This is a genomic window from Blastocatellia bacterium, assembly GCA_035275065.1.
Classification (GTDB): domain Bacteria; phylum Acidobacteriota; class Blastocatellia; order UBA7656; family UBA7656; genus DATENM01.
In genome coordinates, this window is record DATENM010000018.1 from 1 (window position 1) to 115,343 (window position 115,343).

96 protein-coding genes, 3 tRNA genes, 1 other RNA gene and 1 riboswitch (1 of these 101 running past the window's edge) are annotated in these 115,343 nt (G+C 59.3%); of the genes, 40 read left to right on the top strand and 60 right to left on the bottom strand.

Annotated features, from left to right (window positions below):
• Both VJ464_03280 and VJ464_03285 read right to left on the bottom strand, forming a co-directional pair.
• Window positions 1-949 (bottom strand): SUMF1/EgtB/PvdO family nonheme iron enzyme (locus VJ464_03280; protein ID HKQ04130.1); only part of this gene is annotated, 949 nt, incomplete at its 3' end.
• Between the two features lie 114 nt (window positions 950-1,063).
• Window positions 1,064-1,534, bottom strand: a complete 471-nt coding sequence (locus VJ464_03285) for a nuclear transport factor 2 family protein (protein HKQ04131.1) — start codon at window positions 1,532-1,534, stop codon at window positions 1,064-1,066.
• Between the two features lie 204 nt (window positions 1,535-1,738).
• Here VJ464_03285 and VJ464_03290 point away from each other — a divergent pair, with 204 nt between their 5' ends.
• Window positions 1,739-5,341 carry a two-component regulator propeller domain-containing protein gene (locus VJ464_03290; GenBank protein ID HKQ04132.1) on the top strand — a complete coding sequence of 1,201 codons (3,603 nt, stop codon included), beginning with the start codon at window positions 1,739-1,741 and terminating at the stop codon, window positions 5,339-5,341.
• Window positions 5,342-5,537: 196 nt separating this feature from the next.
• Window positions 5,538-6,665: an AAA family ATPase gene (locus tag VJ464_03295; GenBank protein ID HKQ04133.1), complete on the top strand. Its 1,128-nt coding sequence runs from the start codon at window positions 5,538-5,540 to the stop codon at window positions 6,663-6,665.
• Window positions 6,666-6,729: 64 nt separating this feature from the next.
• Here the strand turns inward: VJ464_03295 and VJ464_03300 are convergent, their stop codons facing one another.
• Entirely contained in the window at window positions 6,730-8,856 is a 2,127-nt protein-coding gene (locus VJ464_03300; protein ID HKQ04134.1) for an NF038122 family metalloprotease, read from the bottom strand.
• A gap of 218 nt (window positions 8,857-9,074) precedes the next feature.
• Between VJ464_03300 and VJ464_03305 the strand changes: the two genes are divergently transcribed.
• The 3 genes from VJ464_03305 (at window position 9,075) to VJ464_03315 (ending at window position 12,892) form a co-directional block, all read left to right on the top strand.
• Window positions 9,075-9,554 carry a hypothetical protein gene (locus VJ464_03305; protein HKQ04135.1) on the top strand — a complete coding sequence of 160 codons (480 nt, stop codon included), beginning with the start codon at window positions 9,075-9,077 and terminating at the stop codon, window positions 9,552-9,554.
• 506 nt (window positions 9,555-10,060) lie between these two features.
• The gene (locus tag VJ464_03310; GenBank protein HKQ04136.1) at window positions 10,061-12,619 is read left to right on the top strand and encodes a M36 family metallopeptidase; all 2,559 of its coding nucleotides are present in this window, start codon (window positions 10,061-10,063) and stop codon (window positions 12,617-12,619) included.
• 200 nt (window positions 12,620-12,819) lie between these two features.
• Window positions 12,820-12,892: transfer RNA gene (locus VJ464_03315), tRNA-Glu, on the top strand.
• Window positions 12,893-12,902: 10 nt separating this feature from the next.
• On the opposite strand, the gene VJ464_03320 is transcribed toward VJ464_03315, so the two are convergent.
• On the bottom strand, window positions 12,903-14,003 hold the full coding sequence (locus VJ464_03320) for a tyrosine-type recombinase/integrase (GenBank protein HKQ04137.1): 1,101 nt from the start codon (window positions 14,001-14,003) through the stop codon (window positions 12,903-12,905).
• A gap of 2 nt (window positions 14,004-14,005) precedes the next feature.
• Window positions 14,006-14,665, bottom strand: a complete 660-nt coding sequence (locus VJ464_03325; protein ID HKQ04138.1) for a hypothetical protein — start codon at window positions 14,663-14,665, stop codon at window positions 14,006-14,008.
• Window positions 14,666-15,028: 363 nt separating this feature from the next.
• Here VJ464_03325 and VJ464_03330 point away from each other — a divergent pair.
• From VJ464_03330 to VJ464_03360, 7 genes are all read left to right on the top strand, one after another.
• Window positions 15,029-15,101 (top strand) — tRNA-Ser (locus VJ464_03330).
• Between the two features lie 92 nt (window positions 15,102-15,193).
• On the top strand, window positions 15,194-16,771 hold the full coding sequence (locus VJ464_03335) for a hypothetical protein (protein ID HKQ04139.1): 1,578 nt from the start codon (window positions 15,194-15,196) through the stop codon (window positions 16,769-16,771).
• A gap of 877 nt (window positions 16,772-17,648) precedes the next feature.
• A complete protein-coding gene (locus tag VJ464_03340) occupies window positions 17,649-17,996 on the top strand; it encodes a hypothetical protein (protein HKQ04140.1) in 348 nt (115 codons plus the stop codon).
• Entirely contained in the window at window positions 17,996-19,456 is a 1,461-nt protein-coding gene (locus VJ464_03345) for a tetratricopeptide repeat protein (GenBank protein ID HKQ04141.1), read from the top strand. Before VJ464_03340 ends, VJ464_03345 begins: the two co-directional genes overlap by 1 nt.
• 295 nt (window positions 19,457-19,751) lie before the next feature.
• A complete protein-coding gene (locus VJ464_03350; protein ID HKQ04142.1) occupies window positions 19,752-20,486 on the top strand; it encodes a hypothetical protein in 735 nt (244 codons plus the stop codon).
• Between the two features lie 682 nt (window positions 20,487-21,168).
• Window positions 21,169-21,507, top strand: a complete 339-nt coding sequence (locus tag VJ464_03355) for a hypothetical protein (protein HKQ04143.1) — start codon at window positions 21,169-21,171, stop codon at window positions 21,505-21,507.
• Window positions 21,508-21,942: 435 nt separating this feature from the next.
• Complete coding sequence (locus tag VJ464_03360; GenBank protein HKQ04144.1) at window positions 21,943-22,530, top strand: hypothetical protein; 588 nt, start codon at window positions 21,943-21,945, stop codon at window positions 22,528-22,530.
• A gap of 81 nt (window positions 22,531-22,611) precedes the next feature.
• Here VJ464_03360 and VJ464_03365 read toward each other — a convergent pair whose 3' ends face one another.
• Window positions 22,612-22,902, bottom strand: coding sequence for a helix-turn-helix transcriptional regulator (locus tag VJ464_03365; protein ID HKQ04145.1), 291 nt, complete (start codon window positions 22,900-22,902; stop codon window positions 22,612-22,614).
• A gap of 172 nt (window positions 22,903-23,074) precedes the next feature.
• Here VJ464_03365 and VJ464_03370 point away from each other — a divergent pair, with 172 nt between their 5' ends.
• Window positions 23,075-23,524 (top strand): hypothetical protein, encoded by a 450-nt coding sequence (locus VJ464_03370; GenBank protein HKQ04146.1) that lies wholly within the window; start codon window positions 23,075-23,077, stop codon window positions 23,522-23,524.
• An 89-nt stretch (window positions 23,525-23,613) separates the two neighbouring features.
• Here VJ464_03370 and VJ464_03375 read toward each other — a convergent pair whose 3' ends face one another.
• On the bottom strand, window positions 23,614-23,910 hold the full coding sequence (locus tag VJ464_03375; protein ID HKQ04147.1) for a hypothetical protein: 297 nt from the start codon (window positions 23,908-23,910) through the stop codon (window positions 23,614-23,616).
• 46 nt (window positions 23,911-23,956) lie between these two features.
• Window positions 23,957-24,187, bottom strand: coding sequence for a helix-turn-helix transcriptional regulator (locus VJ464_03380; protein ID HKQ04148.1), 231 nt, complete (start codon window positions 24,185-24,187; stop codon window positions 23,957-23,959).
• Between the two features lie 254 nt (window positions 24,188-24,441).
• On the opposite strand from VJ464_03380, the gene VJ464_03385 reads away from it, so the two are divergent.
• Entirely contained in the window at window positions 24,442-24,837 is a 396-nt protein-coding gene (locus tag VJ464_03385; GenBank protein HKQ04149.1) for a hypothetical protein, read from the top strand.
• A gap of 54 nt (window positions 24,838-24,891) precedes the next feature.
• Complete coding sequence (locus VJ464_03390; protein ID HKQ04150.1) at window positions 24,892-25,650, top strand: ArdC-like ssDNA-binding domain-containing protein; 759 nt, start codon at window positions 24,892-24,894, stop codon at window positions 25,648-25,650.
• A 558-nt stretch (window positions 25,651-26,208) separates the two neighbouring features.
• Here the strand turns inward: VJ464_03390 and VJ464_03395 are convergent.
• The 3 genes from VJ464_03395 to mutM form a co-directional block, all read right to left on the bottom strand.
• Entirely contained in the window at window positions 26,209-26,367 is a 159-nt protein-coding gene (locus tag VJ464_03395; protein HKQ04151.1) for a hypothetical protein, read from the bottom strand.
• A 92-nt stretch (window positions 26,368-26,459) separates the two neighbouring features.
• On the bottom strand, window positions 26,460-27,464 hold the full coding sequence (locus VJ464_03400) for a YkgJ family cysteine cluster protein (protein ID HKQ04152.1): 1,005 nt from the start codon (window positions 27,462-27,464) through the stop codon (window positions 26,460-26,462).
• The gene (mutM, locus tag VJ464_03405) at window positions 27,461-28,285 is read right to left on the bottom strand and encodes a bifunctional DNA-formamidopyrimidine glycosylase/DNA-(apurinic or apyrimidinic site) lyase (protein HKQ04153.1); all 825 of its coding nucleotides are present in this window, start codon (window positions 28,283-28,285) and stop codon (window positions 27,461-27,463) included. Before mutM ends, VJ464_03400 begins: the two co-directional genes overlap by 4 nt.
• A gap of 112 nt (window positions 28,286-28,397) precedes the next feature.
• Here mutM and mutY point away from each other — a divergent pair, with 112 nt between their 5' ends.
• The 13 genes from mutY to VJ464_03470 all read left to right on the top strand — a co-directional run bounded on the left by mutY (window position 28,398) and on the right by VJ464_03470 (window position 48,302).
• The gene (gene mutY / locus VJ464_03410) at window positions 28,398-29,543 is read left to right on the top strand and encodes an A/G-specific adenine glycosylase (GenBank protein ID HKQ04154.1); all 1,146 of its coding nucleotides are present in this window, start codon (window positions 28,398-28,400) and stop codon (window positions 29,541-29,543) included.
• A 456-nt stretch (window positions 29,544-29,999) separates the two neighbouring features.
• On the top strand, window positions 30,000-31,037 hold the full coding sequence (locus tag VJ464_03415) for a radical SAM protein (protein ID HKQ04155.1): 1,038 nt from the start codon (window positions 30,000-30,002) through the stop codon (window positions 31,035-31,037).
• Between the two features lie 143 nt (window positions 31,038-31,180).
• The gene (locus VJ464_03420) at window positions 31,181-33,271 is read left to right on the top strand and encodes a radical SAM protein (GenBank protein HKQ04156.1); all 2,091 of its coding nucleotides are present in this window, start codon (window positions 31,181-31,183) and stop codon (window positions 33,269-33,271) included.
• Between the two features lie 158 nt (window positions 33,272-33,429).
• A complete protein-coding gene (locus VJ464_03425; GenBank protein ID HKQ04157.1) occupies window positions 33,430-35,103 on the top strand; it encodes an aminopeptidase P family protein in 1,674 nt (557 codons plus the stop codon).
• Window positions 35,104-35,217: 114 nt separating this feature from the next.
• Complete coding sequence (locus tag VJ464_03430) at window positions 35,218-36,180, top strand: glycoside hydrolase family 130 protein (protein HKQ04158.1); 963 nt, start codon at window positions 35,218-35,220, stop codon at window positions 36,178-36,180.
• A gap of 21 nt (window positions 36,181-36,201) precedes the next feature.
• Entirely contained in the window at window positions 36,202-36,750 is a 549-nt protein-coding gene (locus tag VJ464_03435) for a carbonic anhydrase (GenBank protein HKQ04159.1), read from the top strand.
• Window positions 36,750-37,652 (top strand): lipoyl synthase, encoded by a 903-nt coding sequence (gene lipA / locus VJ464_03440; GenBank protein HKQ04160.1) that lies wholly within the window; start codon window positions 36,750-36,752, stop codon window positions 37,650-37,652. Before VJ464_03435 ends, lipA begins: the two co-directional genes overlap by 1 nt.
• Window positions 37,653-37,669: 17 nt before the next feature.
• The gene (gene lnt / locus VJ464_03445) at window positions 37,670-39,394 is read left to right on the top strand and encodes an apolipoprotein N-acyltransferase (GenBank protein ID HKQ04161.1); all 1,725 of its coding nucleotides are present in this window, start codon (window positions 37,670-37,672) and stop codon (window positions 39,392-39,394) included.
• A 45-nt stretch (window positions 39,395-39,439) separates the two neighbouring features.
• Window positions 39,440-40,571 (top strand): peptide chain release factor 2 gene (gene prfB / locus VJ464_03450; GenBank protein ID HKQ04162.1). Its coding sequence is split into 2 segments (ribosomal slippage): window positions 39,440-39,508 and window positions 39,510-40,571, totalling 1,131 coding nucleotides; the frame shifts between segments, so codons are not numbered across the junction.
• Window positions 40,572-40,667: 96 nt separating this feature from the next.
• Window positions 40,668-43,457 (top strand): pitrilysin family protein, encoded by a 2,790-nt coding sequence (locus VJ464_03455; protein HKQ04163.1) that lies wholly within the window; start codon window positions 40,668-40,670, stop codon window positions 43,455-43,457.
• A 254-nt stretch (window positions 43,458-43,711) separates the two neighbouring features.
• Window positions 43,712-46,372, top strand: a complete 2,661-nt coding sequence (locus VJ464_03460; GenBank protein ID HKQ04164.1) for a DNA translocase FtsK — start codon at window positions 43,712-43,714, stop codon at window positions 46,370-46,372.
• 386 nt (window positions 46,373-46,758) lie between these two features.
• On the top strand, window positions 46,759-47,418 hold the full coding sequence (locus VJ464_03465; protein HKQ04165.1) for a zinc ribbon domain-containing protein: 660 nt from the start codon (window positions 46,759-46,761) through the stop codon (window positions 47,416-47,418).
• A gap of 71 nt (window positions 47,419-47,489) precedes the next feature.
• Window positions 47,490-48,302 carry a menaquinone biosynthesis protein gene (locus VJ464_03470; GenBank protein HKQ04166.1) on the top strand — a complete coding sequence of 271 codons (813 nt, stop codon included), beginning with the start codon at window positions 47,490-47,492 and terminating at the stop codon, window positions 48,300-48,302.
• Window positions 48,303-48,513: 211 nt separating this feature from the next.
• Here VJ464_03470 and modA read toward each other — a convergent pair whose 3' ends face one another.
• The 12 genes from modA to VJ464_03530 form a co-directional block, all read right to left on the bottom strand.
• Window positions 48,514-49,329: a molybdate ABC transporter substrate-binding protein gene (gene modA, locus VJ464_03475; GenBank protein ID HKQ04167.1), complete on the bottom strand. Its 816-nt coding sequence runs from the start codon at window positions 49,327-49,329 to the stop codon at window positions 48,514-48,516.
• A gap of 86 nt (window positions 49,330-49,415) precedes the next feature.
• A complete protein-coding gene (locus VJ464_03480; protein ID HKQ04168.1) occupies window positions 49,416-50,315 on the bottom strand; it encodes a sulfate ABC transporter permease subunit in 900 nt (299 codons plus the stop codon).
• Window positions 50,293-51,159 (bottom strand): sulfate ABC transporter permease subunit CysT, encoded by an 867-nt coding sequence (cysT, locus tag VJ464_03485; GenBank protein ID HKQ04169.1) that lies wholly within the window; start codon window positions 51,157-51,159, stop codon window positions 50,293-50,295. The genes VJ464_03480 and cysT overlap by 23 nt, the downstream gene beginning before the upstream one ends.
• Before the next feature lie 22 nt (window positions 51,160-51,181).
• Window positions 51,182-52,249 (bottom strand): sulfate ABC transporter substrate-binding protein, encoded by a 1,068-nt coding sequence (locus VJ464_03490; GenBank protein HKQ04170.1) that lies wholly within the window; start codon window positions 52,247-52,249, stop codon window positions 51,182-51,184.
• 147 nt (window positions 52,250-52,396) lie between these two features.
• Window positions 52,397-52,566, bottom strand: a riboswitch (cyclic di-AMP (ydaO/yuaA leader).
• Window positions 52,567-52,631: 65 nt separating this feature from the next.
• Window positions 52,632-53,810, bottom strand: a complete 1,179-nt coding sequence (gene wecB / locus VJ464_03495; GenBank protein ID HKQ04171.1) for a UDP-N-acetylglucosamine 2-epimerase (non-hydrolyzing) — start codon at window positions 53,808-53,810, stop codon at window positions 52,632-52,634.
• 66 nt (window positions 53,811-53,876) lie between these two features.
• Window positions 53,877-55,727 carry a glycosyl transferase family protein gene (locus VJ464_03500; GenBank protein HKQ04172.1) on the bottom strand — a complete coding sequence of 617 codons (1,851 nt, stop codon included), beginning with the start codon at window positions 55,725-55,727 and terminating at the stop codon, window positions 53,877-53,879.
• 60 nt (window positions 55,728-55,787) lie between these two features.
• Entirely contained in the window at window positions 55,788-57,110 is a 1,323-nt protein-coding gene (locus tag VJ464_03505; GenBank protein ID HKQ04173.1) for a tetratricopeptide repeat protein, read from the bottom strand.
• A gap of 336 nt (window positions 57,111-57,446) precedes the next feature.
• Window positions 57,447-58,583, bottom strand: coding sequence for a cellulase family glycosylhydrolase (locus VJ464_03510; GenBank protein HKQ04174.1), 1,137 nt, complete (start codon window positions 58,581-58,583; stop codon window positions 57,447-57,449).
• An 11-nt stretch (window positions 58,584-58,594) separates the two neighbouring features.
• Window positions 58,595-60,493 carry a DUF2334 domain-containing protein gene (locus VJ464_03515; protein ID HKQ04175.1) on the bottom strand — a complete coding sequence of 633 codons (1,899 nt, stop codon included), beginning with the start codon at window positions 60,491-60,493 and terminating at the stop codon, window positions 58,595-58,597.
• Window positions 60,494-60,558: 65 nt separating this feature from the next.
• Complete coding sequence (locus VJ464_03520) at window positions 60,559-60,780, bottom strand: hypothetical protein (GenBank protein HKQ04176.1); 222 nt, start codon at window positions 60,778-60,780, stop codon at window positions 60,559-60,561.
• 331 nt (window positions 60,781-61,111) lie between these two features.
• The gene (locus tag VJ464_03525; protein HKQ04177.1) at window positions 61,112-61,498 is read right to left on the bottom strand and encodes a hypothetical protein; all 387 of its coding nucleotides are present in this window, start codon (window positions 61,496-61,498) and stop codon (window positions 61,112-61,114) included.
• A 17-nt stretch (window positions 61,499-61,515) separates the two neighbouring features.
• Window positions 61,516-62,868 carry an aminopeptidase P N-terminal domain-containing protein gene (locus VJ464_03530; GenBank protein ID HKQ04178.1) on the bottom strand — a complete coding sequence of 451 codons (1,353 nt, stop codon included), beginning with the start codon at window positions 62,866-62,868 and terminating at the stop codon, window positions 61,516-61,518.
• Between the two features lie 131 nt (window positions 62,869-62,999).
• On the opposite strand from VJ464_03530, the gene VJ464_03535 reads away from it, so the two are divergent.
• Window positions 63,000-64,754 carry a DNA polymerase gene (locus VJ464_03535; protein HKQ04179.1) on the top strand — a complete coding sequence of 585 codons (1,755 nt, stop codon included), beginning with the start codon at window positions 63,000-63,002 and terminating at the stop codon, window positions 64,752-64,754.
• Window positions 64,755-64,820: 66 nt separating this feature from the next.
• Here the strand turns inward: VJ464_03535 and VJ464_03540 are convergent, their stop codons facing one another.
• The 5 genes from VJ464_03540 to VJ464_03560 form a co-directional block, all read right to left on the bottom strand.
• Window positions 64,821-65,876 (bottom strand): tetratricopeptide repeat protein, encoded by a 1,056-nt coding sequence (locus tag VJ464_03540; GenBank protein ID HKQ04180.1) that lies wholly within the window; start codon window positions 65,874-65,876, stop codon window positions 64,821-64,823.
• A gap of 260 nt (window positions 65,877-66,136) precedes the next feature.
• The gene (locus VJ464_03545; protein ID HKQ04181.1) at window positions 66,137-66,373 is read right to left on the bottom strand and encodes a PP0621 family protein; all 237 of its coding nucleotides are present in this window, start codon (window positions 66,371-66,373) and stop codon (window positions 66,137-66,139) included.
• Between the two features lie 6 nt (window positions 66,374-66,379).
• Window positions 66,380-67,117 (bottom strand): hypothetical protein, encoded by a 738-nt coding sequence (locus VJ464_03550; protein ID HKQ04182.1) that lies wholly within the window; start codon window positions 67,115-67,117, stop codon window positions 66,380-66,382.
• A 64-nt stretch (window positions 67,118-67,181) separates the two neighbouring features.
• Window positions 67,182-67,679: RNase P RNA component class A (gene rnpB / locus VJ464_03555), an RNA gene on the bottom strand.
• Window positions 67,680-67,795: 116 nt separating this feature from the next.
• Window positions 67,796-70,477, bottom strand: coding sequence for a PQQ-binding-like beta-propeller repeat protein (locus tag VJ464_03560; GenBank protein HKQ04183.1), 2,682 nt, complete (start codon window positions 70,475-70,477; stop codon window positions 67,796-67,798).
• A gap of 596 nt (window positions 70,478-71,073) precedes the next feature.
• Here VJ464_03560 and VJ464_03565 point away from each other — a divergent pair.
• The gene (locus VJ464_03565) at window positions 71,074-71,469 is read left to right on the top strand and encodes a rhodanese-related (seleno)protein (protein HKQ04184.1); all 396 of its coding nucleotides are present in this window, start codon (window positions 71,074-71,076) and stop codon (window positions 71,467-71,469) included.
• A gap of 123 nt (window positions 71,470-71,592) precedes the next feature.
• Window positions 71,593-71,985: a cupin domain-containing protein gene (locus tag VJ464_03570; protein ID HKQ04185.1), complete on the top strand. Its 393-nt coding sequence runs from the start codon at window positions 71,593-71,595 to the stop codon at window positions 71,983-71,985.
• Between the two features lie 21 nt (window positions 71,986-72,006).
• Here VJ464_03570 and thiL read toward each other — a convergent pair whose 3' ends face one another.
• Complete coding sequence (gene thiL / locus VJ464_03575) at window positions 72,007-73,038, bottom strand: thiamine-phosphate kinase (protein ID HKQ04186.1); 1,032 nt, start codon at window positions 73,036-73,038, stop codon at window positions 72,007-72,009.
• 101 nt (window positions 73,039-73,139) lie between these two features.
• On the opposite strand from thiL, the gene VJ464_03580 reads away from it, so the two are divergent.
• A complete protein-coding gene (locus VJ464_03580) occupies window positions 73,140-73,664 on the top strand; it encodes a zinc ribbon domain-containing protein (GenBank protein HKQ04187.1) in 525 nt (174 codons plus the stop codon).
• A gap of 50 nt (window positions 73,665-73,714) precedes the next feature.
• Here VJ464_03580 and VJ464_03585 read toward each other — a convergent pair whose 3' ends face one another.
• From VJ464_03585 to VJ464_03650, 14 genes are all read right to left on the bottom strand, one after another.
• Entirely contained in the window at window positions 73,715-74,074 is a 360-nt protein-coding gene (locus VJ464_03585) for an iron-sulfur cluster assembly scaffold protein (protein HKQ04188.1), read from the bottom strand.
• A 2-nt stretch (window positions 74,075-74,076) separates the two neighbouring features.
• Window positions 74,077-75,288, bottom strand: coding sequence for a cysteine desulfurase family protein (locus VJ464_03590; GenBank protein HKQ04189.1), 1,212 nt, complete (start codon window positions 75,286-75,288; stop codon window positions 74,077-74,079).
• A gap of 88 nt (window positions 75,289-75,376) precedes the next feature.
• Window positions 75,377-75,592, bottom strand: a complete 216-nt coding sequence (iscX, locus tag VJ464_03595) for a Fe-S cluster assembly protein IscX (GenBank protein HKQ04190.1) — start codon at window positions 75,590-75,592, stop codon at window positions 75,377-75,379.
• A 34-nt stretch (window positions 75,593-75,626) separates the two neighbouring features.
• A complete protein-coding gene (locus VJ464_03600) occupies window positions 75,627-76,016 on the bottom strand; it encodes a 2Fe-2S iron-sulfur cluster-binding protein (GenBank protein HKQ04191.1) in 390 nt (129 codons plus the stop codon).
• 3 nt (window positions 76,017-76,019) lie between these two features.
• Window positions 76,020-77,897, bottom strand: coding sequence for a Fe-S protein assembly chaperone HscA (hscA, locus tag VJ464_03605; protein HKQ04192.1), 1,878 nt, complete (start codon window positions 77,895-77,897; stop codon window positions 76,020-76,022).
• 3 nt (window positions 77,898-77,900) lie between these two features.
• A complete protein-coding gene (gene hscB / locus VJ464_03610) occupies window positions 77,901-78,581 on the bottom strand; it encodes a Fe-S protein assembly co-chaperone HscB (protein ID HKQ04193.1) in 681 nt (226 codons plus the stop codon).
• Window positions 78,582-78,715: 134 nt separating this feature from the next.
• Window positions 78,716-79,048, bottom strand: coding sequence for an iron-sulfur cluster assembly accessory protein (locus tag VJ464_03615; protein ID HKQ04194.1), 333 nt, complete (start codon window positions 79,046-79,048; stop codon window positions 78,716-78,718).
• A gap of 44 nt (window positions 79,049-79,092) precedes the next feature.
• Window positions 79,093-79,515, bottom strand: coding sequence for a Fe-S cluster assembly scaffold IscU (gene iscU / locus VJ464_03620; protein ID HKQ04195.1), 423 nt, complete (start codon window positions 79,513-79,515; stop codon window positions 79,093-79,095).
• Window positions 79,516-79,583: 68 nt separating this feature from the next.
• Window positions 79,584-80,804: an IscS subfamily cysteine desulfurase gene (locus VJ464_03625; GenBank protein ID HKQ04196.1), complete on the bottom strand. Its 1,221-nt coding sequence runs from the start codon at window positions 80,802-80,804 to the stop codon at window positions 79,584-79,586.
• 42 nt (window positions 80,805-80,846) lie between these two features.
• Entirely contained in the window at window positions 80,847-81,380 is a 534-nt protein-coding gene (locus VJ464_03630) for an Rrf2 family transcriptional regulator (protein ID HKQ04197.1), read from the bottom strand.
• Window positions 81,381-81,543: 163 nt separating this feature from the next.
• Window positions 81,544-82,716, bottom strand: coding sequence for an aminotransferase class I/II-fold pyridoxal phosphate-dependent enzyme (locus VJ464_03635; protein HKQ04198.1), 1,173 nt, complete (start codon window positions 82,714-82,716; stop codon window positions 81,544-81,546).
• Window positions 82,713-83,681, bottom strand: a complete 969-nt coding sequence (locus VJ464_03640) for a tetratricopeptide repeat protein (GenBank protein HKQ04199.1) — start codon at window positions 83,679-83,681, stop codon at window positions 82,713-82,715. Before VJ464_03640 ends, VJ464_03635 begins: the two co-directional genes overlap by 4 nt.
• A 120-nt stretch (window positions 83,682-83,801) precedes the next feature.
• Complete coding sequence (locus VJ464_03645) at window positions 83,802-86,051, bottom strand: transglycosylase SLT domain-containing protein (GenBank protein HKQ04200.1); 2,250 nt, start codon at window positions 86,049-86,051, stop codon at window positions 83,802-83,804.
• A gap of 208 nt (window positions 86,052-86,259) precedes the next feature.
• On the bottom strand, window positions 86,260-87,717 hold the full coding sequence (locus tag VJ464_03650; GenBank protein ID HKQ04201.1) for a hypothetical protein: 1,458 nt from the start codon (window positions 87,715-87,717) through the stop codon (window positions 86,260-86,262).
• Window positions 87,718-88,070: 353 nt separating this feature from the next.
• Between VJ464_03650 and VJ464_03655 the strand changes: the two genes are divergently transcribed.
• On the top strand, window positions 88,071-88,478 hold the full coding sequence (locus VJ464_03655; protein ID HKQ04202.1) for a response regulator: 408 nt from the start codon (window positions 88,071-88,073) through the stop codon (window positions 88,476-88,478).
• A gap of 17 nt (window positions 88,479-88,495) precedes the next feature.
• Here the strand turns inward: VJ464_03655 and VJ464_03660 are convergent, their stop codons facing one another.
• On the bottom strand, window positions 88,496-88,792 hold the full coding sequence (locus tag VJ464_03660) for a hypothetical protein (GenBank protein ID HKQ04203.1): 297 nt from the start codon (window positions 88,790-88,792) through the stop codon (window positions 88,496-88,498).
• 209 nt (window positions 88,793-89,001) lie between these two features.
• Window positions 89,002-91,041 (bottom strand): winged helix-turn-helix domain-containing protein, encoded by a 2,040-nt coding sequence (locus tag VJ464_03665; protein ID HKQ04204.1) that lies wholly within the window; start codon window positions 91,039-91,041, stop codon window positions 89,002-89,004.
• A 232-nt stretch (window positions 91,042-91,273) separates the two neighbouring features.
• Here VJ464_03665 and VJ464_03670 point away from each other — a divergent pair, with 232 nt between their 5' ends.
• On the top strand, window positions 91,274-92,014 hold the full coding sequence (locus VJ464_03670) for a hypothetical protein (GenBank protein HKQ04205.1): 741 nt from the start codon (window positions 91,274-91,276) through the stop codon (window positions 92,012-92,014).
• Window positions 92,015-92,326: 312 nt separating this feature from the next.
• Here the strand turns inward: VJ464_03670 and VJ464_03675 are convergent, their stop codons facing one another.
• The 7 genes from VJ464_03675 to VJ464_03705 all read right to left on the bottom strand — a co-directional run bounded on the left by VJ464_03675 (window position 92,327) and on the right by VJ464_03705 (window position 99,402).
• Window positions 92,327-92,845, bottom strand: coding sequence for a GNAT family N-acetyltransferase (locus VJ464_03675; GenBank protein ID HKQ04206.1), 519 nt, complete (start codon window positions 92,843-92,845; stop codon window positions 92,327-92,329).
• 4 nt (window positions 92,846-92,849) lie between these two features.
• Entirely contained in the window at window positions 92,850-93,563 is a 714-nt protein-coding gene (locus VJ464_03680) for a lysoplasmalogenase (protein HKQ04207.1), read from the bottom strand.
• 7 nt (window positions 93,564-93,570) lie between these two features.
• Complete coding sequence (locus tag VJ464_03685) at window positions 93,571-95,220, bottom strand: carboxylesterase/lipase family protein (GenBank protein HKQ04208.1); 1,650 nt, start codon at window positions 95,218-95,220, stop codon at window positions 93,571-93,573.
• Window positions 95,221-95,289: 69 nt separating this feature from the next.
• Window positions 95,290-96,705 carry an MATE family efflux transporter gene (locus VJ464_03690; GenBank protein ID HKQ04209.1) on the bottom strand — a complete coding sequence of 472 codons (1,416 nt, stop codon included), beginning with the start codon at window positions 96,703-96,705 and terminating at the stop codon, window positions 95,290-95,292.
• A 445-nt stretch (window positions 96,706-97,150) separates the two neighbouring features.
• Window positions 97,151-97,642: a hypothetical protein gene (locus VJ464_03695; protein ID HKQ04210.1), complete on the bottom strand. Its 492-nt coding sequence runs from the start codon at window positions 97,640-97,642 to the stop codon at window positions 97,151-97,153.
• 192 nt (window positions 97,643-97,834) lie between these two features.
• Complete coding sequence (locus VJ464_03700) at window positions 97,835-98,857, bottom strand: NADP-dependent oxidoreductase (protein ID HKQ04211.1); 1,023 nt, start codon at window positions 98,855-98,857, stop codon at window positions 97,835-97,837.
• Window positions 98,858-98,961: 104 nt separating this feature from the next.
• Window positions 98,962-99,402 carry a DinB family protein gene (locus VJ464_03705; protein HKQ04212.1) on the bottom strand — a complete coding sequence of 147 codons (441 nt, stop codon included), beginning with the start codon at window positions 99,400-99,402 and terminating at the stop codon, window positions 98,962-98,964.
• 91 nt (window positions 99,403-99,493) lie between these two features.
• Here VJ464_03705 and VJ464_03710 point away from each other — a divergent pair.
• Window positions 99,494-99,569: transfer RNA gene (locus tag VJ464_03710), tRNA-Arg, on the top strand.
• A 484-nt stretch (window positions 99,570-100,053) separates the two neighbouring features.
• On the opposite strand, the gene VJ464_03715 is transcribed toward VJ464_03710, so the two are convergent.
• On the bottom strand, window positions 100,054-101,514 hold the full coding sequence (locus tag VJ464_03715) for a Xaa-Pro peptidase family protein (protein ID HKQ04213.1): 1,461 nt from the start codon (window positions 101,512-101,514) through the stop codon (window positions 100,054-100,056).
• Window positions 101,515-101,698: 184 nt separating this feature from the next.
• On the opposite strand from VJ464_03715, the gene VJ464_03720 reads away from it, so the two are divergent.
• Together VJ464_03720 and VJ464_03725 are read left to right on the top strand one after the other, a co-directional pair.
• Window positions 101,699-102,424, top strand: a complete 726-nt coding sequence (locus VJ464_03720) for an HAD family hydrolase (GenBank protein HKQ04214.1) — start codon at window positions 101,699-101,701, stop codon at window positions 102,422-102,424.
• Window positions 102,425-102,448: 24 nt separating this feature from the next.
• Window positions 102,449-102,682 carry a hypothetical protein gene (locus tag VJ464_03725; GenBank protein ID HKQ04215.1) on the top strand — a complete coding sequence of 78 codons (234 nt, stop codon included), beginning with the start codon at window positions 102,449-102,451 and terminating at the stop codon, window positions 102,680-102,682.
• On the opposite strand, the gene VJ464_03730 is transcribed toward VJ464_03725, so the two are convergent.
• The 5 genes from VJ464_03730 to VJ464_03750 all read right to left on the bottom strand — a co-directional run bounded on the left by VJ464_03730 (window position 102,679) and on the right by VJ464_03750 (window position 108,692).
• Entirely contained in the window at window positions 102,679-103,317 is a 639-nt protein-coding gene (locus VJ464_03730) for a hypothetical protein (GenBank protein ID HKQ04216.1), read from the bottom strand. The two genes, VJ464_03725 and VJ464_03730, sit on opposite strands and share 4 nt — an antisense overlap.
• Before the next feature lie 114 nt (window positions 103,318-103,431).
• Window positions 103,432-103,785 carry a tRNA-binding protein gene (locus VJ464_03735; GenBank protein ID HKQ04217.1) on the bottom strand — a complete coding sequence of 118 codons (354 nt, stop codon included), beginning with the start codon at window positions 103,783-103,785 and terminating at the stop codon, window positions 103,432-103,434.
• 35 nt (window positions 103,786-103,820) lie between these two features.
• The gene (locus tag VJ464_03740; protein ID HKQ04218.1) at window positions 103,821-106,460 is read right to left on the bottom strand and encodes a protein kinase; all 2,640 of its coding nucleotides are present in this window, start codon (window positions 106,458-106,460) and stop codon (window positions 103,821-103,823) included.
• Window positions 106,461-106,614: 154 nt separating this feature from the next.
• Entirely contained in the window at window positions 106,615-108,153 is a 1,539-nt protein-coding gene (gene guaA, locus VJ464_03745) for a glutamine-hydrolyzing GMP synthase (protein ID HKQ04219.1), read from the bottom strand.
• 74 nt (window positions 108,154-108,227) lie between these two features.
• The gene (locus VJ464_03750) at window positions 108,228-108,692 is read right to left on the bottom strand and encodes a YdeI/OmpD-associated family protein (GenBank protein HKQ04220.1); all 465 of its coding nucleotides are present in this window, start codon (window positions 108,690-108,692) and stop codon (window positions 108,228-108,230) included.
• A gap of 214 nt (window positions 108,693-108,906) precedes the next feature.
• Between VJ464_03750 and VJ464_03755 the strand changes: the two genes are divergently transcribed.
• The 3 genes from VJ464_03755 to rsmG all read left to right on the top strand — a co-directional run bounded on the left by VJ464_03755 (window position 108,907) and on the right by rsmG (window position 112,671).
• Window positions 108,907-111,483 (top strand): S8 family serine peptidase, encoded by a 2,577-nt coding sequence (locus VJ464_03755; GenBank protein HKQ04221.1) that lies wholly within the window; start codon window positions 108,907-108,909, stop codon window positions 111,481-111,483.
• Window positions 111,484-111,669: 186 nt separating this feature from the next.
• The gene (locus VJ464_03760; GenBank protein HKQ04222.1) at window positions 111,670-111,966 is read left to right on the top strand and encodes a hypothetical protein; all 297 of its coding nucleotides are present in this window, start codon (window positions 111,670-111,672) and stop codon (window positions 111,964-111,966) included.
• 51 nt (window positions 111,967-112,017) lie between these two features.
• Window positions 112,018-112,671, top strand: a complete 654-nt coding sequence (gene rsmG / locus VJ464_03765; protein ID HKQ04223.1) for a 16S rRNA (guanine(527)-N(7))-methyltransferase RsmG — start codon at window positions 112,018-112,020, stop codon at window positions 112,669-112,671.
• A gap of 372 nt (window positions 112,672-113,043) precedes the next feature.
• On the opposite strand, the gene serS is transcribed toward rsmG, so the two are convergent.
• Both serS and gyrA read right to left on the bottom strand, forming a co-directional pair.
• The gene (gene serS / locus VJ464_03770) at window positions 113,044-114,333 is read right to left on the bottom strand and encodes a serine--tRNA ligase (protein ID HKQ04224.1); all 1,290 of its coding nucleotides are present in this window, start codon (window positions 114,331-114,333) and stop codon (window positions 113,044-113,046) included.
• 10 nt (window positions 114,334-114,343) lie between these two features.
• Window positions 114,344-115,343 carry the final stretch of a DNA gyrase subunit A gene (gene gyrA, locus VJ464_03775; GenBank protein ID HKQ04225.1) on the bottom strand. It continues 1,436 nt past the right edge of the window, so the window shows 1,000 of its 2,436 coding nt (coding positions 1,437-2,436); its start codon lies off the right edge, out of view; the stop codon is at window positions 114,344-114,346.

The following is a 115,343-nucleotide window of genomic DNA, read 5'->3' on the forward strand; positions in this document are numbered from 1 at the left end:
GCTGGTAAGAAGCATCTACCCATTCGGCGACGCTGCCCGCGAGGTCTTGAACCCCGTACGCGCTCGCCCCGCCGGGCTGCTGGCCCACATTGTTCGGGTGGTCCGAGCCTAAATTGATCCGGCCAGGGTCAGGGCTATTACCCCACGGCCACTGACGTTTCTGTTGCGAACCGGGGTCCCAGCTCGCGGCCTTCTCCCACTCCTGTTCCGTGGGCAAGCGCTTGCCCGCCCACCGGGCGTAGCTGGCCGCGTCGTTCCAGTTGACTCCGACCACCGGCGCGTCGGGGTTATTGTTGAAGTACTGCGGGTCCCAGTGAGGGTTCGTCGGGTAAGCCCGTTTGGTTTCGTCGCAAAACTTCTTGTACTGCGCGTTACTAACCTCGAACTTATCTATGTAGTAATCCGGCAGAGTGACTTTGTGCGCGGGCCTTTCGTTCTGTTCGTGATTATCATCACCCATTATGAACTCGCCTGCTTTAACCAGAATCATCGGGCCGTTGTAATCAATCTCGGCCATCTCTTTGGGCGCGTCGCCGGCTACGGATTGCGCGGAGTAGATGACGGATTTCGTTTCGCCGTCTTTGCCGATGACGGAAGTGTTGAAATCGTCATAGCCCTGATGCGAAACGCGAACGACTCGCTTCCCCGATTCGAGGAGCGCAACTCTTATGGTCCCATCGGCGCGCAGCGTGCCGACGGCCTTGTTGTCTACGAAGACATCGCTGCCGGGCGGCGCGCCCCTGACGATCAGCGCGAAGCCGGGGTCTTTTGTCAGCAGGAAGAACAGGAGCCAGCACAGCGCCAGTGTCAAAGCGCAGCCGCCGACCCACCAGCCCCACAGCGGGATGCGATTCCACTTACTGCGCATCGCGGCCTTAGCGCCCGCAGGCCGTTCAGCCGAGGCGGTTCCGTATTCGTCGTTGGCTTCCTTTGCGCTCATCTGATTCATAAACTTTCCGAAGCGCCTGCGTGTTCTTGATCGGCAAGCGCTTCGCAATAGATACCCGAAATCAGCTTCGACGGTCACCACCCATGCGGGCGGCGATTTGAAACCCGTTTCGCGTCATTGCGCCGGTTGCGCGGCGATGCGCGATGAATGCGTAGCCACCTGCTGCCAGCGGCCCTGCCGTTTGATATAGACTGTGAGATAACGGTCCTGCCCGTTGATGATGTGCGTCCCGACTTTCCCCTTCACAGTGATTCGGCCCGCCGCCACGGCAGTGCCGCCGTAGACGCGCACCTTCAGGTCTTCCAGCTTCACGTACTCATACTTGAGGCTGCCGGTCTTCAACAGCGAGAGATAGTTTTCCTTTGTCACGACCATGCCGTTAGGGGCGGTGAAGCTGTACTCGTCGGCCCAGACGCGGTCTAGCGTCGTCGTGTCGGCTTTAAGAAAAGCGTCCAGGACTTCGCCCTCGATCTGTCGCAACGCCTGTTCAACCTGCGCGTCAGAAACGGATGATTTATCCTGGTCTTGCGCCAGGGCGGGCGACATGGCGGCAGCAAGAATTATCGTTATGAGTATTTGATTCATAGAGACTCCTTTCGCAAATTTGTTCTACGCAAGCATATTGATTCGAGGCCGGAAGATCGCCACCCGCTTGGGTGGGAATTACAGTACCGCGAGCGGTAGCGGGTGGGTGGTCTATGGCATCACGCGCCTGACCCGCTCGCTACCCTCGCGGTACTGTTTTACAATAGATCGCTCACGCGTTCACCGCATCGCAAAGGAGTCTTGATGATCCCCGCTGACTCGCAGCAAATCAGCCGCGCCGTTTGCATAGCATTGTTGCTTGCCGCGTTGTTTGCTGCGGCGGGCGAGGCGAGGGCCGAGCGGTTGCCGATCAAGTCTTACACCACGGCTGACGGGCTGGCGCATAATCGCGTGAAGCGCATCGTGCATGACTCGCATGGCTTCCTGTGGTTTTGCACGGCGGGAGGGCTGAGCCGCTTTGACGGTTATCAATTCACCAGCTACACGGTCGAAGACGGGCTGCCCGCCCCGTCCTCTAACGATTTGCTTGAGACGAGCGATGGCCTCTACTGGATAGCCACCAATAGCGATGGCGTAGTCCGCTTCAACCCGCTCGCAGTCGCGCGCCGTTCGGCGGGCCAAGCGCCGCCGCCGCGCTTTACAGTTTATGCGGTCGGCCCTGAGCCTGCGACTAATCGCGTCAACGTTCTATATAAAGACCGCGCAGGGTTGCTATGGGCGGGGACCGACGGCGGGTTGTTTTATTTGGACGAATCGAAAGGCGACGAGTTTCAGCGCGTCCAACTCGGCATACCTTCGCACGCGGACATTCAGGTGCAGGTGTTGGCGCTGGCCGAAGACCACGCGGGCAGCCTGTGGGTCGGCACGACTTTCGGCCTCGTTCACCGCCTGCCCGATGGCCGGATAGTTCATTACGCGATTCAACCCTTCGACAATAGAGACGCCGTCGCGGCATTGTTAGCCGACGGGCAGGGCAGGCTGTGGCTGGGGCATCAATCGGGTTTGATAGTGTTCAACCCCGAGCAGGTTTCTTCGTTGAATGAAGGGCGCGCGCTCTCGCCCATTGCCACTGTTGATGCGCGTCGTTACACGACTTCAGGCAAGGACTTGATGGGGCTATGCCAGACCTCTGACGGGCGAATATGGGCGGCAGAGTTCGGCGGCGGCTTGATCGAATTCAATGGCGACGCCTCGCGCACTTACATGGTCGCGCAGCGCAAGGGAGACAGGATCAGCACGTTTGCCGAGGACCGGGATGGCAACCTCTGGATCACTACGGATACCAATGGCGCGTTGAAGATTACAAGGCGCGGGCTTGTGAATTATGGCGAAGATGACGGGCTGGGGCAGATCGTCGGCACGATTTTCGAGAACCGGGCGGGCGAGCTTTATGTCTATAGCAGCATATGGCGCATCAGTCGCTTTGACGGTAGAAGGTTCTCGACCATCAGGCCCGCCTTGCCCGCAGGAGTCACCGATAAGAGCTGGCGCAATAACAACGGCTTCATCGAAGATCATACCGGCGAGTGGTGGATCGCGACGCGCCAGGGGCTTTGCCGCTTCCCGAAAGTGAATCGCTTCGAGCAACTGGCCGAGACGCCGCCGAAAGCCGTTTACACGACCCGCGATGGGTTGAGCGATAACGACGTGACGCGCCTGTTCGAAGACTCGCGCGGCGACATATGGGTCGCCTCTTTCGTCCCGGTGCGCGAATCGGTCACGCGATGGGAGCGGCGCACCGCGAGCTTTCATCGTTATTCGGAAGCCGACGGGCTGCGGCCCTTCGTCACCGTCCTCGCTTATTGCGAAGACGCGGCGGGCGACGTGTGGTTAGGTTTTCGCGAAGGCGGGCTGGCCAGATATAGGGATGGCCGCTTCACGCTACTGGGGCCGGACGAAGGTTTGTCGGCGGGCGCGATCAATGACATGTATGTTGATCCAACAGGTCGGCTCTGGGTGGCGGTCGGCCAGGGGGGGCTGTGCCGTATTGATGACCCGGCGGCGGACCACCCGCACCTTTTGACCTACACAAAAGCCGATGGGCTTGCGAGCAACATCGTTCAAAACGTCACGGGAGATTCGACGGGGCGCATTTACGTTCTCGGCATTCGGGGCATAGACCTGCTCGACCCGAAAACGGGCGGCATCAAACATTACTCCGCGACCGATGGACTGACGGGCGGGGAGTTCCGCGCGGCTTTTCGTGATCGAACGGGCGCGCTGTGGTTCGGGACTACCAAGGGGCTTTCGCGGCTCGTCCCTGAGCCTGAGCGAGCCACCTCTCCGCCGCCCGTCTTCATCAGCGGCCTGCGCGTTTCGGGCGAAGCCGTCTCGCTGTCTGAACTGGGCGAGACCGCCGTGACGGGCCTTGAGCTGGGGGCAGGTCAGAACAACATTCAGATAGATTTCTTCGCCCTCGCGTTCGGCGCGGGCGAGGCATTGAGTTATCAATACAAGCTCGAAGGCTCGAACGCGGATTGGACCCCGCACACCGCTCAACGTACTATAAATTACGCCAACCTTGCGCCGGGCGCGTACCGCTTCCTCGTGCGGGCCGTGAGCGCCGACGGCACCTTCAGCGAGTCGCCCGCCACGGTCGCCTTCAAAATATTGCCGCCCTTCTGGCGTCGGTGGTGGTTCATCGCGCTCGCGGTGTCGCTCGTCGCGTCGGTGGTCTTCGCCTTTGATCGTTACCGCGTCGCGCGATTGAGAGAGCTTGATGGCGCGCTCACCGAATCTCGGAAGCTGACCGAACAACTGACGACGCAGAGCGCGGAGCTTCGCAAGGCTAACCGCTCGCTCGCGCTCGAAGCCGCCGTGACCGGCATCATCTCGGAATCGGCCACCTTAAACGACGCCGCGCCGAGAATCCTTCAAGCGGTGTGCAGCCTTGCCGGATGGGACGCGGGCGAATTATGGGAGCTTGACCCGCAGACGCGGGCCTTGCGCTGCGTCGCCGGGTGGAACCGCGCGACGGATGGCGGCGCGGGCAGTGCGGATTCGCCCAACGCGTTCGGCTTCCCGGTACTCCTGGGCCATGAAGTCCTCGGCGTGCTCAAGCTGTTCACAACTGTCAAGCAGGAGCAGGACGCGGAGCTGCTCGAAATAATGTCAACCATCGGGAGTCACATCGGCCAACTGATAGACCGTAAGCGCGCGGAAGAAGCGTTGAGGAAAAGCCGCGAGGACCGGCTGGCCGAGCTTGAGCGGGTGCGTAAGCGAATAGCGACTGACCTGCACGACGACATCGGGTCGAGCCTGACGCAGATCACTATACTCAGCGAAGTCGCGCACCAGCAGGCGGGCCGGGGCGATAAGCGGAGCGTCGAGCCGCTCGCGCGCATCATCAAGGTGTCTAACGAATTGGTTGATGCCATGAGCGACATCGTCTGGGCGATCAACCCGAAGAAGGATCATCTGAGCGACCTCTTGCAGCGGATGAGGCGATTCGCCAGCGACATCTTCACCTCGCGCAACATAGCTTTCAGCTTTCAAGCCGCGCCGTCTGAAAATGATATAGAGCTGGGCGCGAATTTGCGGCGCGAGATATTCCTGGTGTTCAAAGAGAGCGTCAACAATGTAGTGAAGCATTCGGGCTGTTCGCGGGCCGAGGTCGAATTTCGCGTGGACGGCGAGTGGATCACGCTCAAGGTGAGCGACGACGGCAAAGGATTCGACGTGGCCATGGCCGCCGATGCCGGGGGAGACCGCGCGAGCCAGTGGAGAGGCGGCAACGGGATAATGAGCATGCGAAAGCGGGCCTCGGAGATGGGAGGCGAATTCAAGATCGTCTCCGGCAAAGGCGAAGGCACGACCTCCACCTTCAGTGTGCCTGTCAATCGCTGAACCCTTCAATAACCAAAAAATATTCGCCGCCCATGCGATGGCCGCGCGCCATGCTTGTTTCTTCTCTACTGAATCGCGAACTGAAAAAAGTCGAACATTGCTACCCGTGCGGGCGGTGACTCGAAAACCTGCTTGAAGTATCTTCAGCGCGTGGTGATCGAATGAGGGCGCGCAAGCGCGGAAAGAAGGTGCTTCGATGATTGTCACGAATAATACAGAGATGGTGGCGCTCGACGCCGAGTTGAGAAGCCCGCTCGTCGAAGAGTTCGAATCAAAGCTCGCGGGGCGCATCGTCGGCCAGGGGCGTGCCGTGCGGTCTCTCGCTTCGCTTTACCAGGTATTTCAGGCGGGGCTTGCCTCCCCCAACCGCCCGATAGGGACGATGTTGTTTTTGGGGCCGACCGGGTCGGGAAAGACCCGCGTCGCGGAAGCCGCCGCCGAAATACTTTTCGGCTCGCCGAGCGCGTTCGTAAAAATAGACTGCGCGGAGTTCCAGCACTCGCACGAGATCGCGAAACTGATCGGCTCGCCACCGGGCTATCTCGGCCACCGCGAGACCTCGCCCATGCTGACCGAACACAACCTGAGCCTTTACCACACGGAGCGCAACCCGTTCACGCTCGTGCTGTTTGACGAGATTGAAAAAGCTTCCGACGCGCTATGGAAGCTCCTGCTCGGCATACTCGACAGGGCCACGCTCACCTTAGGCGACAACCGCCGCGTGGACTTTTCGCAGACCATAATCATCATGACTTCCAACCTCGGCGCGAAGCAGATGGGCCAGCTCATCAACGGCTCCATCGGATTCGCCCCGGCGCAGGCCAACAGCGTCGTAGACGATAAATTAGATAACAAGCTCTACGCCACGGCGCTGGAAGCGGCCCGCCGTCATTTCAGCCCGGAGTTCATGAATCGTATAGACAAGGTGGTGACGTTCCGCAGCCTCAAGCAACAAGACCTCGGCCAGATACTTGACCTCGAACTCGCCTTAGTCGAGCGCCGGATGACGGAAGGCTTGAGCGCGCAATTCAGTTTCAAGCTCACCGACGAAGCGAGAGAGTTCTTGCTGGTCGAAGGCACGGATTATCAGTACGGCGCGCGCCACCTCAAACGCAGCATAGAGCGATTCCTCGTTCACCCGTTCGCCAACCTTCTCGCGAGCGGGCAGGTGCGAACCGGGGATGCGATTGTCGTTGACAGCAACCAGGCGAGGCGCGGGCTGGCTTTCATGCGCGACGAGTCGGTGGCGAGCATGGCACAAGCGGCTGTGGAGAGAAGTCAAGTTATGCAAACCGGCGGCGACCGCAGCCTTATGGTGGCCTGATTGATCGCCGGTTGCTGCTTGAACCGGGCGGCGGCTCGCGACGAGGCGGGTGACTCCGAGAGTGTCAAATAGTCAGCGCGAAAATATTCGACCACCCGAACGCGTTTTTCACGCGAACTCGATTGAGTCCCGGCTTGAGAGACAATTGACCGGCATCGCCTTTAATCACCAGCCTGGTTCCTGATTTCTTCACTTTGATTTTTCGCGGCGGCGCGACCGTATGGCCGTTGATCTCTAGCTCCAAACCGTCCGCCAATCCGCGAACGCTTAATGTGAGACTCGAACGGTCGAATGAAGCCTTTGTCACCGTCAGCCCGCCTTCCTGAGCTTTGCTGAAATCAACGATTGCTTCGGCGCTTCTATTGCCGGAGCGATCAACTAAAACAACGCTCGCCAGTGACGCTTGTGGGATCGCGCCCAGGCCGCTAACGGTCAATTGAGATTCAACCTGAGTCGAGTTGCCGAACGCTATCGCGAATCTCGACAAGGGGCTAATCGTGCGCCCCGCTTCGTCAAGGATGCTCACTTCAGCCATTTCCAAATCGCCATTGCAATCCGTCGCGGCATAGTCGAGTCCTAAACTGTCGCCTTCGAGATTGGCTCTGAGGTTGAAGATCGCGGGCGCGCGACTGATGGCGCTGCTAGTGGTGCCGCCGGTGACGGTCGCGGTGACGGTGAAATTCGCGTCGCCCTTCCCGAAGTTCGCTATGGCTATGAAGTAAACTCCCTGTCGCAGAGGCGGAGAACTCGACGGCGTGACGGTCACGCTTTCAAAGTTCGCGTCGGTCGCGGACCTGTAATCGCTTACCGGCCTGTAGCCTCCGATCAATATTCTCTGGCCGAACCGGACGAAGAGGTCTACGTCCTGATCCCCGCTTAAATCTATCTTCAACCGAGTAGCGCCTCGCGGGACCGCAATCGAATACTGCGTCCGCGAAAGCACGCCCAGATTCACAGGCGGCGCGGTCAGCCCTCCGGCTTCAGGCCGGCCCGAAATCAAAGGGACGAGCAGCGGGTCAGGGCTGCTGGTCCTATACCCGATGGCGTCGAGAACGCTTATGTCGTTTCCGGTGATCGCCTGATGCTCGCCCGGCCCAATCGTCGGGTCCATGACGCCTATGTATCGCCCCGTGAGAATGTCGTCCTTCCAATGCGACGGCTGTCGGCCATCGCCGCCCGTGCCGTCGGGCCGCCCCGTTGATAACGCCAGCGAATCGTCGCCCGCGTAAAAGCTCTGCTCTCCCCCCGAAGATATTATGCGCGGGGCGGCGGCGATGGCTTCGCCGGTCGAGTCGGGGCGAACCCGGAACAAATCCCATATTGATGGCTCGGCTCCGACGGAAGGGTTAACTTCCTGCTGACCGACGGATGATATGAATCCGAGCACGTGGCCTATCTCGTGCGAAGCCATGCTCTCGAAATCCAGCTTGCCCTGATCAATGCCATCGTCAGGGTCAAAATCAAAATCGAACTTTGAATTGAAACCGATTGCCGGGGGCGGGCCGAAACTGCTCGACTCGGCTTCAGCGTCAGCCACTTGATTGATCAAACCCAGCGCGCGAAGCGTTGCCGACGAAGCCGTCATGGCTGCGGCGTCCCCCTTGTCCGTGCGCACGGCCTTCGCGGGGAGCGAATCGTACGTTGAGATTTCTTCGGAGGTGTAGGCTTCGGAAATCAGGCCGGCCCGGATCGCTGGATAAAGGCAGTTGCCTCGGAGAACCTGCGCGTCAGTGATGCTGACTACCTTATCGTCGAATGGCTCGCCGAATAATGTTGGGCCGAAATCAACGTCTATGACGATAACGGCCTCGGTTTGAATGAACGCCTCCCATCGAACGGCTGCGCGCTTGAAGGCCGCTCGCGCGAGCGGGAAACTCTGCAACTGGGCCGGGCCGCGCAACATTATCTTTAAGCCTGAAGCTTGAGCGCCGGGCTGATCCGAGACCGGCAGCGGCCTGCTTAAGTTCGGGTCGCGCCCTTTGATTCTGCGAGCTTGTTCGGCGCTGGCTTCGAGACAAACGGCTCGCCCGTCAACCATCCTGCGCGCGAAAGTGCCTGACGCGGTCGCGCGTGTCCAGGTGGAAGCATTTGAAGCATTCGAAACGTCGGCCTTGAGGTTGAGAGGAAAGTAGGTCAAGTTGAGGACGAACAGGCAGGCCAGAACCGCAGCGCGCATGGGGTGACGGCGCATAATACCACCTCGCTTATTTGCAGAGCAGTTATCACCGTGGAGTCTGAACGAGGGACAGGTTTGCACCCTGCCGACCCTCATTAGGGGGTATATTGCTAATTCAGCCTTGCTTTCATTTCTCAGGGAGTCCGCAAGAAGCTCTTTAAATCGGTACAAGAATTGCACGCAGTCTCTTTGCAAAAAGCAACGAAGAATCGTACGGAGACGGAGCGCAAAGTATGAGTAGTGAAGTGAAGCAAATGACTGATGAAGAGATTCGCGAGCGCATCATTCGGCTTGGGTTTGACGGGGACCGGCGGCGGTTTGAGGCTTTCCTGGAGAAGCTGCGAGAAGGCTTGCCCCGAGGGACGGGCGTCGCCCTTCGCGGCAGCGTCATCACGAACGAGCGGTATGCTGACGGGCAGCCTTTCGATGCGGACGGAAAAGGTACAAGCGATTTAGACGTAACGCTCATCGGCGGCAAAGCGATGGATTGCTGGGATAAGGACGAATTTTATATCCCGGCGCTGCACACTAAGCCTCTGGGCGACAAGGCCCCGCACATCGCGCCCGATTTGAACCCTCTGCGCGAAGAATTGCAGCGACTGGCGAAGCGGCCAGTGAATTTTCAAGCCACCGCCAACATAATCCTGTTCGGGCGCGACGTGTTGTTCGACGAGCCGTATTTCATATTGATCGAAGCGAGCGAAGATGAGTGATTCTCAAGCCGCTCGGCTACAACATCCCTTGAGCGCTCACGTCGAGGGAAGAAAAGTTTGGAGTGCCGCTTTCAGGCGGAACGCTTCGCAGACATAATCTTCCGCCTGAAGGCCGTGCTCCAAACATATCCCTTCATTGACTCACCACCCGGTTGTAAAAGTGCTTGAGATTACCGTTTTCATTATGTTATAAAGCACGCTGTCAGTAATTGCTTGGCGGAAGAGTGGAGTCAAGACGATCCTCGATTTTCTTCCCACTAAGAAAACAAAAGGTAAAGCACAGACAAGACCAACGAGGTGGTGCGCCTGCGTGCGCGCAATACTCCCTTAGTAAGGCGTTACTCTATCGTCGCCCCGATGGTCTGCGCCGCCCGCTCATCGTTCCCGTGGTGAGAGGGACTGCGTAAAACGAAAACGACACAACTAAGGCCGCCCGCCTTGAAAGAGGAGGTGCGAGCGGCCTCTTACCCATTCTGCGACTCGGAATCGAAAGGAGAAAAGACTTTATGCGTAAGATATGGTTTGTGTTATTCCTGGTTGCTTTGATCGCCCCTTCGATGACAAAGCTCGGCGCGTCGAGCGCTGCCTCGGCGACAAAGATTAGCCCCTGGCAATCCGCCGTCATAGGGTTGCCCAACTACGACATACGCAACGAGGTTGCGGAGGTCGAGAGACTCTCGGCTGCGAAAGCGCCGGGCGAGAGCGCCGGTTTGCAAGCGCGGAAGAACGCGATTGAAAATTTCCGCGCCGCCCTTTCACCTGAAGCCCGCGAAAACCTGCGCTACGAAATCAACGAGGCGGGCGTCCCGAAGGTTTTCTTCAATCTCGCCTCGGCGTTGTCCCGACCCTCGACCGGGTCCGCCGATCAGGTGGCGCGCGCGTTTCTCAGGCAGCACAACGACGTTTTCGGGCTGACGAGGAGTGAAGTGCGCGGCCTGAAACTTGAAAACACGGATAATGATCAGGGCATTACATTCCTGAATTACACTCAGACGATTGATGGCATTTCCGTATTTCAAGGCCAGGTGCAGATGGCCATAGGCGCTGCCGGGGAAGTGCTCAGTGTTATGGAAGGCGCGGTCATCCCGAACGGTGATATCAATACGACCCCGGTTTTGTCTGAAGGGCAGGCGCTCAACCAGGCGTTCAAGTATTCGGGCCGATTGGCCCCCGCCGCGATTGAGATGGTTGAGGCTCGTTCGGAGCGAGGCGGGCGCGCCCGTTTCCGAAACCCGCTAGGCCCCGGCTATGAAGACATACTCTCGGAGCTGGCCGTCATGCGCGTGGGCGACCGGGGCGTGCTCGCCTGGCACTCTTACGTCGAGGCCGGCGCAAGCGAGTGGTACGAGATATGTTTGGACGCGAACACGGGCGCGCTGTTGTTGCGCAATAACCTCTACGCGGACGCGGCGCAGGGAACGGTCGCGACGCGAGACCCGATTTCCACGCCGCGCACGCTACAATCTTTCGTGGGCGACACCGTGATAAATACGGCGGCGGGGTGGATGGGCACTTCGACCGTCACGACAGGCAACAACGTAGAATCGTACCTCGACACGGACGCGAACAACACTCCCGACCCCAACAACACGGCGGGGCTTTCGAACGGGCACGCTTCTTCTGCAACGCAGGATTTCACGTTCCCGTTCACGCTCGGCGTAGACCCGCGCACGCAAAGGCCCGCGTCGGTGACGAACCTCTTCTACTTCTGCAACGTCATGCATGACTTCGTCTACAGGCTCGGCTTCACGGAGTCGGCTGGGAACTTCCAGACCAACAACTTCGGTCGCGGCGGCACGGGTAACGATTCCGTCAGGGCCGAAGCGCAAGACGGGTCGGGCACAAACAACGCCAACTTTGCGACCCCGCCCGAAGGGAGCCGCCCGCGCATGCAGCAGTTCCTCTTCACGCAAGGGACGACCTCTCTCAGCGACGACCGCGACAGTTCGGAAGACGGTGACGTTGTGCTGCATGAGTACGGTCACGGCGTATCGAATCGCCTTGTCGGCGGGCCTGCCAACACTAGCTGCCTCGGCGGCACCCAAGCGGGCGCTATGGGCGAAGGCTGGTCGGATTACTGGGCGATTACTTTCTACAACGATGGCCGCGTAGGCGAGTACGTGACCAACAACACCACTAACGGCATCAGGCGCGCGGCCTACACGGTCCCGGCCAACCCGGTCCACGATTCTTACGCAGACCTCGGCGTCGGGGGATTTGAAGTTCACCGCGACGGGGAAGTCTGGGCCGCTGCCCTGTGGGACCTCCGCGTCACGCTGGGCGCTGCCATAGCCGACCGCATTGTGTTGGAAGGCATGAAATTCACGCCTTGCAGCCCCTCGTTTCTCAACGCCCGCGACGGAATATTGCAAGCCGACCAGAGCATCAACGGCGGCGCGAACAGGTGCAACATCTGGACAGTCTTCGCGCGTCACGGCATGGGCGTGTCGGCGACGGGTAACAACGGGACCACGCACAACGCCGCGACTGATGTCCCGTCAGACTGCGGAGGCGGCGGAGGCGGAACGACCGTCTTCTTCGATAACTTCGAGACCAGCCTGGGCTGGGTGACTAATGCTAATGGCACCGATACGGCAACGACGGGCCAGTGGGAGCGCGGCAACCCGGAGGACACCAACTCTAGCGGGCCGAAGCAACTCGGCACGACCATCAGCGGAGTCAACGACCTGGTGACGGGCAGGCTCGCGGGCGCATCGGCTGGGGTTAACGACATAGACGGCGGCGTGACATCAATTCGCTCGCCCTCAATCACTCTGCCCGCGACGGGCACTCTGACCTTGTCGTTCAGTTTCTATCTGGCGCACGGGAGCAACGCTTCGAGCGCAGACTTTTTGCGAGTAAGTATCGTAAGCGGGGCGACTACCACAACGGTCTTCCAGAGGCTGGGCGCGGCGGCGGATGTAGACGCCGCGTGGGCCTCGACCAGTGTTAGCCTGAACGCCTTCGCCGGTCAGACAGTAACGATTCGAATCGAGGCCGCCGATGCTTCCGGGGCGAGCCTCGTGGAGGCTGGCATTGACGATGTCAGGGTGACAAGACAGTAACAGCAGCATGGACTTTGCGAGAGGCGAGGGTGATTAGCTCTCGCCTCTTTTTTCATGCCGAAGCGCTGCGCGCAGAGACGGGCGGCGACGACCTTCAACACGAATCTTGCGAACTAATTCAAACTCGGCTAATATCAAAAATTCTGAGTCGCGAATGATCTTTAACAATAGAGTCTAAGGCCGGCTCATTCCACGCTTATGACTCGTTCGTCTAGGGGCCTAGGACACCGCCCTTTCACGGCGGTAACACGGGTTCAAATCCCGTACGAGTCATCCTTTCCTATTAAACACTTACAGCTAATTCCGCAATCGCCACATTTGGAGCGGTGACGCTATGGTGACAAGCTTCGCCGAATACCGCATCTAATTTCTCTACTGCGTCAGCTAGAAAAGCAGGACTCAGGTGTTGATACCTCGCGGCCATTCTCAAGTCCTTATGTCCTAGTAACTGAGCTACGGTGTGAATGTCTGCGCCCGACATTCTGAGCCATGAGGCGGCAGTGTGTCTAAGATCGTGAAATCTGAAATCTTCTATCTCAACTGCCTTACAAGTTCGCTGGAAAGCAACGCTAACTTGTTCTGGCGTAAGTAGTGGAAACAGCCTATCCATTGGTCTAGTGTTATGACTAAAGGGCAAAGAAATGAACGCTTGTTCGGCGGATTTATTCAAGTAGATGATTCTACCTTCTCCATTTTTTGTTTGTGGTAGCAGAATCCTATGATGGGCTATATCAACATCGAGCCATCTAAGATTTAGGATTTCGGATCGCCGCATCCCTGTACACACAGCGATAGCAACAATCGGGCGCAGCCAATCAGGACAGGCGCGCATCAATTCTTTAAGTTCAGTAGGTTGAAGATAACGTACACGACCGGCAGGAACTCGCGGAGACTTTATCCCTTGTGCAGGATTAAGAGGTATGATTTCCCACTCTACAGCCAGCCGTAAGAGGTGTTTTAAGACGTTCAACTCTTTTTGAATGGTATGGGCCGATACTTCTCCACTCCTCTTAGTGATATATCGTTGAACATCTAGCCGTCTAATAGCTGATAGCTGACCAGCAAAAAATGTTGAAAGGTGTTTTTCAACTATTCCCTGCTCCCGCTCATAGGCTTTAAGTGACAACCTAGCTTTTTGATGGGATAGAAAACGCGCAGCCACTTCTATAAATGTCTCTTCTCCAGGTGGAGCAAAACCCAAAGTTCTTGCCTGCTCGACTCTGAGCATTTCTGCCGCCCTTGCGTTAGTCGCTTGTGAGAGAGTCTGAGCGTCTGTGCTACGGCGGCGGCGGCGGCCTTGAATATCAGTCCAAGTAATCCAATAGCCAGAGCGATCTTTGCGTTTATAGACTCCATCTCTATCCACCTTCTTACTCTTAGCCACGTCTATTTCCTCCTATTCTTTGCTTTTGGACTTCCAAGTGCCTCTCTCTTATTGTCTTTTTGGACTCGTTGTTGTTTGTATTTCTCTGGGTATTGCTCGCGCCATTTACGAACTCTCCGAATCCCGTTGCACTTCCTTGAACAACAAGGCTGATCTATCCGCCCAGCCCAATAGATATTTTCGCAGATAGTACATTCACGAATACGGCTTGACTCAACACCCACTAGGGCATCCGCTAAGGGAGTTGGCTTTACTACAATCTTCCCCTCTTTATCAGTTCCTAGTGTTGCTAATGCTTGTGTCACAGGCAGCGATAGCTTCTTACCAATTTCCCCTCTAGCAATTTGCCGAAGTATTATTTTTGCCTCTATAAGAAGAGAATATCGAAGATCAAATTCCTGTAGAGTGTCTATGCGTATTGAACCAATAAAATCCTGAACCTCAATAGGTAGTGGTGCAATGATCTTCTTATATCCATTTATCCAATCCTGCGGATCATAGGTTCCTTGTTCAAGGAATGTGGCGAATATTTCTTGGGGAGTTTTGATGTTCGGAGGAAGTAGGTTTACAAGATTAATTAGCTCGCCAAGCTTTTGAGATACTGGCTTGGTGCGTAACACTTGTCGGCGAAAATCATTTTTCATCTGTTGGACTTGTTCCATAGATATATGAAGCGATTTATGATAGCATACAGTCTGTCTTAGCGCAACTGACTAACATAAAGGAGTATTGAATAAGATGGCGACAAGTGTTACAGGTATGGAACCACTGGCGGTTGATTTAGAGCAGGCGTCGAAAATAATTCCGCTCAGTATTCACACGTTACGAGCTTACGAGCGGAAAGGGCTGATCAAAGCGACCCGCGTGGGAAGGCGTGTCCTGATCCCGATTAGTGAGTTGCAGAGGATAGTTAGGGAAGGCATCCAGACCGAAAAATAAGCTCGCTTGACTGAGCGGCAAGCCCTAATAATCAATAAAAAGGCCAGCCCCGCTAGGCTGACCCTTTTCTAAAGATTGAACTTTGTGCCCCTGTAGCTCAACCGGATAGAGCACGCGCCTACTAAGCCGACGATCCCAGTTCGAGCCTGGGCAGGGGCGACCCATTCCATTTTGGTTGGGCCGAGAACATTATACCTCTTCCCGGCCTCAATCTCAATGGCAACCACTAAAATTAATACCGGAGATTACAGATGTCTGCACTTGCTAATCAGGATAAGGAAGGCGAAGAGGATGATACAACAAACAAGGCTAGTCCTCTACCGGAGATAGATGCGGATATTCAAAGCCTGCCAATAATAACTGCACAGGCTTGGTCGGCGCTTCAAAAAGCTAATGATCCGCCATACTTATTTCGACATGGAGGCTCTATAGTCAGACTAGAACCTGATGAAGAGGGTGGTCGTATAATGCGGGAGTTGAATCTTGATGCTACACGATACGAATTAGCGCGAGTGGCGCGATGGGTTAGAGAGCGGAAAGGCAATAAAGGGGCTGTGGAGTGGGAAGATGCTAAGCCTCCAATAGATGTTGTAAAGGATTTGCTTGCCACTCCTACTTACCCTCTACCTGCTATAACCCGCATTACTCAGGTTCCAGTGTTTGCTTCTAATGGGGAATTACAAACAGAAGCAGGCTATCATGCGACAGCTAAGGTCTATTACTCCCCCGCTAATGAATTCGTTATAGCTGATGTTCCTAAGAATCCTTCTTCCGAAGATATAGCGAAAGCTAGGAGCTTAATCATTGACGACTTACTCTGCGATTTTCCATTTGTATCTGACGCTGATCGCGCTCATGCAGTCGGACTATTTCTACTTCCATTCGCTAGAGACTTGATTGTAGATGCAACTCCTTGTCACTTAATAGAGGCCCCAACTCCAGGAAGTGGGAAAAGTCTACTAGCAGATGTGGCACTACGGCCAGCGGTAGGTAGAAATATAGGTGTTGTAACACAGGCTCGTGATGGTGATGAATGGAGAAAAAGATTAACTGCCCGCTTTAAGGAACTGCGTGAGGTCATTCTTATTGATAATGTCACGACAACGCTGGATTCCGGTGAGTTAGCTTCTGCACTAACTGCGCTCAATTGGGAGGATCGAATACTTGGTAGAACTGAAACCGCCAGCTTGCCTGTAAGATGTGTTTGGGTTTGCACTGCTAATAATCCAATGATGAGTACAGAGATTGCTCGTCGTTGCATTAGGATTAGGCTTGATACTGGCATAGATCGTCCCTGGATTGCGGAAAAGGGATACAAACACCCTGATCTAAGAAAATGGGTAGACGAACATCGAATCGAATTGGTCTGGGCTGCCTTAGTTTTAATCCAAGCTTGGCTTGTAGCAGACAGACCTAAACCACAATGCAAGCTGCTAGGCTCTTATGAAGAGTGGACACGCACTATTGGGGGAATTTTAGAGAACGCAGGTATCAAAGGATTCCTAACTAACCTGGATGAATTTTATGAAGCAGCGGATATTGAAGGAGCTATTTGGAAAGACTTTGTAGAAGAATGGGCGGAGAAGCATGGTTCAAAGATAGTTACTGTTGCTACCCTGTTTAATATCGCTAATAACAACGATGGGTTTGAGTTCTCAGGCTCTAGTGAACGAGGACAACGCATTTCATTTGGAAAGCAATTGGCGCGGCAACGGGATCGTGTTATTGGTGAGCATAGAATTGTTGATTTCGGAACTGTAAAACGTGCGAAGCAATGGCGGCTGCTGCCACTGGCCCCGGCGAGCAGTGATGAGCCTCCACAGGAGTGAATATTGTGAATATTGATGAATGTTCTGGCCCCCGTATATATAGAAAGACACAACTCTATATAGTGAGGGAATAGAAAACATTCACTGATATTCACCATATTCACCCTGAGCAAGATGAAAGAGATTAGATAGGTAACAATTGGCTCCTTATGCAATGATCTTGCAATCCTGATGCGGGGCTAATCTGGCTATATTCTTAGTCTAACTTATGGGCGGTAAGTAGATAATATCTTTCAGCGCAGGTTTAGTTGATTGCAAAACTCGCTTGAAAATAATTAAGCCAGTCGCCCATTACAGTTTATATATCGGATAGCCATAGCAGTTCATAGGGGTCTATGATTCGCTACCGCTGAGTGCGAGGAGCAAACTTGGCCTGATAAAATGGCAGGTAGGGCTGAGTACAATACTCTGATTCTTGGCCAACGAAAAGGATATGAATTATTGATGTGCTAGAAAAGTTCTATAGAGAATTCCCCAGGCAGAGGATCACTATATAGAGGATGGTAGTAACGAGTAGCCAGCCTTGTAATGCGACGTAGCCCCAGAACAGAATGCCTACAACCATCAATAGGGCAGAGGGTAAATGCCAAGATAGTTTGCCCATAAGGGTGCTATCCCGTTCGTCTTGTTGAAAGATGCTCTGCATTCGCTGGGATTCTAAGGGCAATGACCAAGACACGCAACACCCAACACTGCGGGGGAAGCCACTAAGGATAGCACAGGGAAGATGATCGAGTTGCTAATCCCTTGTCTGATTACTAAAGCAGTAGTGTGATTTCACTCTGATCTTTGATTGAATACCAACTTGCTGCGCCGATGGTATCTCAGTCTTTTTTTCGGTAGAATCTGCACAAATTCAATCGTGAGGAGTTCTCTGATGGACGTTCTAACCATTGCGAGCTTTATTGCAGTACAAGTAGCAAGCGGTTTTCTGAAAGAACACGGCAAAGAAATCTACCAAAAGGTAAAAGGTATCTTAACCCCTGAGGAGCTTATCACTCTTGGCCTGCTTGAAAAGCATCCCCAAAGTAAAGAATTACAAGGTGAGGTTGCGACAGCGGTTCAAACGCATCTTAAAACTGATCCTGGTTTAGCTCAAGAGCTAGAAACTTTGATAGCAAGACTTCCAGCAATTGAGACAAAGCAAAATACAATCTCACAAACGGGCGATGGAAATATAGCCGTTCAAGATATTCAGGATAGTGAGATAAATATCAATAAATAATGCCCAAGAAAAAGATCAAACAAACCGGCACGGGCAACATTGCGCTCTCAGGTATCAAGAATTCTGAGATCACTGTAATTATAGGTGTAAGTCACGAATATAACGAATTGCTTGAAAAACTAGAGACTCAAGAAAAGCTACTCTCTCTTACCCCTGAAAATGACACTATTGAACGTCAAAAAATATCGAAGAAGATTGAAGCAATCAAAATAACCATAGAAGAGTTCAAACGCGATGTTATAAAGCTTGCTGAACAATTCCAACGGGCAGAGATAGAGAGTCCACAGGTTATTAATGTTCGTTTAAATAATGCGAAGAGACTTTTTCTGGAAGGCAAATTTCGAGATGCACGAGCTGTTTTTGATACAGAACGGGACCAAATGAGAGATGAAAAATCGCGGCTTTTGGTTAAACGTGATGAGTATAAAACGGACATCTTGCCTAGACTTAAGAATCTTGCAAACGAATATTTCATCCACGCTTTATTAGCTCAGTTAGACTACTCAAACAAGAATTGGTTTAAAGAAGCTCGTCAACATTTTGAAGACTCAATTGAAACCTATCCAACCAAGTATAACGTCTTTGAATATGCTTACTTTTTATGGAGGCACAATCATGTCAAAGACTCTGAAAAGTATTGGCAGCAGTTTTTGACCGACTTTGCCGCCGAAATTTCTTTGCCTGAAAAAGCAAGAGCATTAAACAATTTAGGTTTGCTCCAATGGGACTCAAACGAATATCAAAGGGGATTAGATTACTGTGAAGAGGCTTACGGAATATACACCATCCTACTAAAAGATGGTCCATCAATCTACCTATCTGAACGGGCAGGAACCTTGAATAATATTGCTATGTTTCATGGCGAATTAGGAGAGCACTCAAAAGCCGAAAAAGAGTATGAGGAGGTATTACGAACATATAGTAAGTTGAACGAAGATACCCCGTCAGATCACCGCTTGTTTGAAATCGGAAAGATATCAGGCAATCTAGGTAGTATATACACCGACACCAAAAAATATAGAAAAGCCTTGGCAGCACTCAAGAAATCTTTAGCGATTTACAAGCAGGTAACGGGTAAATTCGATGTTCTGTTTTATGTTGCGACCTCACTTCATAATCTTGGCAGACTTCATCATATACAGAAGAAATATAAAGAATCTATAGAAGCCTATGAAACGGCTTTAGAGATTAGGATGAAATTGGCAGAGTACAATCCTATGGTATATATCCCTGAAGGGGCGTGTACACTCTCCAACCTCGCTTATATTTATACACAGGTGCCTGATAAAGAAAAATCTATCGAGTATGCGTTGAAAACACTTCTCGTTCTATTGCCAATCTATGAACAAGTTCCTTTTACGCAGGGTTATATGCGAAATGCGCTGAATGTCCTAAATGGTTGGGGGCTAAGCCATGATGAAATTGACCAAATGCTTGCAGAGGCAGCAACGGCTGAATAAAGAAAGCCCTCCCATTTCTGAGAGCTTCTGTTCATATAGCACACCCGCACAGTACACAGCTTGGTCTATTCTGCCTAATCCTTGTCCGTGTCTTCTCCTTTCCTTGTAGTAAGGGCGTGGAGTAGCAAGCTGCTCGTTACAACTGATTTGTTCATAGATATGATGATTAATGATTGGCGACCTTTTGATTAAGCGTAGCATTTCTACAGATGCCGTCAACATGCGGAAAACTCGGCTTTTCTGGTATTATTGCAGAGTTATCCACAAGGGGTAAAACTATGCATGGAGAAACGGTATGGAATGCTTGAGTGAAGAAGTGCTTGATGAATTCCCAGAAGATGCTCTGGTTTGGGTTATTTTGGATAAAGCTGATCCAAATACCTATTTACTGTTCCCAAAAAATAAAGATGTCTTGGCGCTTTGGGCGTTTATGAAGCGTGAAGATGCGAACCATCTTGCTTTTATACTTAAAGAGGCCGCTCCAGCCTATAAGGATATGGAGTTAATAGTTGAAAGTGATCCCTTAAAAGAAGTGAGAGCAGGAGCTAAAGAATACAACTCCATTCTGTGTGTTATGTCGCCTGTTGATTCTTTGGAATTCTTTAAAAGGTATGAAGAGTTTTTGTCTCATTATTACGGGACCGAAATAAGCGAAGAAATTACTAGCCTTGGGGATTTAATCACCGCAGATACAGCACTGAATGAACTACCTGATGATACAACGATATGGATAGTCTATTCAGAGGAACGGAATCAATTAGTAATTGTTCCAGATCAGAAATACAAAACTGGTACGCTTTGGCTCTTTCTGAAAAGACAAGATGCCGAACATATGGCATATTTGCTCATGAACCATATTCCAATCATGAATGGCATTACGCTTACAGTGCAGGAAAGAAACCTAAAAGAGACAATTGATCTCTTCAGTGCAGATCAGCAATGGATGGCAATAATCTCTCCGAATAAGGCACTGGAATTTTTCAGCCGATTTAAAGAGTACATGGCTCATTACTATGGGTTTACCGACTGATAATTCCTGCGCAGGCCAGTCAAACCGGACGCGCTTCCTCATTAGTCAAGAACTCGACAGCCTGAATCGCCCCACTAACACTACAAGGCACAGCTAGACAGTACCACTCGCCCTCTAACTCCCTGATCCAAACGCCTGCTTTTGGGTCTACGCCTATTTGTTTGCCCTTATATTCAAAGACAACCCACTGATTAGCGGTCTTGCAAGAAGGGATGCTATAGCCACGCTCTACGAGTAGCTTTTCAAGATAGCTACAAGCTTCACTTTGCTTGATTGCTTTCATAGAAAAATAGGAGAGCCTGATTTCCCCTAGGCTTTAAGCCCACAGACCCTCCCTATAGAACGCTAAAGGAGAAAACTACTTTCCCTTCGCTACTGACTGTCTGACCAACTCGGAAACCAAACGCTGCTTATCTTCTCCTATAGGACACACACACCACGTTGATGCATTAAGGTTAAGCTCCTCATCCTGCCATCTAATGCCGGTATTCTTGCAATCTTGGCACACCTTTACTTGAGCTTATCCTTGTGATACAAAGATTGATTTTGTTGGGGCCTAGAAGAATGAGAGAACCCTAAGCCCCAACTGTAGTTGGTGATTACCAAATCTACTTGTAACAGCGCACATAGTAGCGTATTGACTAAAACAATGTCAACACCTATGCGCTGTCTTAGGCGGCGTATGGAAACACTGAGTCAGTACGTCAATCGAGTAATGAAGGAGAAGAATATTAAAGCCCTTGATGTAGAGGCTAGAGCTACTGAATTAGGCCATAAGATCACCGACACCTACGTTACTAACATAATGAGGGGAACTAACAAGAATCTTTCTATCGAAAAGCTCATTGCCTTAGCAGACGGTTTAGACGTGGATAAAGTTGAATTGTTCAAGGTTGCGGCTGGCATAGAAGAAACCGGAGAGACTTGGACAGTCCAGAGCCTTACAAGAGTAATTCAGAGAATATTCCGGCTGAAGCCAGCAGAGATAAGGCGGATCAAGAAGCTCTTAGAGATCGAATAGCCTCCGCCTATCCTGAGAGCCTTAGCTTCTTAAGCCCACGCCTCGTAGGAAATCGAAGCTCCAGGTAGGATGCGTCCCCTAAAAAAATCTATTGCTTCCTCTTTAGTTGCCCCGTTGAATGTATCAGGGTAAATGGAATCCGAAAACAATTCATCGCCAAAAGTATTTGGACTCCGGCAAAGCATCGTTGCAGTTATGCCGTTACCGTCCGGCCTCGATAGTATCGTAATTAGAAAATATGTAATCCCTGCTACTACATGATATTTCATATTCAATACCTCCAAAAGCATTTATCCCAAAATGAGCATTATACAGCAGTAATTGACATTCCTCGAAGGCGTATAGTAGAGAAATATTAGCTTTTCTTGTCAGGAGGTAGGGTGTCTCTTCGTCATAGCACACGGTCTAGGTTCCAGACGTGGAGGAATTGAACGCATGATGGGTTTATACGATCCCAATTTCTGGATTAATTTCTGGCCGGGCTTTTGGGCAAATCTTGTTTCCAGTTTTATAGTCGGCATACTCATAACCGCCTTCATTTCTTGGATAATAAAGAAGCGCAACAAAGCGGAAGCCCGCATTCTTTTTAACCTCATATCGCATGAAAGCAATCCTCGTGAAGCGGAGTTTTCCTTTTTCATAAAGAATACTGGCCGGGTTGCCTTCAAAGAAAACGAAATCTACTGGCATATTTTTGTTCAAGGAACCCCTCCACCAGAAGGGATACCGCTACATCGCCCTGAAAGTCAGTGGATACGCGGGAGTATAACCGTGGATGGTCTCAACTTCACTCACTATAGTAGTCTTCTTCCTGCACCTGTATTTCCAGGAGTAATGCTCCACTTATTCTCCATTGATGGAATCATATTGAGCACAGAGAAACTCTTTTTTTACTATTTATCAACTGCTCATGGTTACTTCCCACGGCATTTAGACCTTAGCGAAGATGGTGAAGTCATATTGGAAAGCGTCTTTGAAAAAGGCGAGATTAGTTCTATAAGGCAATACCGATCTCTAACCTAATGCAGTTATCCACACCCCCACCCCTTCCCAGACTCTACCAGTTTGCTATACCTAAATAGGAAAAAGAGAAACCGTCTTCTACTAGGGTCTATGCTTTGCCTTGCTAGGCAGCTTTCTAGGCAAATCAATCTCATCATCCACAAGCACATCCATAGACACCCCTATAATCTTTGCATAGGCTAATAGAACCACCAGGAAAGGCTCTCTGCTACCACCCTCGTATTGCGAAATATGACCAGGGTAGATCGAGGCTTCAGGGACAGCCTGTTGTAGACGATCAGCCATCTGCTCCTGAGAATAGCCTAAACGGTCTCGAATCTGCTTTAGCTTAAGCCCCATATTCTTAGGCTGAAGCCTCTTGCCGCGTCCCATCAGAAGGAACCTCCTGACGAGATCGCTGCTAGGGGCTTGCAGGCGCTTCTATTTTGAAGTATAGATGGCTTGCTATGTAGACTTGCCAGAAAGCCTATAGCTCTCAGGCAAGCTGAATTCATGTAGCTCTTGGCCTCAGTCTAGCCATTCAAGTTGGAAGGGAGTTTAGCATATGAAAAGAGTTTTATTGAGTGTTATGGCCGGCTTGTTATTATTTGGTAATTCCCAAGGACAGGTTAACGACTCAAAAGAAGTAATTCTAGAATCGCCAACTTTGCTTCTCTACTACAATATAAATGGAGTAACTAAAACCAAGGGGAATACAGTAAAGATTTGGTTAAAAGTAGTTCCAAAATCCAAGAAATTCAAAGATGAATATGAGAAATCTAGAAAGAAAAATTGGCCTAAACATCACGCGCCTTATATCTTCACTCTTGTCTTACAAGAATATGATTGTGAGGGGATGGTTAGATATCTAGATGGTGTGGATTATGGGGAGAACCATGAGAAGATCGGTAGAATTAGACCAACTAGTTTAGCCGAAATAGCGTGGAGAAATATTATTCCAGAGAATAATGAAGATAAAATCTCTAAGGATGTTTGTAAAGTATTAGAGAAATAGACTACATTTAGGATGTAGAATCATGGATACTAAGCAGGCAGATTGCATGATTGAATTACTAAAGAAAATTCTTAGGGAGCTAGTCGAAATCAATCGTGCTGTGTCCAAAGATTAGAAATGTTTTCTAATAGTAATGTAGACGCCATCCCTAGTGCTGCTTTGGCTTGGTCATAGCCCCGGCTGTTTTTCCTAATAAATCCTGCTATATTGCCTGCCAATTTTAGTATTTGGTCGCCAGCTATTTTTGTGGAGGTTGGTTGGATAGTTTGATTCATATGAGTGAATATACCATATACGTCAATGGCATATGTCACAGCGCCAAGCCCAAAAGAAAATAGTATCAAAGGAAAGGCAAAAACTGATCCAATTAAAAAAAAGTGGCTCAAGACAAATTCGACTAGATGAATCTCTCTTCGACCCCTATGACAACTCCTAGCTATTACCCTTGGATTTCTTTTTGCCCTCTACTACTTTGACTAGAATATCGCTAGGCTCACATTCAAGAGCATCAGTAATCCGGTCTAGCACATCAAATGTGATCCCCGTAGATAAACCCTTATTCATTCTCCATAGCGTGTTGTGACTGATGCCAGTTTCCTTAGCCAGCCAATAGAGAGTATGGCCCTTCTCTTCTAGTACCTCATCTAGTTTCACCTGTATCATAAATCCTCCCGCCCTTACTATACTCTATCTAATATATACTTTCAATAGTATTTACTATCAATAGGGAGATTTTGCTTGACAGCATTATACTATATATGATATATACTATATATAGTATTGGTAAACTATGAAGTAATTAGGCCAGCGGCAAAGTCCAAAGGCATTCTGTAAAAGGTAAAGGCTCAAGATGCTAGGAACACCCTGAGCCTTGAATTCCCACCTGTGTTAGCAGGTAGAAAGGATCGCTAAATCCAATGTCAGAATACACCCAAGCAGCAACCGACATCAAGAGCCTTATAGGTGAGCAAACCTATGCAGGCTATAACCACCAACAGCAAGAACAAGAACTGCTAGAAGCAGCAGCTAGTAGTGAGGATGAGCCTCTAGTCTGCTACTTCTGCAATCAGCAAATCACCCAAGATCAACCCATAAACCTCCATCACCCCATCTATAGAAGCAACGGCGGGACTCAGGTAGAGCCAGCACACGAAACTTGCCATGTCGAATATCACAGCAGGAAAGGCGACTATCGCACTTGGGGCAAGCGTAGTGCAGAGACTAGAGCATGGGCATTCAACCTAAAGAATGTCCGTACACACCCCGCCTATGACTTCGATAGAGCCTATTACCTGATGCTCTATGCCAACTAATCAGGATAGGGGATAGGTAGAGTGACTATCCCCTTCATCTTTGATGGAGGATTTATGGAAAATCAGACCAAATGGACAGAGCTATTACAGCAAGCAGTCAGCCAGCCAGGATTGATCCTGAAAGCTTATAACGCATTCTGGGGCTACAGCTTAGGCAATCAGATAGCCGCTATGGTGCAATGCCAGATTAGAGGCATAGAGCCAGGGCCAATCAACACCTATCCCGGCTGGCAAAAGCTAAACAGGCAGGTAAAGAAAGGCGAGAAAGCTATATGGCTATGTATGCCACTAACCCGAAAGATGAAGGATGAAAAGAGTAATGATGAGCAGCTAGTCATTACTACCTTTGTCTGGAAGCCTCTATGGTTTGTGCTATCGCAGACTAATGGCGAGCCTATAGCAATGCCTATGATGGCTGAATGGAGCAAAGATAGAACACTAGCCGCGCTAGGCATAGAGGAAATCCCCTTTACGACCACAGACGGCAACGTGCAAGGCTATGCGCAGAAGCGGCAGGTAGCTATCTCGCCGGTCGCCGCGATGCCTCATAAAACGCTCTTTCACGAACTGGCCCACGTCGAGCTAGGCCACACGGCAGAAACCTCCTTCAGCGAACCAGCGACGACGCCCAAGAGCCTCAGGGAGGCCGAGGCGGAGGCCGTGGCGATGCTGCTGTGTGAATCCCTGAGCCTGCCAGGGGCAGAGTATGCCAGGGGCTATATCCAGTCTTGGCTCAAAGGTGAGATTATCCCTGAGAAGTCAGCCATGAAGATTTTCGGGGCTGCTGACAGGATTTTGAAGGCAGGACAATAGCATACAGATGGAGGGCCGCGCATTCCTTGAATAACGCGGAGCATCAGACGGATTATAGCGATTACGTTCAAAATCTGGTGACGCTATGGTGACGAGGATGCATATAAATCGGTACTAATCCATATCAAGCGGTACAAATTACTAATCCGCTTAAGCTATTCAAAATCAACAAATATATCACTCCATACGATCCTCTACTAACCCGTACCAAATGCCCCTTTTGCCCTTTCACGGCGGTAACACGGGTTCAAATCCCGTACGAGTCATCCTTATCATCCCAGGAAGTTACAAGCAGGGTAGTAGAACTGGGTTCTAGTGTGCCTGAATAGTTAATTCGTGATGATGAAGAAGTGGTGAAAATGTTTACACGGACGTGAAGCGGTCTATGACTCCCTTAGCGATTTGAAGCGCCGTTTCTTTCTTTGAGTACAGCATAGTCGGCCTATTCCCACTTATTGCGGGAATCCGATATGCCCATCCTTTGCCACTACCCGTAAGCTGGATTTCGTGGCCCTTATATTCTTCTGTGTGGTCTTTCGTAGATGCTCTCGACAACGCTTATCCCCCGGTCACTAAAACGCGCACCTTATGCTCAGGATAGCGTTTCAGATGATTCGTCACTTCTTGTTTGGACTCCGCGTGTTCCGGACAACGTTTCCCATTCCATTTACAGGTTTGGCAAAGCGCGAGCCATTCTTTCTTCACTTGTTTAATCATTATTCTCCTTTGAATGAGCAATTATACCACACTGCTTGTGAATAATTGAAGTATTGACCTGCCATTTACAGAGGCGGTTCATCTGACCTGGCTCACCAGATTGCCAGCGGCATTGCGAATGTAGCAAACACCTCTTCGCCAATCGCCTGTAGCCAGCGTGCGGCGCGCTCTAAGGCCGCCTGTGATTGGGCGGCGACTTTAAGGAAATCGTCGCTCGCCCTTTCAATCTGCGCGGCGTCGAACGGCTCAAGCGATTCAATCAGCGGCAGCCTCGCAATGGCCGTGGTCACGGCCCGCAATTCTCCGTTGATGGCGTTTACCCGTCGCGCCGCGTCGGTCGTGATTGCCGCGCTTTCCTTCCCGATCAGCAAGGATTGCAGCCGCTCCGCCTCGCGGAAAATCTCTGCGAGCCCAGCGCAGTTGTAATCGATCATCTCGCCGAGCAGGGTTAGCCTGTCTCGTCCGCTGAAGCTCGCCGCCTTGCGGTCGTTGAGGGTTTCCACATGATTCAACTCGGCGCTGAGATCATCGGCCCGAAGACGCTTCGCATACTCGGCCCACTCAAGCCCGCTCATCGGCGGCTCCAATCCGTAAGCGCGGCGCACAGCCCGGCAGCGGTCGCTGCCTGCTTCAAACGCCCTGCAAGAGGTCGGGCGCAATTCGTAGATCGCGCAGCGGGCATGCTCGCCCACGCTTCCCGTAAAGGCGATGCAGTGGCCCCGGTCTGGCTCGCGCCGCAGCCAGCGCGTCTTCGGCCCGCTGACCTCGCCCGCCTCCCACACCATCCATGTCAGACGGCGCGGCGTCGGATCACGATCAAGCACGGCGATTTGATGGAAGAAAGCGCAGCAAGCGCCGCAGGTCAGGCAGTCGGGCAGAGCCTCTACGCTCAGCTCAAAGAGGCTTTCAGCAACCGTCTCCGCAAGCCGGTCAGTCGCTTCGTCGGCGACAACGACGCCGGCCCGCCGCTGGCCGAGTTGTGCGAGCATCTCGGCAAAGTGCGCCTCGCTCATGCCGCGCTTGCGGGTCAGTTGCACCAACCGCGCCGCCGCGACTGGCGTCGGTCTGATCGGCTGATCGGCGTCGGTAACATTCATCGCTGGCATCTGGGACAGAAGAAGGTCGAGCGCCCGGCAATTACCTGGGCGCGAATCGATGTTCGGCAGGTGCGGCACGGCTCGCCTTTGCGCCCGTAGACCCGCAGGGCGGTCTGAAAGTAGCCGGCATTACCCTGGCTATCGCGAAAGTCGCTGAGCGTCGTGCCGCCCTGACGTATCGCGTTGCGCAAGACACGCCTGACAGCCATGGTCAGCCGCCGCCAGCGTTCGCGGCTGATCTGCCCCGCGGGCCGCAACGGGTGAATCCCGGCCAGAAACAGCGATTCGCTGGCATAGATGTTGCCGACCCCAACAATCACCTGCTGATCCATTAGGAAATTCTTCACAGGCTTTTTCGATCCACGCGAGCGCGCGAAAAGATAATCGGGGGTAAAGTCTGCCGCGAGCGGCTCAGGCCCCAGACGGCGGAGCGGCGCATAATCGCTCAACTCTGACTCGGCGAGCGCCACGACCATGCCGAAGCGGCGCGGATCACGAAAGCGCAGCTCCAGCCCACCATCGAGCGAGAAGATCACATGGTCGTGCTTATCGAATGGCACGTCCGCGGACACCAGCAATAACTGTCCGCTCATGCCGAGATGGACGATCAAGCGGCTGCGGTTATCAAAGTGAATGATCAAGTATTTGGCGCGGCGCGAAAGCTCTGTGACCCGCTGGCCGGCGATCAGCTCATGGAGCTGCGCTTCGGCGACCGGCACGCGCAGCCTGGCGTCGCGCACGCGAATCTCAGTAACTGTTCGGCCCGGCAGCCGCGTCAACAGGCTGCGGCGGACGGTTTCGACTTCCGGCAATTCGGGCATAGGCTTTACCGACAGGCGACCGCCGACAGACGACAGACGCGGCTCGTCGGTCATCTGTCGTCTGTCGGCGGTCGTTTATGCTACCCTGAATTTTCCCACAGGAATCAATCGGATGGAAAGTGACGGCTCCGCACATGCGCGCAACCATCAAGTCTTCCCGAGCCATCGCTCGCGGAGCAGACTGGTCGCCCGGTTGCTCGATTGGTTTGCCAAACACAAGCGCCCGCTGCCGTGGCGGGCGGCGCGCGACCCGTACCGCATCTGGATATCCGAAGTCATGCTGCAACAGACGCAGGCGGCGACGGTGATTCCTTTTTACCGACGGTTCCTCGAACAATTTCCAAACCTTGCCGCGCTCGCCGCCGCCGATGACCGAAGGTTGATGAAAGCATGGGAGGGACTTGGCTACTACGCCCGCGCGCGCCATCTGCGCGCCGCCGCGCGAACCATTCTTCGCGAGCATGGCGGCAAGCTCCCCGCATCGCCAGAGGCATTGCGACAACTGCCGGGCTTCGGGCCATACACGGCGGCGGCGGTTGCCAGCCTGGCCTTTGGCGCCGATTGCGCCGCCGTAGACGGCAACGTCCTGCGCGTGCTGGCGCGCGTCTATGCCGTTGATGCAGACATTCGCCGGGCGACGACGCGCCGTCGAGTGCAACAGCTTGCCGACGCGCTGATGCCTGCGGGCCGGGCCGGCGCGTTCAACGAAGCCTTGATGGAACTGGGCGCATTGGTCTGCAAGCCTAAACGCCCATTGTGTCACGAATGCCCCATTCGCCGCTTCTGTCGCGCCTTTCAAGAAGGCCGCGCAACGGCCTTTCCGGTGAAATCAGCGCGGCCCGCCGTGCCGCATCACGAAATCGCTATCGGCGTCGTGCATCGCCACGGCAAAGTGCTGATCGCGCTGCGCCCGGCTGAAGGGCTGCTCGGCAATCTCTGGGAGTTCCCCGGCGGCAAACGCCAGCCCGGCGAAACGCTCGCCGAATGCTGTCGCCGCGAGATTAAAGAAGAGACCGGTCTCGATGTCGAGGTCGGCGAATCGTTTGCCATTGTGCCCCATTCGTACACCCATTTTCGCATCACGCTTCACGCGTTCCACTGCCACTACCAGGGAGGCCGCGCGGCGGCGCGCCTGAGTCAGGCGGTGCGCTGGGTTAAGCCAGATGAGCTGGACAATTACGCTTTTCCGAAAGCCAACAAAGAGATCATCGCGCAACTCAAATCCGTCAAGACAGGGGAACAATTGCCGACTCGATAGCCTCAACGGACTTGCCAGACCCGCGCGTGGGTCATTTCGGCCAGCCTGAAGATTTTTCGCCTCCCTGCGCCCAAAATAGTTGAAAGCGCCGCCGGCCTTATGGTAAGGTGCGTGGTCATGCAAAACCGTTGAGCTTGATAAAAGCCATAATAGATTTTTCCAGATTCGAGTCAAATTGGCCGCCACAGCGCTTCCCCCGCCGGGTTTGTGTCATTAAGTCGCCTGGGAATCGGAACTCGGTTTCGAGTTTGAGTCAAAAGCTGATTTGAGAGCTTATTGAGGCATCCACGGTGGGGCCGCGCGCTTGAGATATTTGCAGATATAGCGGGGCTTAGACGAAAGATTGAAAGGAACCCGAAAGGGGAATATCAGTTGCTCTTGAGTTTCATACGCCTGTACAGCGGCTCACAAAAGCAGGCCCGAGCCATGCAGGTTGCTTGATTCCCGTTTAATCATATGAGAACGACAAGCAAGCTGAAGATTTATCTACGCGAATTCAAGTTTCTCGCCAAGGGCGTCTTGTCGACCGGGCACCCGATACTCGCTCATATCATCCCCATGCGGCGTTGCAACCTGAGCTGCACCTATTGCAACGAGTACGACGACGTTTCAAAGCCGGTGCCGTTCGCGGTCATGCAGCGGCGACTGGATAAGCTGGCGGCCCTCGGCACGACGGCCATCATTATTAGCGGCGGCGAGCCGCTCTTGCACCCGGAGATTGATAAGATCATCGCCCGCATCCGCCATCATAAAATGCTCGCCTGCATGATCACCAACGGCTACCTGCTGACCCGCGAGCGCATCGAGACGCTGAACCGCGCCGGCCTCGAATACATGCAGATCAGCATCGATAACATCAACCCCGACGAGGTCTCGAAAAAGAGCCTGCGCTTGCTCGACAAAAAGCTGCAATGGCTCTCGGAGCTCGCGGAGTTCAAGGTCAACATTAACTCGGTGATCGGCGGCGGCATCAAGACGCCCGAAGACGCGCTGGTGATCGGCAAGCGCGCCGTCGAGCTCGGATTTTCCAGCTCGCTCGGCATCATTCACGATGGCCTCGGCACGCTCAAGCCGCTCAAGGGCGTCGAGCGCGAGGTCTATCAGGAGATGAAGGAGATCGGCAAGAAGGGCCACACGCGCGTCAACCAGTTCCAGGACAATCTGGCCGACGGCAAACCGAATAAGTGGCGCTGTCGCGCAGGGGCGCGCTACCTCTACATCTGCGAAGACGGCCTGGTGCATTACTGCTCGCAGCAGCGCGGCTATCCCGGCATCCCGATTGAGGAGTACACCCCCGAAGACATTCGCCGCGAGTACAACACCAAGAAGGCGTGCGCGCCTTACTGCACCATCGCCTGCGTGCATCAGGTGGCGACTTTCGACAACAAGCGCAAGCCGCAGACGCTGCCGGCGAAAGGCCTCGTCGCCCGCGAATCACTGCAAACGATTCGCCGGGTTTACCAAATCGAGCAGGCGGAAAAGGCCGAAGCGTGATTCATTCTCAATGGAGCGCGCCATTAGGTGGAGAGATTTCGAGAAGGCAATGATGCGCACCACTTAATTGAAAGGGTGTGACTTAAACCGAGGCGAAGCGCGTGGGAGTCCGACAGGGCTTCGCTACTGACAGGAGAAAAGAAATGGCAAAAGCAATCAAGTACGTGGAGAAAGGATTGGCAGTGACGGCCAATGCCCTGTGGCATGTGTACGAGCCGCTCAATCGCATCAAACCGAATCCTTCTTTCACGCCGAAATGGTCAGATAAGCCGCTGCTGAAGTCTTACGAGAAGACCAAGCCGCCCCTCGGTTGGCCGCGCACCACCGACAGCCTCTGCCCGAAGTGCGTGCCCGAAATTCGCCAGCAGATCATTGACGGCAAGCTGCCGCACGAGATTCTGCTCAACGAAAAAGTTGGCGAGATTAAAGCTCAGATCATCGAGCGCGATGGCAAAATCTTGATGGTTAAGGACTGTGAAAAGCACGGCCACTTTGAAGACGTGATGTCAATCGACCCGGCTTTCTCAGAACACCTTGAAAAATCCTTCCCAGGCCGCGACATCCTCGCCCATAACGACGAGAAGCTGCACAACCACGGATCGAGTACCGTCAAGCACGGGCGCGGCTCGGTGTTGACGATTGACCTGACGAACCGCTGCAACATGATGTGCGACCCGTGCTTCATGGATGCCAACCAGGTCGGCTTCGTGCACGAGCTGTCGTGGGAAGACATCAAGACGATGCTCGACAACGCCATCTCGATCAAGCCGCGCCGCCAGATGTCCGTGCAGTTTTCGGGCGGCGAGCCGACGCTGTCGCCATACTTCTTCGACGCCATTCGTTACGCGCGTAAGGTCGGCTACAATTCGGTGCAGGCGGCAACCAACGGCATCGAATTCGCCAAGAGCGCCGAGTTCTGCAAGCAGGCCGCCGAAGCCGGTTTGCGTTACGCCTATCTGCAATTTGATGGCATCGGCAACGCGGCGAACGAACACCGCATGGTCGGCAACCTCTTTGACGTTAAGCTGCGCGCCATCGAGAACCTGCACGCTGCCGGCGTCGAGATCGTCCCGGTGACCACCATCGTCAACGGCATCAACAACGAGCAGGTCGGGCGCATCATCAAGTTCGCGCTCGATAACCCCAAGAAGATATCCTTCCTGTCATTCCAGCCGGTGTCGTTCACGGGCCGCGACGAAGAGGTCACAGACGAGCGCCGCCACGCCCAGCGTTACACGCTGTCGCACATGGCGCACGACATCAAGAACCAGACGGGCATCGGCGAGCCGACGCGCGACTGGTTCCCGATCTCGTTCATGAGCACCTTCTCTGATTGGGCCGACCTCGTGCACGGGCCGGACAAGGAGTGGGGCCAGCTGAGCTGCGGCTGCCACCCGAACTGCGGCATCGGCATGGCGGTGATGATCGATAAAGAGACCAAGGAAGCGGCGCCGGTGACCGCCTTCCTTGACGCCGACCAGTTCGCCAAAGACTTGATGAGGGTGAACGACGCGGCGCGCGGCAAATTCCTGTCGCTCGTCGGCGCCGGCCTGGCGCTGCTGCGCAACTATGATCCGTTCAAAGCGCCGACCCACTTCCGCATCAAGGACCTGATGATGAAGTTCGACAAATCATTCGGCGCCAGCGGCAAAGATTACGGCAAGGTCAGCGGCGACCGCACCGTTCAAGACATCGAGAAGCGCCGGCGCGACCGCTGGAACTTCCTCTTCATCGCCGGCATGTGGTTCCAGGATTTGTTCAACTACGACTTCCGCCGCACAGAGCAGTGCATCATCCCCTATGCGACGCAAGAAGGCGAGATCAGCTTCTGCGCGTACAACACGGGTGTGGGCTGGCGCAATATCATTGAGAAGATGCACATGACGGCGACGCTGACGAAGTGGTACGAAGAGTATGGCCGCCACGAAATCTTCGCCGGCGGCAAGGCGGTGCCGCTCAACAGCACGGCGCATTCGCTGTTACTTGATGATGCCATCGTCACCAACGAAGTGCAGCACGACCTGGACGAGCTCGGCATTGCCAAGAACGCCCGCCAGGAGAAGCAGCGCGCCCGCGCCATGAAGATGAGCCAGCAGGATAACGAGCGCATGGCGAAGCTCTACCGCCAGCACATCCTGAAGGAAGAGTCCGGGCCGGAGGCACAGATCGTACAGTTGAAGATCAACAAGCCAAAGCCGCAGACCGACGTCACGCCCGCAGGCTTCGGTGATTGATCGGATCGCCGCACGGCGGCTTTGTAGCCGTCGTCACAATTGAGCAAAAGCAAGCCGCCGGGGCAACTCGGCGGCTTTTGTATTTCTTCCCGCTTTGCCGCCGAGACATTCTCAAAGAGTTGCCGTATAATTCGGCCCGGCTTAAGGAGGGCCTCTCAATGATGCAAAAGATCGCGACCGGCTTGCTCTTGCTCACCCTGGCGTTGTCGATCAACGCGCGAACTGGCGTCGTCCGGCTCATCCGCGCGGATCATTCGGCGCAAGAGAACAATGGCTCATCAACGCTCTGGAACATCACTCCGCCCGCGCCGAAGATTGCCGAGGCCGACCGCCTGGCCGAGCTTGCCGCGCGCCGCGCCGAAGTCATGAAACGCGTCGGCCAGCGCGGGCTGCTGATTCTTTTCAGCGGCGTGCCGCACCCGTACACGCTCGATGTGGATTATCCTTTCCGGCAGGAGAATAACTTTTATTACCTGACAGGGATCAAGCAAGCCGGCGCGACCTTGATCCTCATTCCGGGTGCGAAGACGACGCGCGAGATTCTTTTCATGCCGCACCGCAATCCCGCGGCGGAAACCTGGACAGGCCACATGCTCTCGGTCGAAGAATCGCGCGCCCAGAGCGGCGTCCAGGAAGTCTGGGATGACGCATGGCTGAATGGCTTTCTTGCGGTTCTGGATCCGCGCGCCGGCGGGATACTTTCACAACGCGGCGAGATCACCAAATTCGAGAGCCCGCGCCTCGAAAGCTGGCGCGAGGAGTTTCGCACTTTGAGAGATGCGATTCGCAACAGCGAAGGCGAGCTTTACCTGCTGCTGCCGCTACCGTTCCCCAACGAACGCGAGTCGCGCGAGTTCAGATCGGAGCAGACGCTCGCCGCGCAGATGGCGTCGACGGCGGTCGGGCTGACGGTCAAGAATGCCTGGCCGATTTTTTCCGAGCTGCGCTTGCGCAAGTCACCCTGGGAATTGCGCCTGCTCCAGCATGCGGTTGATATTACTGCCGAAGCTTTTAGCCGCGCTTACGCGCTGGCGGCGCCGGGCGTCTTTGAGTACGAGTTGCAGGCCGAGTTCGAATACACCTACCGCCGCCACAACGCCGACTGGGGCTATCCGTGCATCGTCGGCGGCGGCGCCAACGCGACGACGTTGCATTACGAAACCAATCAAGAAGCGCTGCCGGCCAATGGCTTGCTGCTTATGGACTGTTCGGCTGAGTACGATCACTACACCGGCGACGTGACGCGCACGATCCCGATCAGCGGCAAATTCACGAAGGAGCAGGCGGAGATTTACCGTCTCGTTTATGCGGCGCAGATGGAAGCCATCAAGCACATACGACCCGGCGTCAGGCTTGCGACTTCGGGGCAGGGGCTGAACAGCAATCCGATCTACACGGCTTCAGCTGATGTCATCAAAGAAGGGTTGCTGCGGCTCGGGCTGATCACTTCGAAAGACAATGACGAATACCGCATCTGGTTTATGCATGGCTCGACGCACTGGATCGGCATGAACGTGCATGACGTGGGAGATTACACGACGCCGCTCGCGCCGGGGATGGTCTTCACAGTCGAGCCGGGCATCTACATACGGCCCGACGCCCTGGACATGCTGCCGAAGACGCCGGAGAACGAAAAGTTCATCGCCGCGGTGCGCCCGGCCTTCGAGAAGTACAAAGGCATCGGCGTGCGCATCGAAGACGACGTGCTGGTCACGGAAGGCGGGGCGAAGGTGATGTCCGCCGCCGTCCCTTCCAAACTCGAAGAGGTCGAAGCGGTCATGGCGCGCCTCAAGCAGGAAACGACCCCAGGCCGCCTGCGCAGCCTGAGGTAAGATAGCTGACTGGTTGATGGCCGACTGGTCGCACGATACTCACGCTCGAAGTTTGCTTTGCGGAGCAACCGTCTTATGAGAGCTTGTTTCACTGCCGCCTTGCTACGAAGTAGCATGGTTGCGCTTGGCCTTGTCTCGCTGATCGCGCTTGCGGCTCCGGCTCTCCAATCATCCGAGCCATGGCAGCGCCTGAACAACGGCAATCCGATACTCGCGCCGCAAGGCGAGGGCTTTGAATCAGCCGGCGTCTTTAACCCCGCCGTCATCAAAAAGGGTGGCCGGTTCGTGATGCTCTACCGCGCGCAGGACAAACGCGGCACGTCACGGCTCGGCTATGCGGAGAGCGCGGACGGCATTCACTTCACGCGCCGCCCGCAGCCGGTGCTTGCGCCCGAAGCGGCTTACGAAAAGGACGGCGGCGTCGAAGACCCGCGACTGGTGAAGATCGGCGGCACCTACTACCTGACCTACACCGGCTATAACAAACAGGAAGCGCAGCTCTGCCTGGCGACCTCAAAAGACCTTATTCACTGGCAGCGGCAAGGGGTGATCATGCCGGCGAACCGCGGGCGCTGGAACGTCGGCTGGACGAAGTCGGGCGCGATCCTGACAGAGAAGGTAAACGGTCGGTACTGGATGTACTACATGGCCGACCCGGCCAAAGACGTCAACGAGATGGGCGTCGCTTACTCCACCGACTTGATTCATTGGACAGAGGCGCTCGACCAGCCGGTGCTGCGACGGCGAGCGGGACGCTTTGACGCCAAAGTCGTCGAGCCGGGGCCGCCGCCCATCATGACGAAAGCGGGCATCCTGCTAATCTACAACGGCGCGGACGAGAAGACCGCTTATGCCACCGGCTGGGTGCTGTTTGACCGCAATGATCCGACGAAGGTCATCGCCCGCGCCGAGGAGCCGATCTTTCGGGTCGAGCGCGAATGGGAGAAGGCGGGGCAGGTGCCGAACGTCGTCTTCGTCGAAGGCATGGCGCGCGATGGCAATCGCTGGCTTTTTTATTATGGCGGCGCAGACCAGGTCATCGGCGTGGCCGCCGCGCCGGCGCTCCCTTTTCCGTGAGTATCACGCTACAATTTCTACATGAACAGATTGATCCCGGTGGTATCGGCCAGCGACATCGCACTGGCTTATCGCGGAACGCCAATCGGCCTGCTGCTTGAGTATCACAACCTGCAACGCCCCTTCGAGACTTACAACCAGGCGCAACTGCTGATCGGCATGTGCATGGATCACCGCAAGCACCTGCGCATCCCCGACAACTTCGCTTACATCATTCGCGCCGGCGGCGCCAACCTGCGCTACAGCGAATTCAAAGTCTCTTACGCCATCGCCGTCGGCGGCGTCCGTGCGATTGCCTTGATGGGCCACAACCAGTGCGGCATGGTGAATCTCAACTCGAAGCGTGACGCCTTCATTAACGGGCTGGTCCAGAATGCCGGTTGGGACAGCGAGTACGCCGAGCATCACTTCATGCACTTCGCACCGATGTTCGAGATCGGCAACGAAGTGGACTTCGTTTTGAGTGAAGCAAAACGGCTGCGCCTGCGCTATCCTAAGACGTTGATCGCGCCGCTGCTCTATCGGATCGAAGACAACTTGCTTTATCAACTGCGAGAAGACGGAATTTAATGACGATGCTCATACAGATTGAAGGACTGAAGGCGAACGGGCCGCGACTGCCCGAATGGCTGCGCAAGCCGCAGCGCAACGTCGAGGCCGACCACGAGTTGAAACGGATGCTCAGGACGCGCGGCCTGCACACGGTTTGCGAAGAGGCGCGCTGTCCGAATCGCCACGACTGCTTCGCGCGCGGCGCCGCGACTTTTATGATCCTCGGCGATGTCTGCTCGCGCAGTTGCGGCTTCTGCGCGGTCAAGACCGGGCGCGGCCTGCCGATGGCATCGCTCCGTGACGAGCCGGAACAGGTCGCCGAAGCGGCGGCGCAATTGAACCTGCGCTATGTCGTCATTACCTCGGTCAACCGCGACGAGTTGCCTGATGGCGGCGCGGCGCACTTCGCGCACACGATTCAAGCGGTGCGCCGCCGTTTGCCGGGCGCAAAGATCGAGGTGCTGACGCCCGACTTCAAAGGCAGCCGCGAGGCGTTGCATGCGGTACTCGACGCGCGGCCTGACACCTTCAATCACAACGTCGAGAGCGTCCCGCGCCTTTACCGCCGCGTGCGCCCGCAGGCCGATTATCAACAATCGCTCGACGTGCTGCGCAACGCGCGCTTGTATTCACGCGAGGTGCTGACGAAATCCGGCTTGATGGTGGGCTTAGGCGAGACGGGTGACGAAGTGCGGCGATTGCTCGAAGACCTGCGCGCCCACGATGTTGACGTGGTGACCATCGGCCAATACCTTCAACCGACGCGCCATCATCTCCCTGTCGAAGAATATGTCCACCCCGACGTGTTTGCCGCTTACCGCGAGCTCGGCGAACGCCTCGGCTTTCGCGCCGTCTTTTCCGGCCCGCTCGTGCGTAGCTCGTTTATGGCCGAGATGATTCATGACGAGGTTGTGGAGTGAATCGCAGGCCTTCGGCTATGATTGATCTGCGCATGGCATTCAAGTCCGCAATCCGAGAAGAAGCGGTGCCGCCGGTCTATTCCCGCGAAGACCTGCTCGCGGCGCGCTTCCGCGTCGCCCGCGTTCTGCCTTATCAACAATCGCATGCCCCCTTCGTCAGCAACCTGTTGCTGGCGGTCTTTTCCGGCTTGTTGATGATCTTTGCGTTCCCGGAATGGAACTGGTGGTCATTGGGGTGGGTCTGCACGGCGCCGCTGGTGATGGCAGTGGCACGTGAGCGGCGGTTCTGGAGCGCGTTCATTCTCGGCTGGACGACGGGGACAATCTTCTACATGGGCTCGTCTTACTGGGTGACTTATTCGATGCATCACTATGGCGACATCGCGCTATGGCTGAGCTATGTCATCCTGCTGGTCTTTTCGGCGACCCTCGGCGTCTTCACGGCATTGTTCGCGGGACTGCTGGCCCTGGTCATCAAACGCTTCGGCGGCTGGGCAATCCTCGCAGCGCCGGTGCTGTGGGCCGCTAGCGAGTGGCTCAGGCTACAAATCAGCGGCGTCGGCTGGAACGCCCTCGGCTACTCGCAAGCGTTTCAGCCGTCGGTGATCGCCATTGCGCGACTGGGCGGCGTCTACATGGTAAGCGCCCTGCTGGTCGCGGCCAGCACGGCGTTGGTCTTCGGGGTGATCTATTTCGAGCGCCGGCGCGGCTTCGCTGTGCTGACGGCGGTGATTCTGCTGGCGATCATCTCTGTGCTTTACGGCGAGCGCTTGCGCGCCGCTCACACGGCGGAAGCCGGCTCGGTCAATGTCGCGGTGATTCAGCCCAACGTGCCCATCGGCGGCGACTGGGACGATGAGCGATTTGTCGAGCAGATGCTGACACAGCATTTCCGGCTCTCGGAACAAGCGCTGCAAAACGCCGGGGAAAAGGTAACCGACACGGCAGCAAACGCCAATCACGCGGCGGCGGGCGTCGTCATCTGGCCCGAATCGCCGATGAACTTCGAGTACGACCGCGACCTCAACTTACAGCAGCGCATCGCCTCGTTCACGCGGCGCACCCACGCCAGCTTGCTGATGAATAGCTGGGGCTTTCCTAAGGATTCGGTCGGGCGCGACACGCAGTACAACAGCGCGCTCGTCATTGCCCCATCTGGAGAAAAGATCGCCGAATATGATAAGATGGCTCTTGTCCCCTTCGGCGAATACATTCCCGCGCGCAAGTGGTTTCCCTTTGCCAAAGACCTACGGGCGCTGGTCGGCGACATCACGCCGGGCACCAGTTTCACGCTCGGCGCGGCGGCAGGCGCGCGGCTGGGGACATTGATCTGTTTTGAAGCGACGCGGCCCGACCTGGCGCGTCGCCTGCGGCGCGACGGCGCGACGGCGCTGGTGCAAATTTCTAACGAGTCGTGGTTCGGCCCGACTTCGATGCCGCGCCAGATGCTTGCCGAAGCCGTCTTCCGCGCCGTTGAAAACAACGTCGATGTGATTCGCGCGACGAATTCCGGCCTCTCGGCCTTCGTCCATCCGCTCGGCCAGACGGAAGGCGAGACGCCGATGTTCGAGACCGCAACGCGCGTCTGGCAGGTCAAGACCGCGGACGAAGCGCAGGCCGAGCCGCTGACCTTTTACACGCGCCACGGCGATGTCTTTGCCGTCGCCTGCGCGATCTTGAGCCTGATTCTGGTTGGCGCATCGTTCATTCCAGAGAAAGAGAAAGTGATGAGTGATGAGTAGCGAACAGTTTCCGGTTTTTACTCATCACTCATCACTGAGAAAAATATGATTGAAGAACTGAGACAGAAATACGACGACCTGGCGGCGCGCGCCGCCGAGTTGCGGAGGTTTCTTTGACCCGGAAACCAAACGCGCAGAGTTAAGCAAAATCGAAGAAGCGACCGCGCAGCCCGACTTCTGGAACGACCAGGAGCTAGCTCAGAAAGTGCTGCGCCGGCGGGCGCGGCTCGAAACCGCCATCACCCGCGCCGGCCAGTTCGAGCGCGACGTTGACGATGCCGCGGTGTTGTTTGAATTCGCTGCCGAAGACCAGGGCTCGCTCGGCGAGTTGCAGTCGCTGATCACGCGGCTCGAAGGCGAAGTGGATGAAGCCGAAACCGCGATGCTGCTTTCGGGGCCGAACGACGCGCGCGACGCGATTGTCACGATCAACGCCGGAGCCGGCGGCACCGACGCGCAGGACTGGGCCGGCATGTTGCTCAGGATGTACCTGCGATGGGCCGAGCGGCGCGGCTTTAAGGTCGAGCTGGTTGACGAGCAACCGGGCAAAGAGGCCGGCATCAAGTCGGCGACCTTCACGGTAGCGGGCGAATACGCCTATGGCTTGATGGTCGCGGAAGCCGGCGTGCATCGCCTGGTGCGCCTCAGTCCCTTCAACGCCGGTTCGAGCCGCGAGACCAGCTTCGCTTCGGTCTTCGTCTACCCGGACGTTGAAGAAGACGTCGAGATCGAAGTGCTCGACAAAGACCTGCGCGTTGACACCTATCGCTCGTCGGGCGCCGGTGGCCAGCACGTCAATGTCACAGACTCGGCGGTGCGCATCACGCACCTGCCCACAGGCATCGTCGTCACCTGCCAGAACCAACGCTCGCAGCACCAGAACCGCGACGTCGCCATGCGCATTCTAAAATCAAGGCTCTATGAGCTGGAGATGGAGAAGCGCCGCGCCGAGACCGCGCAGTTGGAAGAAACGAAGCGCGACATCTCGTTCGGCTCGCAAATTCGCAACTATGTGCTGCACCCGTATCGGCTGGCCAAAGACGTGCGCACCAAGCACGAGACTTCGGATGTTGATGGCGTGCTTGACGGCGATCTCGACGAATTCATCAAGCAATACCTGGTACTGAAGAGCCGCGCGGCGCGCGGCCAATCATCGCCCGACCCGGCGGGCGCGTGAAGCCCTGAGTCAAGAATTGTAGTGCCCACCGGGTTGGCAGGCCATTCTGCCAGAACCCGTGAACGTGAATGATATGGATTAGAAGGAGTAGAAGCGATGTTTATTAATCCGAACAGGATTCGATCATTGATTGTCTCTGTTCTCCTGGCCGTTAGCCTGGCGGGGGCGAGCCCCGCCGCAATGATGGCGGCGCAGGGCGGACAGGCCGCGGCCTTGCCGAAAGGCATGACCCGCGTTACCTCTGTCGAAGGCATCACCGAATACCGGCTCGACAACGGCTTGCGCGTGCTGCTCTTCCCCGACCAGTCGAAGCAGACGGTCACCGTCAACATCACTTATCTGGTCGGCTCGAAGTATGAGAGCTACGGCGAGACCGGCATGGCGCACTTGCTTGAGCACATGCTCTTCAAAGGCACGCCCAAACACACCAACATCCCGCAGGAGTTGAGCGAGCACGGCGCGCGGCCCGTCAATGGCACGACCTGGTTCGACCGCACCAACTACTACGAAGTCTTCTCGGCCACCGACGAGAACTTGAAGTGGGCGCTCGACCTCGAAAGCGACCGCATGCTCAATTCCTTCGTCGCCAAGAAAGACCTCGATAGCGAAATGACCGTCGTGCGCAACGAATACGAGATGGGCGAAAACGACCCGGCGGGCGTGTTGACCGACCGCGTCTTCGAGACCGCTTACGTCTGGCACAACTATGGCAAGTCAACCATCGGCGCGCGCTCGGATATCGAGAACGTGCCCATCGAACGCTTGCAGGCATTTTATAAGAAATACTACCAACCGGATAACGCCGTGCTGCTGGTCGCCGGCAAGATTGACGAAGCCAAGACGCTTGGGCTGATCAACCAGTACTTCGCCGCCCTGCCGCGCCCGGCGCGCGTGCTGCCGAAGATTTACACGGACGAGCCGACCCAGGACGGCGAGCGCGCCGTCACCGTGCGCCGCGTCGGCGACGTGCAACTGGTGATGGCCGGCTATCACGTCCCCGCCGGCTCGCACCCGGACGCCGCCGCGGTCAGCATCCTCGGCCAGATTCTCGCCGACACGCCATCGGGCCGCCTGCACAAAGCATTGGTTGAAACCAAGAAGGCGAGCGGCATCAACAGCTTCCCTGTCCTTTTCGGCGAGCCGAGCCTGTTAATCTTCGGCGCTGAAGTGCGCCAGGAGTCGTCGCTCGACGAAGCGCGCAACGCGCTGCTTACGACCGTCGAAGAGATCACCAAGACGCCGCCGACCAAAGAAGAGGTCGAGCGCGCCCGCACGCAACTCCTCAAGCAGGTCGAGCTGAACATGAATTCAAGCGAGAGCGTCGGCGTCGAGCTGAGCGAGTGGATCGGCATGGGCGACTGGCGGCTGCTGTTTCTCAACCGCGACCACCTGCGCAAGGTGACGCCGGAAGACGTGCAGCGCGTCGCCGCCGCTTACCTGAAGCCTGCCAACCGCACGCTCGGCCAGTTCATCCCGACCGCCAAGCCCGACCGCGCAGAGATTCCGCCGACCCCCGACATCGCGGCGATGGTGAAAGATTACAAGGGCGACGCGGCGGTCGCTGCCGGCGAAGCCTTCGACCCGTCGCCAGCCAACATCGAGGCGCGCACCCTGAGACCCGTGGCAAGCGGCATCAAGCTCGCGTTGCTGCCGAAGAAGACGCGCGGCAACACGGTGGTCGCCACCCTGACACTGCGCTTCGGCGACGAGAAGAGCTTGATGAACCGCACGACGGCGGGCGAGCTCGCCGGCGAGATGTTGATGCGCGGCACGGCGAAGCATACGCGTCAGCAGATCAAAGACGAGTTCGACCGCTTGAAGGCGCGCGTCGGCGTCAGCGGCGGCCCGACCTCTGCGACCGTGAGCATCGAAACGACGCGCGAGAACCTGCCGGCGGTGCTGCGGCTGTTGGCCGAAGTGCTGCGCCAGCCGGTGTTCCCGGCCACCGAGTTCGAGCAGCTCAAGGAAGAGGCGCTCGCCGGCATCGAGGCGCAGCGCAGCGAGCCTACGGCTATCGCCGTCACCGAGTTCCGCCGCCACCTTTTGCCTTACCCGAAAGGTCATCCGAGCTACGTCTCGACGCCCGACGAAGATGTCGCCGAGTTGAAGGCGGTCACCCTCGACGAGGTGAAGAAGTTCTACACAGACTTCTACGGCGCGTCGAATGGCGAGCTGGCGGTGATTGGTGATTTCGATGACAAAGAGATCGCCCGGCTCACGGGCGAACTGTTCGGCGATTGGAAGAGCCCGCGCCCGTACGCGCGTGTCGTCAGCAAGTATCAGGACGCCGTGCCGCTCAACAAATCGCTGGAGACGCCGGACAAGGCAAACGCCTTCTTCCTGGCCGGGCTGAACCTCGCTCTGCGCGACGACGACCCGGATTACCCGGCACTGGTGCTGGCCAATTACATGCTCGGCGGCGGCTTCCTGAACTCGCGGCTCGGCGTGCGCATTCGCCAGAAGGAAGGACTCAGCTACGGCGTCGGCACGCAGTTGCAGGCCGGCTCGCTCGACAAGAGCGGCGTCTTTATGGCCTATGCCATCTACGCGCCGCAGAACGTCGAGCGGTTGGAAGCGGCATTCAAGGAAGAGATTGCCCGCGCCCTGAAAGACGGCTTCACCGAAGACGAAGTGCAGGCCGCGAAGTCGGGCTGGCTACAGGCACGGCAGGTCTCGCGCGCTCAGGACAATGAGCTGGCAGGCCGGCTGTCGGGCTATCTCTTCTTGAACCGCACGCTGGCCTGGGACGCCGATTTTGAGAAGCGCGTTCTGGCGCTGACACCCGCGGAGATCGTCGCCGCCTTGCGCCGCCACCTTGACCCGGCGAAGATTACCATCGTCAAAGCCGGCGACTTCGCCAAAACGAAAGCCGCGCCGACGAAGTAGGCGGCAGACAGTAGGCAGTAATCAGTTCCCTGGTCCCGTAGGGACGCGATGTTTATAGTTTCAGCTACAGAAAGGGATCAAGCCCCGGAGGGGCGAAATGGCGACATTGCGCTCCTGACGGAGCTTGAATCTTCAGCGCGTCGGTGACTATAAACATCGCGCTCCTAACGGAGCTAGGGAATCAACTGACAACTGCCTACTGCATTTTTGCGCTGGCGAATTTCTGAGTTTCTGGTAAGGTTTTAGCATCTGCGATGGCAAAGAAGTCTCGGACAAAGCATGCTGGCAAAAAGTCTCACGTCAGCGAGGTGCTGGCCGTCCTACTGGTGGCCGCCGCCGTCCTCTTGTTTCTGAGCCTCATCACGTTTAACCCCTCGGATGCCAGCTTGAATTCGGTCGCGCCGCCACAGCCGCCGCGCAACCTGATCGGTGTCGTCGGCGCTAATATCGGCGAGCTGTTCTTGAACCTGTTCGGGCTGGCGGCGCTGGCCATCCCTATCCTGCTGGTGCTGATCGCCGTGGCGACGCGCGCCTTCTTTTCCGACGAGTCGGAATTCCCTGTGCGCAAATCCTTCGGCGCGGTGCTGTTGCTGATCGCGCTGTCGGGCGTCCTGGCGCTGTTCCCAAAAGTCGGCTTCGTCCTACTCGGCCACTCGCGCAGCAACGGCGGCGGCGTCGGGTATATCCTTGAAGGCGCGCTTGCGGGCGCGCTCAACACCGCCGGCGCGGCTATCGTGCTGACGGTCGCCGCGGTCCTGACGCTGATGCTGACGATGAACATCTCGCTGGCGGCGCTCGGCGCGGCGTTCGCTTTCGTCGGCAGAGCGACGAATAAGCTGTTCGCGCGTTTTCAGGCATGGCGCACGGTGCGTGCAGACCAGCGTCGCGAGCTGGCCAAACAGCGCGCTGTCGAACTGGCCGAAGCCCGCCGGCGCGACGACGAGATGCGCCGCCAACGCGAGCAGGAAGAGAAAGTGCGGCGCGATGATCTGCGCCGTCAGCAAGAAGAAGAGCGCCGCCGCCGCGCCGAAGAGGCCAAGCGGTTGAAAGAAGAATCGCCTCTCATCGTCAAGTCTTCACGCGCCATAAGCCCTGAGCCGGCGCTGTCGCAGGCGGCGGCCGCGGCAACCGGCGCACCGGCGCTCGGCGCGGCGGTGATCGAGCCCGACATTGACGACATTGAAGAAGACGATGCGGCCAGCAGCGGCCCGACCTTGTCGCCGCATCGCCAGCGCGCCGCCGAAATTCTGCGCATGCGCACGGCGCGGCAGGAGCGCGCGCGCGCCGCCCGTAACATCGAAGACGAAGAGGTGATGGACCCGGAAGTCGCCGAGATGGTCGCCACCGCTTCCATCGTCCGCACCGCGCCCACAGAAAAAGCCGACAAGCGCGAGCTGACTTCAAAGCGCAAGACGACGGTTGAGACGTCGACCGGCGTGACCTACAAGATGCCGTCGCTTGAGCTGTTGGAAATCCCTATCGGTCATCACGAAGAGGCGGAAGAGGAGCTGAAAAAGCGCGCCACCATCCTTGCGGAAAAGTGCAAAGAGTTCGGCGTCATCGGCCACATTCATAAGATCAATCCCGGCCCGGTCGTCACCACCTTCGAGTTCAAACCCGACCCCGGCATCAAGTACAGCCGCGTCGTTGGCCTCGCCGACGACCTCTGTCTCGCCTTGCAGGCCGAATCGATCCGCATTGACCGCATCCCCGGCAAGTCAACCGTCGGCATCGAAGTCCCGAACCAGACGCGGGAAAAAATCTGCCTGCGCGAGATCATCGAATCGGCGAAGTTCCAGAACTCGCCCTCGAAGCTGACGCTGGCGCTCGGCAAGACGATCAACGGCGAAGAGTACATCGCCGACCTGACGAAGATGCCGCACCTGTTGATTGCCGGCGCGACGGGAGCCGGCAAGTCGGTGACGCTCAACTCGATCATCTGCTCGATGCTCTACAAGGCGTCGCCTGAAGAAGTGAAGTTCATCATGGTTGACCCGAAGCGCGTCGAGCTTGGGCTGTACGAAGGCATCCCGCATTTGCTGACGCCCATCGTCACCGACCCGAAGCGCGCCGCCAACGCCCTGAAGTGGGCGGTCAACGAGATGGAGAACCGCTACCGGCAACTGGCGGAGCTTGGCGTGCGCAACATCGATCAGTACAACCACCAGATTCAGCAGATGACCGTGCCGGCGGTCGCCGCTGACAATCCCGAAGCGCGCAAGCCGCTGCCTTACATCGTCGTGGCGATAGACGAACTGGCCGACCTGATGATGGTGGCGCGCGGCGATGTCGAAACCAGCATCGCGCGCCTCGCGCAGATGGCGCGCGCCGTCGGCATCCACCTGGTCGTCGCGACGCAGCGCCCCTCGGTTGACGTCATCACCGGCATTATCAAAGCCAACATCCCGTCGCGCATCGCCTTCCGCGTTTCGTCGAAAGTAGACTCGCGGACGATCATTGACTCGAACGGCGCAGAGGCCCTGCTTGGTCAGGGCGATATGTTGTTTTTGCCGCCGGGCACGGCGCGGCTCATCCGCGTGCATGGCTCGTTTGTCAACGAGGTCGAGGTCAAGCAGATTGCCGACCACACGCGTCAGCAGGCCGAGCCGGATTACAATGAAGCGGTGACCTTGAGCGATCAGGATTCGTCGGGCAGCGACGAGGCCGAGGGGCCGGAAGACGAGATGTTCTCTCAGGCGCTGGAAATCGTCACCGACATGGGGCGAGCTTCGACTTCGGTCTTGCAGCGGCGGCTGTCGATTGGCTACGGGCGGGCGGCGAAGATTCTGGATATGATGGAGCGGCGCGGCTTCATCGGCCCGTCGGAAGGCGCGTCGAAACCGCGCAAGGTGCTGCAAGCGGCTTACGACTACCGTGAACGCCTTGGCCAGATTCTCGAAGAGGAAGTGGATTAAAACGGCGTGCCACGCCGCCCCGATTTGCAGCGATTTTTTTGATGAATCCGAAAAAGTTTTGCACAGGTTTGCGGCAGAAATTGACGAGTCCCCCAAAAAGCCTTAAAAAGCCGCGTAAATCGCGATGTTCAGGCTCTAAATACAGAAATAATTAAACTTTTGCTGTTAACAGAATTTGAACAAAATCTGTGCAAAGTGCTAAAAGTCCGTAGAATTCAAAAATTTGCGAGTCAAAGAGAGGGGTTTTCCACAGACTTTTCCACAGAAGCTTGTGGATAACTTGCTCGCTCAAGCGAACCGTAGGGAAAAGGGGCAGAGCGTCGGGCATTCAGGTTTCTCTCCCCGGTTTTTGCCCGGCCCTCGAAATCAACAGGAGTAGAAGGACAATGATTAAGTTCACGGCAAATTATGATGATCTGTCGACAGATCGCGGCTATCAGTTCAAGTTTCACTGTGACAAATGCGGCAACGGCTATCTGTCGCATTTTCAGCCATCGCTGACGGGAACGGCGGGCGGACTGCTGCGCGCCGCCGGCGACCTGTTCGGCGGGGTCTTTTCAAACGCCGGCAACAGCGCTTACGAGATTCAGCGCGCCACCGGCGGCAAGGCCCACGACAGCGCGCTCGAAAAGGCGGTCGAAGAAGCCAAGGGCTATTTCAAGCAATGTTCGCGCTGCGGCAAGTGGGTCTGTCCAGAGGTCTGCTGGAATGCCAAAGCGGGACTCTGCGAAGAATGCGCGCCGGACTTTGAAGAGCATTTCGCCGCCAACCGCGCCCAGGCAATGAGCGACGCGGCGCGCGATCAGCTTTATCAAAAGGCGCAGCAGACTGACTACGCATCGGGCGTTGATATGCGCGTCGGCGCGAGCGTGCCGCAAGCCTCGCTCTCCTGCCCGTCGTGCGGCGCCAAGACCACCGGCAGCAAGTTCTGTCCGGAATGCGGCAGCCCGGTCAAACTGAAGCTGACCTGTCCGGGCTGCGGCCATCAGCCGGAAGGCGGGCCGAAGTTCTGCCCAGAGTGCGGCGTGAAAATGCCTCTGCTTTAGGTGTCGGGTGTCGGGTGTTGGATGGGCGCCAACGCTGATACCCGACACCCAACACCCAGCACCCAACACCTATGAATAAGCCATTCATTGCGGCGTCGAGTTACTTGAACGCCGCGCCACTCTGGTACAGCTTCCTCTACGGCGAGCAGAAGAGTCGCTGCACGCTGGTGTCGGATGTCGCGCCGGTTCGTTGTGCGCAGCTGCTTGCCGAACGCCGCGCCGAGGCGGCGCTGATTCCGGTGATCGAGTATCAGCGCCAGGCTGATCTGCTGATTGCGCCGGGCGCTTGCGTCGCTTCAAAGACGCAGGTGTATAGCGTCGTGCTGGCGTCACGGGTGCCGCTGGCCGAAGTGCGCTCGGTGACGCTCGACACCACTTCGCGCACCTCGGCGGCACTCGTCGAAATCATCTTCAGCCGATTCTACAAGCTCACGCCGGAATACCGAACGGCGCCGCCGCGCATTCAGGAGATGCTCGAAACCTCGGACGCGGCGCTGATCATCGGCGACCCGGCGATGATGATTGACCGTCGCGGCCTGCACGTCTACGACCTCGCCGAAGAATGGCGCAAGCATACGGGATTGCCGTTCGTCTTCGCTTTCTGGGCGATGCGGCGCGACGCTGCCGATATGTTTGCGCCGGGCGTCGAGCGCCGCGTTGACTTTCGCGCGGCCCGACACGAAGGCGTAGCGCACGCCGAAGAACTGGCAGCACTCTACTCCGAGCAGCTCGGCATGGCGAAAGGCGAGCTGGTCAGTTACCTCACCAGAAATATCCACTATGATCTGGACGACGAAAGCCTGAGCGGGCTAAAGCTCTATTATGAGCTGGCGCATGAATGCGGGCTGATTGACGACGCGCGTCCGCTGATCTTCTGCGAATGAGCAAAAGCCTGCGATGCGAGCGAAGTGCATCGCAGGCTCTTGCGAATCCCCTAGAGCGGTTATCAATTGCCTATGGCCTGGGAGCGCGGGCGTCTCGCCGGCTTTCTTTCACATACGCAAGACGGGCGGGCAAGATGCCCGCGCTCCCAGGCTACACCCATCTGAAAACCGCTCTAGTTTTTTCAGCTCGCCTCTTGAAGAATATGAATCGCTATTTTGTTGAAGGATTGCTGTAACCGTAGCGCCGCAGAATCGCCTGCCCTTCGTCGCCGAGAATAAAGTCTACAAAGCGCCGCGCCAGGTCTTGTTTGCCAGAGGCCCTGATGATCGCCAGCGCCTGGTCTATGGGCTGGTGCAGTCGCTCGTCAACCTCGACGTATTGCCCTTCGCCCGGCTTCACCAGGGCCAGCGGGATGAAGGCGATGTCTGCGTTGCCCGACGCAGCGTATTGCTTGGTGTTAGAAACGTTCGTGCCATAGACGACCTTTGACTCGACCGCCGGCCAGACGTTCAGCGCCTTGAGCGCCTCGACGGTCGCCCGGCCATAGGGCGCGAGGTCGGGCTTGGCGATGGCAATCGTCTTCACGTCCGCGCTCGTGACATCTTCCAGGCGATTGATCTTGGCCCGGCCCCGCGGGGGCATCCAGGCGACGAGCCGGCCGCGCGCATAGACGGCGCGCGAGTCAGGCACAATCAGGCCCTTCTGACTCAGCTCATCGACGTGCTCCACGTCAGCCGACGCGAATAGGTCAAAGGGGCCGCCGTTCTCGATCTGCCTGGTCAGATCAGCCGTGCTGCCGAAGCTGTAGACGACGCGCGCGCCGGTCTTGGCCGTGAATTGACTGGCGACTTCCGCGAAGGCGTCGGTGAGATTTGCGGCGGCGGCCACCGTGATCTCTGGCGCGTTCTGCTGATCGAGCGCCGGTCGCTGGCGACAGCCGGCAAGCAGAATCAAGCCGACGATCAGCACGGCACAGGGCCTACAGCTTGAGATGAAGACGGCCCGCCAGTTTTCAGATCGCTTCATGGTTCTCCTCCCTGACGGCTTTGCTCATTTCAGGTCAAGCAAAAACATATGGATTACACGGCTTTATAGCGATTTTTTATAATTGCCTAAAGCGGCGGAGAGGCGGCGGCGTCCGTGCCGGAATTCCTTTCGGCTCGCCTCTTGAAGAATTCGATGATCATGAGGATGACGAACGAGATGATCGCAAGCACCACCGCCATGGCGTTGGCGCCGACCGCATTGCGATCATCGAGCGACCGAAAGATGAATAGCGTTGCCGTCTCGGTCAAGCGGCTGACGCCGCCGCTGACGACCAGCACCGCGCCGATCTCGCCGACGGCGCGGGCAAATGTAAGCGAGACTCCATACAGCAAGCCCCAGCGAATTGCCGGCAGGGTGACATGGCGGAATGTCTGCAAAGGGCTGGCGCCCATCGTGCGCGCGGCGTTCTCCTGGTCGCGGCTCGCGTGACTCAAGACCGGAACCACTTCGCGGATCACGAAAGGCAGCGAGATGAAGATCGTCGCGATCAGAATGCCCGGCAGCGCGAAGACGACTTTGATGCCGAGCGCGTCCGTCAGCCCCGTCAGCCAGCCGTTTCTGCCAAACAGCAAGATGAGCATGAAGCCGGCAATCACCGGCGACACCGCAAACGGCATGTCTACCAGGCCATTGAGCAGGCGCTTGCCCCAGAAATCATCGCGCGCCAGCACCCACGCGATGCAGAGGCCGAATAGCGTATTGATCACCGTCGCGCCGGCCGCCATCACCAGCGTCAGCTTGAGCGCGCTCAGGGCATCAGCAGAGGTGACCTGCCGCATAAACGCGCCGGCGCCTTCCGAGAGCGCGCCATAAACGATGGCCACCATCGGCGCAACCAGTAAGCCCGCGGCGTAGAGCAAGACGAGGGCAACGAGCGCCCATTCGACGAGCCGAGCGCGCACTGGCGGCTTGCGTGAAGACGCCTGCAAGGTCGTCACCGGCTCATCGATTATCGCTTGCGACATGGCCCCTCCGGTTGCGGCTCTGTAGCCATTCGACGGTGACGATGAGCGCGAACGACAGCGCCAGCAAGACCAGCGACATGGCGCTGGCGGCGCGCTCGTTGTGCGATTCGATCTGCCCGTAGACGTAGACCGGCGCGGTCAGCGTGCGCCCGGGGATGTTGCCGGCGACGACGACAATCGAGCCGAATTCGCCGAGCGCCCGCGCAAAACATAACAGCGAGCCGCTAATCACCGCCGGCGCAATCGTCGGGAAAACGATGCGTCGAAAGGTCGTCCAACGGGACGCGCCAATCGTGTACGCGGCTTCTTCTTCGCTGCGCTCGGCTTCGATCAACACCGGCTGCACGGAGCGAATCACGAAGGGGTAAGTAATCACCAGCAGCGCCAGCACGATGCCCGGCGTCGCGAAAATAATCTGGATGCCGTGCGCGCCGAGCCATGCGCCAAGCGTGCGCTGCGGCCCGTAGAGCGCCACCAGCATCACGCCGGTCACCAGCGTCGGGATCGCAAACGGCATATCGATCAAGCCATTCAACAGGCCGCGCCCATAGAAGCGATAGCGCACGATCACATAAGCCGTCAGCGTGCCCATCACCGCGTTGATCAAGGTGACGATGACCGCCATGAGGATGGTCAGCTTGAGCGCCGCAAACGCCGCCGGACTGGCGAGGTCTGACCAGAAAGCGCGCAGGCCATCGCGCAGGCCGTTGGCTAGAATCGCCGCCAGCGGCAGCGCGATCATCACGCCGAGGTAGAGCGCCGCCGTAACGCGCAGTCCCCAACGACCCCACGGCAAGGCGACGCGCGCCGGTGACACATCAACGGGTGCGGAGGCGAGTTTCATCCCATCCCTTCCGGCGCAAAACTCAGCGCCCTTTCTGCAACTCTTCGCTAACGCGTGTATAGGCACCCTGCGGGCCGTAGATGCTGTCGGCGACTTTCTTCCAGCCGCCAAGGTAATCCATCTTCCACAAATCCGCAACTGCCGGATACTGTGATTTGACTTCCTGAGCGACCGCCTGATCCACAGGGCGCAGTCCATACCTGGCAAAGGCGCGTTGCGCTTCAGCCGACCAGAGGAAGGCAAGGAAGGCTTCGGCGGCTTCGCGGACGCCGTGCTTATCCACGTACTTGTCGACCAGCGCCGCAGGGTTCTCGATTAAGATCGTCGAGTGCGGGATGACATAGTCGTAATTCTGCCCGCCTTGCTTGGCAACCAGCACTTCGTTTTCGTAAGTGACCGCCGCATCGCCGACGCCCTTCTCAAAGTTGGTGATCGATTCGCGCGCCCCTTTGTCCATGATCGAGACGTTGTGAAAGACGTTCTTGAGAAACTCCTGCGCCGCCGCCGGATCGTCTTTGGCGACGCCGGCATAACCGCGCAGCGCCGCGCCGTACATCGCGTTGATGTTCCACTGCGCGCCGCCCGAAGTCTTGGGGTCAGGCGTCAAGATGTTCAGCCCGGGCTGCGCGAGGTCGGCCCAGTCTTTAATGCCTTTGGGATTGCCGGGGCGCACGGCGATGACGACAATCGAAGTGCTGATCATGCCGCGGTTCGCTTTCGCCTTCCAGTCGTGGGTGATCAATCCGGCTTCACTGATCTTGTCAATGTCACCTTCGAGCGACAGTGCCGCGATGTCGGCTTCAAAGCCGCCGGTGATGGCGCGCGCCTGTGCGCCGCTGCCTTGATAAGACTCCTGAAACTCGACATCCTGCCCGGTCTTCTCTTTCCAGTACTTTTGAAATGCCGGGATGATGGCTTTGCCATAGGCTTCGCGCGGCGTCGTGTAACCGCCGAGGATCAATGTCACGCGGTTGCCGCTCTTACTTGATCCGCCGCCGCAGCCTTCGAGTGATACGCTCAGCATCAACAGCAGAAGGCCCACGACGGCAGCCGGCCAGCCGGAAGTACGTTTCGCGATTTTTCGTTGCATAAACAGTCACCCTCTAGCGGCGCTCGGAGTCACGCTCGTCGAGCCGCTCATGTTTCATGAAGTTCGAGCAAGGGAATTCGCCGGAAGCTCAAGAGCAAGGAAAGGGCGCGGAGCCATACGCCCCGCGCCCGAATCTCGTCGCGGCGTAATGCCCTTCCTTTTAGCCTGCGAGGTTAGCTGACGGGCTTGGACTGGAAGTGTCCTACGAGTGCCTCAGACTCGATACGCCCCCGCCGCGTCCACGACACGGCCCTGGTTCCCCCGCGTTGCCCTTCTCACGCTTCAAGCGCCGCGAGCAACTTCGGCAGACATACTGTGATGCAGGAATACTACGCAGGTCGGTTGAGAAAGTCAAAAACAAAAATCATCACGGCTATTTCCATCAATCGCCGGCGGCCATTGCCTCGGCGTCAAACATCAACTCGATCAGCGACGGCTCATAGACGTCGCAGATGCGTTGCGCCAATACGTCAACGATGCGCGCGGCGGCGCGGCCATCGCCGAAGGGATTCTCGGCGCGGCTCATTTGCTTGTATGCCTCGACGTTCGACAGCAGCAAGGCGGCCTCTTCAAAGATGCCCGCGGCGTCGGTGCCTACCAGACGGCCCGCGCCGCATTCGATGACTTCGGGGCGCTCGGTGGTATCGCGCAGCACCAGCACAGGCTTGTGGAAAGACGGCGCTTCTTCCTGTATGCCGCCCGAATCGGAGAGGATGAAGTGACTGCGGCGCATCAGCCGCAGCAGGTCTGTGTAGCCGACCGGCTCGACCAGATGAACGCGCGGCAGGCCGCCGAGCTGTTGCATCACCACCTGGCGCACGTTGGGGTTCAGGTGGACGGGATAGACGATCTCGACATCATCGAAGCGTTCGATGATCGCCCGCAAGCCGTCGCAGATCGCGTACATCGGCAAGCCATGATTTTCGCGGCGGTGCGCCGTGACCAGCAGCACGCGGCGGTCAAAATTCACTTCGTTCAAGCGCGCATCCGTAAACGGCCCATCGAGCGGGATCGAGCGCAGCGCATCAACAATTGTGTTGCCGGTCACAAAGATGTTTTCCGGCGGCACGCCCTCACGCAAAAGGTTGCGGCGCGCGCCTTCGGTCGGCGCGAAGTGCATATCCGAAAGGCTGCCGGCAAGCCGGCGATTCATCTCTTCGGGAAACGGGTTGTGCAAGTCGAAAGAGCGCAGCCCGGCTTCGACGTGACCGACACGGATGCCTTGATAGAAGGCGGCGAGCGCCGCAATCGTCACCGTCGTCGTGTCGCCCTGCACCAGCACGGCATCGGGCTTGATCTCGGTGAACAGCTCGGACAACGCGGCCATCGCCCGCGCCGCAAAGCCGCCGAGGCTCTGATTGTGCTGCATTAGATCAAGGTCAATGTCGGGCCGCTGAGAGAAGACCGCAAGCACCTGATCGAGCATCTCGCGGTGCTGGCCGGTGGCGACCAGCAGATGATCGAAGAGGTCTTGGCGGCGGTTCAATTCACGCACGACCGGCATCATCTTGATGGCTTCCGGTCGCGTTCCCATGATCGTGACTACACGTTGTCGGTTCATAATGGCTCGTCCTTAAACTGGTATTCCGTCCGCTGTGGCGCAAGCTGTTAGCTTGCGCCACTTTCTCTATTCGCTAAATCCATAACTCAGGTTCCGATCAACCACAAAGCTGAGCGGCTGGCGCGATACCCTGCGGCGTCCGAGCAGCAAGTCGCTGAGCGACGGCTCGCGCCCATCAACGATCATCTCTTCGACTTCCAGGTGCGGCTCGACCATCACCGGCTGCGCCGGCGTGGCGCGGCGTTGCTGGCGGGCGGCGGTTGCGACGTCGGCTTGCAGCGAAGACATATCGCGGCGCACGCGCTCGACAAAGGCTGTCGCCTGAGCGGCGCGCTCGCGGGCGATGTCAGATTCAATCATCTGCCGCAGCTCCAACAGCGCCTCGTCCAGTCGCCAGTCGGGCGATGGCTTTGGCGTCAGCACCTCTTGAATGCGCGCCACCGCCGTGCGGCCCGCGTTTGTGAGCGCCTCGGCAACGCCGTGCTGATTGGCGACGACTTCGCCGTGCGACGGAAAGAAGTGCTGCGTCTTGTCCCAGGCGATCTTCTTGCCCTGCATTTCGGCGGTCAGAAACTGCCGCGTCGCGCGGAAGGTCACCGTGACGTTGATGATGTTGCCCCAGACCAATCGCGGGATCGCTAGCAGTCCCTGTTTGAAATTGTAGATGCGCGTCGTCGCGATCACTCGTTGCAGCATGCGATTCAGCATCATCGTCATGCAGAGCGATATCGCCAGGTTGACCCAGGCATGCTCATGCAGCAGCGGCGCGAGGTCAGGCCAGACGGTCTTTTGCAGCAACAGGTGAATCAGGCTGTAGACCATGAACAGGTAATTGAGCAGCACCAGCGTATTGGCCCACACGCCTTTGCGGTCGTGGAACAACATCCAGCGGGTGCGCGGGCCGCCCGTCCAACCGAAGTGCTTCCAGTTCTGAAAAATGATCCCCACCATCCAGCGCGTCCGCTGGCGCACGGCGGTCTTGAAGGTCGCCGGGAAGTGCGCCCGCGTGGCGATCAGCTCGGTGGTCTCTTTACCGGCGGCGGCTGCCTGTTTGCGCACCAGCGCCTGGCGCACGAAGATGGCTTTGTGGCCGCTCATCTTCAAGCGCAAGCCGAAGTCATAATCTTCCGTCAGCGAGTTGGTGTTGAAGACCTTGTCGCCGTACTCTTCCGAGAGCTTGTTGAAGACGCTGCGGGCGATGCAAGTGCCGACGCCCGCCGACGGCACGAAGCCGTTCGCCCACTCGCGCACATAGATGTCTTTGGTGTGGGTCTCGGCGAACTCGTCCATGTAGCTGCCGGCGGTGAATTGTTGAGCCGGCGTTTCGATGGGGAAGACCGGCGTTTGAATCATGTTCACGCGCCGCTTGGTCATCAGGTAGTTATAGAGCTTCAGCTCCAGCGGGTGCAGCACGTCTTCGGGATCGTGCATGACGATGAAGTCATACGGGTTGCCGCTGATGCGCTCCTGCTTGCGCAGCGTCGCGAACGCGGCGTTCAAATTGTCGGCTTTATTCGACGGGCCGGGCTGCGGGTTGACCGCCTTGTGGACGTTCGGCAGCCGGGCCGCCGCCGCATCGATCTTCTCTTGCGTCGGCAGATCGTTCGGGTAGCAGGCGATGAAGAAGTCGTAGTTCTGGTAATCGATCAGCTGGCTGTTGGTGACCAGCATCTCTTCGATGACGTCTTCTTCGTGCCAGGCGGCGACGAAGATGGCGGCGCGCTTCTGCGGCACGGCATCGAGGTCGGCGTCGGAAAGTAGCGGGTACTTGCGGCGCGGGTAGCTGATGCGGCGCGCCAGGTAAGAGACCCAGTAGTAGACATCAACGAACAGATCGTCGAGGCCGCTGATGATGTTGCCCAGCGCCAGGAAGGCGAAGACGATCTCGGCGATTGAGATAGTGTGAGGGCTATCCACAATAATCTTCCTTGTCGTTCTCGATTCAACAATCGTTCGGGGCGCCGACCTGTGCGGGCGCTATTCTTTTGCGTAATACTTACCCACTGTCAGCATCAAGCGGAAATCGTTATAGCGCGAGCCGTAAGGGTTCGGCTCGCCTGGGCGCGAGATGCCAAAATAGAATCCCTGCACGTATTCGCCGCTCACCGAAACGCCGAGCGGTCGCCAGGGCGTGAAGCGTATCCCGCCGGCAGCTTCGGCGACGTTGTTATAGAAGTCGCGCCCGCTGTCTTTCACCACACTGCCGCGCCCGTAGAGGTCGAGCGACAGCTTGTTCCACTGGAAGAAACGCAGACCTTCGCGCGCCTGCCCGAAGGCGATGAAGTTGTCGCGGAAGCGGCTGTAGTAGCTGGCGTCGAAGTAGACGTCGCCGACCAGCTTCATCGGCGCTGCCGGCCCTGTGGTTTCGGCGACGCTGTCCCACTCGCGCGAGTAGTAGACGCCGGCGCGAAAGTCCGAGCGGGCGCGCACCGTCGAGAGCGAGTTATTCAGCAGGTTCTTGGCGATACCGGCTTCGCCGTAGACCGTCAGGTTGTTCTTGAACGGGCGGGCGCGCAGGCCGACCCCGGCGACCAGAAAATTGTCCGAATAGATTTGCGGCGCGCTGCCGGCGCTCGACCGCGTGTCGCGAGTCAGGCGCAGGCTGGCGTAAGCTTCGACCGCGTGCGCCGATTCCAGCACAAAGCCGTTGCGAATCACCAGCGGCGCGATGAAGTTGCCGAAGCGCTGTTGATAAAAGGGCGCGGCGTAGACTTCGCTGACGAAGGTGCCGGCTTTATAACCGCCGCCCGCGGGCTGTAGGTTACGCAAAGCGGTCTGCGCTTTGGCGCGCAGGTCGGCGTTGCCCGAATTCGCCACCTGGGCGAACAGCTCACGCGCCTGCTGCTTGTCGCCGAGCTTGTCATAGAGGTAGCCGAGCTGCGTCTTCACCTGATCGTTGTGCGGGTCGCGCTTTTCGACTTCGAGGAACTGGCCGAGCGCCTCGCGCGTCTGGCCCTGGTGAATGTAGAGGTAGCCGAGTTGCGAGCGCACCTGCATGTTTTCGGGGTCGAGCTGAATCGCCTGCTGAAAAGCGCGGATGGCTTCATTGTCATTGCCGCTTGATAGCAAAGCGTAAGCGAGGTCGAGGCGGGCGCGGACGTTGGTCGGGTCGGCTTCGACGGCGCGGCGGAAGCTCACAGCCGCTTGCTCGTACTTCATCTCGCGCAGCAGGCCATAGCCTTCATTGAGATATTGCTTCGCTTGCTCGGCGTTCGACTGCGCCGACGTGGTGAGCGCGGCGGCGGCGATCAGTGTGAGTGTGGCCAGCACGCGAACGAGGCGAGAGACTTTGGCGTTCATGCATACACTCCTGGACAATTCGGCATCCTCTACGGTCGCTATTCTTATTCTTGCGGGAGCAATGTAGCTAAATTGCGAATGCTGCGATTATCGAGCTTTTTGCGAGCTTTTCGCGGCTTTCATTGATAAATATGGGGAGCCAGCAACCCTGCGGCGAAGATAATTCATGGCCGCCGCCGCGTCAATTACCTTAACGGGCCAGGCCACCGGGCTTTCTTTACAAAACCGCCTTTATAGCGGTTTTCATTTGGATGTAGCGCAAGGCGGTTAGCTTGCGCGAGTCTCGGCGCAAGCTAACCGCCTTGCGCTACATGGCAACCCCAAATGCAATCCGCTCTAGAACTGCCGCCCCACGTTTGAGGGACGCACCGCATTGTTGGCCCAGTCGGCTTTGATCGTTTCGATGAGCGCGCTGGTCGCCACGTCATGGTGATTTTTACTGTCAGCGCCGAAGCGGAAATTGAACTCGTCGTAATCGAGCGGAAAGCTGGTCTCCCATAGCCACAGCGCATGATTTGCGCCCATCGCTTCGATCAAACGCATCTGCAAGGCGACATAATCGCTGGCGCTTCGCGCAAAGCGCTCGACGCCGAATTCATTGACCGCCACAGGCACCGCGTTCTCCTTCTTGAAGTCGGCGATGCGACAGTAGAGCGCCTCGACCTCTGCCGCCTGATAGCCGGCCCGCCGGCTCTCTTGATGCGAGTAGGCATAAGGCTCGTACTGGTGAACCGTGTAGACGGTGCGCGCGTCGCCCGTCGGCTCTAGCCCGTCGAGCGAATCCACTGTGCTCCAATCCGCCGCGCCGACAAGGATCGGTGTGCGCGCATCAACTTCGCGGATAGCCCCGGTGATCTGCCGCGCCAGGCGATTCCAGACGCCGTGCTTTGTGGTTTCGGGCTCGACCATCAGGTCATAGCCGACGACGTTGGCGCGGTCTTTCAAACGGCGAGCCGTCTCGCGCCACATCTCGACCCAGGCGGCCTGCGCCGGCTTCGACTTCCAGAGCCGCGACGGCTTCGGATCGTCGTCGTCGAATATCTCTTCGCGGCGCGCCGGGCCGGTGCGGAACGAAACGACGACGAAGAGGTCGGCCTGTTCGGCGCGATCAATCAACTGCTGAAGGTTCTGAAAGACTGCCTCGTCAAAGCCGTACTCGGCGTCTTCGGTAAAGACGCCGGGGTGCGAGATATTGACATAGTTCGCGCCCCACGCCGCCAACGTGTTGAAGTCCTGCTGCGAGTAAGGCGGCCCGACCGGTCCCGGCCCCATCTCGTCATCGCGAGTCACGCGTTGCTGCCAGATGTTCGCGCCGCGCAAGCTGGTCGGCCCGCGCCACAGGTCGAACTTCTCGCGGATCGTCGCCGCAACGCCTACAGGCGCGTCCTCAACTAAGGACGCGCCCGCAGGCGTTGCAACGCCGCAAAGCATCTGGGTAGTCACGAGCAGAGCAATCAGCAACCAGGGTTTCATCACATTGCCTCTTACTTGTACTTGAACCCCGCCGGCAGCATCGCGTTGCGCCCATCGGTGTTGGTCACTTTGACATCCGCATCGCCCTTCGCGCCGGCAGGTGTGCGGCAGGTAATCTTTGAGGAATTGACGACGACAACATTGGTCGCCGGGGTGTTGCCGATCAGCACTGTCGCGCCGGCCTCGAACCCCGTGCCGTCAATGGTCACGTTGGTGCCGCCCGACTTTGAGCCGGAGTCCGGCGAAATCTTCGTCAGGCCGAGGATCAGGTCGCGCATGCCAACCCAGGTGTAGCCGAGCTGCGTGATCCCATTGACCAGATTGACGAAGTCATTATAGGCATTCAGGTACGCCAGGTCCTGTTCGACCCAGAAGGGATGGAAGAAGAACGAGCCGAAGCCGTCGCGTACCACCAGGCCGTATTGCGCGTTGGTCAACAAGTCCTGCCAGGTGTAGGTGATGCACGAGGTCGGGTCAATGTTGCAGATGTCGTACTCGATATTGCCGAGGTTTTCGGGAAGCACGCGCTGCCCGTAGTAATCCGACGAGATGACATACGGGTAAAACATGCCGCCGCTGAAATCGTGGTTGGCGGCGTTCGGGTCGAGGTTCGGCGTCTCTGCCGTGTAGTAGACGGCGCGTTGATAGGTATTCTGGAAGAGGCCGTTGATGGCCGCGTAGGCTTTCGGTGACGCCTGATAGTGCGGCGCTTCAAAAACGTCTGCCTCAAAACCGCTGCCCTGTAGCTCGGCGATGCCGGCGCTCAAGCGATCAGCCGCCCAGGCAAACGAGTCCTCGGCTACGGGTCGGTTGCCGGTGGCATACCAGAACTCGAAATCATCGGCACTGACCGCGGTGTAGAGGTTCGGCACATTGTTGTACTGGTGCGTGTAGCCGTGCATCAGTACCGAGCCGCCGCGGGACTTGGCGTACTTTAAGGCATTCAGCAGGTCCGTCGCTTGCGCCAGATGCACCTCCATCGGCACGCCGGAGTTGTAACGGCCCAGCGGGTCGCGGTAGAAGGGGATCGCGGCGATTGAGAACTTGATGTTCTTGCTCTTCAGGAAATTGGTCAGCCGGGTCATCGCATTGGTGTCAACCGTCGCGGCGACGTCTTCCAGGCGCACCATCGCGCGGTGCTGTTCCGGGTGATTGATGCCGAGAATGTCATGCAGCAAGTCGCACAACGCGAGGTAGCGGTCGCGCGGGCCGATGAAGGATAACGGCAGGTCGGCGAAGTACCAGAAGTTGCCCGAACGGACGACGTAAGGCGCGACCTCCTGCGTGCCGCTGTTTTTGGCGCTCACGGTCGTGGTCGCTTTCGTCGCGTCGGTGATCTGCACGAGGCCGAAATCCGGGTCGGCCTTCACGGTGTTGGTCGCCGCGTCGTAGGCGTAATACTTCATCATCGCCTTGTTCTTGTAGGTGATCGTGTCGAAGAAGCCCGGCGACGGGGTTGAGGCCGACGGCGTGCCGTTGAGCCCGCGCAGCGACAGGAAGGTGAAGCCATGCGTCGCCGGGAAGTTATAGGTCTGATCCCAGGTCAGCTTCCAGAAATTATATTTGAACCAGACCATCGGCTTGGTGGTCTGCGCCGCATCGCTCAGGAAGCTCACCGGCAGCGGGTTGTCGTAAAGCGCGCCGAGGTAGAAAGTCGCCTGGTGCGCGTTGATCTGACCGCTGGTGTAGGTTTCGACCGGCACGAGATCAGCTTTCAACTGAAAATGGCCGAGCAGGTTGCTCAACATAATGGCATACATAAATCCCAGCTTGCCGTACTGGGTGTTGGTCGAATCGTAGAGGATCAGCACGGGGTTGGCGGTCGTCGCCGCCTGCGTGCGAGTGCGCTGCGGCACATAAGCAATGAGCATCCCCGCGACGAGGGCAAAGATGAGCAAGGTCTTCTTCATTATGGTCTCTCCTGGAATCGAGCGGTTACAGGTCAATCCGAGCCGGGCCGTGGCGGCAGACGGCTTTAGCGATACATTCTGACTTTCTTATCCGAGTGGCCTTTGCACATCAGGGGCGTCGTGTCACCCGGCTTGGAATCGAACTTCACATCCTTATCGGGCTTGGCCGGCGGCGGGATGGTGCTGAATATGGGTTTATCTTTGCCATGCGTCACCAGCGATGGGCCGCTGGTAATCAGGACGAGCAGCGACAGCAGCAAGACAGGAAAAGCTAAGAAGCGCGTCATCGGGTAGTTCTCCTTGACCGGATGTCCGGCACAGTTGTTTGGCCGGTGTTCAAGACGGCTGGGCGATCCTCACCGAACGCCCGGATCGTCGTAGTGGTCACACCGAGTCAAATGAGAACCCTTCCGGCAATCGAATCAAATGTTCAATGTGCGCTCAGTTCCGCGGACGGCAAAACGCTTCCCCTTTCGGGTAATCCGCCCGCCGTGCCGCCGAGCGACCGCGCAAGAATGATCATCGGCAGATCAACCAGTAATCTGATCTCGCTCTCGCAGGCACAGGGGTTTGCGCCGCTGCGTGATTCCCGCTGACTTCTCGGCTGCTTTTTCAGATTTAGCTGAGGGTCAATCGGATGCCGAGCTTATCGCAGTAAGCCTTGATGTGCTTGATGCGCTGCCGCGAAGGCAGTTCGAGGATGGGCGAGCCTTTCGCCTTCGGCTTGATGACGCCGGGATGTGCCGCGGATCGCCAAAAGAGTTGTTCGCCACGCGGCAGTTTTTTCAGCTCGGCTTCGAGGGCGGCAATGCCGATGCGCTCGTTCTCCTTTGCGGTAATCTCGTCGTAGCTCTTGGCGCGATTCGTTCCAATCATCACCGCATAGTGCCAGCGACCCTTCACCTTCCAGCTATACAGCTCATAGCCTTTCATCGCCTGCGCCGCCTGCCCACAGGTGGCAAGCGCGACGAACATCACGACCACCGCAATTGATTTGTGTAACATCAAGCCTCCTCGGCCAATCACTCGCCCAGGTGGGCGCCCATCATCAGACCTTCGATCTCGTCAATCGTCTTCGGCACTCGCGCCGATAAAACTTCGCAGCCGTCTTCGGTCACCAGCACGTCGTCTTCGATGCGCACGCCGATGCCGCGATAACGCGCCGGCACATCTTCGAGATCAGCGGCGACGTACAGCCCCGGCTCGATGGTCAGCACCATGCCGGGCGCTAGCCTTCGCCACTCGTCGGCGACTTTGTAAGGGCCGGCGTCGTGAACGTCCATCCCCAGCCAGTGACTCGTGCGGTGCATATAGAATTTCTTATAGCCGCTGGGCGCGTCCGGCTGGTTCTGGTATTTGTTGCCTTCTTCGATCAACTGGTCAACATCGCCTTCGAGCAAGCCGAGCCGCACCATGCCCTCGGTCAAGACGCGCACCGCGCGGTCGTGCGGCTCGATGAAGGTCGCGCCGGGCCGCACCGCTTTGATGGCTTCGAGCTGCGCGTCGAGCACGACTTGATAGACCTCGGCCTGGGCCTCGCTGAAGGTGCCGCTCGCCGGCCAGGTGCGTGTCACGTCGCCGGTGAAGTAGCCGAACTCTGCGCCCGCATCGATCAACAGCAGATCATCGGCTTCGATGCGGCTGTTGTTCGTCACATAATGCAGTACGGTCGCATTCGCGCCTGCCGCAACAATCGGCGCGTAGCCATGACGCGGACTGCCCTGCTTGCGAAAGACGTAGCGCAACGTCGCTTCGATCTCGTACTCGTGCATTCCGGGGCGCAACGCCCTGAGCGCCGTCAGGTGCCCGTCACAAGTGATCTCGACGGCGCGGCGCAGCGCTGCCAGGTCATCCGCCGTCTTGATCAAGCGCATCTCGTGGAGGGTGTCTGACGGATCAATCACCGAAGTCGGGCCGACGCCGCTGCGCTGGCGCTCGCGCTGAAAGCGGCGCACCCAGCCAACCAGTCGCTCGTCGAATGTCGGGTCGCTGCCGAAGCGATAATAGATGCGCTCGGCCTTCGCCGCCAGCAGCAGCTTCGGCAATTCCTCATCGAGCTGATCGATAGTAAAGGCCGCGTCCGCGCCGTAGTCGCGCTTCGCGCCTTCGGTGCCGGCGCGCCAGCCGGTCCACACTTCGCGCTCGCGGTCTTTCGGCTGCACGAACAGCGTGAAGCGATGTTCCGGGTGGTCGGGCACCAGCACGGCGACGGCCTGAGGCTCTTCAAAGCCGGTCAGGTAATAAAAGTCTGTGTCCTGGCGGTACTCGTGCTCGACATCATTATTGCGAATCGCCGCAGGCGCGGCGGGGAAAATGGCAGCGCCCCGCTGTAGGCGCGCCATCAACTGTTCGCGCCGCTCTTTCATCGCTTGCATCAGCATCTCCATAATCAAATTGCTTGTCCACACGGTTGGTGCGAGAATTTTTAACTATATCGGGCGCGCGAAATCGGGTGCAAGCGATGGGCCGGCGCGCGCGAGCGATTTCAACGGCAAAGGCGGACGAATTGAGCGACACACCTTTCACTATCGTCAACAATCGGCAAGACGCGGAACTGGCTGTGAAAGCCATCTCTACGTTCCCCGTCCTCGGCGTTGACACCGAAACCACCGGGCTTGATCCCTATCGCAGCCGCGTCCGCTTGCTGCAAATCGCCACGCCCGAACACGTCTTCGTCTTCGACCTGTTCGCTTATGCGGCGCTTGCCGATGCAAAGCTGCGCCAGTTGTTCGCCGACCCGCAGGTCATCAAGGTCTTCCACAATGCCAAGTTCGATTTGAAGATGCTGCTCCATCACTTCGAGGTCGAAGTGCGCGGCGTCTTCGACACGCTGCTCGCCAGCCAGTTGATCGCCGCGGGCCGCAGCGAAGACCGGCACTCGCTGGCCGCCGTCGTCGAGCGCTACCTCGATCAGACGGTAGACAAATCGATGCAGGTGAGCGACTGGTCGAGAGAGTTATCTCCGCTACAGGTCGAGTATGCGGCAAAGGACGCGGCGCTGCTGCTGCCGCTGCGCGAGGCGGTCACTGAAAGGCTCGCAGAGCTCGGCCTTGCGGAAGCGGCGCGCCTCGAAATGGATTGCGTACTGCCGATTGCCGCGATGGAGCTGGCCGGCATGGCGATTGACGTGACGTGCTGGCGGGCGCTGGTGGTGAATCTCGAACGCGCCCACGACGCGCTTTCGGCCGAGCTGCGCCGCGAGCTGTCGGCGGGCATTCCGCAGTTGTCGCTCTTTGACGAGCCGCCGAAGATCAATGTGGACAGCCCTGCACAGGTGACCGAGGCGCTGGCGCGCATGGGCATCAAGGTTGAAGGCACACGCAACTGGCAGCTTGAGCCGCTGGCGAAAGAGCATCCGGCGGTCGCACGCCTGCTGGAATATCGCAGCGTACAAAAGTTGCTCTCAAGCTATGGCACAGCCATCCTCGATCACGTTCACCCGGTGACCGGGCGCATCCACGCAGACTTTCAGCAAATCGGCGCAACCGGCGGGCGCATGGCCTGTTCAAAGCCGAATCTGCAACAGGTGCCGAACACGCCGGAGTACCGCTCATGTTTTCGCGCTCCCGCCGGGCGCAAGCTGGTGATCGCCGACTATTCACAGATCGAGCTGCGCATCCTCGCCGACTGGTCGCAGGACACGGCGCTGGTCAAAGCTCTGCTGTCGGGCGAAGACCTGCATTGTGTGACCGCCAGCCAGATGTTCGGCATCGCGCTTGACGAGGTGACGAAAGCGCAGCGCGCCGCCGCCAAGCAGTTGAACTACGGCATCATGTACGGGCTGGGCGCGCCGGGACTGGCAGCGCGGATTGATTGCGCCCCGGAAGAGGCCGAGGGGTTGATCCGCAAATACTTCGCGGCCTATAGCGGCGTCGCGGCCTTCCTGCGCGAGGCCGCCGACCGCGCCATCACTCAGCGCGAGAGCCGCACGCGCTCTGGAAGGTTGATTACTTTTTCGTTTGATTCCGGTGATCGCTCACAGGTCGCGGCGAATCAACGGCTCGGCAAAAATGCGCCCATCCAGGGGAGCAGTGCCGACATCATCAAGCGCGCCCTGGCGTTGATTTACGACGCGCTGCACCCGTTTGACGCGCGCATCGTCAACTGCATTCACGACGAGATTGTCATCGAGGTGGCCGAGTCGCAGGCGGGTGAGGTGGCTTCGCTGCTCGATCACCAGATGGTCGCGGCGGCGCGCGAGTTCATCAGCAGCGTGCCGGTCACGGTTGATGCGATCATCAGCGATGCCTGGTTGAAGTAGAAGCGGTAAGCCAAAAATCGAAAAGCGTCGCCGACTGCTCTGTCTATAGTCTGCGGCGCTTTTCGCTTAGGAGGTATAGGCACTGCTACATGAACAGCCATCAATTTTCGTCTGCGGTGGAAAGAGGGTCGAGGTGCTGAAAAGCGCCGCCAGGTGGCGTTCGGCTTCGGCCTTCCAGTTCGCGTCGGTTGCCGAGCCGAGGAACTGTTGCCAGTCGCGCCGCGCTTCACTGTAGCGCACGGCACTCTCGTAGGCGAGGGCACGGTTGAACAGCGCCTCGCTGTAGGCGGGCGTGATCTCTAGCGCGCGGCTGAAACTGTCAATCGCCGCGTCATAACTCTGTAGCTGAAACTGCGCCACGCCGAGATCATTGAAGAGTTCGGCGGTCTCGACGCCGCGCGCCCGCAACGATGTCAGGATCGCCTGCGCCTGCCGCGCCTGTTCAGGGCGGTCAAAGGCGAGGTAGGCGCGCGCGAGCATCTGCCGCATCTCGGTAGAGGCATCGGCGCTTTCAGCGGCGCGCAATTCGCCCAGGGCGCGATTCAAATAAAAGTCGGGCGAGTCGTTGCTGCCGCGCGTCGCCACATAGGGCGAGTAATCAAAACCACCCGAAAAGCGAGTGGCGCTGCGCCGTTCGCCTTTCATCGCCTGGGCCAGCGATTGCCGCGCCGCGTCGCTCGCCGGCTGGCTACGCATCATTAAGTAGATGCCGCCTACAATCACTGCACAGATGATCATGGCCGCGGCGGCAAGCGGCATCCGAAAGCGATAAGCCCAGCCGCGACGCGGCGCGGGGTCGGTTTTTTTACCCGTGACGGGCGCGGCGTTGCGGCCTTCGCTCGCTTCGATCATTTGCAACACTCGCGCCGTCTGCTGTTGAACCTCGGTGCTCGACGGCGGCGGCAGCTCGGCCAGCTCAGCTTCAGGAAAGCGCGCCAGCACGACGAGCAGTTCACGGCAATCCTCGCACCCGGCAAAATGCTGTTCCAGGCGGTCCCGCAAGGCGGCGGGCAATCGGTTTTCGGTGTAATTGAGGATGTCGGATTCGGTCGGGCAGGCAGTGGCGTCGGCGCGCGGTGGCTTGCTGCCAAGCAAGTTTTGCAATGATTCGGTAAAGCCCATCTCTCTTCTCCCAGGATCGTGCAGTTATTTAAGCGGCTGTGTCTTATTAATATTCAGCGCATCAAACCGGCGGCGGATGGTGCCGGCTCTGTCCACTGGCTGAGAACTTCAGACAATCAATCGCGGCTGTCAGGTGGCTGCGTCGCTTCCAGCGCCGGCGCGGCCCGTGGAGCAGTTTTTTCTGCCCTCATAAAGGATAGACGGAGAAAGTAGGCCAATTCGTGCGAAAATTTTTCGTCCGGGCGATTTTTTTTTGCGTCTCAGGCCCGCCGCGCCTTTTGCTCCAGGCATTGACGCGAGCAGAAATCGCGTCCGCCAACGGCCAGGGCACTGCTTTGGGTAATAAACATCCCGCAACTCTCACAACGCACCATCGAGGCGGCCCGCGCCCCACGCCCGCCACGGCTGGCGCGCGCCGGCGACGGCGTCACCAGCCAGCGCACAAAGCGCCAGGCCAGGTAAGCAAGAACGCAGTAAAAAATGAATCTAAATAACATTTCGGCTTACTGCTCTTTCGGAATCGTCACCGGCTTGCCGGCTTTCAAGTCCGTCAGCATGTTCTGCAAAGCGCCGAGCCGCTTGTTGGCCGGGTCGGCGTCGCGCAGGCGATTGAGCGCGTCTTCGGTGCCCGCCGCGTCGCGCTTGACGGCGTAGGCTTCGACCAGGTGGCCGAGCGCGTGAGCGTCTTTGGCGTTCGCCTTCAGAGCGATCTGCAATTCCTGGATGGCGCGGTCGGGTTGCGGCGGCTGGCGCTGAATCAGCGACGACGCCATCTCGATATGCAGCGCCGTGTTATTCGGCTCGATCTCTACAGAGCGCCGGAACCAGGTGTCGGCTTCGTCATACTGTTTCTGATCGGCGTAGTAGGTGGCGATCAACGGCAGCGCCCCCAGCAACTGCTGATTGGTCTTGAACTCGTCGGGCTTGAGCGCATAAGCCTTCTTGAGATAGTCAACCGTTTCGGCCTCTTTGCCGCTCTGGAAGTAGACGCCGGCGGCGTCAATCTGCGCCTGAAAATCTTGCGGGTTATTCTTGGCCTTAGCGATGACCTGCTGCACCTGGCCCATCACCGCCTGCTGATCGCCTGAGTTGCCCGCCGCCGGCATGCTGCCCGGCATGGCGCTCGCCGTCGGCTCGACCGCCGGCGCGTGATTGCGATTGTAACTTGAAACCCAGAGGAAGCTGATGAAGAAGCCGACAGCCAGCCCCGCAAGGCCGACAAAATACTTGGTGTTGTTCACGATGCCTCTCCGAAGCCAATCAACCTTGCGAGCGCCGCCGCATCCAGCCTGCGGGGCGCTCACGCTTTGGAGTGAATCTGTAAGCCGAATTCTGTTCCGCCTCTCTTTGTATTCAGCGTCGCCCGAAGGCGCGCCGGCGTGAGCATAAGAGAAGCGGCGACGGTCATTCATCTAGGCGGCGGATTGCTCCGCGCGCTCAAGCGACCTACCCGGAGACTGTCGCGCGCCGCGCAGGCCGTAGCCTGTCGCAAGCGCGCATCGGACGGGCCGTCCTGATGACGTCTCCCTATTTGGTCTTGCACCACGGAGAGTTTGCCTAGCCACAGTGTGTCGCCACCTGTGCTGGTAGGCTCTTACATTAAGCCTTGCGGCCCTACCGTTTCACCCATCACCTGATCTGCCGGCCCTTGCGGGCGTGCAGCCATCGGCTGGTCTGTTCTCTGTTGCACTTGTCGTCGGGTCGCCCCGCCTGGCCGTTAGCCAGTCCGTTGCCCTAGTGGTGTTCGGACTTTCCTCTCGCCCGCTGATTCGTCAGCGGGCCAGCAACCGCCCGATTCACTCCAAAGATCCGTTGATGATTATAACACAGCGACGCCGCGCCGCTGTAGCGCGGCAAAGAAGAAGGCGGAGCCGCACCGCAGCCCCGCCCATCGCGTTTCGCGTTTTGTAATTAACGCCTCACTCGTCGTTGCTGCCGGCGACCGCCGCGCTCCCGTCCGGGCGGTATGGCGCGGACGCCACCTGACCGGGATTGACGACGCGCAAGGTATAATCGCCGAGCGCCTCAAGCACACGCGACGAGATGACCACCGTGGCGCGGTCGGCGCGCAGCGATTCGGGCATCGCCTGTCGCACCACCGCATCACCTTTGACGAACTCGACCAGCGCGCCGCGCCGGAAGTTTGCGCCGGCAATCACTAGCCGCACCTGTCGAGCGTTTTCAGCAAGCGCTTCGAACTGCACACCGGCGACCACCGGCCCGACGACGTTGAGTGCCGCCTTTTGCGAGGTGACGCCGTCGCCGCTATTTGGATTGACCACATTGAATTCGAGCTGGCCCGGCTGTTCGAGCAATTTCTTCAATTCGTCCTTCAGCGTGATGACCAGATGTGTGCGGTCGCGGAAGCGCACCTGCGGTCGCGCTAGTTGCAGGTTGAAGTCGCGCCCGTTGCCGACATAGACGCGCGCGCCACGCCGAAAATCCTTGCCGCGAATATCTACGCGCGCCTTCACGGTTCCCGCCATCACTTGTTTCTGCGCGAAGCTGACGATCTGCGGCGCATGCACGTCAATCGTCGCCGCGTCGCTTGCCGCGCCTTCCGGGTTGCGCACCGTCACGGCGAGCTTGCCCGCCTCCTGCGTGAACTGTTGGGGAACGCGAACGTTGATCAGCGAGCGCCCGGTCAGGTGAAAGGCACTGGCGGGCAGCGCCTGGCCATTGATTTCGACCGCCGCCCCGTTGCGGAAGTTTGCGCCGCGAATCCGCAAGCCGAACGCGCCGTCGCCGGCAACCACGTTACTGTTCACCGGTGCCAATTCCGTGATGCGCGGCCCGTAAATCAACAGGTCTTTATTGTTCGCCGATACCAGATCAGAGACCGCCAGATCGCGCACCAGGACTCTCAACTCTCCCGGCGACTGCAATAGGTCGGCAGGCACCAGCGCCTGAAGCGTGCCGGCATTCACCTGCTGGGTGTCGAGGGCACGTCCGGCAACGAAGATGGTCGAGCTGGCGCGAAAGTTTCGGCCTGTAACTTTCAGCACAAAAGGGGCGCTCGGCCCGGCGACTTCCGCCGGACGAACGTCGTCGAGAATGGGCGCGCCGGGCCGCACCACGCGCAATTCATGCGGCGCGGAGAGCGTGCCGTTCGCGCCTTTGACTTGAATGCTGATGCTTTTGACTTCGTCAAACAGAGAGCGCGGCAGGCGGGCTTCCAGGGCGCGACCGTTCTGCGCAACTTCAGCCGCCATCTCGACACCGTTGACGAGGATCGAAGCGCCATCGCCGAGCCGCTGTCCGGCGACGACGAGTTGCAGATTCTTTAAACGCCCCTGCTCGACTTCGGCAGGCCGCAAGGATTCGATCAGCGGCGCGTTCGGGTCGGGGGTGTCGGGCTTGATCAGGTCGAAGTTGATGACGATGATCTCGTCGCCGCCCTGCGACGAGTGAACCGCCGCGACCGTCTGCGTCTTTTCGCTCAAGGCCAGGCGGCGCAGCTCGCTGCCGATAGCCTGGTAAGACTCCAGCTCGCCGGTCTCGGTGTTGAAGGCGAACAGCACACCCGTAGCCGAGGTTACAAACGCCACCGAGGCGTCGGAGGTGAAGGCAACGTTGTTGGCGCGCGAAAATTCAATGCCCTCGGGTGGCGCAAACTCCGATTGCGCGAACAGGCGTGCGTGCTGGCTCTTGAGGATGGTGACTCCGCCGCGCTTGTCGCTCCCCTCGCGGCGCAGGTTGGTGACGGCCAGCAGCTCGCGGCCCTCGGCGGCGCGCGCCGTCGTCAGGCGGTGCGGCGAGCTTGCGGCGATGGCGTCGAGCAGGATGCCGCTGTCGCTATCGAGCGCAAAGACCTGCTCGCCCTCGGCGGCAGCAATATAAACCATGCGTCCGTCGCCGCTGAAAGCCGGGTTGTTGGCTTCGTCAAAGCGCCCGCCGGACGGCGAAAACGTCCCGACCTGCGCGAGCGCCCCTTGCCCGTCAAGGTTGAACAGCGACAAGGTATTTGCCGCGACGCTTGCGACCGCCACTCGGCGCGTCTTGCCATCATCGAACAGAGCGACTTCCGATGGCTTGCCGTCGAGCTTCGCTTGCGCGATCACCTGCCCTGTCTCTACGTCGAAGGCAAAGAGCGCTTGTTCTTCGCCGCTTGAAGCGATCAGGCAGAGCTTGCCGTCGCTGGTCAGCAGGGCGCGCGTCGCCTGCGTCAAGGTGGCCTTACCGGGCAGGACGAGCAGCGCTTGCAGCTCAAGCTGTTTGGCGCGCGTGGCGTCGATGATGCTGATGGTCGCGGGGTGGCCGTCCGCAGGATCATTCGCAGATGGCGCGGCGAGCAGGCGGCGGCCCGCGGTTTCGACCAGCGAAAGCGGGCCGACCGATTCGCCGACAACCAGAGACGACATCACGCGCCCTGACGCCACGTTGAAGCAGACGACCGCGCCCGCCGTTACCGACGAAACGAAGCCGACCTTGCCGCTACTGGCGATCAGCGGCTGCGCGAACTCGTCGAGGATCATCGTCCGCGGCAGCGCCACGGCGCGGCGCGCGCCGAGTTTGGCCTGGCGGTCGCTCGCCTGCACGACGACGAAGCTCAACAAGAGCAGGCACGCAATCAGGGTCGCAAGTTTTTGATTGAATCTCACGTTGCTCTGTCTCCCAGGTCTTTATGATACCACACGCGCGGGGCGACGCGCCCGTCTTAACTTGCGGCCATCTTATGCCTTCCACGCCCACATCGCAAGAGGATTAGCGGCTGGGGGCTAGGATGTAGCGCAAGGCGGTTAGCTTGCGCGAGTCGCTATGCAAGCTAACCGCCTTGCGCTACACGGCAAACGCAATCGATAACGGCCCCCAGTCCCTGGCCCCAGGGCCTATTCATTCTCGAATAACCATGGGGATATAAACCGCCAAGATGCCAAGACCGCCAAGAAAAGCTCTGTGTTCTCTTGGCGTCCTTGGCGTCTTGGCGGTTCAAGTCCGGAGAATGAATAGACCCTGTCCCTGGCCCCGCTCTTCTAGCTTTCACCTGAACGCGCATGGCAAAATAAGAGTTCCGGAAAGTCTATACAGGAGAAGCGCAATGAACCTCAGAAAATTCGCGCTATTGATGGCGGCGATACTTGCTCTGGCAATCGTCGCCGACGCGCAGCGCACGAAGTCAAAGTCGAAATCGAAATCAAAAGCTAAAACATCAGCAAGCGCGACCAGCACGACCCCCGCTATGGCCGCCGATCCGGCGATGCAGCCCATCACGCCGACGCCGCAGGCCGCCGAACATAAGGTCGAAGGCGAAGTCCCGCGCATCACGGTCGAGGAGCTGAAAGCCAGGCTCGCCAAAAACGCGCCGGTCTTCATCATTGACTCGCGCAGTCAGGGCTCGTACGACAACAGTGAGATGAAGATCAAAGGCGCGGTGCGCATCCCGATGGATGAGATCGAGGCGCGATTGAGCGAGATTCCACGCAACCGCGAGATCGTCATCTACTGTACCTGACCGAGCGAACACACTAGCGCCCGTGTGGCGCAGATGCTCCTCGACAAAGGCTACAAGCAGGTAAGCGCTCTGAAAGGCGGGTGGGATGCGTGGGTCGAGGCCGCCGGCCCCGCCGAACCGAAAGACAAACCGAAGCAGTAAGCGACACGGGGACGCGGCGACCGGAGTCGTATAGCTTTTGCATATAGTCTCTTGTCGTTACGACATCTCGCCGTTATCTCCCTCGCCGCGTCACCGTGTCCCTGCGTCTCCGCGTCGCTCGTTATGATCGTCAACAACCGCCATCGCGCCAGCGTCATCAAGACCCGCCACGGGTCAGAGATTCGTCCGCTCGTTGACCGCACGACGAGCGCCATCACCCGGTGCAGCCTCGCCGAAGAAGTGCTATTGCCCGGCCAGGCGGTAACACCGCACCGCCACCGCGAGATCGAAGAGATTTACTACATCGTCGAAGGTCGCGGCGTGATGACGGTCGGCGACGAACAGCAAGAGGTCGCGGCGGGCGACGCTATCTATGTGCCGCGCCACCAGCGCCACACGCTCAACAACACCGGCACCGAGCCGATCCGCCTGTTGCTGGTCTGCGGCCCCGCCTTCTTTTATGAAGATGAAGTTCTGGATAAAAACGAAGACACGAACGAGGAGGCGAACGAGTGAAGGCAACGCCAACCGATGCGCTCAAATCTGATGCTCGTATCCCGCAGGGCGCAGTGCTTCGAGCCGGCCATCGCGTTCCAGTCGTAGCCCGCCGCCCGCAGTAATCTCGCCAATCGCCGTGATCGGCACCGCCACTTCGCTCGACAGGTTGCTGATATGCGCATGCTCTTCGGGACGCGCGGTGAATAACAGCTCGTAGTCTTCGCCGCCATGCAAGGCCAGCCGTAGCGGTTCGCTCGCTAGCTCAACGGCAAGCGAAGTCGCCGCACCGGCAATCGGAATGGACCCGGCTCTGAGGATTGCTCCGCAACCGCTTTCGTCGAGAATATGCGCGAGGTCTGTGCTAAGGCCATCGCTGACGTCAATCATCGCCGTCGCCAATCCGCGCTCGCCGAGCATGCGGCCTAGCGCGAGCTGCGGCGCGGGGCCGAGATGTTTCAGCATAGCTGCGGCGCGCGCCGCACTCATATCGCCTTCGTCATCGGCAGCATCATCTGTCAGGCGATGGCCGCGCTCCAGTAGCAACAGCCCTGCTATTGACGCGCCAAGCGCGCCGGTCACATAAATGAGATCGCCGGCTTGCGCGCCGCTCCGACGGACGGCTCGCCCTATGCCGCACTCGCCGAGCGCAATCGTATCAATGAAGAGTGAATCAACCGAGCTTGAGGTGTCGCCGCCGATGATCGCCACGCCGCTCTGTTCCGCATAAGCCATCAGGCCATCGAATAGCGCTTCGATGAACAAGGGCGATAGCGTGGAGGGCAGCGCGATGCTCACCATCGCGTAACGCGCCGCGCCGCCCATGGCCGCGATGTCGCTCAGAGTCACCGCCAGCGCCTTCTGTCCCAACAGTCGCGGCGGCGACCAGTCACGGCGGAAATGGACGCCTTCGGCCAGCAAGTCGGAACAGGCTAACAGCTCGTGCGCGCCGCCGATCTGCAAGACCGCCGCGTCGTCGCCGATGCCGAGGCTAACGCCCGCGGCGGCGCGCGCGCGGGCGCGTAAGCGGGCGATGATTTCACGTTCGCCGGGCATGGCCAAGGATGTTATCACCCGCGCGCCGCCCGCAACAATTACTGTAGAATCGCCCCCGGCCCTGTTGTAGAATGCAATCGCTCTGCCTCCGAGTAGTCACCCAAGCTGGATAGCTTTCTATGAAATCACCTACAGGCGAACTACTCCATCTGCGGGCCGAGGCGAATGCAGAACGCCAGCCGACCGGATTCACCGGCGGCCTTGACCTGTACGACGAGCTGGCCGATTTCTTTAGTCTTTCGTCCGAAGCTCAGCCAACCGATCACCGCTTTGAAGCTCGACCTGCGACCGCGCCGCATGCGCAGCCGTCCGCACAGACGCCCCCCGTCGCCGTTGAGACACCGCCGCCAGCGAACAGCGGCGTGCTTTCACCATCAGAAGATGTCATCCGAATCACCGGCGCGCTCGAAGGCTTTGTGGCCGCGAAAACCGCAAGCGCCGCAAAGAACACCTGTGGTGATTGCGGCCAGCTATCCGACAGCGGCGAGTTGTTCTGTATTCACTGCGGCGGGCTGCTTGAACAGGTGGCGGCGAATGCCGAAACCGCCATCGCCCTGGCGGGGCTCTGCGACGACTGCGGCATGATGATCGAAAACGACGAAATCTTCTGCCCGTCGTGCGGCTCGGTGATGGCAAACGCCTGACCGTAGGCCATCACCGGCTCGCTTCAATGCAACAATCCAAAGACGCGATTTCAGCGGCGCGCATCCGCGAGCGCGGCGCGTAAGGCTTCGATGGCCAGGCTGGCGCAATGCTGTTTGGCGACCGGCAAGCGGCCGAGCGCATCGGCGACATCTTGCTTCGTCATCGCTTCAATCTCGACGAGCGCCCGGCCAATGATCAACTCTGTCAGCACCGAAGCCGCGGCAATCGTCGGCGGGCACCCCGAGGCTTTGACGCGCGCCTCGCTCACACGGTCTCCGTCCAGGCGCACCGTCAGCCGTATGCGATCCATGCAGACTTGATTCGTCACATCGCCGATGCCTGAAGGATGCTCAAGCTCGCCGACGTTGCGCGGATTGGCGATGTGCTCGGCCACCTGCGGCGTGTACATAATTATTGTGAAGGGGAAAACCGCGAAAGGCCGGATTCCATGCCCGTCGCTTCTTCGTCTGGGCGCATCTCGCGCAAGCGAGCGACGATCTCTTCGAGCGCGGCCAGCGCCGTATCGATCTCCTGGCGCGAAGTCAGCGCGCTCAGGCTGACGCGCAAGCTGCCGCGCACCTGCTCGCGCTCAAGGCCCATCGCCGTCAGCACATGGCTCGGCTCTAATGATCCAGAAGCGCACGCCGAGCCGGTAGACACGGCGATGCCCTGCAAATCAAGCGCGATCAGCAAGCTCTCGCCGTCAACCCCGGCGAAGCTCAGGTTCGATATGTTCGGCACTCGCTGCTGCGCGTCGCCGTTCACCTGAACACCATTGATGCGCGCCATCACTGCTTGCTCGAAATCATTTCGCAATTCGCGCATCCGCTCGCCGCGCTCGTCCAGATGCAAGCGCGCGAGCTCGGCGGCGCGGCCCAGGCCGACAATGCCGGCGACATTCTCTGTGCCGGCGCGGCGGTCGCGCTCGTGATGCCCGCCGGTCATCTGCTTTGCCAGGCGCACGCCTTTCTTGATGAACAGCGCGCCAACGCCTTTCGGCCCATGAATCTTGTGCCCCGACAGCGACAGCAGATCAACGCCGAGCCGTTTCACATCAACCGGAATCTTGCCGACCGCTTGCACCGCGTCGGTGTGCAGGTAGAGATGCTTCTGCCCGCGCTCGCGGCGATCACGGACGATGGCGGCGATGGCTTCGAGAGGTTGAATCGCCCCGGTTTCGTTATTGGCGTGCATCACGGAGATCAGTGTCGTGTCGTCAGTGATAGCAGCGCGCAGATCATCTACGCAGACGATGCCGTTAGCTCGCACCGGAAGATAAGTCACTCTCGCGCCTGTCTGTTCGAGGGCCTGACAGGTGGCAAGCACCGCCGGGTGTTCAATCTGCGTGGTGATGAGATGACCGTCGTCGTGCGCCGCGGCGATGCCGCGAATGGCGAGATTATCGGCTTCGGTGCCGCCGCCGACAAAAACGATTTCGCCGGGCGCCGCGTTGATCAGCGCCGCAACCTCGCGGCGGGCGCGCTCGACGATTGCCTTGGCGCGCTGGCCGAAGCCATGCACCGATTGCGCGTTGCCATAGACTTCACTGAAGCAAGGCAACATCGCCTCGATGACTTCGGGCAAGACGGCGGTCGTCGCGCTGTTGTCTAAGTAAACCCTCATCGCAGTTGCCAGTTGCCAGTTGCCAGTTGCCAGTTGTCAGTTATCAGTTGTCCGCAGGGCACCGTGTCCGGCAACCGGCAACTGACAACTACCCATGCTCTTCCTGCCACTCGTCGTACCAGGCCATCTGGATGGCTTCGAGCTTCTTTTCGTTCGAGCCTTTCGGGTCACCGGTGAAGCCGTCGAGCGCCAGCACCCAGTGATAGAGGTCTGTGAAGCGCACACTCAACGGGTCAACGTCCGGGTGCGCTTCCAGCAGTCGTATGCCGATCTCTTCGACGTCCGTCCAGTCCACTTCCGCCATTGGGCCTCCCTTTCATAAACCGCCAATCGTCAACTCAATCAGCGATCTCGACCGTCACATCGCCGCGGACGACCGCCTGACAGCCGAGCCGCGAATGCAGGGTGACGCTGTCGGCCATGTAGACGCGGTCTTCTTCGTCCTCGTCCATCTCTGTCAGGTTCGCTTCGCCCTGTTTGACGATGACGTGACAGGTCGTGCAGGCGCAGTTGCCGCCGCACGAGTGCTCAAGATCGATGCCATAGTTGAGCGCGATGTCGAGCAGCGAGCCTTCCCTGCCGTGTTCGTGGTACGGCGTCACGCCCGGCTGGTATTCGACCGTCACCGGCGCTTCGCCTTTGCGCAAGAATGTAACCTGATACACTTTTTGTGCGGCCTCCGGCCGTTCATCGATCACGGCGCTGCCGGTTGCTTCTTTTGCTTCCATAATTCAGCCTTCCGCCACCTCGGATGCCTTGCGATCTTTCAACGCCGCAAGCAGGGCGCTATCCATAATCAATTCGGCCAGGTGATGCGCCGCCTCGTCGAGCTGTTTAATGCGCGCGCGGATCAAGCGATGATCTTCGCCGGCGACGGCTTCGCGCAATTCGCCAATCGCCCGGCGAATCTGCTCGCGCTCCTCTTCCCCGACCAGCTCGCCGCGCTCGGCGAGCGCTTTCTCTGAAGCGCGCAGCACGGTATCGGCTTCGGTGCGCGCTTCGACCAGTTGGCGCTTGCGCATGTCTTCTTCGGCGAACTCCATCGAATCCATCAACATCTTTTCGATCTGCTCGTCGTTCAGGCCATAAGACGGCTTGACCTCGACCGACTGCTGCTGACCTGTGCGCACGTCCGTAGCGTTCACGGTAAGAATGCCGTTGGCATCGATCAAGAAACGCACTTCGATGCGCGGCAAGCCGGCGGGTTGCGGCGAGATGCCCTTGAGCGTGAACTTCGCCAGGCTGCGACAATCATCGGCCATCTCGCGCTCGCCTTGCAGCACATGAACATCGATGCCGGTCTGGTTATCCACCCAGGTCGTGAACATCTCGGCAGCCGATGCCGGGATGGTCGAGTTGCGATTGATGATCTTGGCGACCACGCCGCCCATGGTTTCGATGCCCAGGCTGAGCGGTGTGACATCCAACAGCAACAGGTCGCGGCGACCGCCGGAGAGGATGTCAGCTTGAATCGCCGCGCCGAGCGCCACCACTTCGTCGGGGTTAAGCTCTGTATGCGCCCGCCGCTTGAACAACGCTTCAACGCGATGGCGCACCAGCGGAATGCGCGTCGAGCCGCCAACCATTACGACCTCGTCAATCTGCTCGGGGTCAAGGTCGGCGTCTTTAAGCGCCTGCTTGCATGGGCCGAGCGTGCGCTCGATTAAATCAACGATCAACTGCTCGAACTCGTCACGCGTCAACTCACGGTGATAAGCGACGCCGCGCTCTGCCAGGTTAATCGCGATCTGCGCGCGGTCGCTTTTTGAAAGCTCGTGCTTGGCGGCAATGACCGCTTTGCGAATCGCCTGAAATGCGGCGTGGTCGCGGCTCAGGTCTTTGTCGGTTTGTGATTTGATTTCGTCTAGCACCAGCGCGATCAAGCGATTATCGATGTCGTCGCCGCCCAGATGCGTGTCGCCGTTGGTCGCCAGCACTTCAAAGATGCCTTCGCGCAGCCGCAGGATCGAGATGTCAAAGGTGCCGCCGCCGAGATCATAAACCGCGATGCGCGCTTCGTCGCGCTTGTCTATGCCGTAGGCCAACGAGGCCGCCGTCGGCTCGTTGACGATACGCAGCACTTCAAGCCCTGCCAGGTGGCCCGCATCTTTGGTCGCCTGACGCTGGGCATCGTTGAAGTAAGCCGGCACAGTGATCACCGCCTGCGTCACCTCTTCGCCAAAGAATGTCGAGGCGCGCTCTTTCAGATCGCGCAGCACGAAGGCGGAAATTTCAGGCGGCGTAAACTGGCGGTCGCCCATCTGAAAACGGATCACCTGTTGGCTTCCCGCGGCAATTTCAAACGGCACGAGCGCCAGGTCTTCCTGCACATCTGCGCTGCCTTTGCCCATGAATCGCTTCACGGAATAGATGGCTTTGCGGGGCTCGGTGATCAGCCGCTCGCGCGCTTCTTCGCCGACCAGCAGACGCTTCTCGGCGTTGTCGTAGTAAACAATCGAAGGCACCAGCGCGTTGCCTTCCGGGTCGCGGATCACCTGCGGGCCGCTTTCGCTCATGTAAGCGACCAGGCTGTTGGTGGTGCCCAGATCGATGCCGACCACGCGGCTCGATTTCGGGCGACCAGTTAGACTTAATTCAATCAGTGGCATTCGTTACAATTCCTCTCTGATGTCGCGAACGAGATTGCGAACGTACGAGCGGTGCGACAGCAACTGGCTCATGCGGTCGAGCACCGATTTGCGCGCCGCTTCGTCGGCATCGCGATCAACCGCTGCATCCCAATCCGCGAACAGCGCGAAGAGTCGCGCGTCAATGTCACTCAATTTATCTTTCAACCCGCTGAGCGCTGCGTCGAGCGCCGCGCGCGCCTGTTCGACTTCGTCGGCGTCGCCCATTTTCTTTGCGGCCTTCATCTCTTCGATCTGCATATTCAGCTCGAAGACCTCTTCGAGCAGGTCGGGCGGCGCTTGCTTTTCGGCTTCCTTGTAGCCGGCAAGCCTGAGCAGGTACTGCGCCCGCGCCGTGCGGTCGCGCAGTGTGCGGTAGGCGTCGTTGAGCCGCGAGGCGCGCTCGACACTGGCCTGGCGCTCGGCGTCCGAGGCGTTCATAAAGTAATCGGGATGAAGCTGGCGGCTGAGCGCGTAGAAATTCTTCTCCAGCTCTGTTTCATCGAGGCCGAGCTTGCGCGGTAGGCCGAAGAAAGCGAAATAATCCAGGTCGGCGGCGAGCGGCAGAACACCGCCACAGGCGGCGCAGAAATGCGCGCCATCAGACGCCGCCCCGCAATGCGGACAGGCGCGCGACGTGACTTCGCTGGTGCTAGCTTCGGCCATGTTAGCTCTCGATCAAAAAAATAATGGTTGAGCCCTCGCGCACCCAACCATCAAGCTCTGCTGAATTCCGTTTCAATCCACGCTTCAGGTGATAAAGCCGAGGCGGCAAAGGTCGCGCAACATCGGGCGATGGGCTAGACCGCGAACGATTCGCCGCAGCCACAGTCGCCCGAAGAGTTCGGGTTGATGAATGTGAAGCCGCGCTGCATCAAGCCTTCGTCTTTCCAGTCGAGCGTCGCGCCATTCAGATAAAGCAAGCTCTTCATGTCAACAAAGACTTTGACGCCGTCATGCTCGAAGACGCGATCCCCGGGGCGCTGCTCGGTGTCGAGCGCCAGGTTGTAGCTCAGGCCGGAACAGCCGCCGCCCTGCACGCCGACGCGCAGGCCGCCTTCCGTCAAGCCGTTATCGCGCATGATCTCACGAATCCGCGCCGCCGCTTGTTCCGTCAGTTGAAGCACCTTCACATCCCTCTTTCATCGCGCCGCCCGCAGACGACGCGCACCATCGCTTACGCACCAGCGGTGACTTCTTCGCGCTGTTCTTCATTACTGCCGGCTTTCTCTTTGTAGTCACGGATGGCCGCTTTGATGGCGTCTTCCGCAAGCACCGAGCAGTGAATCTTGACCGGCGGCAGGTTCAGCTCTTTAACGATCTCGGTATTCTTGATCGTCAGCGCCTCGTCGACCGAACGGCCCTTGACCCACTCGGTCGCCAGGCTTGAGCTGGCGATGGCCGAGCCGCAGCCGAAGGTCTTGAACTTGGCATCCTCGATGATCTGCGTCTCCGGGTTGATCTTGATTTGCAGCTTCATCACGTCGCCGCACTCCGGCGCGCCGACCAGCCCTGTGCCGACGTTGGGGTCTTTCTTGTCGAGGCTGCCGACGTTGCGCGGGTTGTTGTAGTGGTCAATCACTTTATCTGAATAAGCCATTTCGCTTTTCCTCTCCTGTCAGTCGCATTCGGTCAAACGTTCAAACTTTTGTTCACCGGCGCACGAAGCTACTCGCCGGCCCACTGCACTTTGCTGAGGTCAACGCCTTCCTGCACCATCTCCCACAGCGGTGACAGCTCGCGCAGTCGGTTGACCGCTTCATTGACGCGGTTAATCGTGTAATCGACTTCCTCTTCGGTGTTGAAGCGGCCAAGCCCGAAGCGAATCGAGCTATGCGCCAGTTCTTCGCCGACGCCCAGCGCCTTGAGCACGTAGCTCGGCTCCAGGCTCGCCGACGTGCAAGCCGACCCCGAAGAAACAGCGATGTCGTTGATGCCCATCAGCAACGATTCGCCTTCGACGTAGGCGAACGAGATGTTCAGGTTGCCCGGCAGGCGATGTTCCATGCTGCCGTTGACGTAGACATCGGGAAGCTCGTCCATAAGACCGCGCCGCAGCTTCTCGCGCAGACCAAGAATGCGCGCGCTGTCGCTTTCCATATCCGTTCTGGCGATCTCGGCGGCTTTGCCGAGGCCAACAATGCCTGTGACGTTCAACGTGCCGCTGCGCATGCCGCGCTCGTGACCGCCGCCATCCACCATCGGCGCCAGCATCACGCGCGGGTTGCGCCGGCGCACATAGAGCGCCCCGACGCCTTTCGGCCCATACATCTTGTGGGCGCTGACGGAAACCAGATCAACGTTCATCTCGTTGACGTTGAACGGCACCTTGCCGACCGACTGCGTCGCGTCGGTGTGGAACAACACGCCGCGCTCTTTGCAGACTTTGCCGATCTCGGCAATCGGCTGAAGGACGCCGATCTCGTTGTTGGCGTGCATCACCGAAACCAGAATCGTCTTGTCGGTGAGGGCGCGCTTCACATCATCGGGCGAAATCAAGCCGTCGCTCGCAACCGGCAGATAGGTCACTTTGAAGCCACGCTTCTCAAGCTTCTTGCAGGTGTCTAAGACCGCCTTATGCTCGGTGACCACGGTGATGATGTGGTCGCCGCGCTCGTAATACATATCGGCGACGCCTTTGATCGCCAGGTTGTCGGATTCGGTCGCGCCGCTGGTGAAGACAATCTCTTTCGAGGTCGCGCCGATCAGGTCGGCAACCTGCTTGCGGGCGTTTTCGACCGCCTCTTCGGCCTGCCAGCCGAATTCATGATTGCGGCTCGCGGCGTTGCCGAAGATTTCAGTGAAGTAGGGACGCATCGCCTCGAAGACGCGCGGGTCAACCGGCGTCGTCGCATGATAGTCCATATAAATCGGGAGCTTCAGCGCCATATTCTCTCCTTACAAACTCGGTTGAAGTTTCCGCAGCCTCGCTCAAGCCACTTCCGCGGTTTCCGCTAGCTCTTCCGCTTTCGCCTCAGGCGATGGCTTATCGCCGCGGGCCTGCTCCAGAATGCGCTGCGACTTGATGCGCAAACCGTAAACCACTTCGGGCTTCGACTTGTTGGCCAGGTCAGCGAGCGTGATCGAATCCAGAAAATTATCGACGTGCTCGGTCAGTTGCTTCCAGATCGCGCCGCCGATACAGGAATCAGAGATGCGGCAATTGTCAACCGAGCCGTCATTGCTGAAACAAGAACTGGTGTAAAGCGGCGGCTCGATCAAACGCACAATCTCGCCGATGGTAATCTCGCCGGCGTCGCGCGCCAGCACGTAACCGCCATGCGGCCCGCGAATGCTGTTGACGATGTTGCCTTTGCGCAACGGCTGGAAGATCTGTTCGAGAAACAACAGCGAGATGCCTTCGCGCTTCGAGATCGCCCCAAGCGCCACCGGCCCGCCGTTGGAGTTCTGCGCAATGTCGAGCATCGCGCGCACCGCATATTTGCCTTTCGTCGAAATCTGCATCTCCGGGCCTCGCTTGAAACTTCATCCTTATTCTATATACCCGACTGATAAAGTCAAGTTTTTCCCGACCAAAATGCTCGGGATTACAAAGGCGGGCGTAAACAGAGAGATAGTTAGACTTATCCTGGATGCGGATCAATCAATCGCAGGCGTCGGAGGAGCCTTAGGGCGTCAATGTCTTGAGTTTTTGCAGGCGCTCTTCGGCAGCCGCGAGCGTTTCTTCTCTCTTGCAGAAGGTGAAGCGCACCTGATGCCGGCCAAGCTGCGGCTCGTGGTAAAAGCTGCTGCCGGGAACGACCGCGACGCCAATCTCTTTCACCAGGAATTTCGCAAACGCGACATCGTCGTCGTAGCCGAAGGCGCTGATGTCGGTCATCACGTAATAGGCGCCGTCCGGGTCGTAGCAGCGAAAGCCAACCTCTTTCAGCACCGCGAGTAGGCGCTGACGCTTTTCGTCGTAGCTCGCTTGCAGCTTGTCGTAATATGAGCGCGGCAACCGTAGCGCATGCGCGCCGGCTTCCTGCAAAGGCGCCGCCGCGCCGACCGTCAAAAAGTCATGCACCTTACGAATCGCCAGCGTGATCTCGGGCGGCGCAATCGTGTAGCCGACCCGCCAGCCGGTTACCGAGTAGGTCTTCGACAAACCATTGATGGTGATCGTCCGGTCGCGCATGCCGTCGAGCGTCGCGAGCGCCACGTGCTGCTTGCCGTTGAAGAGAATGTGCTCGTAGATTTCGTCGGTGATGGCGATGACATTCCATTTCTGGCAAAGCCCGGCAATAACCTGCATCTCTTCGCGGCTGAAAACCTTGCCGGTCGGGTTGTTCGGCGTGTTGATGATGATGGCTTTCGTATGATCGTTGAAAGCGGCGGCGAGCTCCGTTTCATCGAAATGCCAGTCGGGGGCATAGAGCGTCACGTAGCGCGGCGTTGCTCCCGACAGAATCGCGTCCGGGCCGTAGTTCTCGTAAAACGGCTCGAAGACGATCACCTCGTCGCCGGGGTTGATGATCGCCATCATCGCCGCCATCATCGCCTCGGTCGAGCCGCAGGTGACGCAGACTTCGCGCTCAGGGTCTATCTCCATGCCGAGATACCATGCCGCCTTTTCGGCAATGGCGTTGCGAAAATTTTTCGCGCCCCAGGTGATGGCGTATTGATTGATGTCGGCCATGATGGCGTCGCAGGCGGCGAGCTTGATCTCTTCGGGCGCGGCAAAATCGGGGAAGCCCTGTGACAGGTTGATGGCGCCGTAGAGGTGCGCTTGCCGGGTCATCTCGCGAATGACCGATTCGGTGAACTGCTCGGCTTTATGAGAAATGATCTGTTTGCTCATTGCTGGTCGTTGTTCTCGTCTTTCAATCTATCGATGATCGATTCAGCCGCGGAAGCATATTCGCCTTCGGGGTCGAGCCGCAAGTAATTGCGATAGGCGGCAATCGCCTCTTTGTTGCGCCCGGCTTTCTCCAGTATCTCGCCGAGCTGATAATAAAGCACCGGCTCGGTCTCCATATCTTGAATGATCCCGATGCGATACTCGCGGGCAATCTCGTCAATCAATTTCGGGTCGTTCATCTCGTTGAGCGCGATGGCCAGGCCGATGTGCGCCTCAAACGCATTGCCCTGCGCCAGGCGAATGGCTTTCCTGTACTCAACGATTGATTCTTCGATGAGCCCCTGATGGCGGCGCATGTTGGCGAGCACGGTCTGCGCCTCGGCGAGCGTGCGGCCCGCGACTTTGAGCGCCGCCGTGGTTTGCGCCTCGGCTCCCTGAAAATCTTGCAGCGCAATCAGGCTGCGCGCCATGGCGATGCGCGCTTCGGTAAAGTTCGCGCGAAGCGCCAGGGCTTGCCGGTACTCTTCGACGGCTTCTTGGTTCTTGCCGCGCTCGCGCAGCGCGTCACCTTTCTGATAATGCAGCGCCGCCTCATCTGCGATAGGCGATTGCGTGACCTTCAAGGTGCGCGATGAATTGGCGGCGACGACGACTGAGCCGGTCCAGTCCGCAAAGCCGACCGAGCGCACACGCACAGGGAACGAGCCGGCGCGCACCCGCGGCAGATCAAGCTCGCCTTTATCGTTGGTCGCGCCGTGGCGCACGTTGTTGATGAAGACGACCGAGCCCGCCTGACCGGTGATGACTTTCAGCGCGCCGGTCGCCTGGGCTGAAGGAGTTGTTGCGGGAGACGATTTGCGCGCCCGTTGCGCCGTCGGCTGATAGGCTATGGCCACGGCGAAGGTGAGCGCGAGCACGCCGCAGATGGCGGCGGCGCGATTCAGTAAAGACGAACACAGAGGCACAGAGATACAGAGACACAGAGCGCGCTCCGTGCTTCCTCTGTGCCTCTGTGCCTCTGTGTTCAATCGCTTTCCGCTTATGCGTTCTTCAATCCATGCCTGAGTTCGCATAAGCTCATCATACTACTCTTTATAGAACCTGCGGTAGTTTGCCGCGTAACGCAGCACGCCCTGGACATAGCCGCGCGTTTCGGTGAAAGGAATCGTCTCGATCCATTCTTCGATGTCGAGGCCGCCGCGCTCGGCGAGCCAGCGTTGCGCGCGCCCCGGCCCGGCGTTGTAGGCCGCCGCCGCATATTCGATCCTGCCAAACTGGCCGAGCATCTGCGCCAGGTAATTCATGCCGAGCTTGACGTTGATCGCCGGATTATATAAATCCGCCGCCGTGATCGAGCCGCCTCCCTGCTTGCGCGAAATCAGCTGGCCGGTCGCCGGCATCACTTGCATCAGGCCACGCGCCCCGACCCGCGAGATGGCCATCGGGTTAAAGACGCTCTCCTGACGGATCAGCCCCGCGGCCATGTAAGGATCGATGCCATAACGTTTGGCTTCCTGCTTGATGGTCGTCCAGGCGATGAGCGGAAACATGATTTCCCACGCCTCGCGCGGCACGTCCGCTTCCTGGTACGAGTAAATGTCAGGGTAGCCGCGCCGCAGCATCAGGGTCGCCTGAAAATTTTCGCCGCGCCGCGCGTAGTATTGCGCGATACGCAGATTGATCCGCGGCGAAGTGGGCGCGTGTTCCTGCGCCGTGTTCAGCTCCTTGATCGCCAGCTCACCCAGCCCGATGACTTCAAAGTCGTCGGCCCTGGCTAAGAACGCTTTCTCCGAGCCATCGGCGGTCTCTTCGATCTTCTCGACATAGGTGACATTCTGCCGAATGCGCTCAAGGTCGCTGCCCGATTTTATGGCTTCGGCTTTAAGCGACGGATCGGCGGCGCGCAGCTTGGCGGCGCGCATGCCCGCGAGGTAACCGTGATAGCCATAACGGTAACGCTGGTTGACCAGGTCGTAGAGCGCCAGCGCGCGCCCCGGATTGCCCAGGCGCTCTTCGGACTTTGCGCCCCAGAAACCGGCTTCGCCGATAAACTTGGAGTCGGGATAGCGGTAGCTTGCGAGATGCTGCTCAAGCAACCGCGCCGCGTCCGCGTACTGCTTCATTCGGTAAGCGTACCAGCCGAGGTTGTACGAGGCTTCAGCGGCATATTGTGATTTCGGGTACAAAGCGACGATCTGCCGGTAACGTGTCATCGCCTCAGCGTCGTGGTCGGCCTTGTCGAGGTCGCGCGCCAGGTTGTAGAGCGCGTCCTGCGCCCACCGACTCTTGCCGTTCTGCTTCAACAAGCGGTCAACGATGACGCCGGATTCCGCGGCGCGGTTCGAGCGCCGCAAGGCTTCGGCTTGATTAAACAACGCTTCGGCTTTCAACTCGGCGTTGGCTTCGCTGACGCGCGCTAGCGGCGTGACCGCCTGCGCCGTTTGCCGCGCACCTAACAGGCTCTTGCCAAGATGCAATTGAATCGCATCATTGGAGGCGGCTTCGGGGAAGCGCGTCAACAGGTTGGTGTAAGCCTGCGCCGCCTCGTTGAACTGCTTCGATTCCAGCAGCGCATCGGCACGCGCCCGCTCTTCGTCGAGCGTGCCCGGATGATCTTTGACCGCCGCGCCCAGCGCCGCCAGCCGCTGCTCGGCCTGGACGCTGGCGCGGGTCGCCGCCAGTTCGTAATAAATCTTACGGTAGAGCTTAATCGCATCGTCGGTCTTGCCGGTCAACTCGGCAGCCTGCGCCGCGATGTAGACGGCGTCCGGGTCATCGGCTTCGGCCATGCGCGAGACTTCGCGGCGGGCGCTCTCCGGGTCACCCAGCGCCACGGCCATATCGGCGGCGCGCAAGCGAGCGGCGTGAGCCTTCAGCGAGTCGGGATACTTTGAATAGAGGCTACTGAAATCGCGCCGCGCCTGGCTGCGGGCATCGCTCGCGGCTTCGCTTTCGGCGCGATAAAAGAGCGCGTAATCGCCAATGGCCGTCGCCTCATCAATGGCGCGGGCATCGAGGGCTTCGACCGCCGCGGCATAGTTCTGCGAAGTGTAATAAAGATAACCGCGGAGAAAGCGCGCCAGCGCCGCCGCGCGGCTGCGCGAGTAAGCCGATTCGATGCGCTGCAAGTCGGCGGGCGCGGGCCGACCCTGATTGCTTTCAACTAGCGCGCTCAGTTCGGCGATGCCGCGATCCCCGCTTGATGACTTGCGCTGACATGAAACGGTCAGTGGCGTGGTGAGGCTCACCACCAGCAAGAGCGGCAAGGCGGTCGCAAGCAAGCGCCGGTTGATGACCGCAAACGGTCGGCGCGCACGACGGATCAGGTACAACATAAAACACCTCTCTCCATCAAATGATCAGGCGATTCCGACATCGGCATGGGGCTGATGATGATTATCAATCAGGCGGTTTGCTGCGGCAAGAAAAATCAGGAGGCAGGAGGCAGGAAGCAGGAGGCAGTCGTTGATCGTTACTTGCGGCTGATCGTCAAGAGCGTTTGCATGTCCTCTGGACTGCTTCCTGCTTCCTGCCTCCTGCTTACTAAACCGCCACCGACGGGCCGGGATGATCCGAGCCGAGCCGGGCGGCGTCGCCTTCGGCCAGGGTGTTGACCAGCTCGTCATAGAAGTAATCGAATTTCGCGGCGACGCTCGGCGTGACGCGCTTCTCATACATCTGCCGGCTGCGGTCAATGTCTTCCTTGAGCCGGTCGTAGAGGTCGTTGTTGCGGCGGCCTTCGGCGACTTTCTGCTCGTTGTAGAGCTTGATCTCACTGACCAGCAAGCGGGCGAAGCGGCGCGCGTCGTTGTGCGCTTTCTCTTCGTCGCTGATATCGGTGGCGCTGCGCGCGGGCGACGGCGGCGGCTCAGGTGGGCGCGGCGCGACCGGTGGCGCATTCAATGAACCGCTTGGGCGCGCCCCCCAGAAATCAGCCGATGGCTCGGGCGGTGGCGGAACGTTACGGGGTTCCGGCGGCGGCTCGACGGTCGGCACAAAGAAGCTTGGCGCGGTCGGCGCCGGTTCGGGCACGCTAAACGTCTGGAACTGGCGATCAGGTGCAGGCGGCGGCGGCTCTGGACGGTCAGGAGCCGGCGGCGCAGGCGGCGCAGGCTGTGCAATGACCGGCGGCGCGGGCGGTGGAGCTGGCGGCTCGACAGGTCTTGCGGGTGGCGCTTGCTCCGTCGGTGCGGCTGGCGCTTGCGCGGCTGGTGCTTGCGCGGCTGGCGCTTGTGCTGCGGGCCGGGCAGCGGACGCGCCTTCGGCCATGCGGGCGCGCAACGACACCAGCTCGACGACCATGCCGGCGGTGTTGACTAGCAATTCAATCGCTTCGACGTTGATGGCCGCAGCGCCGCGATCTGCCGAGTCGGCGAAGATGATGGCCGCCGCTTTGCCGCGCACCTTGAGCGGCACGCCGAGCACGCGCTGTGGACGAAGATTGCCGAGCCGGCTGAAGATGAGTGCGTTTTCGCCTTGCTGGTCGGGCGAGCCGTAGAAAGTCTGCTGGGCGTTGAGCGCGCCGCGCAGCACGGTATCGGATTGCAGAGAAACCGTCAGTCCGCGAATCGATTGATTGCCGATGGTGTCGTCGAGCCCGCGCGCTGCCCACGCCAGGGCATTCGTGCCTTTAACGACAAACAGCACAACGCGCGGCGCAAAGTTGGCGGCGCGCGCCACCAGAGCATTGAGAACTTCGGCCTGGGTGTGCTGCTCGTTCAGCTCAGCGACCGAGTCTCTGAGCAGGGCGATATCGGCGCCAAGCCTCACGCTCTCGGCGGTAGCTTGATCAACCTGAGCCGTGACGTCGGCAGCAATTTGCGCCAGCGACTCGTCGCCTTCCGGCATGTTTGCCGCCGTGTCTGTGCGTTCCAACAACTGCGTAAACGACTGGTTGATTTCGCGCTGCAAGCGGCTGATGTCTTGTTCCAGTGTGCCGACGCGCGACCGCACGAGTTCTTCGATTCGTTGACGCAGCCGAATCTCACGCTCCTTTTCCACTTATCGCCTCCAAAAGTTCAAGTTCAAGTCAAGAAGATCATCTGCGGGGACTAAACGGGTTTGGCTCGCAGGCTCCGATTATCCCGCACGCCCTAGCGCTTGTCAATAAATCAGTTAATGCGCCGAGTCAGAGTGACTGAACGCGAAAGCCAGCGTTTCAGGCTGACAACCTTTGTTCGGTTTCGGTGCTTTTTCGCGGCAGGGTGTACGGAGCCGGGGCAGGCAGAGAAAATTGAATCGGCAAAAGGTTGCGTTTTGCCACCTGGATGGGCACTCGCTCGGATTCATGAGCCCGTAGGACTCTCGGCACACCGTTTGTTCAAATCGGGGTAAGCGCCTGGAGGCGCTGTGATATGAAGCAAATGGCCATCTTGGTTGTAGAGGACACCCCCGACATTCTCGATATCGTCAGCCTGCTGCTGGAGCATGAGGGCTATACGGTCTATCGCGCCGAGACCTGCGCGGTGGCGTTTGACCTGTTACAGAAACATCGCATCGATCTGATCATCACCGATTTGATGTTGCCGGGCATGACCGGCCTGGAGTTCATCCATAAGATCAGGCGAGTGGCGAATTATGATTTTGTGCCGGTCGTCGCCATGTCGGCTTTCGAGCATAAGTACCTGACGGTCGCCGCGCAGGCTGGAGCGGCCCGCATTCTGCACAAGCCGGAAGACCTCGATCTGCTGGTGCCCACTGTCAATCAGCTTCTGCAAGAACATGACCGTCGCGTGCCGCGATCAGCCGGCGCGACGCGCTGAAGGGCAACCGATTCGCTTCACAGTGCCTCTCCGTCGGCGTCACAGGGTGACGCCGGCAATTCGGCAAGCCTGCGGGTGACAAGCTCTCTGATCTGCACCAGGTGATCACGGGCGCGGGCGGCTGCCTCTGCATCTCCCTGCTCTGTAAAGGCCATATTCTCGGCGGCGAAGCGCGCCACTTCCAGCAACAACTGTCCCGTGGTCGTCGGCGGCGCGCCGCGCTGAAAGAGACGCGATCCCGCGGGCCGGCGCGACGGCTCAATGCGCGCGGCGACCATAGCCGTTCTAGCGGCGTGATTGGATAGTCTAGGCATCGATAGATTCCTCTCCGGATTGTGTCACAAACGCCAGTCGTGCCTTCGGTAACAGGGGAGGAACAGCCGAAGAGAAGCGAACATCGCGCAACGTGGGGCTACGGTCTTGTGGCGGGGCTCTACTCGGATTCCCGGCGGCTCCGCTCTGATTTATGCAAATTTCTAATTGCCGGAGAATTCCAGAGCGAGCGGCAGCGGCGAGCCTCTGCTCAGGGGATGAGGCCGAGGCGCAGGAGGATGGCTTTGAAGCGGCGGTCGCCGCGCATCTCTTTAAACACCGGATCAACGCGCAGGTTCATCAACCAGATGTCGCGCTCGGCGATGGCTTTTTCCAGCCACTCGAACGTCCGCTCGCTGTCGCGCAAGCCGGCGTAGATCGCCGCCACCGTGCAGGGCGAAACGTAACGCTGCCCGGACATCTCTTGCAGCTCGTCTAATACTCGCTCGGCCTCCTTGCGGTTGCCGGCAACGGCATACGCGTGGCCGATCAACGCCACCAGCAGCGGGCTGCCCGACAGCTTGATGCCGCGATCAAACGCCGCGATGGCCTCTTTGTACATGCCCTTCTGCTCGTAGCTCAATCCGAGATAGCGATAGACGGGAAAGAAGCCCGGGTCAACGGCGAGCAGCTTCAGGCAGTGAGCGATGGCTTCGTCGTAGCGCCCCGCCATGTAGTAGATCCAACCCAGATGAATGCCCGTGCTGAACGACAGCGGATCAAGCTCGGCGGCGCGCCGGGCTTCGGCAATCGCTTCGTCCGTGCGCCCGACCGCTACCAGGTAAGAGCTGTACCACTGGTGCGCCGGCCCATACGCCGGCTTGTCTTTGATGGCGCGCAGGAATTCGCGCTCGGCGTCCTGGCGCTCCCAGTTCCAGCGGTGCTTGATGAAGGCCAGCGAGGTGTGCGCTTCGGCGAGGTTGTCGTCCAGCTCCAGGGCTTTCAGCGCCGCCTCCTGCGCCAGCGGGAAGGCGTCTTTCGGCATGCGAATGCCATAGACGACCAGCATGTTGTAACAGTCGGCCAGTCCCGCATAAGCCGCCGCGTCGTCGGCATCTATGTCAATGGCCTTCTGAAAATATTCGAGGCCCTGCTGCAAGCCGCCCGCCGTGCGCTTGTTCAGCGCGTTGCGCCCAAGCAGGTAATAGCGGCTGGCTTCGAGCTGCTTCTTCTCTTCGACGCTGAGCTTCAGCCGCAGGTTTTCGAAGATGTCTTTCGAGATGTCTTCCGGCACCAGCAAGAGGTCGGCGATCTTGCGGTCATAATGCCGCCCCCAGATTTGCGAGACGTTCGCCACGTCAATCAGATCGGCCTGGATGCTGAGCGCGTCACCCTGCCGATGAATGCGCCCTGTGAGGACAGCGCGAGCGCCAAGCTCGCGCCCGACCTTTTGCAGATCAGCCATGTTGCCTTTGTAATTAAAGGCCAGGCTGCGCGGCACGACGCGGAGCTTCGGCAGTTGCGCCAGGTTGTTGATCAGATTCTCGGCCAGGCGGTCGTTGAGGAATTCGGTCTCGGCATCCCCGGCGTCGGCGACAAATGGCAACACGGCAATCGAATCGATGTTGCCGCTGCCGCTCGTCGCGCGGTTGGCTCGGAAAAAGATGAAGGCGACCGTCGCTGCCACCAGCAAGACAATCGCCGCGAGCAGCGCGACGCGCTGCCGCAAGAGACGACCCCGGATGCCTGTGATCAGTCGGCGGCGCGTCGCGACTGACGAAGCAACTGACCCAACATCGCTTGCCGTCGCGGTCGAGACGTAAGCCGGGCGCGCAGCCACCGCGACCGCCGCCGCGCCGTTGTCGCCGGTCGTCCGATCCAAAGTGACGTCGGTCACCGCGCCGTCTGTGCTCAGTGGCGGCGCGAAGGCATGGCGCGCAGTCAGATCACCGTTCGCGCCGGCTTGCGCGGCTTCGCCGTCGGCGGACTGGCGAACGCTGGCGGCGAAGCGATAGCCGCGCCGCGCCACCGTCTCGATGAAGGGCTTGCCGTCACTGGTTTCGCCGAGCGCCTTGCGCAGCAATGAAATGTTCTGTGTCAGGTTGCCTTCTTCGACAAAGCTATCGGGCCAGACCTGGCGCATCAGCTCGTCTTTCCCGACGACGCGCCCGCTGTTTTCGACCAGCGCCAGCAAGATACCGAAGACCTTTGGCGTCAGCGACACAGGCTCGCCGCCGCGCTGCAACGTGCGCTCAGCGCGGTCGAGGCGGAAGCGGCCAAATTCATAAATCCGCGGCTGCTCGGTGGTCATTCGGGCCTTGAGAAATCTAATTGAGAAAAGTTTGAGCGGTTTCTGAGGACATGCGGACGGCGCCGGCAGTATTTTGCGTCCGTTGCTCGTTGCCGGCGCGGCTGGCAGTCCTGAAGCCGCGCCCATTTTAGCGTAGGGCGATAAGCGAAGCAACGGAGGACTCGGCTCGGCAGTCAATTTTAGATCAACCGCCCCACCCGCTATGGGGCGATTGGTGAAAAGAGATAAACGCATGCACGACGACCAAATCAGGATGCAAACCCGACAACGCACCGGCCTTCGCCGGCGCGCCGCGCGCTGGCTGCTTGCGGCGCTCTGCCTCATCGCCTTTGGACAAGTGACCACGGCCCGCGCACAGGAGTTTCAGGCGGGCGTGGATTTCCTCACCGTCGTCCCAACCGGCGAGTTCAAAGACAACGTCAGAAACAATGGCTATGGCGCGAGCGGCCAATTTCTTGTGCGCCTCAGGCAGAGCCCGATCCTGGTCGGCGTTGACCTGGGCGGCGTCGTCTACGGCTCGGAGACGCGCAAATTGGCGTTGCTCCCCGAAGTGCCCGAAGTTCGCGTTGATGTCACCACCAGCAACAACATCTTTATGACCCATCTGCTGGTGCGCGCCGAGCCGCGCCACGGCGCGGTACGGCCTTACGCCGAGGGCTTGATCGGCTTCAAGTACCTGTTCACCCAAACGTCAATCAATCTTGAATCGGAGAACAGCAACCCTTCCGAGACCAATCTGAGCGATTCGACGCTGAGCTATGGCTTCGGCGGCGGTGTACACGTACGGCTGAACCCGCACCCGCGCCGGCTAGAGGTGCTGCTCGACACGCGTGTGCGCTACCTGCGCGGCTCGCGCGCCGAGTATCTGCGGGAAGGCTCAATCCATCGCGTAAACGGCGATGTGTTTTTCGACGTGCTGCACTCGCGCACCGACGTGGTGACGGTTCAGGCCGGCATCACATTTCAGTTTTAGTGACCAGTGACGAGTGACAAGACGAAGTCACGTTGTATCCTGGCGAGCTCTCGTCAGCGAAGTTCCTCTTGTCGCTTATCACTGCTGTTGAGGTGGCGCGCATTGGACGGATGAAGAGCGAAAGGTAGAACACCCCATCTGCTTTATCCTCTTTTGGCTCGCTTCATCCGTCTGATCCGCGCCACCCTTTAACAGGAAGCAGGAGGCAGGAGGCAGGAAGCAGTTCGGAGAGCATGCAAACTCTGTTATCGATCAGCAGCCAGTAACGATCACCAACTGCCTCCTGCCTCCTGCTTCCTGCCTCCTGCTTCCTCACTCTTCTTTCACCAGTGCGTAGATGAACTCGTCAATCGTCTGTCCCTCCTTGGTTGCCGCTTTGCGCATGCGAGCCTCAAACACATAGCCGGCCTTTTCCAGCACGCGCATCGAAGCCGGGTTCCATTCAAAGACCCCGGCGTAGATGCGACAGACATCGAAGTTCGCAAAGATGTATTCGCTCATGGCCCGCACCGCGTCTGTGATGATGCCGCGACCCCAGAAGGCTTCGCCGAGCCAGTAACCAATCTCGACTGAGCGGCGAAAGATGTCTTCCTGCAAAAAGAAGCCGACGCCGCCGACCGCTTCGCCATCAACGACGATAGCAAAGCTGGTCATGGGCTGCTCGGTACTGGCGCGCTCGATCCACGCTTTGGCGTCGTCGAGCGTGTAAGGGTGCGGGAAGCGGTCGCGCACGTTGCGCCATATCTTCGGGTTGTTGGCGTGGCGGGCGAGCGATTCTTCGTCGCCGCGCCGCCAGTCGCGGATCAAGAAGTGGCCGAGATCAATTTCCATAACCTTACGAAATTAAGCGCCGCTTTTCATAGATGAAGCCGAGCGCAATCAAGACCTGCGCCGCGTAATACGTCGCCCAGATGATGTAGTCGCTCGCGGCAACCGGCGTTTTGAATTTGCCGACGGCGATCAGTGAATCCGACAGCATGAAGAGCCCCGCGCCGATCACCACCCACCAGGCGCGAAAGCCCGCGAGCGTCGCCGTCACCGCCATGCCGGTGAGCGCGCACAGATAAGCCGCTACGGCCGGCCGCATCTCGCCCAGGCTCGGCCACAGCCACACGAACATCGCGGCGGCGGCAACCAGCAATAGCACGGCGACCGATTGATGCGCGGCGCTGACGGCGAACGGGCGCGGCCAGTTGCGCACAAAGAGCGTGATGTAGAACAGGTGCGCGACCAGGAACGCGCCGAGGCCATAAACGAACCATTGCCCGCCGCCGAGCGCAAGAAAGATGTCGCCGAGCGCCGAAAGCAGCAGCGCGCAGGCCAGCAGCGCGCCGTTGCTTCGCTTCAGTTGACGCAGCGCAATCACCGCGAGCGGCGACACGCTCAAGCCTTTGACGGCGACGCTGCCCGGTAGTCCCGCCAGGCCGCGCGTCAAAAGGTAAGCAATGCCACAAACCAATGAAAGGCCGAAAAGCCAGCGATCCGCTGCATCAAACCGCTGACTGCTTGCTTGCGCCGCCGCGGTCATCTTAACTCCTGGCAAATCCATCCATCTCTCAATGGTCGCCGGTCGCTTTGCGCTTGCCGCGCCGCTCCAGCGCGATGCGCTCGAACAGGTCAACCGCCGGCTTGCGCAGGTTCGCTTTAACCGCAATCTGGTCGCCGAACTCGATATGCTGATCCGACGCCGCATCGTATGTCGGCCACGCCGGACGCCCTGCACCATTGGGATCGCCGGTGGCCGCGAACTGCGCCCAGTAAGCGCTCATGGCGCGGGCCAGCTCATGCTCTTTGTCGTCATAGGTCGCCGTGCCGACCACGTCCTGGGTCATGAAGACATAAGGAATCTCGGAGGCGTGAAAGGCGCCAAGCATGCGGCGGCGCGGGTCGCCGGTGATGTGCGTGAAGTGGTAAACAAACGTCTTGCCGTTCACCTTGCTCGCGGTTTCGGCAAAGTAGCGCGCGCCGGTGATGAAGAAGGCATCGGTGATAATGTGGCTCAGTCGGCGGCGCGCCTCGACGGCGTCGCTGGCCGGGTAGAGCGCCAGCACTTCATCCGCACGCACATCATAAAGGCGGCGCAACGCCACGCGGTACGCGTCAACCGTGGCGACCGGGGCGCTCAGCACAAAGATCGAGCCTTCGTCGGCGTTGGTGCCGACAATCAACGGCACGTTGGCCTGTCGGCCCGCTTCAAAAATCGCGCCGGGGTCGTCCGGTATCACCCAGCCGTCAACGATTGGCGCGAAGCGGTTGGCGTCGCCCGAAAAGAACGATGAGGCGGCGACGTTGCTGCTGTTCAGAATCTCTTCGGCGCTCTTGGCGCGCAGCGCCGCAATCGGATCAGCCGACGGCCCGCCGGCCATCTCGCGGGCGACGCGCTCGCCCATCTTTTCGGCGGACTCCTGGCCGTACCAGGTTTCGCGCAGGTGGCGGTTAGCCCCGAACGCCGAGCCGCTCTCGGCAATGGCGCGATGGAACAGCCCGCGCGCCAGCGGCGATGCCATCAGGTAACAGACACTGCCGGCGCCTGCCGATTCGCCAAAGATGGTCACGCGCCCGGCGTCGCCGCCAAAGGCCGCGATGTTGCGCTTGACCCATTCGAGCGCGGCGATCTGATCGAGCAGGCCATAGTTGCCCGATGAGTTGTGCGATGATTCTTTCGAGAGCTGCGGGTGAGCGAACCAGCCGAACGGCCCGAGCCGATAGTTGATCGTCACCAGCACGACACCCTGGCGCGCAAAGGCAGCGCCGTCATAAGCCAGCGTCGAGCCTGATCCCATGGTGTAGCCGCCGCCGTGAATCCAGACCATCACCGGTAGCTTGTCTGTGGGGCGCTTCGCCGCCGTCCAGACGTTGAGATAGAGACAGTCTTCGCTGGTCGGGCCGAGCTTCGTGCCATAGGTGCGTTCGAGCAGATTCGGCTGTGGACAAGAGGCGCCGAACTCTGTGCAGGCGCGCACGCCGGCCCACCCCTTGACCGGCTGCGGCGCTTTCCAGCGCAGCGCGCCCACGGGCGGCGCGGCAAACGGCACGCCTTTGTAAGCCCGCACGTCGTTGTTTGCCCCGACCGTGAGGCCGGAGATTTGACCGGAATCGATCTTGACGGTTGTGCCGTTAGCCGCGCCGCCGCGACCGTCCTTTGCGTTAACCGCCGCGCAGGCGAGCAGCAGGCAGGCGAGAATCAGGTAAGCCTTTCGCATCATCGGTGTCTCCTTCTGAGGTTTCGGTGATTCCCGAACTATACATCGATTCGCGCCCGTGGCCTACCTGATTCATATCTTTTGCGTCTTCCAGGTGCCGCGGCGAAACATGAGAATGCCGATGACGGCCAGGCACGACTCGGCTATCGTGATCGCCAGGAAAACGCCCTGCGCGCCGATGCCCGCGAGGTTGGCGAGCGTGTAGGCCAGCGGGATTTGCAAGAGCCAGTAACAGCCCAGGTTGATCCACGTCGGCGTCGCCGTGTCGCCGGCGCCATTGAACGCCGCTACCATCACCATGCCATAGGCATAAAAGACATAGCCGTAGCTGATGAAGCGCAGCGCATCAACGCCGTAAGGCACGACCGTCACATCGGTTGTGAAGATGTGAATCAAGGGCTCGGCAAAGAGCAGAAAGACGACCGTCACCGCGCCGAGAAACACCATATTGGTCAGACCGGCGACCCACACCGAGCGCTCGGCGCGGTCAGGCTTGCCGGCTCCGAGATTCTGGCCGACCAGCGTCGCCGCGGCGTTGCTCATGCCCCACGACGGCAGCAGCGCGAAGATGACAATGCGGATCGCAATCGTGTAGCCGGCCACCGCGGCGTCGCCGAATTGCGTGACGATGCGCATCAAGCCTAACCAGCTCGCGGTCGCCACCAGGAATTGAAACATGCCGCCGACCGAGACCCGCAACAGCCGGCGCATGACGCCCAGGTCGAGCCGCGAATGGCGAAGGCTGATGCGGACGCGCCCCGTGCCCGACGACAGCAGGTAGAACTGCAAGACGACGCCCGCTCCGCGCCCGATGGTCGTAGCAATCGCCGACCCCGTCACCCCCAATCGCGGAAATGGCCCCAGCCCGAAGATCAGGCACGGGTCAAGGATGATGTTGATGACGTTAGCAAACCACAGCGAGCGCATGGCAATCGCCGCGTCACCGGCGCCGCGAAAGATGGCGTTGTTCAAAAACAGCAACATGATGACAACGTTGGCGCCGATGATCACCCGGCTGTAACCGCCGCCCGCCGCCAGCACTTCAGGCGATGCGCCCATCAAGTGGAAGAGTTGCGGCGTGAAGAAGAGGCCGACGAGGCCGACCGGCAGCGAAGCGCCGATGCCGATGGCCACGGCCTGAAAAGCGGCGACCGACGCGCCCTGGCCGTCTTTCTCGCCGATGCGCCGCGCCACCATAGCCGTCGTCGCCATGCTCAGGCCGATGGCCACTGCGAAGATGAGCGTCAGCAGCGATTCGGTGATGCCGACCGCGGCGACCGCTTCTTTGCCAAGAAAGTGCGCCACCCACAGGGCGTTGACGATGCCGAAGAGCGATTCCATCGCCGTCTCTAGCACCATCGGCACCGCCAGCAAGACGATGGCGCGGCGAATGCTGCCTTCAGTGAAATCCTGCCGCGAGCCGGCGAAGGCTTCGCGCAAGGTCGCAAGCCACGACGAAGGCTTCTGCGGCGCGGGCGCAGCGGCCATTGCGGATGCAGACTCCGATGGTTCATTTGTCTGTTGCATTAGGTTTCTCTACGGGTTCCGAGCGGATGATGTTTCGCCTGACCGCCGCGCGCATGGCGGGCGCATCTGACGACAGGAACAGCACAATTGGTGGGAATCAGAATTTCATCGGTCTTAAGATACGCGCGCGCCGGCGAAATTGCAATGCGAATCGCCAGCATCCCAGGGCCTATTCATTCTCGAATAACCATGGGGATATAAACCGCCAAGACGCCAAGGACGCCAAGAAAAGCTCTGTGTTCTCTTGGCGTCCTTGGCGTCTTGGCGGTTCAAGTCCGGAGAATGAATAGACCCTGGCCAGCATCCCTTCTCAACAACGGAAGGGGCATTAAACACGGAGACACGGAGAAAACTCTGCGCTCGCTCCGTGCCTCCGTGTCTCTGTGTTTTGTTTTGATTCTGCCGTTTACTTCTTCGTGAAGACCAGCTTGGCTTCCATCGTGCCGCGCGGCGAATCCGTCAAGCGGTGAACCTTTAAGGTCTTGCCGCCGTCGGCCAGTTCCCAGTGATCGGTCGTCGTGATGGTCACGTCATTGCCCTGAATGTTGACGTTGCGCACGGTATTTAATTCGAGCACGCTGTCGCTCGTCCACTTTGCCTTGAGCGTGCCTTTGCCCGGCATGCGCCCGGCAAACTCAGCCGTCGTTTCGCTGCCATTAAGATTGTAGACGACCTTTTGCGGCGGCATGTCGCTGCCGGTATAGCTCGTTTCAACCGTGAGCTGTTTGGCGTCCTGGGTCACGGTCATCGTCACGTCGGCCTGGGCCATGCGGCCCTGCAAGCCTTCGCTCTTCGACTTGTCGAGCGACCATGTGCCGCTGAAGTTCGCCGGCGCGCCGGCTTGCGCTGAAAGCATCAATAGACAGATGATGCTGCTGATGGTTAAAAACCTCTTCATGTGACTCTCCTTGATTATCAGTGTGAGAAATTTCAGCGGAAGTCATTCGTCGCTTGCTGGTAATAAGCCATCGAAAACCCGCCGCCGGCAAAGACGCCGCGCGAAAGTCGCCGGTTACTAAAAACAGTCGTCCGTTGCCAGTTGGCGGTTCTGCGGATAACTGGCAACGGACAACTGGCGACTGGCAACGGCTCACGCCGGTTCGTCAGAGACTTTAACGATCAGCTTGCCCTGATTCGAGCCGTCAAACAGCTTGTTGAGCGCGGCGGGCGCTTGCTCCAGCCCTTCGACGACATCGACGCGGTACTTGAGCTTGCCTTCCATCCACCACTTGCCCAGGTCCATGATGGCTTCCATCGCCCGCGGCATGTAATCGCTCACGAGAAAGCCTTCGATACGCGCGCGCTTGATAATCAACTGCGCCAGGTTGTAAGGGCCGGGCATCGGCTTCGCGGCGTTGTACTGCGAAATCAGCCCGCACAGTGGGATGCGCGCGTGCAGGTTGATGCGCGCAAGCACGGCGTCGAGGATTTCACCGCCGACGTTTTCGAAGTAGACATCGATGCCCTTCGGGCAATGTTGCTTCAAGCCTTCGCTCACCGATTCGTTCTTATAATCAATCGCCGCGTCGAAGCCGAGCTCTTCCGTCAGCCAGCGGCACTTCTCCGGGCCGCCGGCGATACCGACGACATGCATCTCCTTGATCTTGCCGATCTGCCCGACCAGCGAGCCGACCGCGCCGGCGGCGGCGCTGACGACCAGCGTTTCGCCCGCTTGCGGCTTGCCAATGTCGAGCAGGCCGAAGTAAGCCGTTATGCCGATGTGGCCGAAGAGGCCAAAGAGCGCCGTCAGCGGAATCTTTTTATCGTGCGGCACGAGGCTGGCGTTGCGCCCATCGCTGACCAGATAATCTTGCCAGCCGAATAGCCCTTGCACGATAGCGCCTTCGGGAAAATTGCCGTTGCGTGAGGCTTCGACGACACCGAGCGCGCCGCCGCGAATCACATCGCCGATCTGAATCGCCGGCAGGTAGGTGTCGGCGGCATTCATCCAGCCGCGATTCGTCGGGTCGAGCGACAGGTAAACATTGCGCACCAGGAATTCGCCATCACTTAATTCCGGCACCTCTGATTCGACGAAGTTGAAATTGCTGTCTTGCACCAGTCCGACCGGGCGCGAGGCAAGCCGCCACTGCCGATTCACTTTTGCGGTCATTTTATGGGGACCTCCTTGAGGGGTGATTTTGTGAGCGTGAGCCAGTAGTCTGCCCGACGCACGGCTCGCAGGCAAATAGTTGCGCGCCGCCGCATGACAAACGATCACGAGAGCAGTTGCTGCAAATGATGCTTGAGGTGGCGGACATAATCTTCGGCGATATAGCCGAGCGTCATCGGCGGGTTGTCGCCGACCGTGCAAACGACATCAAACTGCTCGGCTGGGATGAGCGCAAGGACGCGCAGCAAGTGGCGGTTATAGGCTTGCCACAGCGCCACCAGCTCGCCCCACGCCGCATCGCCGTAACCGTTGCGCTCGACCCACACTTCCTGCTCGTAGCCGGGGAAGGCTTTCGGGCCACTGAGTTGGGCGCGAATAAAGCGCTGGTGATTGTTGGCGGCAGAATCGATCAGGTGGCCGAGCAGTTGTTTGCGCGACCACTTGCCGGCGGCCATCGGCGCCGAGGTGTCGGCTTCGCCGAGGCCGGCGAACTGCGCGACGGCCGTATCAACCGCGCGCCGCAAATCTTCAATCACAGTTTGCATGGTGCGTCCTTTCTACCTGGCAACCACCGCCAATGTCCGTCTTGTTGGCACGTTGACACAGGCGGCGCATGTTTGCCATTATGCTTTTGCCGGCCCTGTAGCTCAGTGGATAGAGCGCAACGCTCCGGACGTTGAGGCCGTAGGTTCGATTCCTACCAGGGTCGCCATTCCTTTTATTTCCCTGATGTGTTTTTCCCAGGAATAATCCTCGGCGTACTTGATCAGCTTCTGCTGTCTATTCTTCGCCGGCTGCAATCTTAACCGCCCTTCCGTCCGATGCTTCCCTGTCGGAACCGCATACAGATCATCCGTCTGTGGGCAGTAAACGGCAAAGTAATCAGCCTCACCTTCTCGGTAAAGGCGACGCGTTTCGTATCCGCCGCCTCGACGCCGCCGGCTGTGATACCGTAAGCAACCGCCATCAAGCCATGCCGTCTTCACCTGTATTTTGAACAGGCGACCGCCGGTATCAATGATGAGGTCATAACTCGCGCCAGTTCCGAATGGAATGCTAACGACCAACCCGGCGTTCACATACGCGGACAGAACAACTCCTTCACTGCGATTGCCTCGCTCATACGTTTGCATCTCCTCGCACCTCCACAAGAATGTTGGGGAAGTTGAGATCGATCACCCTTACGCGACTGGCTATTAGTGATTATTCTCGGTGTCGCGCGGGTAGCGTTGCAGCATGCCCTCTTCTTTCATCAGCCGCTCGATGCCGTCTATGTCCATCGGCACGAAGGTAGACAGCACTTCGGCCCTGGTGTCGGTAATCACGATCAGGTCTTCGAGGCGGATGTAAATTTTCTCTTCGGGCACGGTCAAGGCCGGCTCAATCGTAAAGACCATGCCGGCGCGTAAGGGCTCGCCGTACTCGCCGACGTCGTGCGTCGCCATGCCGACCCAGTGGCCTAAGGCGGTGGGCTGGCGCTTCGTCGCCGCGGCGTAGGAGGTGACGAAATCGCGCGCCGCCTTCTCATAAATCGGCTTCGAAAACTTCGTCGCCGCGAGCAACCGCTCCATCTCTTTGACCGCTTCCTCTCGGATGACGGCAGGCGTCACATTTGGGCGGATCGCCTTCAAGATCGCCTGATAACAGCCGAGGTAAAAGCCATACAGCTCTCTCTGCGACGGACTGAACTTGCCGTTGACCGGCATCATGCGCGTCAGGTCGGACTGGTAATAACCGACATCGGGCGCGAAATCCATCAGCAGAAAATCGCCGTCTTCCATGCGCCGCTTGCCGGCGTTGTAATGCGGATACCAGGCGTTGCGCCCGCTGGCGATCAGCGAATAATACGACTCGCCCTGCGCGCCGTTGCGGTAGTAAACATATTTGGCCATCGCATCCAATTCGTGCTCATATATTCCCGGCTGCGTCGAGCGCATGGCTTCCATCAACGCCAGCCCCGACAGCCGCGTTGCCCGTCCGATCAAGGCAATCTCACGCGGGCTCTTAATCAAACGCAAGCGGTCGAGTGTCGGCGACAGGTCTTTGATTTCGATTTGCGGGAAGCGCGCATGCAAGGTCTGCATGAACAGTCCTTCGCGCGAGGGCTGCCCATCGAACGGGTCGGCGGCGCGGTCGGCGACGACGCGCAGGCCCAGGTCGCGGCTCATCGCGTAGCCTTCGGCGGGGCTATACGGCGTGTAGACCGTCCGCCTGAAGTAGGCATAGCGCACCAGATGCTCGTTCAACAGGTCGGTGCCGGCCACCGCATCGATGCCTGAGAGCTGGCGCAACTGGTCGCCGTCTTCGGCTGAGAGCATCTTACCTTCGCCGCGCTCGCGGCCCTCGTTGCGGTGCGGCAGGTAGAGCGTCGCGCGCCGCGCCGCGCCGTCGAGCAACAGGTAAGCATGTGGCACTTCGACGCCGCAGAGATAATAGAATTCATTGGATTGCCGAAAGCGCGTGTAGCCGGCGGGGCTCGGCGCGCCTTGAATCACGGCGATGCCGTTTTCGCCGATGGCGTCATAGATTTTAGCGCGCCGCGCCGCGAATTCTTCGGGCGGGAAATCGGTAGTGAACGGCGAAAAGCCCTCCTGCGCCACAACCGATGCGGGCGCGACGAGCAAGGCGAGCGCAATAAACCAACGCAGCTTTTTCATGGCAACCTCCTTTGAGCCGAGTGAGCGGAAAGTCTGACTGCATGGACGGCCAATGTTATACCACTTGCCGCGGCGAATGTGAATTTGCGCGGCGCTTCATTCACCGACTCGGCCAGCACCTTGGAATCTTGCCGGCGCGGCTGGCAATATACCAGCGTAAGACAAAGGAGGGCCGGGCGGCGTGATGATACGGGCGATCTCTTTCGATTTCTGGAATACTTTGTTCACCGAGCCGCCGGGCGGCTTTGCGCTCTACAAGCAGCGCCGCCTGCGCTTGCTCGAAGCGGCCTTGCGCGATTGCGGCGATTTCAGCGGCGCGCAACTCGAAGCCGCCTGCCATATCGAATCCACATCACACGAGCAGATCTGGCGCGGCCAGTATCGCACGCTCACGACCGCCGAGCGGCTGGGCCGCATCCTCGCTCACCTCGAAGCCTGTGTGCCCGACGAGGTGATGGCCGAAACCGTCAGAGCCGTCGAAGAAGGCATTCTCGAACATCCGCCGGTGCTGGTCGAAGGGGCGCGGGCGGCGGTCGAGCGTCTGGCGAGCCGTTATCGGCTGGGCATTATCTCGGATGTCGGTTTTTCTCCGGGGCGCATCCTTAAACAGGTGCTCGCGGATAACCATCTGCTCGGCGCTTTCGATTCGCTGGTCTTCTCTGACGAAGCGGGACGCTCAAAGCCGCACCGCGAGGTTTTTGAAAAGACCGCCGCCCGGCTCGGCGCGGCGCCGACTGAGATGGCGCACATCGGCGACCTTGAATTCACTGACGTCGTCGGCGCGAAGCAAGCCGGTTACCTGGCGATCCGCTTTACAGGCATCACGCCGATGCAGGACGGCGAAACGACGCTCGCCGATTTTGTCATTGATAACTACTCAGAGCTGCCGCGATTGGTTGAAGCGTTGTAGGCAGCAGGCCGAAGGACCACTGCAATGAAATTGCTGACCCTGCCGGAAGCCGAGCGTTCGATGGACATCGACATTAAGCTGACTTCGGTGCGCGCTTCGCGTTACCGCGTCTTCGGCTCGCCCGAGCGCATACCCGACGCGCAACTGGCGATTGTTGATCTGCGCGATGGCGCGCAGCCCGATGATTTCGAGGCGCGCTTTCTGGTGCTCGACCGCCACCCGGCGAAACCCATTATGCTGGTGCGGCGATTGGCCTAGATGCTGCCCTCTTCGACCTCTTTGCGGAGCTTGGTAATCAGGTCGGTGGCTTCCTTCTGCGTCAGGTCGTCGCGCGATTCCTTGCCGGTCATCTCGACCAGCATGCGGCGCTGGGCGCGGCGGTCGCCGGGGCGCAGGTCTTCGAGCAGGTCAAGGATCTCCTGCTTCTGCTCGTCACCGGCCGGCTGACTGGCCGGGGCCGCAGGAGGCGCGGCGGGCGCGGCGAGCGGGCTTGTGGCGGCAACCGGTGGCGGCGCAGTGGGCGCCGGTTTCTGGCGCTCGCGCGGCGGCTCTGCTCGGCGCGCTGCTTTCTCCATCTCCTCGCGGCTGGCGATGCCGCGCCGCACTTCAAACCCGGCCATCGCCAGCGCCCGGCCTATCGCTGATGTCTCGCATACCTCAATATAGCTGGTGCGTTGAACGTAACCCTCTGTCTTTAACTCGTAAGCATGGCCGGTGGCCGCGGGCAGCGCGTCGTCGGCGTTGCGGTAGACTTCGGCGCGCATCAGGATGAAGCCGCGCTCGGCGTCATGCTCGACAATGTGCGTGATGAGGCGGCCTTCAGGGTAGCGCTCATAAAACTTCTCGATTCGCTCGGCAACCGTAACGTAGTCCTGAAATGCCCCGGTTTTCATTGATGTCTGCGGCACGCTTCACCTCCTGATTCATGTGGCGCAAGCTGTTAGCTTGCGTCTCTCAATGCGCAAGCTAACAGCTTGCGCCACATCTGCGCCCTGTTCCCCTCACCTTCAGCCGGCGCGTGCGCCGTTCGGCACCGCGCGTTCCGGCACCGCGAGCGCCGGCGTCAAGCCATCGGCATAGCCGATGTCGAACAACATGCCTTCGCTGGTCTCGCCCCGCATGCGCTTCGGCGCAAGGTTGACGACAAACAGCGCCTGCCGGCCCGCCACCTCTTGCGGGTCGGCGCGCTCCTGCCTCATCCCCGCGAGTATCGTCCGCTGATGGTCGCCGAAATCAACCGTCAGCTTCAACAGCTTGTCCGAGCCTTTCACCTCTTCGACGCGCACGATGGTGCCGACGCGCACATCGAGCTTCTCGACATCGGCAGACGAAATGACCGGCTTGACCGGCGCGGGTTGCAGACTTTCCATAATCGGTAATCTCAAGCTTGAATCGCTCAATCCGGCTTACTGCTTGTGGCCGCCGCGTCCTTGAGCATGCGGATGATCTCCGCGTGACCCTCTTGCTCGGCAAGCGATAATGCCGTCTGGCCTTTCTGGTTCTTCGCGCCGACATCGGCCCCGGCGGCGAGCAGCAGCCGGACCACTTCGGCGCGGCCCCTGAGCGCCGCGCCCAGCAGCGGCGTATCGCCTTTGTTGTTCCTGGCGTTCACGTCCGCGCCGGCCTTGAGCAAGACGCTTGCCACCTCGGCCCGGTTGTCCAGAGCCGCGTACATCAATGGCGTGTCACCGTCACCGTCCCTGGCATCGGGCTTAGCCCCTGCGTTCAATAAGTCCTGCGCGATGCCGGCCTGCCCATCTTTCGCGGCGAACATCAGCAAGGTCGTGCCCATGCGACCGTCATTCGGATTGGCGCCCGCCGCCAGCCGCCGCGCAATCATCTGCTGCCGGCCTTTATGCACGGCTTCGATCAAAGAGTCTTCGCCGAAGCCTGCGAACGAAGTCAGCAGCATGTACGACAGCATCAGCAGCGGCGCGACCAGCCAGATGATCGCCGCGCGGCTCATGCGGCCAGGCCGCTTGACGGCTTCGGCCTGCCAGTCACGGGTGCCGCGCTCGTCGAGCATCTCGCCGCGCGCCTGTCGCGCTTTGAAGTAGAGCGCCGCAATCGGCACAGCCCCATAGACCGTGTGCATGACCGTCAGCAAGAACCAGCAGTAGACGACGATGAAGTTTCGGATCGTCGGCACCCTCATCGTCGCCAGGGCGTCGGCGCGCGTGCCGCCGAAGATCATCGCCATCAACACGGTGATGAACGGAAAGACCAGCAGCGACGACAGGCCGATGCCGAAATCGCGCGCCAGCAAGGCGGCGGCGATTGAGCGCAAAGGGCCGATCAACTGCTTCGACCTTCGCAGCGCCGCGCCGCCGCTCATGCCTTCGGCCACCGCCACCGCAGGCGCGAACGAATACGTCACATAAGCGCGCGCGCCGGGCACCAGCAGTTGCACCAGCCCGAAGAGGACGCGAGCGAACTGCGACGCGATGGTGGCGACGAGCGCCGGCAGGCGGCCTTTGAGAGCGCCGACAATGGCTCTGAGCTTCACGGCGGCAGACGATTGATGCCGCAGCTCGGCGAGCGCCACGGTACAGGCGGCGATGTTCACACGCGTCGCCAGCAGCACGACCAGATAGAGCGCAATGTAGAAGGCCAGCGTTGCCGCGGGCGAATTCGCCAGCCAGCGATTGAGCGCCATGCTCGACACAAAGCTCAAGAGCGCAAACGGCCCATAGACCAACAGCGACAGCAAAAAGAAGATGCGCTGCGCGGTGTAGTAATGCGCCTTGGCGGCGCGCAGGATTTGCGCTTCGCCTTCGGCGGTGGCGCGAAAGGCGCTGGCCAAAGCCTCGGCGTTCGGCGGGCGCTCCGCGGGGTTCTTCGCCAGCGTCGTCATCACCAGACCGGCAACCGAAGCGGGGACGTCCGGGCGCTTGTCCTGAAGCGGCGGCGGCGTCTCCTCGCAATGCTTGCGCATCAACGCCGTCATGTCGCCTTTGAAGGGCGCTTCGCCGGCCAGCGCCTGATAGACGATGACGCCGAGGCTATAAATGTCCGAGCGCGCGTCGAGCGCCTCGCTACGGCACTGCTCGGGCGACATATAAACCGGCGTGCCCATGATCGAGCCGGCGCGAGTGATGTCAGCCGATGAAGTGTCATTGCTCAAGCTGTTCATCGCCGAGCTGCTCGACGGTATTGAGCCGGCGCCGGTCGTCGGCGTTGGATTCGCTACATCCGTGTGAATGAGCGTCGCGCCCTCTTCGCCGACCGCCGGGGTCGCGGTTTCGGATTGGATCAGCGTCGCGCCGTCTTCGATGACCGAGGCCGACGCGGCAGGCTGAATCAGCGTCGCGCCGTCGTCGGCGTTCACCGCCGTTTGCGACTCGGCGGCAATGGCCGTCGCCGCGCCCGGCGCATCCGTCTGAAGATGGGTGCGGGCATTCTGGCCGGCGGTGGTTGCCGTGCCTGTCGTCAAGTTACGGGTGTCGCGGTTAGTGACGCGCGTCGTCGCCTGCGTTGCGCTCGCCGGCGCGTCGTCGCTCAGTTGAAGCTCGTTCGGGTCGCGCAGCTTGGCCAGCCCGAAGTCGAGCACCTTGGCGATGTAGCCGCCGCGCCCGTCGGGTTGCAGCCAGATATTATCCGGCTTCAGGTCGCGGTGAATGACGCCGAATTTGTGAGCGTTGCCGACGGCCAGACAGATCTGCTCAAGAATGTCTGTGACCAGCGGCAGCGGCAGCCGCTTGCGCTCTTTCAGCATATCGCCGAGCGAGCCGCCGTCGAGGTATTCCATCACCAGATAAGCTACCGGATCGCGGCCCACCTGCGCGAATCCGAAGTCTGTAACATTGACCACGTTGGGGTGGCGCAGGCGTCCGGCGGCTTCGGCCTCGCGGCGAAAGCGCTCGACGAATTCGGTGTTCGCCATGAACTGCGGGGCGATGACTTTGAGCGCCACGGGGCGCTTGGTGCCGAGGTGCGTGGCGCGATACACAGCACCCATGCCGCCCTGCCCGAGCTGCTTGTCGAGCTGGTACTTGCCGTCCAGCACTTCGCCGATCAGTCTGGTGAGTTTCGCCATAATGGACGCTCACGGACGCCTACACCATCCTACATCTGACTGCTACGTGAAGCTATGAGTATAACCGCCGGGGGGCGCAAAAGTCACCGAGGGGAAGCCGATCAGCTTTCTGTCCTTCACCGCGTCGCCGTGTCGCCGCGTCGCCGCGTCTCGGCTACTCCCACTCAATTGTCGAGGGCGGCTTGCTGCTGACATCGTAGACGACGCGGTTGACGCCGCGCACTTCGCTGACGATGCGCGAGGAGATGCGTTGCAGCACGTCGTAAGGCAGGCGCACCCAGTCGGCGGTCATGCCGTCGAGCGAATCAACGGCGCGCACGGCAATGGTGTTCTCGTAGGTGCGGTTGTCGCCCATCACGCCGACCGACGACACCGGCAGCAACACGGCGAAGGCTTGCCATATCTGGTCGTAGAGGTCTGCGCGGCGAATCTCTTCGATGACCACGGCATCGGCTTCCTGCAAGAGCGCAACGCGGTCGGGCGTCACTTCTCCCAGAATGCGCACCGCAAGACCCGGCCCCGGAAATGGCTGCCGCCCGATAATCTCTTCCGGCAAGCCCAGCTCGCGGCCCACGCGCCGCACTTCATCTTTGAACAGCTCGCGCAACGGCTCGATCAACTTCAGGTGCATCTTCTCAGGCAAGCCGCCGACGTTGTGATGCGACTTGATGACCGCCGATGGGCCTTTGACGGAAACCGATTCGATGACATCCGGGTAAAGCGTGCCCTGCACGAGATATTCGACCGGGCCAAGCCGCCGCGCCTCTTCCTGAAAGACTTCGATGAACTCGTTGCCGATGATCTTGCGTTTGCGCTCAGGATCGCTGACGCCTGCCAGCCGCGTCAAGAAACGCTCGCCCGCCGCCACGCCGACGACATTCAAATCCATCTCGCGATAGGCTTCAAGCACTTCGGCAAATTCGTCCTTGCGCAGCAGCCCGGTATCCACAAAGATGCATGTCTGCCGGTCGCCTATCGCCCGCGCCACCAGCGCCGCCGCGACCGACGAATCAACGCCGCCCGACAGCCCGCACACCGCATGACCCTCGCCGACTTTAGCGCGAATCTCGGCCACGGTGGTCTCGATGAATGAAGCCATCGTCCAGTCGCCGCGCAGGTGGCAGACGTTAATCAGGAAGTTGCGCAGGACTTCTTTGCCTTGCGGCGTGTGCGCGACTTCCGGGTGGAACTGCACGCCGTAGAGGCCGCGCGCGGTGTCTTCGACCGCGCCGATGGCGGCGTCCGTCGTCGCCGTCACCTCGAATCCGGCGGGCGGGCGGCTGACATAATCGCCGTGACTCATCCAGGCTTTCACAGGCGAGGGGATGCCCGCGAGCAAGCGACTGCCCGACTTCACCTCAAGCTCGGCATGGCCATACTCGCGGCGCGACGAAGGCCGCACTTCGCCATCGAGAAAGTAAGCCATCAACTGCACGCCGTAGCAGATGCCCAGCACCGGCACACCCAGACCTAGCACTGCCGGATCGGGGTGTGGCGCGCCCGCTTCATAGACGGACGACGGGCCGCCCGACAGGATCAGCCCGCGCGGCCTGCGGCGGCGCAGCTCGTCAATCGAAGTGTTGAAGGGAACGATTTCGGAATAGACGCCAAGCTCGCGCACGCGCCGCGCGATCAACTGCGTGTACTGTCCGCCGAAGTCGAGGATGAGAACCGTTTCATGTTCGTGGCTCATAACGCATTATACGAGCGCCGCCGCGCCGCGCGCAAAGCGCCTGCCTTCGCGTCTTTGTCGTATCAGGCCATTGCTCATCGTTTCGCCTGCGCTTTCGCCGTCAGCTCGGCAATTGCTTTGTCGATGCGGCGGGCGCGGGTTTCAGGTTTCTTGGCGTCTTCGATGGCCAGAGCGATTTCTTTGCGGTGCGTGTAGCTCAGTTTATCCCACCCGGCCTTCGCCTCACGGTTGGCTTTCAAGACGCGCGCCAAATCCGCCGGCGGTTCGATGGTGCGCGGCTCGTCGTCGCGCTCCATGACGACGCTGACCACATCGCCGGCGTTGACCCCTGCGCCGGCGCGCATCTGCTTGTTGACCACCATGAATGTCTCACCACCCATCGTAAAGATCGAGCTGCGATAGGCATAGCCATTGATCGTGCCGCGCACCGGCACGCGCCCGCGCGCGCCGAAGACTTTCTGCACGTCAAAAGGAATCGTGATGGCGGTCGCCGTGGTGTTATCGTCCTGAATCAATTCGGCGCGAAATCGTTTAGCCATAGCCTTCCCCCTTCAATTGAGCTTGAGATGGCGAAGATTTTACACGTTGGCGCTAACTTGCACCACCACCGCACGGCCTCTGGGGCGCGCGCCGGCGCGGTTCAAGTTTAATTCAAGGATTGGCCAATAGTCCTTCTTTATCCTGGCCTTGAGAGCGGGGGAAATAAGGTCCATAAGGGCTGGGCTCTCAATTTGTAAGGGGGGACAAAAGATTATGTTAGCAACGCTTCGACATACGATTTTCGCCATTTGCTTAATTTGCACACTCACCATCATGGCTTCGGCTGCACGGCTCAGCCCGGCGCTGGCCGCCCGACTTCAGAACACGCCGGATACGGCGAGCGTCGGCGTGGTCATCGTCGCATTCAACACCAATAGCGGCCTCGGCGCCGCGCACTTGAACGCTTTGCGCGCCGTCGGCATCACCAAAGGAATTACTTACCAGCACCTCGGCATGGCGGCGGTGCTGGCAACCGCCGGACAGGTCAAGGCGCTCGCGGCCAACAGCGCCGTCCGTTCGATCTGGGCCAACACCCGGCTCCATTATCTCGACAACGAAACCAGCATGCTCACAGGTGTCAACAAAATCCGCACGGACACCACCTTCACGCGCATCAACGGCGGCCTGCCCATCGCCGGCCAGGGCAACTTCTCTGTGGTGATCAACGACTCAGGGATAGACGCGACGCATGCCGATCTGCATTACCCCGAGCACGTCATTCAAAACGTGCAGATCATCACCGACGAGCAGTTCAACAACACGCTGGTCGCCACGCCGGAGCTTAATGGCTTCACCCCGCTGCTCGTCGTCGAAGGCGTTCCCGACACCGACACACACGTCGGCCACGGCACGCACTGCGCCGGCATCGTCGGCGCCAGCGGCCAGCAATCGGGCGGGCGTTACGCAGGCGTAGCGCCGGGTGCCAAGCTGATTGGCGTCGGCTCGGGCGCCGGCCTCTTCATCCTGAACGCGCTCGGCGGCTTCGAGTGGTCCATCACCAACCAGTTCACCAACAATTACAACATCCGCGTCATCTCGAACTCGTGGGGCGGCGGCGGCGCTTTCGATCCCGACGACCCGATCAATGTCGCGAGCAAGCTGGCGCATGACCTGAACATCATCGTCTGTTTCGCCGCCGGCAACGCCGGGCCCGGCTGGGACACTATGAATCCTTACGCCAAAGCGCCGTGGGTGATCGGCGTCGGCGCGGGCACCAAGGAAGGCGGCCTGGCGGGCTTCTCGTCGCGCGGCACGCCCAAAGAGCAGCGGCTGGCTGACAGCGACCCGAACAACGATTACGACGCGCCGAGCCTGGTCGCTCCCGGCACCGGTCGCGAGTTCGATGCGAACGCCAATAAATTCTCAGCCGCGGTCATCTCGACGCGCGCGCTCAGCAACGTCGTAGCGAATGGCACGACCGATGACACCGAAATCCCAATCAACTACGTGCCTTTCTACACGCAGATCAGCGGCACTTCGATGGCGACGCCGTTTGTCGCGGGCGTAGCGGCGCTGATGCTCGACGCCGACCCGACGCTCTCGCCCGACGACATCAAGCAGATCATGCAAAAGACCGCCACGCGCATGCCGGGCTATGACGAGTTCGAAGTCGGCTCCGGCTACATCAACGCCTATGCGGCGGTCGACACCGTCTTTAACCGCTCGAAGAACTATGGCAGCTTCGTCGTGCCGCCGTTCAACGCGCAGCTCACGACGACGTGGCTCAATCCCGGCAACCCTGAGACGTTTGCGATTGACCCGTTCCTGCCGCAAGTCCCCGGGCCGACCAGCGCCAACACCTATCACTTCACAGTGGAGCCGGGTTTAGGGCTGTTGAGCGTGACGATTAATTTTGGCAACTCGGCGGCAACCGATCAGACGGGCAATTCGCTCGGCCTGGTTCTCTACCCGCCGGGCTGCAACGACCTCGATTGCGGTTACAGCAGCGGCTTGACTCTGCCTGTGCTCGATTCGCCGTACCGCCAGGTGGTCGTCAAATTCCCTGTGGCCGGCGAATGGATCGCCGAAGTACGCGGCCTGCGCGGCACCACCGTCGCCGATCAGTGCGCCTGCTCGCCTGCCGGGCTTGCGGTGCCCGAACGCGTGGATGGCAAGATCGAGCGCGCCACGGTCACGCTGCAAACGGTGGCCGACATCGCGGGTCATGCGGCTGAACAGCAGATCCGCAACGCCCTGTTGAACCGGCAGATGGACCTGTTCGCCGACGGCAGCTTCCGGCCCGATGCATCGGTGACGCGCGACGACTTCGCCCGCCACCTGATGCTGAACACGCCGCTGCGCCAGTCGCTCGGCGCAACCGCGAAGTTCACAGACGTCACAGCCGACCTCGCGCCGATTGCCGAAGCCGTGACCGCCAGTGGCTCGACGCTGCGCGATTGGAACTTCACGCCCGCGGGGATGATGAGCGCCAGCGGCTCGACCTTTAATCCCACGGGGACGATCACGCGGCTCGACCTGGCGGTGGCGCTGGTGCGCGCCCTCGGTCAGGACGCGCAGGCCAAGGCGCTGGCCGGAACCCCTGTGACGGCGAACTACAACGGGCAGACGATTGCGGTAGACGACAATGGCAGCATCGCGCCGGCGCTGCGCGGTTACGTGCAGATCGCTTTGAATGACGGCATCCTGCAAGCGAGCTTCAGCCTGACGCAAGGGCCGTTCGACCTCGCGCCGGTCCTGCACGCGCAGGTGAAGCCGGCTGACCCGGTGACGCGCGCCTGGATGGCTTACGCGCTCGATCACTACCGCCAACATTTCGTCGCCGGCAACTAACTCGACGCTTCGGTGATGCGACTTGCGTCGCATCATCACCTGACGCCGGCTCATCGCGCATTCGGTCCAGAGCGCAATGAGCCGGCGTTACTTTATGGGGCCGCGTCGCCGTGTCGGTTGCAGGCAGAGTTGGCACGATTGTTGATACAATAGCTCGTCAGGACGCGCGTGAGTCTGGAGGATTGCATGAAGAGATTATTGCTCAGGCGCACGGCTCAGGCGTGGGTGGTCTCGATGCTGGTTTTGGCGTTTCTGTTTCCCATCCAGGGCTTCGCGCAAGGGCGCGGGCATGGCCGCGGCCAGGATAAGAAAGCCGTGAAGTTTGTCAATGGCCACGACGCCCGCGATGGGCGTCTGGACGGGCGCGGGCCGAAGCCTTCGGTCATACGGCATCGGCGCTCTGTCTATGCGGCTTCGGTTACGGGCCGCCATTCGCTCAGGCACAGGCATCGGCGCGGCATTCACAAGATGCGGCGGCATTAGCCATCCCCTTAGGTCGTAGCGCCGCTCTCAATAAAAGATTCGAGTGACGTGATGAGCAACCGCGCGCCGCAAGGCGGCATTGAGGAATTTGTAACGGCGCTTACATCGGCCTTGGCCGATTACCAGATCGACGGCGTGAGCGAGGCGCAGCAAGCGCAGCTCGTCGCGCATTACCGCATGATGCTGGCGTGGAACCGGCGCACCAACCTGACACGGATTACCGGACCTGACGAAGCCGCGCGCTTGCATTACGCCGACTCGCTTGCGGGCGGGCGCTTCGTTGGCGCGGCGCAAACCCTGCTCGACATCGGCAGCGGCGCCGGCTTCCCGGCCATCCCGCTCGCCGTCCTGCGTCCCGACCTGCGAGTCACCGCGCTTGAAGCGAACCAGAAGAAATCGCTCTTCCTCGCCGAAGCCCGCGATGCGCTCGGCCTTGCCAACGTTGACATCAAGACGGCGCGCGTCGAGTCGTTTGACCTCTCGGCTTTCGACCTGCTGACCAGCCGCGCGCTCGACCGCGCCGAAGAAATCTTGCCGAAGGTCGCCGAGCGCATGAGCGCGCGGCAACGCTTTATGCTCTACTGCGCGACCGAGTTGCTCGACAAGCTGACGGCGCGGCTGGCCGCAGACTTCACGATACAAGCGCACGCCATCCCGCAGAGCGCGGCGCGGCGGGTGGCGATCTTTGCGCGCCGCTCGGCGTGATTTTATCCTTCGGTCAAAAGCACGGAGACAGGTCAGGCAAGAAGGTCAAACTGAAGGCGCTGCGATCAACGGCCTACCCTAAAATGGCCAAAAAACGCCGATTTATGAAGTGTTTTTCTACCGAAGCCGGCTGGCACGGCCATTGCTATAGAATGGTCGGAAGCTTGAGACGCCTGATGGTGCTCTCTTTTTGGGCCATCATACGCGACGCCGAATTGGTCTTGCACGGGCGTTGGTTGTGCGGTCATTTTCCTTTTGCGCCGGGAACCTCACCTCCCAGGCGCGCGATGATCGCCGCCGCGCTCGCGCCCGAAAACCGAGTCAGAACCCTCTCTACGGCTTCGGCGTTGACGTATGATGGCCCGCTTTCTTTCACCCCGCTGCCGCGATCCGCTCAAGCCCGACATAATCACGCAAGGCTTCAGGTATCATCACGCTGCCATCCGCCTGTTGATAGTTCTCAAGTAACGCCAACCACAAACGACCGATGGCCAGTCCCGAGCCGTTGAGCGTATGCGCGAACTCAACCTTCGCCTTCTGCTCGCGGCGAAAGCGAATCTGCGCGCGCCGCGCTTGAAAGTCCGTGCAGTTCGAGCAAGAAGAAATCTCACGGTAGGTGTTCTGTGATGGCAGCCACACTTCCAGATCGTAGGTCTTGGCCGCCGAGAATCCCATGTCGCCGGTCGCCAGCGCCACCCGACGGTACGCGAGGCCCAACCGCTCAAGCACCGTTTCAGCGTCACCGGTCAGCTTCTCCAGCTCATCGAAGGAATCTTCGGGGCGCGTGATCTTCACCAGCTCGACCTTGTCGAACTGGTGCTGGCGGAACATGCCTTTCATGTCCTTGCCGTACGTGCCCGCTTCCCGCCGGTAGCACGGCGTGAAGGCGGTGTAGCGCCGCGGAAGCGTGCTCTCCGGCAGCACCTCACCGCTGTGGAGCGCCGTCAGCGGCACCTCCGCGGTCGGGATGAGGTAGAGCAGGCGCTGCTCGTCGGCTTCAACCGTCTTGAACAGCTGTTCCTCGAACTTCGGCAGCTGGCCGGTGCGGAGCATCGTCTCCCCGCTCACCAGGTGTGGCAGCCAGAGCTCCGTGTAGCCGTGCTCTCGCGTGTGGAGGTCGAGCATGAACAGCCCCAGCGCTCGCTCGAGACGCGCGGCGGCGCCCCAGAGGATGGAGAACCGGGACTTGGCCATCCGCGTCGCACGCTCGAGGTCCAGGAGTCCGAGCGCCTCGCCGAGCTGTTCGTGAGGCTTGACCGCAAAGTCGAACGCCCGCGGGGTGCCCCAGCGACGGACCTCGACGTTCTCGTCGTCGCCCTTGCCGCGCGGCACGGAGTCATGCGGAACGTTGGGCACCTGCTCGAGCAGCTCGGCGAGGGCCGTATCGAGGCGCTTCAGCTCGACGTCGAGCGCCTTGATGCGCTCACCGACCTCGCGCATCCGCGCCTGCTCGGCGGCGGCGTCCTCGCCGCGCCGCTTGGCCCGGCCGATCGCCTCGGACGCCACGTTGCGCTCGGCTTTCAGGTCATCGGCTTCCTTGACGAGCCGGCGGCGCTCGGCGTCGCGCTCGACGATCTCCGGGATGAGCTGGCCACCGCCCTTCTCGGCCAGCGCGCGCTGGATCTGCTCGGGCTGCTCGCGAATGAGACGCAGATCCAGCACGGACGGGCGGCTACTGCGCTTCGGCGGGCGTCTGCTCGGCCTCGACCCGCGCGATCGACCCCACTCGATCGTCGGCATCGAGGTCGATGATGCGAACGCCCATGGTGTTCCGGCCCTGGGACGACACCTCGCCGGCGGGGATCCGGATGATCTTGCCTTTCGTGGTGATGATGAGGATGTCGTCGCTTTCGCGGACCTGCAGCATGCCGACCACGGTGCCGTTGCGGCCGCCCGTCTTGATGTCGATGATGCCCTTGCCGGCGCGGCCCTGCAGCCGGTACTCCTCGAGCGGCGTCCGCTTGCCGTAGCCCCGCTCCGACACGGTGAGGATCTGCGCTCCCTCCTGCACGACGTCGGCGGCGATCACCTCGTCGCCCTCGTCCACGTCGATCCCGCGCACGCCGGCCGCGCCGCGGCCCATCGCGCGCACCTCGTCCTCGGTGAATCGGATGGCCATGCCTTGCTTGGTGGCGATCATCACCTCGCGCGAGCCGTCGGTGCGGCGCGCGGTGATCACCTCGTCGGCGTCCTCGAGGCCGATGGCCTGGATGCCGCCCGCGCGCGGATGCGAATACGCCTCGAGCTCGGTCTTCTTCACCTTGCCCTGCTTCGTGCAGAACAAGATGTAGCCGCCGGCGCCGAAATCGCGCACCGGCACGCACGTCGCCACGCTTTCACCTTCGCCGAGCGACAGGAGGTTCACCATGGCCTTGCCCTTCGCCTGGCGCCCGCCCTCGGGAATCTCGTGGACCTTGAGCCAGTGGATCTTGCCCAGGTTGGTGAAGAAGAGAAGATAGGAGTGCGTCGAGGCGATGAACAGATCCTCGACGATATCTTCTTCCTTGGTCTCCATGCCGGTGACGCCCTTGCCGCCGCGGCGCTGGCTGCGATACGACTCGACGTGCGTCCGCTTGATGTAGCCCGAGCGCGTGATGGTGACCACCATCTCCTCGTCGGCGAGGAGGTCCTCGATGGTCAGCTCGGTGCTCTGGTCGACGATCTGGGTCCGC

Coding starts and splice junctions, on each gene's coding strand:
- mutM (HKQ04153.1), bottom strand. CDS start 28,285: ATGCCCGAATTGCCGGAAGTCGAAACCGTCCGCCGCAGCCTGTTGACG.
- VJ464_03505 (HKQ04173.1), bottom strand. CDS start 57,110: ATGAACGCCAAAGTCTCTCGCCTCGTTCGCGTGCTGGCCACACTCACA.
- VJ464_03400 (HKQ04152.1), bottom strand. CDS start 27,464: ATGAATGTTACCGACGCCGATCAGCCGATCAGACCGACGCCAGTCGCG.
- VJ464_03730 (HKQ04216.1), bottom strand. CDS start 103,317: ATGAAAACCGGGGCATTTCAGGACTACGTTACGGTTGCCGAGCGAATC.
- VJ464_03645 (HKQ04200.1), bottom strand. CDS start 86,051: ATGTTGTACCTGATCCGTCGTGCGCGCCGACCGTTTGCGGTCATCAAC.
- VJ464_03720 (HKQ04214.1), top strand. CDS start 101,699: ATGATACGGGCGATCTCTTTCGATTTCTGGAATACTTTGTTCACCGAG.
- VJ464_03580 (HKQ04187.1), top strand. CDS start 73,140: ATGAAATCACCTACAGGCGAACTACTCCATCTGCGGGCCGAGGCGAAT.
- iscX (HKQ04190.1), bottom strand. CDS start 75,592: ATGGCGGAAGTGGACTGGACGGACGTCGAAGAGATCGGCATACGACTG.
- modA (HKQ04167.1), bottom strand. CDS start 49,329: ATGAAGCGATCTGAAAACTGGCGGGCCGTCTTCATCTCAAGCTGTAGG.
- rsmG (HKQ04223.1), top strand. CDS start 112,018: ATGAGCAACCGCGCGCCGCAAGGCGGCATTGAGGAATTTGTAACGGCG.
- VJ464_03570 (HKQ04185.1), top strand. CDS start 71,593: ATGATCGTCAACAACCGCCATCGCGCCAGCGTCATCAAGACCCGCCAC.
- VJ464_03715 (HKQ04213.1), bottom strand. CDS start 101,514: ATGAAAAAGCTGCGTTGGTTTATTGCGCTCGCCTTGCTCGTCGCGCCC.
- lnt (HKQ04161.1), top strand. CDS start 37,670: ATGATTGATCTGCGCATGGCATTCAAGTCCGCAATCCGAGAAGAAGCG.
- VJ464_03630 (HKQ04197.1), bottom strand. CDS start 81,380: ATGCAGATTTCGACGAAAGGCAAATATGCGGTGCGCGCGATGCTCGAC.
- VJ464_03625 (HKQ04196.1), bottom strand. CDS start 80,804: ATGGCGCTGAAGCTCCCGATTTATATGGACTATCATGCGACGACGCCG.
- VJ464_03660 (HKQ04203.1), bottom strand. CDS start 88,792: ATGCCTAGACTATCCAATCACGCCGCTAGAACGGCTATGGTCGCCGCG.
- VJ464_03480 (HKQ04168.1), bottom strand. CDS start 50,315: ATGTCGCAAGCGATAATCGATGAGCCGGTGACGACCTTGCAGGCGTCT.
- VJ464_03490 (HKQ04170.1), bottom strand. CDS start 52,249: ATGCAACGAAAAATCGCGAAACGTACTTCCGGCTGGCCGGCTGCCGTC.
- VJ464_03635 (HKQ04198.1), bottom strand. CDS start 82,716: ATGAGCAAACAGATCATTTCTCATAAAGCCGAGCAGTTCACCGAATCG.
- VJ464_03680 (HKQ04207.1), bottom strand. CDS start 93,563: ATGGATTTGCCAGGAGTTAAGATGACCGCGGCGGCGCAAGCAAGCAGT.
- VJ464_03415 (HKQ04155.1), top strand. CDS start 30,000: ATGAGAACGACAAGCAAGCTGAAGATTTATCTACGCGAATTCAAGTTT.
- VJ464_03510 (HKQ04174.1), bottom strand. CDS start 58,583: ATGAAACCCTGGTTGCTGATTGCTCTGCTCGTGACTACCCAGATGCTT.
- VJ464_03515 (HKQ04175.1), bottom strand. CDS start 60,493: ATGAAGAAGACCTTGCTCATCTTTGCCCTCGTCGCGGGGATGCTCATT.
- VJ464_03385 (HKQ04149.1), top strand. CDS start 24,442: ATGTCAGAATACACCCAAGCAGCAACCGACATCAAGAGCCTTATAGGT.
- VJ464_03290 (HKQ04132.1), top strand. CDS start 1,739: ATGATCCCCGCTGACTCGCAGCAAATCAGCCGCGCCGTTTGCATAGCA.
- VJ464_03350 (HKQ04142.1), top strand. CDS start 19,752: ATGGAATGCTTGAGTGAAGAAGTGCTTGATGAATTCCCAGAAGATGCT.
- VJ464_03305 (HKQ04135.1), top strand. CDS start 9,075: ATGAGTAGTGAAGTGAAGCAAATGACTGATGAAGAGATTCGCGAGCGC.
- VJ464_03325 (HKQ04138.1), bottom strand. CDS start 14,665: ATGGAACAAGTCCAACAGATGAAAAATGATTTTCGCCGACAAGTGTTA.
- VJ464_03465 (HKQ04165.1), top strand. CDS start 46,759: ATGATTAAGTTCACGGCAAATTATGATGATCTGTCGACAGATCGCGGC.
- VJ464_03520 (HKQ04176.1), bottom strand. CDS start 60,780: ATGACGCGCTTCTTAGCTTTTCCTGTCTTGCTGCTGTCGCTGCTCGTC.
- VJ464_03760 (HKQ04222.1), top strand. CDS start 111,670: ATGAAGAGATTATTGCTCAGGCGCACGGCTCAGGCGTGGGTGGTCTCG.
- VJ464_03540 (HKQ04180.1), bottom strand. CDS start 65,876: ATGGGCTTTACCGAATCATTGCAAAACTTGCTTGGCAGCAAGCCACCG.
- VJ464_03700 (HKQ04211.1), bottom strand. CDS start 98,857: ATGACCGCAAAAGTGAATCGGCAGTGGCGGCTTGCCTCGCGCCCGGTC.
- hscA (HKQ04192.1), bottom strand. CDS start 77,897: ATGCCACTGATTGAATTAAGTCTAACTGGTCGCCCGAAATCGAGCCGC.
- VJ464_03690 (HKQ04209.1), bottom strand. CDS start 96,705: ATGGCCGCTGCGCCCGCGCCGCAGAAGCCTTCGTCGTGGCTTGCGACC.
- VJ464_03675 (HKQ04206.1), bottom strand. CDS start 92,845: ATGGAAATTGATCTCGGCCACTTCTTGATCCGCGACTGGCGGCGCGGC.
- VJ464_03705 (HKQ04212.1), bottom strand. CDS start 99,402: ATGCAAACTGTGATTGAAGATTTGCGGCGCGCGGTTGATACGGCCGTC.
- VJ464_03335 (HKQ04139.1), top strand. CDS start 15,194: ATGTCTGCACTTGCTAATCAGGATAAGGAAGGCGAAGAGGATGATACA.
- VJ464_03585 (HKQ04188.1), bottom strand. CDS start 74,074: ATGTACACGCCGCAGGTGGCCGAGCACATCGCCAATCCGCGCAACGTC.
- VJ464_03525 (HKQ04177.1), bottom strand. CDS start 61,498: ATGTTACACAAATCAATTGCGGTGGTCGTGATGTTCGTCGCGCTTGCC.
- hscB (HKQ04193.1), bottom strand. CDS start 78,581: ATGGCCGAAGCTAGCACCAGCGAAGTCACGTCGCGCGCCTGTCCGCAT.
- VJ464_03590 (HKQ04189.1), bottom strand. CDS start 75,288: ATGAGGGTTTACTTAGACAACAGCGCGACGACCGCCGTCTTGCCCGAA.
- VJ464_03390 (HKQ04150.1), top strand. CDS start 24,892: ATGGAAAATCAGACCAAATGGACAGAGCTATTACAGCAAGCAGTCAGC.
- VJ464_03425 (HKQ04157.1), top strand. CDS start 33,430: ATGATGCAAAAGATCGCGACCGGCTTGCTCTTGCTCACCCTGGCGTTG.
- VJ464_03460 (HKQ04164.1), top strand. CDS start 43,712: ATGGCAAAGAAGTCTCGGACAAAGCATGCTGGCAAAAAGTCTCACGTC.
- VJ464_03395 (HKQ04151.1), bottom strand. CDS start 26,367: ATGATTAAACAAGTGAAGAAAGAATGGCTCGCGCTTTGCCAAACCTGT.
- VJ464_03310 (HKQ04136.1), top strand. CDS start 10,061: ATGCGTAAGATATGGTTTGTGTTATTCCTGGTTGCTTTGATCGCCCCT.
- VJ464_03300 (HKQ04134.1), bottom strand. CDS start 8,856: ATGCGCCGTCACCCCATGCGCGCTGCGGTTCTGGCCTGCCTGTTCGTC.
- VJ464_03655 (HKQ04202.1), top strand. CDS start 88,071: ATGAAGCAAATGGCCATCTTGGTTGTAGAGGACACCCCCGACATTCTC.
- VJ464_03360 (HKQ04144.1), top strand. CDS start 21,943: ATGATGGGTTTATACGATCCCAATTTCTGGATTAATTTCTGGCCGGGC.
- VJ464_03455 (HKQ04163.1), top strand. CDS start 40,668: ATGTTTATTAATCCGAACAGGATTCGATCATTGATTGTCTCTGTTCTC.
- VJ464_03530 (HKQ04178.1), bottom strand. CDS start 62,868: ATGCAAGCGATGAAAGAGCGGCGCGAACAGTTGATGGCGCGCCTACAG.
- VJ464_03470 (HKQ04166.1), top strand. CDS start 47,490: ATGAATAAGCCATTCATTGCGGCGTCGAGTTACTTGAACGCCGCGCCA.
- VJ464_03740 (HKQ04218.1), bottom strand. CDS start 106,460: ATGGCGAAACTCACCAGACTGATCGGCGAAGTGCTGGACGGCAAGTAC.
- VJ464_03695 (HKQ04210.1), bottom strand. CDS start 97,642: ATGAAGAGGTTTTTAACCATCAGCAGCATCATCTGTCTATTGATGCTT.
- VJ464_03665 (HKQ04204.1), bottom strand. CDS start 91,041: ATGACCACCGAGCAGCCGCGGATTTATGAATTTGGCCGCTTCCGCCTC.
- VJ464_03295 (HKQ04133.1), top strand. CDS start 5,538: ATGATTGTCACGAATAATACAGAGATGGTGGCGCTCGACGCCGAGTTG.
- VJ464_03380 (HKQ04148.1), bottom strand. CDS start 24,187: ATGATACAGGTGAAACTAGATGAGGTACTAGAAGAGAAGGGCCATACT.
- VJ464_03285 (HKQ04131.1), bottom strand. CDS start 1,534: ATGAATCAAATACTCATAACGATAATTCTTGCTGCCGCCATGTCGCCC.
- VJ464_03340 (HKQ04140.1), top strand. CDS start 17,649: ATGGACGTTCTAACCATTGCGAGCTTTATTGCAGTACAAGTAGCAAGC.
- VJ464_03420 (HKQ04156.1), top strand. CDS start 31,181: ATGGCAAAAGCAATCAAGTACGTGGAGAAAGGATTGGCAGTGACGGCC.
- VJ464_03755 (HKQ04221.1), top strand. CDS start 108,907: ATGTTAGCAACGCTTCGACATACGATTTTCGCCATTTGCTTAATTTGC.
- cysT (HKQ04169.1), bottom strand. CDS start 51,159: ATGAAACTCGCCTCCGCACCCGTTGATGTGTCACCGGCGCGCGTCGCC.
- VJ464_03685 (HKQ04208.1), bottom strand. CDS start 95,220: ATGATGCGAAAGGCTTACCTGATTCTCGCCTGCCTGCTGCTCGCCTGC.
- VJ464_03345 (HKQ04141.1), top strand. CDS start 17,996: ATGCCCAAGAAAAAGATCAAACAAACCGGCACGGGCAACATTGCGCTC.
- VJ464_03545 (HKQ04181.1), bottom strand. CDS start 66,373: ATGTTATTTAGATTCATTTTTTACTGCGTTCTTGCTTACCTGGCCTGG.
- VJ464_03750 (HKQ04220.1), bottom strand. CDS start 108,692: ATGGCTAAACGATTTCGCGCCGAATTGATTCAGGACGATAACACCACG.
- VJ464_03435 (HKQ04159.1), top strand. CDS start 36,202: ATGAACAGATTGATCCCGGTGGTATCGGCCAGCGACATCGCACTGGCT.
- mutY (HKQ04154.1), top strand. CDS start 28,398: ATGGAAAGTGACGGCTCCGCACATGCGCGCAACCATCAAGTCTTCCCG.
- VJ464_03600 (HKQ04191.1), bottom strand. CDS start 76,016: ATGGAAGCAAAAGAAGCAACCGGCAGCGCCGTGATCGATGAACGGCCG.
- lipA (HKQ04160.1), top strand. CDS start 36,750: ATGACGATGCTCATACAGATTGAAGGACTGAAGGCGAACGGGCCGCGA.
- iscU (HKQ04195.1), bottom strand. CDS start 79,515: ATGGCTTATTCAGATAAAGTGATTGACCACTACAACAACCCGCGCAAC.
- VJ464_03355 (HKQ04143.1), top strand. CDS start 21,169: ATGGAAACACTGAGTCAGTACGTCAATCGAGTAATGAAGGAGAAGAAT.
- VJ464_03670 (HKQ04205.1), top strand. CDS start 91,274: ATGCACGACGACCAAATCAGGATGCAAACCCGACAACGCACCGGCCTT.
- VJ464_03370 (HKQ04146.1), top strand. CDS start 23,075: ATGAAAAGAGTTTTATTGAGTGTTATGGCCGGCTTGTTATTATTTGGT.
- VJ464_03725 (HKQ04215.1), top strand. CDS start 102,449: ATGAAATTGCTGACCCTGCCGGAAGCCGAGCGTTCGATGGACATCGAC.
- VJ464_03430 (HKQ04158.1), top strand. CDS start 35,218: ATGGTTGCGCTTGGCCTTGTCTCGCTGATCGCGCTTGCGGCTCCGGCT.
- guaA (HKQ04219.1), bottom strand. CDS start 108,153: ATGAGCCACGAACATGAAACGGTTCTCATCCTCGACTTCGGCGGACAG.
- wecB (HKQ04171.1), bottom strand. CDS start 53,810: ATGAACCGACAACGTGTAGTCACGATCATGGGAACGCGACCGGAAGCC.
- VJ464_03365 (HKQ04145.1), bottom strand. CDS start 22,902: ATGGGACGCGGCAAGAGGCTTCAGCCTAAGAATATGGGGCTTAAGCTA.